Here is a 115343-nt window from a genome sequence, read left to right as displayed (position 1 = left end):
GGCGGCGCCGACGGAGCCATCAGCCTGGTCGAAGCCATGAAGGGCTACGCATCGGCCTCTGTTGTCACCATCAGCCGGCTCGCTGAACCGATCCAGGTGGAGCCGGAACTGCTGGCGCAACTGGACGAAGGTGGAATCCGGCCCGGTGCCGCCGTGGCGCTGGAACGCGTGGGTGACTACATCTCCGTGCGGGTCCCGGGCATCGAGGGCGCACTGGAGCTGCCGCCCGAGGTTGCCGCCCACGTTTTCGTGGCCGTGTCCCAGCCCTGAGGCCCGGCCTTTTACCCCGGCAAGGCACTTCCACGCAAAGATAACGGAATTGTTACCTAGGGTCTAAAGGCCCTATAGTGGAACCAATCGTTGATACTTAAGCGTTACCCGATCCGGAGCCGAGCTCTGCCAGCGGATCGGGTGCACGAGTCGTTACTGGCAGAGGCGGGGGAACCACAAGCGGCAGCGGGGGACTGCCTTGGGGTGAAGTCCGTCAGCAGCAAGCCTCTCCAGTGAAGGATTCTTCCGGGAATACCCCTGTGCAGAAGCTTGCCGCGGCGGGCCGGGTCTTTGATCTCTCTGACCCGAATCCGACAGCTAACTCCGCAGGCTTTTCCAGAGAGGAACCCTTCTTGACCATGCAGACCTCCAGGGGGCGCCGCCGCGCAGCCAGCCCCCCTTCGGCACCCCGGGTTGTCGAAGACGCAGCAGTGGAGCGCCCCCGCGATCTGCATCGCGACGCGCGCCGCCGTCGGGGGCCCCTGCGGCAGGTAACGGAGTTCGCCGCCGCAAGCGGGATTGGCCAGAAGGCCGGAATCGCCCTGGCTGCCACCGGACTGGTGCTGACGGTCACAGTGCCGGCCACCAGCCCGGTCATGGCCACTGATGCGTCCGGCAACGCGCCCCTGGCAGCTTCCTCCGTCAGCCCGCAGCCGCAGATTTCCGCTGATGTTGGTGCCCAGATCGACTTCAGCCGCTCCGCCGTGGTGACCCAGGCTGACCCGGACGGGAAGCTCAAGCAGCTCCTGAGTGCCCAGTCCGCCGGCTCCGTCACGCGGGCGGCGTCGGCCGGCACCCTGGCTGCACCACTAGCCTCCCTCGTCACCGCGTCACCGTTCGGATACAGGGTGAGCCCGATTACCGGCGGCTCCGGCGACTTCCACCGGGGCCAGGACTTCGTGGCTCAATGCGGGACGTCCGTCCTTGCCGCTGCGACCGGCACCGTTACCTTCGCAGGCTGGCACCAGTTCGGCGGCGGAAACCGGGTGGTCATCGACCACGGCAACGGACTGGAAACCACGTATAACCACCTGTCGTCCTTCAACGTCAAGGTGGGCCAGACGGTCTCCCGTGGAGAAGTCGTGGCGCTCAGCGGCACCACAGGTGCCTCCACCGGCTGCCACCTGCACTTCGAGGTGCAGGTCAACGGCGAAGTGGTCGACCCCATGGGCTGGCTGTAACGAATGATTGCCCACTCTCAGATCGCAGCGACCTGCCGTGACCTGAATGTGACATTGAAACAAAACTGCTGTACCGTCTAACTCGCGTCAACTTTTCCGAAGTTGACGCTCTTGAGTGGATTGCCTAACTCTGCCACCGCTCAAGGTCCGTTCGCATTTCATCGTCTGGCAGGGGCGGGGGAACCAATTTTGGCCTTCTCTCCAGAAGGCCTTGGGGTTAAGTCACCAGCTTCCCAGGAAGCTGCGTGGCCGGGTGACTCCCATCCGAATCCGACAGCTCACCTCGCAGGCATTGGGAGAGGCTACCTTCGTGTCTTCACGCCATCATTCTGCGCGCCACCGTGCGCAAACGGTTCGCACCAGCCCCTTGGACGCCGTGTCCAAGGCCGTGAGTGCAAATGCCGGGACCGTAGGCTGCCGTAGTGGCAGCCGCATCGGGCCTGATCCTGAGCATGGGCCTGCCAGCAAACGCCGCTGACACCACCGCCGGTGTCTCTGCATCCACCGAGTCCGGCTCGGCACAGACGGCACTGGCCGTCACGGCCGCCCCCACGGCCACGGTTTCCTTCGAGCGCCCGGTCGTCAAGACCACCGCCGCTCCGAAGGTGGAGGCGGTACGTCCCCAGTCCACCGCGCCGGCCGAACGCGCCGCCGGCCAGGACGCCGCTCCCGCCGCCAAGGCTGCCGAGACTGTCTCCGCCGCAACCTCCGGCATTGCAGCCATCGCCTACACCGGCATCGGCCACTCCTATGTATGGGGCGGCACCAGCCCGGTCACCGGCTGGGACTGCTCCGGGTTCGTCCAGTGGGTCTACGCACAGGCCGGGATCAGCATCCCGCGCACCAACGCGTGGAGCATCATGACCCCGACCTCCACCCCGCAGGCGGGCGACCTCGTTGTCCAGAACGGCGGCGCGCACGTGGGTATCTACGTCGGCAACGGCATGATGATCAGCGCGCTCAACCCCTCCCAGGGCACGCTGCTGCACTCGCCCGCAGCCACCGGTACCTCGTCGTACTACCACCTCAACAAGTAGTTCTTGGGCTTAGCGCTCCAAGGGCTATTTCTTTGCCCACAGCTTTTCCGCTAGAAACCAGATCCCCGTTCGGGATGCGCCGGCGTACCCCCAAGATGCCGGCGCGTCCAGCCCCCTTTGCCTGCCTACACGCGGTCCGAAGGAAAAACGAAAGAGAGAACTCATGACGACTCGTGCTACCGCACGGCACCGCGCCGAGGTCACCAAAACCAACTCGATCGCCATCATTGCCAAAGCTGTCAGCGACAACGCCGGTGGCATGGGCCGCCAGGCTGCTGTTATCGCCGCGGCCTCCGGCCTGGTCCTGACCAGCGGGCTCGCAGCGAACGCTGCCGACGCCAACGTCAAGCGCGATTCCGCTCCGGCGTCCCAGCTCGAAGTTGAATCGGCCGTCGACGCCCCGATTTCCGCGGCTTCCACCATTGCCATCAGCTACGAGAAGCCTGCTGTCACCACCACGCCGGCTCCCGTCGTCGAGCCCGAGCCCCAGGTCCAGGTGCAGGAAGCTGCTCCCGCGCCTGTGGCGCAGCCTGTTGCTGCTGCCAAGGCCACGGCCAAGGTTGTTACCGCCGCTGCTCCGGCTGCTCCCGCCGCCCAGGTTTCCGCAAGCGGGAAGGGTGCAGCCATCCTTTCCGCCGCATACGCCCAGCTCGGCGTGCACCAGGACTGCACCATGCTGGTGACCAACGCACTGGCTGCCGTCGGCATCCACTTCCACGACTGGCCGGCAGGCTACCTGTCGCTGGGTGACACCGTGCCCATGTCCCAGGCCCAGCCCGGCGACCTGCTGTACTACGCCGACGGTGGCGGCGGCATGGCCCACATTGCCGTTTACGCCGGTAACGGCATGGCCGTCCACGGCGGCTTCAATGGCAACGACACCGTGGTCTTCAGCGCCAATGTTGGCTCCGGCCCGGTAGCCATCCGCGTACGTTAGGCATTCCTGTGCCGGCCTTAACAAGCGCCGGCCCGCGTGCTGCTTGCCAGAGGACCCCCGCCAGCAAGGCGGGGGTCCTTTGCGCTTAAGGGCTTTGCCGCCGGCGCCTCCGCCCTTTCCCTGGCATGGTGACGGAAGGGGCCTCCGGGGCGGCGATTACCTGATTCTGCACTTCTTTGTTTACTCTTGTGATGTCGATCCATAGCCCGGACATGCCGAGGGCAGCCGGCCCTCGTGCCCCTGACGGGTGCGGCCGTGAAGAGGTAAGTGCATGCGCACTCTCGTTCTGAATGCTGGATATGAACCGCTGGCGGTTATCACTTTCCGCCGGGCGCTGGTGCTTGTGCTCACGGGCAAGGCAAGCGTCGTGGCCGAAGGGGAGGACCCGGTGGTGGGGCCCACCGACGTCCTGGGCCGCCCGTCCGTGATCCTCCTCAACCGTTACATCCGGCCCAGGTACAACCACTCAACGGCCGTCAGCCGCAGGGGCGTACTCCGGCGGGACGGTCACAAATGTGCCTACTGCGGCAAGGCTGCGCACACAATCGACCACGTTCACCCAAAGTCGCGTGGAGGTGCCGATTCGTGGGAGAACCTGGTGGCCGCCTGCCTGCGGTGCAACAACGTCAAGGGCGACCACACTCCCGCCGAGATGGGGTGGACCCTTCGGTTTGTTCCCGAGCCGCCGCACGGGACGATCTGGCAGATCAAGGAACTGGAGAAGCCGACCCCCGCATGGGATCCGTTCCTGCTGCCGGAGCGAGCTGCCTGACGGTTTCCCGGCGCCTCCCGGCACCGGAAAGGGTGCCGGTCGCTAGGCTGGGGGGGTGCACAAGAACAGCTTGGCTTTTGATGCCCTGATCCTGGCCGGGGGACGATCATCCCGCCTGGGCGGTGTACCCAAGCAGTCGTTGATTTTCCACGGCCAAACCCTCCTGGAGCGCGCCGTTGCCGCGGCGGCCGGTGCCCGGCTGACCGTGGTTGTTGGCGATGCGGGAGTCCTGCCGGGTGAATCCGGGGAGGGCCACCCGCTGCCACTGTCGGTCCGCCCTGCCAACCTGCTTGCATGCCGGGAGGAGCCGCCCTTTGCTGGTCCGGCGGCTGCGATTGCCGCAGGCCTGGATACCCTGGCGAGGAACGGGGGAGGGGCCCCCTACTCCCTGGTGCTGGCCTGCGACATGCCGTTGGCCGCCCAGGCGGTGGCAGTGCTGCGGGACGCATTGCTGCAGTCCGATCCCGGCGTCCGCCCAGGTGGGGTGGTGGCCCGTTCCGAGGACGGCAGGACCCAGCCGTTGGCAGGTTTCTACAGCACGGCTGGGTTAAAAAGGTCCTGCGCTGACCTGGCTTCACGCAACGCCCTGGTCAACGGCTCGGTCAGGGCGCTCCTTGCTAGTCTGGACGTGCAGCTTGTCACAGTCCCCGCCGGGTCCACCGCCGATGTGGATACCTGGGACGATGCTGCCGCGCTGGGTGTTGCCGCCGGGAACCAGCACGCATGGGAAAGTCCGGCGCACAGCCGGAGACAACGTGGGAGGCAAGTCGTGAAAAGCCAGGACGAGACACTGGAAGAGTGGTGCAGGGCGCTCCTCCAGGCGTACAAACTTGAGGACGTCCAGGTGGATATCAACGCCGTGCTGGCGCTTGCAGGCGTGGCCGCCCACTCTGTTGTGCGGCCCGCCGCACCGCTGACTACCTTCATCGCAGGCTTCGCCGCCGGACTGGCTGCCGCACCCGGCAGGGAGATGGATGCGGCATCGATGGACGCGGCACTGGCCGTGGCCCGTTCGCTGGCGGCCGACTACGACGCTGAAGCCGCCGGGACTCCCGGCGAATGACCGCAGAACCCCATCACGGTCCTGACGCGCCGCCGCGAGCAGAGCCGCAGGCGCGCAGGGGCGAAACTGAACACACGCCTGCTGACCATCACCAGGCAGCGCACACCTGGCAGGAAGCCCGGCAGGCTGCCTTCGATGCAGCAACCCCCATTCCGCCAGGCCCCGTTGCCCTGCGGATAGCCCTTGGCCGCAAGCTCGACCGGGACATCGTTGCCCTCCAGGACATGCCCCATTACGCCTCCTCAGCCATGGACGGCTGGGCAGTCAATGGAAGCGGCCCGTGGATCCCGGTGGAGGCCGGTAGCCGGCTGGCGCCGCACCAGGCCAGCCCCATTGCCACCGGTGGCCTCATCCCGCCCGGTGCAAAGGCGGTGCTTCGCAGCGAGAACGCGGTCCTGGGGCAGGATGACGAGGGGCTGCCCGTCCTGATGACCGGCGGCAAGGCGCGTCCGGGCGAGCCCCGCGCGGGAGAGCACATCCGGAAAGCCGGGGAGGAAGCCCTCGAAGGGGACATCCTGGTCAAGGCCGGGGTATCGCTCAACCCCGCACACTTGGCCCTTGCCGCCCTGGCAGGCTACGACGAAGTCCCGGTCCAGGGTAAGCCCGTGGTCCGCCTGGTCCTGACCGGATCAGAGGTGGTGGACCAGGGCACGCCCGCCCCCGGCCAGGTACGCGATACCTTCGGCCCGCAGCTGCCTGACGTCGTGGCAATGCTGGGCGGCATCGCCGCCGGCCAGCAGCGGATCGGCGACTCGTACACCGAATGGCTGGCGGCGCTCGAAGACGTGCTGCCAGAGGTGCCCGGCGCACCGGACCTGCCTGCCGACGTCGTCATCACCACCGGGGGTACCGGACGCTCCGGAACGGACCACCTCCGCCGGGCAGTGGCCGAACTCGGCGGCCGGCTCATCATCGACGGCGTGGCAATGCGGCCGGGCCACCCCGCGGTCCTCGCCGAACTTCCCGACGGCCGTTTTGTCCTGGGACTTCCCGGCAACCCGCTGGCGGCAATGATGGCCCTCTCCACCGTGGGTGCCCCGTTGCTGGCTGCCCTGGGGCACCATCCCATGCCGCCGGTGGAAGACGTGCCGTGCGGGACGATGATCGAGCCCGACCCCGGCCGTACCCGGCTGATGCCCTTCCGGCTGCTGTATGGCATGGCGTCCCCGGCGCAGCACACGGGGCCCGGCATGATGCGTGGGCTGGCAGCCGCGGACGGCGTACTGGTGGTGCCGCCGCACGGGGTGCAGCTGGGTGAGCTGGTGCCTGCCTTTGCGCTGCCGTGGGGGACGCCCATTCAGCGGCCTGGTGAAAGTGATGCCAAGGCCAAGCCCCGAACGGGCGCCCGCACCGGCCAGCCCAAGGCCAAACCGGCAGCCAGCGGGCCCGTCGACTGGAGTGCGCTCCTGGGCTGACGCACGTCAGGGCCGGTGCCCGTGGAAGGCGCTCCCTGGGACAGGGCAGGCTTTGTTGGTGCCATGATGGAGTAATGAACAAGCAGGGTGGAATATGGGACGGGTAACCCAGCGCCGGAAGGTGCACAAGTATGTCCTGGATGGTTCCCCGAGTGCCCTGGAGTACCCGGTCCGCCACCGTGAAGACGTCCTCGCCGTGGAGGAACCGCTGGAAATCCGGCTCGGCGGCCTGTCCTATTCCGTAACCATGCGCACCCCCGGCGATGACTTCGACCTGGTGGCCGGCTTCCTGGTGTCCGAGGGCGTCATCTGGGCCCCAGAGCAGCTGGTGTCGCTCCGGTTCTGCGCCGGCGAGGACGAAAACGGCGTCCAGACATTCAACGTGGTGGAGGCCCAACTGCGGCCGGACGTCCCGCTCCCGGACACGGGCCGCCGGGTCTACACGTCCAGCTCCTGCGGCATCTGCGGAACGGATTCCATCGAGGCCGTCCAGAAGTCCTCGCACCACAGTCCCCAGCCGGACCCGCTGACCGTGGATGCCAGGGTCCTGGCCTCCCTGCCCGACCTGTTGCGGGAGTCCCAGCGCGTCTTCGACGATACCGGCGGCGTACACGCGGCGGGCCTGTTCAGGATCGACGACGACGGCGTCCCCCGGCTCCTGTGCCTGCGCGAGGACGTAGGGCGCCACAACGCCGTGGACAAAGTGGTGGGCTGGGCACTGCGTGAAGGCCTCCTGCCGTTGGCGGGGACTGTCCTCCAGGTGTCCGGCCGGGCGTCCTTCGAACTGGTACAGAAAGCCTCGCTTGCCGGAATCCCCGTCCTGGCCGCCGTGAGTGCGCCATCGAGCCTTGCCGTGGAACTGGCAGAGGCCAACGGGCTGACCCTGGCAGGCTTCAGCCGGGGCAGCAGTTTCAATATCTACGCCGGGAACTCCAGGGTCCTCGGGCCCCAGCCCGCCGTGCCAAGGCCTTAGCGCGGGTAACGCCTTGGCCCGTCCCACACCACCAGCCCAGGGGGTTGGACGCAGTGCCGCCAACAGGTAGATTTGTCCATCGAATGGACTCGATGATCCAGTCTCCAGCCTAAAGAGGACCTATATTGCATGACGACCGCAGGATCACGGAAGTCCGCCTGGCGAGGTTTGTGCGGGAGCGCATTGCCCCTGCCGTTTACAGCAGGACGGTCCCGCTTACCCTGAGCAGCTGGGAAGTGCCCGGTGAGCCGGTCCCGGCGCTTGAAGCGATGCGGCGGGACTTCCAGCCGCAGGAGCACGGCGCCTCCTGGGGACGGCCGTGGGGCACCACCTGGCTGCGGCTGCAGGGGGAAGTGCCCGAATCCTGGGGCGGCAGCCCTGACACCGCCGTGGAGGTGGTGGTGGACCTGGGATTCACCACCGAAGCCCCCGGGTTCCAGTGCGAGGGAATCGCCTGGCGGTCGGATGGCAGCATCATCAAGGCCATCTCACCCCGCAACCAGTACATCCCGCTCAAGCTGCTGGGCAGCGGCATGGCCGTGGACTTTTACGTGGAGGCGGCCGCCAACCCGGACATGGCGCAGGGCTGGACCTTTGCCGCTACCCCTTTGGGGGACAAGGCGACCGCAGGAGACGCCCCGCAGTACCGGCTGGGAACCATCGCCATCGCCGAGCTGAACCAGACCGTGTGGGAACTCCAGCAGGACGTCTGGACCCTCGCCGGCCTCATGGAGCAGCTTCCCCTGGAGCTCCCGCGCCGCCACGAGATCCTCCGCGCCCTCGAACACATGATGGACGTGATGGACCCGGAGGACGTTGCCGGGACCGCGGCAGCCGGGCGCCGGGCGCTCGCCGACGTCCTGACCAGGCCCGCCTACGCCTCCGCCCACCAACTGGTTGCCACCGGGCACGCCCACATCGACTCCGCCTGGCTCTGGCCGGTCCGTGAAACCATCCGCAAATGCGCCCGGACCTTCTCCAACGTGGTGGCCCTGATGGATGAAGACCCGAATTTTGTCTTCTCCTGCTCCTCTGCGCAGCAGCTCGCCTGGATCAAGGAGCTGTACCCGGACCTCTTCAGCCGGATCCGGGAAAAGGTACGCGCGGGGCAATTCGTCCCGGTCGGCGGCATGTGGGTGGAATCGGACACCAACATGCCCGGCGGCGAAGCCATGGCCCGGCAGTTCGTGGAGGGCAAGGGCTTCTTCCTTGCCGAGTTTGGCATTGAGTGCCGGGAAGCGTGGCTCCCGGATTCGTTCGGCTACAGCGCTGCCCTTCCCCAGATCGTGAAGTCCGCCGGCAGCCGCTGGTTCCTCACGCAGAAGATTTCCTGGAACCAGACCAACAGGATGCCCCACCACACTTTCAACTGGGAGGGGATCGACGGCACCCGGCTGTTTACCCACTTCCCGCCGGTGGACACCTACAACTCGGATCTCAGCGCCCGGGACCTGGCGCACGCCGAGCGCAACTATCGGGACCATGGCCGCGGCACCGTATCGCTGGTCCCGTTCGGGTATGGCGACGGCGGCGGCGGGCCCACCCGCGAAATGCTCGCCGCAGCTGCACGCACGGCGGACCTGGAAGGCTCTCCAAAGGTCCGGGTCGGATCCGCGGAAAGCTTCTTCCGGCAGGCCGAGGAAGACTACTCCGCACTTCCGGTCTGGGTGGGCGAGATGTACCTGGAACTCCACCGCGGTACCTACACCAGCCAGGCACAGACAAAGAAGGGCAACCGGCGCAGCGAGCACCTCCTGCGCGAAGCCGAATTGTGGTGCGCCACGGCTGCCGTCCGCGGCGGCGGTGCCTACCACTATCCGGGCGCCGAGCTTCAGCGACTCTGGCAACTGGTGCTGCTCCAGCAGTTCCACGACATCCTTCCCGGCAGCTCCATTGCCTGGGTCCACCAGGACGCCGAGCGGAATTACCAGGCTGTCGAGAGCGCCCTTGAGGCGTTGATCAGCCGCGCCGCAGCGGCGATGCTGGGCACCGGCAGCCGCCAGTTCCTGTTGAACGCCGCACCGCATCCCAGGGACGGGGTCCCCGCGCTGGGGGCGGCCGAACCGGCGTTGAGCCCGGAACCAGTACGGGCAACACCGCATGACGGCGGCTACGTCCTGGACAATGGTGTTATCCGGGCCGTGGTGGATGCGGACGGGCTGCTTTCCTCCCTGCGCGACCATGCCAGCGGCCGCGAAGCGATCGCCCCCGGCCAGCGCGGCAACCTGCTCGAACTGCACCGTGACACCCCCAACGAATGGGACGCATGGGACATCGATGAGTTCTACCGGCGCAACGTCACCCCACTGGTCCACGCAGAATCGGTCCGGCTTGACGGCGGAGGCGGCAGCGCCGTCGTGGTGGTGGAGCGATTGGCCGGGACCTCGCCGCTGACCCAGCGCATCACGCTTGCCCCCGGCAGTGCGTCCCTGGAGATCACCACCTCCGTGGACTGGCAGGAACGCGAAAAGCTGCTGAAGCTCGGCTTCGCCCTGGATGTGCGGGCGGACCGGTCGGCTGCCGAAACGCAGTTCGGCCACGTCTTCCGGCCCACGCACACCAACACGTCGTGGGAGGCAGCAAAGTTCGAAATCTGCGCCCACCGGTGGATCCATGTGGGTGAACCCGGCTACGGCGTCGCCGTGTCCAACTCATCCACTTACGGCCATGACGTGGGAAGGAGCATCAGGGAGTCCGACGGCGGAACCACCACCACGGTGCGGCTGTCCCTGCTGCGGGCGCCTAAGTTCCCCGACCCCGACGCAGACCGGGGACGTCACGAGTTGACCGTGGCCATCCGCCCGGGTGCCGGCATTGCCGATGCCGTCCAGGAAGGGTACCGGACAAACCTGGCACCCCGGCTGGTCACCGGCGCCCACGGAGTGGAGCCGCTTTTCTCCGTCAGCAATCCTGCCCTGGTCATCGAAGCCGTGAAACTGGCGCAGGACGGTTCCGGCGACGTAGTGGTCCGGCTGTATGAGTCACTGGGGCAGCGTTCGGCGGGGAACATTACGGCAAACTTCCCGGTGCTGGAGGTTGTGCCCACGGACCTTCTGGAGCGACCTGCCGAAGCCCCCGGGGTGGAACCCTGCGACAACGGGGCCGCGCTTCAGCTCCGGCCTTTCCAGCTCGTCACGTTGAGGTTTGCCCGGAAGTAGGAGTTCCTTGCCCGGGCTGGAGGCAGGTTGGGGGCCTTAAACAGGCTGAGTGGGGGCGGTCCCCAACGATCCGCCACCACTCATCCCCCCAATGTGTGCAAAGGCCCCCGGAGCTGCCGGCGTTTTGGAATTTATCCCCGTTCGAAAACACTGGGACAGCCCCGCCTTCACACATTCATGATTGTGTCACACTCTAATGATTTTGTGAAAGCGGGTGCAGGTTACGTTTCGGTAGATGTCTTTTGGCGGGCCGCGCTGCGTCCATTTACCACCCGGGCGGCCCAAATTAGGGCCAGGCCAACTACGAAGCACAGCACCGCCGTGTAGTTGATGATGAACTCAATGTGGCCGAGGGCCGGCGGGATCAGAGGGAACGACAAGGTCAGCCCCGTCGCCACGGCGCCAAGGGCCAGCAGGGCGGCGGCAGCCCGGATAAGGGCGGGGAGCCGACTCGATACGGCGCGGACCATGGCCGGGAGCAGGGCGAGTGCAACAAAGGCGGGGTACGCGCGGCCGGCAGCCCCGTAATATTCGAGCAGCGCGGAGTTCCAGGGGTCGGTGCCCACTACGCCCGTAAGTCCCGCGGAGGAACCGCTGGTGTCCATCAGGAAGAACAGTGTCACGGCGACCGCGGATATGACGGCGAGGACTGCCATTCCTGTCCGGCCGGTGATGAGCCGGTAGGCGTCCTTTGCACCAAACCCACGGGAAATGCGGATGCCCGTGAAATAGATGGCGGCGAAGATCACGAACCGGAGCAGCAGGTTGGCCAGGTTGATTCCCCCCAGCGCCTGGTCGATCACCAGATAGGGGCCCTGGATGCTCAACAGGATGGCCAGGGTCATCATGGCAAAGATGCCGAACAGCGACCGGTTCTCACCGCGGAGGGTGCTGGGAATGCGGGCCGCTGCAACGAATGCGCAGACGGCCAGCGTGGTCCATTGAAGGGTTTCGATCATCCCAGGTTCTCCCAAATCTTTTCTGTCTGCGCCTGGTCCTGCTCCTGGCGGCGCAATACTTTGCCCAGTGCCTGGAGCCTGTCCCCGGCAAGCACGGTGAGTTCTCCGTCAGAGAGGCTGGCCAGGGCAGCCTGCCGGGCTCCCGGGGGCCAGCCCGCCTCCTCCTCCGTGATGATTCCCGTAGCGACCAGTCCGCCGGCCGGTCCAACCCCCGCGGCAGCTGCGGTGGCCATGGCGAGCTCGGGCGACAGCCGGTTGGCGGTCAACTGCGCGGAGTAGTTTTGCGGGGCCACCCCGGTGGCGGCGGACACGCGGTGCCGGACCTCGCCGTCGTCAATGGCATCCACCCAGTTCTTTACGGAGGTCGCGTGCGGGGCCGGGCTGAGGGCAGGGGCGGCTGCTCCGTGGGGGGCGTCCATGGCCGGCCGGGAGAGGAGCGCCCGGAGAAGGTCAGCGCTGGAAATCTGGCTTACCAGTTCGTTCCTGGTGGGCGGACGTGGTGGGCCTGCCAGGGCACTGTAGGCATCGAACCCGGCCAGCGCGGATACCGGGTTGATCTTGTAGGCCCGGCTGATGCTGACCACGGTGGTGACGGAGACCTTGCCCCGGACCAGTTGCTGGGCGAGGGTGGTCCGCTTGATTCCTGAGACCCGGCAGACGTCGGCAGTGCTGGCATCCGGTGCGATGCCTTGCAGCCAGCGCTGGAACGCCTTGGCGGAAAGGGTCATGGACGGCTCTCTGCAGAACGGGTGGTGCTGACGATTTTACCGTGCCCCGCCGGACGCTCCGTGCCGCTGATTTTGTCCGCGGCCCACAGTCGTCTATAGTTGATGGTCGAGCCCGTTGGTCCGTACACCCCCCAAGTCCGGACCAGCGGGTTCTTCTATGTCCTGCAGCCCCAGCGGCGCCGCGGCCTGTTTGTGCCGCCTCTGCCGGCCGTCAACGGCTGTCCGGGCAGCGGCGAAAGGACCACCATGACTGCAACGCTTGTCGCCAAGGACATTTCCGGCGGCCACGGCCACCGCACCCTTTTTTCCGGGCTCTCCCTGACCGTAGCCCCCGGCGACGTCGTCGGCGTCGTGGGCGCCAACGGCGCCGGGAAGTCCACGCTGCTGCGCCTCCTGGCCGGTGTTGACCAACCGCAGGAAGGCTCCGTCAGCCTTGCCCCGGCCGATGCCTTCGTCGGCTGGCTGCCCCAGGAACACGAACGTGTTCCAGGCGAAACGGTGGCAGGGTACATCGGCCGCCGGACCGGCTGCGCCGAAGCCACCCACGAGATGGAGTCCACCGCCGAGGGCCTTGGCTCCGGTGCCCCCGGGGCAGATGATGCGTACGCCCGGGCCTTTGACCGCTGGATGGCCTCCGGCGCCGCCGACCTGGATGACCGCATCCCTGCCGTGCTTGCGGAACTGGGCCTGGACGCTGGTCCCGAAGCGCTGATGACCGGGCTTTCCGGCGGCCAGGCGGCGCGGGTGGCGCTCGCAGCCCTGCTGCTGAGCCGTTTCGACGTGGTGCTGCTGGACGAGCCCACGAATGACCTGGACCTCGCCGGGCTGGCCACGCTCGAAAACTTTGTGACGGGATTGCGCGGCGGGGTGGTGCTGGTCAGCCATGACCGTGAGTTCCTGGCCCGCTGTGTGACGCGCGTGGTTGAGCTGGACCTGGCCCAGGACAGCGTGGCAGTCTACGACGGCGGCTACGACGCCTTCCTCGAGGAGCGCGCCGTGGCGCGGCGGCACGCCCGCGAGAAGTACGAGGACTTCGCCGCCACCAAGGCAGACCTGGTATCCCGGGCCCGGACCCAGCGTGAGTGGAGTTCGCAGGGCGTCCGGAACGCCATGAAGAAGAACCCCGACAACGACAAGATCCGGCGCGCCGCGAGCACCGAGTCCTCCGAGAAACAGGCCCAAAAAGTCCGGCAGATGGAATCACGCATCGCCAGGCTGGACGTGGTGGAGGAGCCCCGGAAGGAATGGCAGCTGCAATTCAGCATTGGGCAGGCGCCGCGCTCCAGCGCCGTCGTCGCCACCCTGCGCAACGCCGTGGCACGCCAGGGCAGCTTCACACTGGGACCCGTAAACCTCCAGCTCAATGGCGGTGAGCGGATCGGGATCACGGGCCCGAACGGCGCCGGGAAGTCCACCCTGCTGCGCCTCCTGCTGGGAACCCAGGCACCGGACGACGGCGACGCCTCCCTGGGTGCCACCGTCGCCGTCGGCGAAATCGACCAGGCCCGCGGCCTGCTTGACGGTGCCCAGCCGCTGGGCGACGCCGTCGAAGCCGTACTGGCCGACTGGAACAGCGCCGACGTCCGCACCCTTCTGGCCAAGTTCGGCCTCAAGGCGGACCACACGTCGCGGACCGTGGATTCCCTCTCGCCGGGGGAGCGGACGCGGGCAGCCCTGGCCCTGCTCCAGGCGCGCGGCGTGAACCTGCTGGTGCTTGACGAACCCACCAACCACCTCGACCTGCCCGCCATCGAGCAGCTGGAAGAGGCCCTTGAAAGCTACGACGGAGCGCTGCTGCTGGTCACCCATGACCGCCGGCTGCTCGAAAATGTCCGACTCGACTACCGGTGGCACCTGGAAAACGGCACGGTCCAGGAGCTCCACCACACTGCAAGCCAGGAGAAATAACCATGAGCATGGACCGCGTTGCGTGGAGCTCGCTCTACAACATCAGCACCGCCAAGAGCGGCTCCAAGCCGTTCTCCAAGGAGACCCTGAAGCGGGTGCTGGCCTTCGCCGCTCCGCACAAGGGCAAGCTCATCGCCTTCGTGCTCTCCTCCATCGCAGCGGCCTTCCTGGCCGTCGCCACCCCGGTGCTCGCCGGCCAGGTGGTTGACGCCATCATCGCCAAGACGGATGCCGGCACCGTGATCTGGCTGGCCGTGCTGATCGCCATCGTGGCCGTGGGCGAAGCCGGGGTGGGGCTGCTGACCCGCTGGCTGTCCTCGACCATCGGCGAAGGCGTCATCGTGGACCTGCGCACCCGGGTGTTCGACCACGTGCAGCGCATGCCCATTGCCTTCTTCACCCGCACCCGGACAGGAGCATTGGTCAGCCGCCTCAACAACGACGTCATCGGAGCGCAGTCCGCCTTTGCCGGCACGCTCTCCGGCGTGGTGAGCAACTCCGTGGCTCTGGCCCTGACCCTGGTCGTGATGCTCAACAGGTCCTGGCTGGTCACCGTGCTCGCCATGGTGCTGCTGCCGATCTTCCTGATCCCGGCCCGCCGCATGGGCTCCAAACTGGCGGACCTGCGCCGCGAAGCCGCTGCGCACAACGCGGCCATGGGCACCCAGATGACGGAGCGGTTCTCCGCGCCCGGCGCCACACTGGTGAAGCTGTTCGGCCGCCCGGATGAGGAATCCCGCGAGTTCGCCGCCCGCGCGGGCCGTGTCCGCGATATCGGCGTCCGCATGGCCATGCTGCAGTTCACGTTCGTCACGGCCCTGACGCTGGTGTCAGCGCTCGCGCTCGCGCTGGTTTACGGACTGGGCGGCTGGCTCGCCCTGGGCGGCCAGCTCGCGCCCGGGGACGTGGTGGTCCTTGCGCTGCTGCTGACGCGGCTCTATGCCCCGCTCACGGCGCTGTCCAACGCCCGCGTTGAAGTCATGAGCGCACTGGTCAGTTTTGAACGGGTCTTTGAGATCCTGGACCTGAAGCCGCTCATCCAGCAGAAACCGGACGCCGTGCCCGTTCCGGCCGGGCCCGTGTCCGTGGAGTTCGACAACGTCCGCTTCGCCTACCCCTCGGCGGACAAGGTCTCCTTGGCCTCCCTGGAGGAAGTCTCCACCCTTGACACCCGGGGCGGCGAGGAAGTGCTGCACGGCGTCAGCTTCCGGGTGGAACCAGGACAGACGGTGGCCCTGGTGGGCTCCTCCGGGGCCGGAAAGTCCACCATCGCCCAGTTGCTGTCGCGCCTTTACGACGTCGATTCGGGCGCCGTGCGTCTTGGCGGCACCGCGCCGGGGACGGGGCTGGACGTCCGGGACGCCACCTTCGATTCGCTGCGGGACACCCTGGGCATGGTCACCCAGGACGGCCACCTGTTCCACGAAACCATCGCCTCCAACCTCCGGCTGGCCCGGCCCGACGCCACGGACGAAGACATGTGGGACGTCCTGCGCCAGGCACGCCTCGAGACCATGATCAGGTCCCTGCCGGACGGCCTGGAGACCGTGGTGGGGGAGCGCGGGTACCGGCTTTCCGGCGGCGAACGCCAGCGCCTGACCATCGCCCGGCTCCTGATCGCCCAACCCCGGGTCGTCATCCTCGATGAGGCCACTGCTGCACTGGACTCCACGAACGAAGCCGCCGTGCAGGCAGCCCTGGGCGCCGCGCTCGAGGGCCGGACCGCCGTCGTGATTGCGCACCGGCTCTCCACCGTGCGCGCGGCGGACGCCATCCTGGTGGTGGAAGGCGGCCAAATCGTGGAACGGGGAACCCACACCGAACTGCTGGCGGCGGACGGCCGCTACGCCGAGCTGTACCGGACACAGTTTGCCGAGGCCACGGCTGTGGCGCAGGAGTCGGTCCCCGAGTTCTAGCGGTTCCTGGTCTCCCGCTGGTTCTCAGACTGCCCGCGCCGCCAGCAGGGGCAGGATGTGGTCAGTCAGCAGCGGCGCGAGGTCGTGGGGGAGGGCCGCGGCCGCCGGAACGCTGATGTCCAGCCAGCGGATCTCCGCGATTTCAGCGGCGGGCGTGGCCTGCCATGTGCCCGGGGCGATGAAGACGGTAGCTTCGATGTCGGTGGCGGCCTCGTTCGCGGCGTCGGCGATCCACACCCCCATCAGTTCAAGCTCCTGCGGTCGGACCACGATCCCGACCTCCTCGGCGAGTTCCCTCGCAGCTGCCTGCACAGCGGTTTCGCCCGGCTCCGGCTTGCCTCCGGGATGCATGAACATGCCGGTCCCGCGCTTCCGAACGGTCAGGAGGCGCCCGGCGTCATCAAACACGCAGACAGCGGAGACCACGATCCGATCCTTCATGCGGTGATCCTTGCCAGGCGCGAGACGAGCAGCAGATCCTTGCGGGGACCGGTCACGTCCCAGCTGTAACTGAAGGCGTCCGGGCCCTGGCGTGTGTAGGAAACACGGTAGGTGTCGGGATCGCACCAGTGGCTGTCCTGGCTGGTATCGGGGGCGAAGCCCATACGGTGGAACGGCCTGCCGTCGGGAAAGAATACGTCCAGCGCATCGGGCTGCGGCAGGGGTTTCAGGACGTACTCGCGCGAGGCGGGGCCCGTGAAAGTAGGCCACCGCATGGTGCCTTCCTCGCGAAGGGCCAGGCCGCCGTCGTCCGTGGGGGTGAAAATCGCGACGCCGGAAAAGGTCCCGCGGGTGCCGTCCGACCTGTCCAGGAGGTCCCGCTCCACCAGCCAGCGGCCCGGCTGCCCCGGCTGGCTTGTTGGGCGGCGGCCCAGGAGGTAGGCGCGGAGGCTTGGCTCCGGGGAAGGAGAGTTCAAGTGCCCTCGATTGGAATCGAACCAACGACACCGGCTTTAGGAGAGCCGTGCTCTATCCACTGAGCTACGAGGGCGCGCACCCGGGGGCCGGCGGGGCCGGTCCGTCCGGACACGGTTACAAGCATACAAGGTGCCGGGCCGTACTACGCTCAAGGCATGAGTCCAGCACCCACTGCCACTCCCGCCACTGCCGTCACCCCGAACGTGGCGTCCACCCGGCAGTACATCGGGGCGTGGGCGGTGTTGAGCGTGCTGCAGTATTTCGCCGCCGAGGCTGCCGTGGCCATGGCGTGGGCGGGACCCCGCCCGTACGACCTGCGGACGGGGTACATCAGCGACCTGGGGGCGCTCCACTGCGGCATCTATTCCGGACGGGATGTCTGCTCGCCCTTGAACTGGCTCATGAATGCCTCGTTCGTGGTCCAGGGCCTGGGACTGCTGGTGGGGGCGGTACTGCTGACCTCGGGCCTGCTGCGCGTGGCCGCGCGGCCTGGCACGCGGGTGGACTGGCGGCGCCGGGAGCCCTGGCTTGCGGCCTCCGCAGTCCGGCTGCTCACCGGAGCCGCCGGGGCGGGAACCGTGGTGGTGGGGCTGGTCCCGGAGGATACGGGCTCACCCTGGCACTACGCCGGCGCCATCACATATTTCATCTCCGGCGGGCTGGCTTTGCTGGTGCTGGGCGTGCTGTGGCTTCGGAAGACCGGGATGGCGTGGTTCCTGCTGGTGTGCGGAGGCGTGTCGCTGGCGGCCACGGCCACGGGTGGACTGACCCGCATGGGGGTTCCCGAGCCTGGCACTTTGGAACGGCTGATGGGTTATCCGGTCACGGTGGGGATGGCCGCAGCGGGGCTGGTCATCGCCCAGCGGGTGCATCGGCACCGGATGCAGCGGCGGGCGGAGGCAGCTGCCGCAAAGGCAACTGCCGTTTAGGGCTCTTTCCTCTTCCTGCTGTTGAGGAACACCGCCGCGGCCCCGGCCAGGAGGCTCAGCACCAGAAGGACCCAGCCTGCAATGGTGAGGCCGGATGCCAGGGCCACCTGGCCGGCGTCGGGACCTTCAGTGCCCATCATGGCGTCGATGGCCACGTTGCCCCACAGCCGCACCACGACGAACAGCATGGGCAAAGCCCAGAGCGCCCAGCGCACCGCCTTCCGCGCCACGTTGGTCCCAATGAGCAGCAGCCACGTGAACCCGAAGATCAGCGGGAAGAGGGTGCCCGCGGTCTTGTGGACATAGTTCAGCTGGCCCAGGGCGTCGCTGTTCATGACCCCCTGCAGCCGGCCGATGTAGCCGGGGTCAAAACCACCAACCAACGAATCAGGCATGGCCATTTCCTGGGAGAGCTGGGTGAGCTGGGACAGGGTCAGCAGGTGCAGGTACCAGAACAGGAACAGGCTGGCCACCACGCCGGCAATGACGATCAGGTTGCTGTTGCCCTGCGCCTTTTCCGGCGTGCGCGCAGTGGTGGGGTTGACCACCGGTGGCAGGTGATGTTGCGGCACCGCCGCGTTGGCGCCGTGCTTCTTGATCCGCTGGGCAGGGGTTTTGGCCATGCCACCATTATCCCGCCCCATAAACTGAACCCATGACCACTGGCCGACACAGCGCAGCTGTTCTTGACCCCTCATTGGACGACTACGAACTGGCCTCGGCGCTGGTCCGTGAAGCCGGACAGCTGGCGCTCCTCATGCGCATGGCCGGCCTGCAGTCTGAACAGAAGACCTCCGTCTCCGATGTGGTGACCGCGGCGGACCGCGCCGCGGAGGCTTACGTGCTGGAACAGCTCCAGCGCTGCCGGCCGGAGGACGGCATCCTGGGCGAGGAAGGCGCCTCCGTCCAGGGAACCAGCGGACGCACCTGGGTGATCGACCCCGTGGACGGCACCTACAACTTCCTGCACGGCTCCACCTACTGGTGCTCCGCCATCGCACTCAGGGACCACCGCGATGTGCTCCTGGGCGCCGTCTTCCAGCCTGAAGAGGACAAGCTGTGGCTTGGCGGGCACGACCGGCAGGCGACGATCAACGGCGATCTGCTGACGACATTCACGGCGGACAGAGGCAGGCGCAATACCACCGGCGTTGCCGAACTTGGTGCCGCCACCTACATCCACCCCACCTGGTTGATGGACCCCATGTGCGCCATGCCGTGGCATGCTGCGGCCACCTCCGCCGCATCCCTCCGCATGCTCGGATCCGGTTCCTGCGACCTGGGCCGGGTAGCCGACGGGCAGCTGGGGTGCTGGTTCCAGCACAGCTGCCCGGAATGGGACTGGCTGCCGGGCAAGGCGATCGTCCGTGCGGCCGGCGGGGCCGTGGACACCGTCCACGTCAACGGGCTGGAGTGGTTCATCGCAGGAGGAACGACGGCGGTCCGCGAGCTGCGTGCGGCCCTCGAGTCAGGCTCGGTGGCCTAAGGCAATTGCCCGTGCACCGGGAGTAATCCACAGCCTGGAAGGCGTTGTCGGTCCCACCGCCTAGACTTGTAGGCACCATGGATATGTTGTTTGACCCGTACTCTGACGGACCGTTCAAGGCCGCTCCTGCCTCCACCGCCCGCACCAGGACGGAGCCTGAGGGCGTTGCCACCACGGCGGGGCCGGGCGGGATGCCGGATCCGCAGGATGGCGGTCTTCACCGCTCAGGCGGCTGGCAACAGTCCAGCCGGAACGCCGGTAACCGGCACGACGACGGCCACCATGGCAGCCGCCGCCCGGATGCTGCCCAGCTGCTGGAAGGGCTGAACCCGCAGCAGGAGGAAGCGGTCAAGCACGGCGGATCCGCGCTGCTGATCGTCGCCGGCGCGGGCTCGGGCAAGACCCGCGTGCTCAGTAACAGGATCGCCTACCTGATCGCCACCGGCCGGGCGCACCACGGCGAAATCCTGGCCATTACCTTCACCAACAAGGCGGCCGCGGAAATGCGGGAGCGCATCGAGGCCCTGGTGGGCGGACGCGCCAAGATCATGTGGATCTCCACGTTCCACTCGTCCTGCGTCCGGATCCTGCGCCAGGAAGCAGCGAATGTCGGCCTCAAATCCAACTTCTCCATCTACGACTCCGCCGACTCCCTGCGCCTGGTTACCCAGGTTTCCAAGTCCCTTGACCTGGACCCCAAGAAGTTTGCGCCCAAGGCCATCCAGCACAAGATTTCCGCGTTGAAGAACGAGCTCATCGACGCCGACTCCTTTGCCTCGGAGGCCAACTACAACGACCCCTTCGAACACGCGGTGGCGGACGTCTACAAGGGCTATACCCAGCGCCTCCGGCAGGCCAACGCCATGGACTTCGACGACCTCATCGCCGAGACCGTCTACATGTTCCGCGCCTTCCCGGCCTTGGCAGAGTCATACCGCCGCCGGTTCCGCCACGTCCTGGTGGACGAATACCAGGACACCAACCACGCCCAATACGCCCTGGTCAGGGAGATCGTGGGCGAAGGCCCTGGCGCGTCGGAGCTTACCGTTGTGGGCGACTCGGACCAGTCCATCTACGCCTTCCGCGGCGCTGACATCCGGAACATCGTGGAGTTCGAAAAGGACTACCCCGAGGCCCGAACCATCAAACTGGAGCAGAATTACCGCTCTACCCAGAACATCCTGAGTGCCGCCAACTCGGTGATCTCGCGCAACCCCAACAGGCCCGAGAAAAGGCTGTGGACGGCTGAAGGCGAAGGCCACAAAATCATCGGCTACGTTGGCGAAAACGAACACGACGAAGCGCAGTTCATCGCCAAGGAGATCGACCGGCTCCAGGACGAGGAGAACCTCCGCCCGGGCGACGTCGCCATCTTCTACCGCACCAACGCCCAGTCCCGTTCCATCGAGGACGTGCTGGTGCGGGTGGGCCTGCCGTACAAAGTGGTGGGCGGCACACGTTTTTACGAGCGCAAGGAAATCAAGGACGCCCTCGCGTACCTGCGCGTCCTGGTGAACCCGGACGACGACGTCAACCTCCGCCGGGTGCTGAACGAACCCAAGCGGGGCATCGGGGACCGTGCCGAAGGCGCCGTGGCGGCCCTCGCCAGCCGCGAACGCACGTCCTTCATGGCAGCCGCCCGCCGCGCCGACCAGGCTCCGGGCATGGCCACCCGTTCGGTCAACGCCGTCCTGGGCTTCGTGAAAATGCTGGACGACCTCGCCGAGGTGGCCGCCGGGTCCGGGGCTGCCGCAGCACTCGAAGCGGTCCTTGAACAGACCGGCTACCTCGCGGCGCTGCGCTCCAGCACCGATCCGCAGGACGAGTCACGCGTGGAAAACCTCGCCGAGCTCGTGGCCGTGGTCCGCGAGTACGAGCAGGAGAATCCGGAGGGAAGCCTGGGCGCCTTCCTTGAACAGGTGTCCCTCGTGGCAGACGCCGACCAGATCCCGGACGCCCCCGGCGCGGACATTGACGCCGCCGTGGCCGAAGCCAAACGGCTGGGCGTGGTGACGCTGATGACCCTGCACACGGCCAAGGGCCTGGAGTTTCCCGTGGTGTTCCTGACCGGCATGGAACACGGGCTCTTCCCGCACCAGCGCTCAGCCACCGACCCCAACGAGCTCGCCGAGGAACGCCGGCTGGCCTACGTGGGGCTCACCCGTGCCCGGAAGCGGCTGTACGTGACCCGGTCCGAGGTACGCAGCATGTGGGGCCAGAGCCAGTACAACCCTGCCAGCCAGTTCCTCGAGGAAATCCCCGCAGAGCTCCTGGAATGGAAACGGGAGGGAACCAGCCGCCAGTCATGGGCCGGGGGTGGTTCGATTGGTTCGGGCCGGTACAGCGGTTCGTTCTGGGGCGCCGGCACCTCACGCGGAGCGGCCGCGGACTCATCGGCCGGCTTCAACGCCGACGTGCCGGCTTTCATTGCCAAGAACAGGGTGCAGCCGCAAAAGGAGATCATTGCCGTCAGCGTGGGGGACAAGGTCAACCACACCAGCTTCGGCAACGGAACGGTCCTGGCCCTTGAAGGAGCCGGAGACAAGACCGTGGCGAAGGTGAAGTTCGACGTCGGCGAAAAGCGCCTGCTGCTGCGCTACGCCCCCCTCACCAAACTCGACGCCTGATGGGCGCGCCCGCCCGGGCATAATGGACGCCATGCGACGGACTGTATGGGGGATGCTCGCCGCCCTTTTCCTTATCATTGCCACGGGCTGCACGGTGACCACCAAAGACCCCGCCTACGTTCCGCCGGCTCCGCTGCAGCCCATGGAACAGCTGGAAAAGGCACCGCTGGCTGATGCGAAGACATTCTCCAGCGGCGACGACGTCCTCTCTTTCATCACCGCCGACCGGACCGTCGCGTGCTCGCTCACGTCCGCCCGCGGGGAACACCTGAACCTGCCCTACGAGCAGAACCGCTACAGCGACGCGTCCAACAACAAGCTGCCCATTGTCCCGGTAGCCTACTGCGAGCTCGCCACGTATCCGGCGCTCCAGCCGGACGACACCAAGGGCGACTGCGCCGGAACCCATTTGGGCTACCTGGGCGGCGTGGCCCTCCTGACACCGGACAATGCCCGCTACGGCGAATGCCGCTCCGGCGTCACACCCATGGAAGCCGCTTTCGGGCCCAAGGGGAGCAAGACCGGGCCCCTGGCCCAACTGCCTGTGCTGGCGGACGGGCAGAACCTGGAACGCAACGGGCTGCGCTGCTCCGCGTACAACGACGGTGTGGCATGCGGAAACGTCTCCGCCGGCGTCGGATTCTTCGTTTCGCCCAAACGTTACGAGCTGATTCAGGGGCCAGCCAAAACCAGCCACCCGCCGCAGTCCGAGGGCCAAAAAACCCCGTAAATCCGCGGTTTTTCTACCGTCCATAGAATAGTGTGCTTACTCACATAAGGGGTAGTCTGGGACGGCCCGGTCCCTCCAAAGGACTAGAGTTCCCCATGGAGCATTACGCCGCGTGGCTCGTTTCCAGACAGGCCGCCGGTGCGTGCAATCCGCAGCCCGGTCATCGTCGTACAGATGGTGTCCGACTGTACAGAAACTACTTCGACGTAGAAGGACACTAAACCGTGGACCTGTTTGAATACCAGGCGCGCGATATGTTCGAGGCGCACGGTGTACCCGTGCTTGCCGGCATCGTGGCGTACACCCCAGAAGAAGCAAAGGCAGCTGCCGGGAAGATCGGCGGCGTTACCGTTGTCAAGGCACAGGTCAAGGTAGGCGGCCGCGGCAAGGCCGGCGGCGTCAAGGTCGCAAAGTCCGCTGACGAGGCGTTTGAGCACGCCACGAACATCCTGGGCATGGACATCAAGGGCCACACCGTCAAAAAGGTGATGATTGCCCAGGGTGCAGACATTGCCGAGGAGTTCTACTTCTCCGTCCTGCTCGACCGCGCCAACCGCAACTACCTTGCCATGTGCTCGGTTGAAGGTGGCATGGAGATCGAGCAGCTCGCCGTCGAACGTCCCGAAGCGCTGGCCAAGATCGCCATCGATCCCGCCGTGGGCATCGACCAGGCCAAGGCCGACGAAATCGTCGCCGCCGCAGGCTTCGCCGAGGAACTGCGCGGCAAGGTCGCCGCCGTGATCCTGAAGCTCTGGGATGTCTTCAAGAAGGAAGACGCCACCCTGGTGGAGGTCAACCCGCTGGTCAAGACCGGCGCCGGCGACATCGTGGCACTGGACGGCAAGGTCTCCCTGGATGAGAACGCCGACTTCCGGCACGCCAAGCACGCGCAGCTCGAGGACAAGGACGCTGCCGACCCGCTTGAGGCCAAGGCAAAGGCGCAAGACCTCAACTACGTCAAGCTCGACGGCGAAGTAGGCATTATCGGCAACGGTGCAGGCCTGGTTATGTCCACCCTCGACGTCGTGGCCTACGCCGGCGAGAACCACGGCAACGTCAAGCCCGCCAACTTCCTGGACATCGGCGGCGGCGCATCGGCCGAGGTCATGGCCGCCGGCCTGGACGTCATCCTGGGCGACGAGCAGGTCAAGTCCGTGTTCGTGAACGTCTTCGGCGGCATCACTGCATGCGACGCTGTCGCCAAGGGCATCGTCGGCGCACTGGCCGAGCTGGGCCACGCTGCCAACAAGCCGCTGGTAGTCCGCCTCGACGGCAACAACGTCGAGGAAGGCCGCCGCATCCTCAACGAGGCCAACCACCCGCTGGTTACCTTGGCCGCCACCATGGACGAGGGCGCCGACAAGGCCGCCGAGCTCGCCAACGCAGCGAAGTAAAGGGACGCACCATGTCTATCTATCTGAACAAAGACTCCAAGGTCATCGTCCAGGGCATCACCGGCGGCGAAGGCACCAAGCACACCGCCCTGATGCTCAAGGCCGGCACCAACATTGTTGGCGGCGTCAACGCCCGCAAGGCCGGCACCACGGTCCTGCACGGCGACAAGGAAATCAACGTCTACGGCACCGTCAAGGAAGCCATGGCTGAAACCGGCGCCGACGTCTCCATCGTCTTCGTGCCGCCGGCCTTCACCAAGAACGCGGTCGTCGAAGCCATCGAGGCAGGCATCGGCCTGGTCGTGGTCATCACCGAAGGCGTTCCCGTCCAGGACTCCGCCGAATTCTGGGCGCTGGCCCAGTCCAAGGTGGACGCCGACGGCAACCAGGTCACCCGCATCATCGGCCCGAACTGCCCCGGCATCATCACCCCCGGCGAAGCACTGGTGGGCATCACCCCCGCCAACATCACCGGCAAGGGCCCCATCGGCCTGGTCTCCAAGTCCGGCACGCTGACCTACCAGATGATGTACGAACTGCGCGACCTTGGCTTCTCCACCGCCATCGGCATTGGCGGCGACCCCATCATCGGCACCACGCACATCGACGCCCTGGCTGCGTTCGAGGCTGACCCCGAGACCAAGGCCATCGTCATGATCGGTGAGATCGGCGGCGACGCCGAAGAGCGCGCAGCCGACTTCATCAAGGCCAACGTCACCAAGCCGGTCGTCGGCTACGTTGCCGGCTTCACCGCCCCGGAGGGCAAGACCATGGGCCACGCCGGCGCCATCGTCTCCGGTTCCGCAGGCACCGCACAGGCCAAGAAGGAAGCCCTCGAGGCCGCCGGAGTGAAGGTCGGCAAGACGCCGTCCGAGACCGCCAAGCTGCTCCGCGAGGTCTACGCCGCCCTGTAGGCAGCACTTCAGAACGCGGGGCCATCCCCGGGTCCGTTTCCAGTCATGGGACAGACCTGCGGGTGGCCCCGCGTTCGTTGTTTAACAACCGGCGACGACGGCGGGCGGCGCCTGCCCAGCCCCGTCGAGTAATGTTGGCACAGGAAAACAGGGCGCCCCGGGCGCGCAGGCAGGGGATTATCGATGGCAGAAAAACGACCCACGCTGGTCGACGCCGTCGTGGACAAGGTCCTCGAGCACATCATCAGCGGGGACATAAAGGCCGACGACGCCCTGCCGCCTGAGGCTGACATCGCCAAGGAATCGGGTGTCAGCAGGCTGACGGCCCGGGAAGCCATGAAGGTGCTCAAAGCGCAGGACGTTGTCTACGTCAAGCGCGGCCTGGGCACCTTCGTCAACCCGCCGGAGCGCTGGACCGGGCTGGACGCCATCATGCGCGCAGCATCCAGGGGAGTGGCCTCCGACCAGGTGGCCCTGCGCCTGCTGGAAGTCCGCCGCATGGTGGAGACCGGGGCTGCCGAACTCGCTGCCTCCCGCCACCGGCCCGCCGACCTTACCGCCCTGCAGGACAGCGTGGAGCAAATGGAAGCGGCACACCAGGCCGGAGACGTGGACGCGCTGACCGTGGCCGACATCGCCTTCCACGACACCGTGCTGCGGGCCTCCGGAAACCCCTTCGTGCCCGCCCTGCTGGGACAGCTCTCCACCCTGCTGTATGCCATGCGTCGCGAAACCTCGGCATTCCCGGATGTGCAGCGCCATGCCATCCACCACCACAAGATGGTCCTTGCTGCCATCGCGGCCGGCGATCCTGCCACGGCCCGGTCCACCATGGATGCCCACATCACCCAGACCTTTGAGGACTACGAGCAGTTCCTTGCCATGTCCAGCCGGAGCGAAACGACGGCCCGTTAGGATCCCCCCGGTGCAGCCTCCAGGGGGCGGCAGGCAATCCACCAGATCTGCGGAGGGGACTGCCACGCGTCTGGTGTTGACGACCACATTTATCTGTGACTAGAATCTCAGTCAGACATCTGACATCTGATGTCACCCCCGAAAATGCCGCCAGCCAAAGGAGTCGTCATGCGCGCGCATTCCCCTTTTGAGGGTCCCCGCACCACCGGAGGCCTGCGATGACCTCCCGTGCCACTGCCCCCGCACTCAGCCAACTGGGCGAGACCACCCTCCGCAAGGTCCGCCGGCGGCTGATGCCCCTGATCGTCCTCCTCTACTTCATCGCCTACCTGGACCGGAACAACGTGGGCTTTGCCAAGCTCGGCATGCAGGGCGACATTGGCCTGACCGAAGCTGCCTACGGCCTGGGCGCCGGCATCTTCTTCCTCGGCTACGCACTGCTGGAGATTCCATCCAACGGCGGCATGTACCGCTTCGGCGCCCGCAAATGGATCGCCCGCATCCTGATCAGCTGGGGCATCTTCGCCACCGCGATGTTCCTGGTGAACGGTGAAGCCACCTTCTACGTCATCCGCTTCCTCCTCGGCGCGGCAGAGGCCGGCTTCTTCCCGGCGATCCTCTTCTACCTGACGCTGTGGTTCCCGGCAGCGCAGCGCGTGACGGTGCTCGGCATCTTCATCCTCGCCCAGCCCATCTCCAACGCCCTGGGCGCGCCAGTGTCCGGCATGCTCCTGAACCTCGAGGGCGTGGCCGGCCTGCACGGCTGGCAGTGGCTCTACATCCTCGAAGGCATCCCGGCCATCATCCTGGGCATCATTACGCCTTTCGTCATGACGGACCGCCCCGAACACGCCAAGTGGCTCAAGCCGGAAGAACGTGATTGGCTCTCCACCACCATGGCTGCGGAGCTGGCGGACAAGCAGAAGGCCGGCAACCACAACTTCCTCGCCGGCCTGAAGGACTCCCGCACCATTGCCTATTCGGCGCTGTACTTCGGCCTGGTCTGCGGCATCTACGGCCTTGGCCTTTGGCTGCCCACCATCGTTAAGGCGCTCGGAACGTTCGACTCAACGCAGGTGGGATTCATCGTCTTCATCCCGTACGCCATCGCTGCCGTGTTCGTCTACTTCTGGAGCAAGCGTTCGGACCGAACCGGCAACCGCGTTTGGCACGCCAGCGCCAGCATGGTGCTTGCCGCCGTCGGACTCCTGGGCGCCGGCTTCCTGCTCCCCGTCAACGCCGTGCTCGCCATGGTCTTCCTGACCCTGGCAGCAATGGGCATCTACTCCGCAATTGCGCCCTTCCTGGCTATGCCGTCCGCCGCCCTCACCGGCGCCGCGGCAGCAGCCGGACTGGCCATGGTCAACTCGCTCGGCAACCTGGGCGGCTTCGTGGCCCCCTACATCGTGGGCATCCTCAAGGACGCCACCGGAAACTCCCAGACCGGCCTGGTGTTCCTGGCCGCCTGCCTCGCCGTGACTGCCGCCGCCACCTACCTTTACGCACGCAAGCGGCCGGAAGGTGTCTCCGCACCCGGAGCCACCGTTCCTGCCGCCGATACCCACTAGGAAACAGCAATGACTACAGAGCACGCATTCCCCGCAGAACGTACCGCGGTCCTCACCGGGGCGGCATCCGCCCGGGGCATTGGCCGCGCTACCGCAGACCGGCTGGCCAGCCAGGGCTGGTCCATCGCCATCCTGGACATCAACGCCGAAGACGCCAGGGCGGCAGCGGCGGAAATCGGCTCCAGCCGTGCCGTCAAGGCGATCGGCGTAGGCGCCGACGTCTCGGACGAGGCTTCGGTGGACCGTGCCATCACGGAAATTGAGCAGTCCCTTCCGCCCATCGTGGGACTGGTCAACCTGGCCGGAATCAGTTCCCCCACTCCCTTCATGGAGACCACCGTGGCGGAATGGGACAAGGTCTTCGCCATCAACATGCGTGGCACCTTCGTGGTGTCCCAGCGGGTCCTCAAGGGCATGATTGAGCGGGAGCTCGGGCGGATCGTCAGCATCTCCTCCATCTCCGCCCAGCGCGGCGGAGGAACGTACTCCAAGGTCGCCTACAGCGCTTCCAAGGCCGGCATCCTCGGGTTCACCCGTGCCCTGGCGCGCGAAGTCGGTGAGCACAACATTACGGTGAACGCCATCGCGCCCGGCCCGATCGATACGGACATCATGGGTGGAACGCTGAGTGACGAGCGCAAGGCCCAGATGTCAGAGGGGATCATGATGGGCCGGGTGGGAACCCGCGAGGAAGTGGCTGCCCTGATCGCGTTCCTCCTCAGCGAGGATGCCGGCTACATCACGGCCGCGACCTATGACATCAACGGCGGCCTGCAGGTTTCCTGACGTCCGCTTTCCCGGTACCCCGGCGCACGGTGCCGTACGGCCCGCCGGCCGCACGGCACCGCCGCCGCGGTGCGTCATCCGCAACGTCCCGCCCCTGCAGCGGCTATAGGATTTCTACATGGCAACCAAGAGCAAGGCCACCGGCGGGGTGAGCAGGCAGGTCCTCGCGGACCACGTCTACGAGGCGCTTTTGGTTGCCCTTATGGACGGCCGGCTGGAAGCGGGTACGCCGGTCAGCATTGACGGGATGGCCAGGGAGCTGGACGTCTCGCCGACGCCGGTGCGGGAGGCGCTTGCCCGGCTGGAAGCCACCGGCATGGTTCGAAGGATGGCGCTGCGGGGCTACCGGGTAGCCCCGCTGTTTTCTCCGGAAGAGCTGGCGGACCTGATGGACGCCCGGCTTGTGATCGAACCAGCCAACGCCTTCATGGCCTGCAAGCACGCAGACCAGGAGCTCACCGGGCAGCTTCAGCAGGCCATCGAGGACCTGAAAGCCGCGCCGCGCGGCCCGTCCTTTGCCGAGTTCCGGGCCTACTGGGAAGCGGACGAGCGCTTCCACCGGCTCATTGCCGAGTCGGCGGAAAACCAATTCCTGCTGTCCGCCTACAACGCGTTGGGCGGCCAGGTACAGCGTTTCCGCTTCTTCGGTGGCCTGGGCGTAACCGACGCCGACTACGCCATCGCCGAACATACCGAGATCCTCAAGGCCTTTGAAGCCGGCGACGCCGAACTTGCCCGGCAAAAAATGATCGACCACATCGAGGGCGTCAAGCAGCGCTCGCAGCACGACAGCGAAGTGCGCAGCTAGCAGCGCGCCCGGGGTCCGGAAAGGCCCCCAACCCACGACTCCCCCCAGGGAATCCACCCGCAAACCCTTGACAGGATCGCTTATCAGCGTAGATCCTATAGGAAATGCGATTCATGATCTGGAGTGACAATGCCGTACACCGCTGAAAACTGGCCCATCGCCGCCGCCCTGCTGCAGTTCCCCGGAACCCGGCCGGACGGGACCGCCGTCCAGGACGCCCCTGCCAGCGAATGGCAGCAGGTCTTCGAAGAAGTGGCGGACGCCGGTTTCACCAATGCCGACCTCACAGACAGCTGGGTCCGTCCCGGCGACCTTTCCAGCGCCCGGCTGGACGAGCTGAAAGCCGCCGCCACGGCTGCGGGCCTCGGCCTTCCCTCCATCTCCGCGATCCGCCGCAGCGTGATCGAGGAAGGGAACTGGGAGGAAAACCTGGCCTACACCCACCGGACGCTCGAAGCCGCGGCACAGCTTGGCTGCGAGGTTGTCTCGATCGGGCTCCACCAGGCCATTACCCCGGAGCAGCGGAAACAGCTGTGGTTCTGGACCGTCGAAGGCCACAAGGACCCGGTGGGTGACAAGGAAAGCTGGAACAACGCCGTCACCCGCATCCGCGAAGTGGGCAAGCACGCCGCCGAACTTGGCCTGCTGGTGTCGCTGGAGATGTACGAGGACACGTACCTGGGCACCGGCGACTCCTCTGTGCAGCTGGTCCAGGACATCGACCTGCCCAACGTTGGGCTGAACCCGGACCTGGGCAACCTGATCCGCCTGCACCGCCCCATCGAAGACTGGCGGGAGCTGGTGCACAAGACCCTGCCGTACTCCAACTACTGGCACGTCAAGAACTACATCCGCGATGAAGACCAGGCCCGCGACCAGTACGTCGCCATGCCGGCTCCCATGGAATCAGGCCTCATCAGCTACCGCGAGGCGTTCCAGTTCGCCATCTCGGTCGGCTTCCAGGGCGTGATCTGCACGGAGCACTACGGCGGCGACGGCCTGAGCGTGACAGCCGCCAACCAGGACTACCTCCGCCGCCAGGTCCTCCCCAAGCGCGACGGCTACACCCTGGGCACCAGCCTGGTGGCCCAGGGCCGGCAAACCCCCGCGGCAGTCCCTGCACGCTAGCCGGCAGGCTTCCCAACCGATCCAACGGGTTCAACGAGGAATCATGACAAAGATATTTGATGATCCAGCGCAGTTCGCAGACGACGCCCTTGACGGCTTCGTGGCCGCCAACCGCCAGTATGTGGCGCGTGTCGACGGCGGTGTTGTCCGCTCCACCGAATCACCCGCCGGCCAGGTGGCCCTGGTCATCGGCGGCGGCTCCGGCCACTACCCGGCTTTTGCCGGCCTGGTGGGCGCAGGGCTGGCCGCCGGAAGCGCCTGCGGCAATATGTTTGCGTCCCCCTCCGCGGGGCAGGTGTACCGCGTGGCCAAGGCATCCCAGACCGGCGGGGGAGTCCTGCTCAGCTATGGAAACTATGCCGGCGACGTCCTTCACTTTGGCCAGGCCCAGGACAAACTGAACGCCGAAGGAATCGAGACACGGACCGTCTTGGTCACCGATGACATTGCCAGCGCCCCGCTGGAGGAAATCACCAAGCGCCGCGGCATCGCCGGGGACCTGACGGTCTTCAAAGTGGCCGGCGCGGCAGCGGAAGCGGGCCTGGACCTGGACGAGGTGGAGCGCCTCGCCATCAAGGCCAACCACCACACCCGCTCGCTCGGCGTTGCCTTTGCCGGCTGCACCCTTCCCGGGGCAGCCGAACCTTTGTTCACGGTGCCTGAGGGCATGATGTCGGTGGGTCTGGGCATCCACGGTGAACCAGGCATCTCCGGGCAGCCCCTGCCAACCGCCAGCGAACTTGCCCGGCTCCTGGTCGACGGCCTGCTGAAGGACAAGCCGGACGCCGCGGGCACCAGGGTGGTGCCGATCCTGAACGGCCTGGGAACGGTCAAGTACGACGAACTCTTCCTGCTTTTCGGCAAGATCGAGGCGCTGCTGACCGGGGCCGGACTGGAAATCGTGGAGCCGGAGTGCGGCGAGCTGGTGACCAGCCTGGACATGTCCGGGCTGTCCCTGACGCTGTTCTGGCTGGACGCGGAACTGGAGACATTCTGGGCAGCGCCTGCCGACACCCCTGCCTTCCGCAAGGGCAACCTGGCTCCGCGCCGGGCCCGCTCCGTGGAGGCACTCGCCGAAGCTGGAACGGCGCCCGCGCTGGCCGCTACGCCGGCATCGACTGCCCTGGCCGCGACGGCGGTGGGCGCGCTGAAGGAAGCCCGGTCCGTCGTCGTCGAACACGAGGACGCGCTTGGCAAACTGGACGCTATCGCCGGGGACGGCGACCACGGCATCGGCATGCGCCGCGGCGTTGATGCCGCCGTTGCCGCCGCAGAGAAGTCCCACGCGGCCGGCGCCGGGCTCGAGGAACTCCTCACGGCGGCGGGCGAGCAGTGGGCCGAGCGTGCCGGCGGCACCTCCGGCGCCCTGTGGGGCGCGGCCGTCGCCGCCGTCGGCAAAACCTTGGGCAGCAAGGATTCCTACACCGCCTCGGATGCGGCCGCAGCCGTCAACGCCCTCCGCGATGCCATCATCACCCTGGGCAAGGCGGAAGCCGGGGACAAGACCATGGTGGATGCGCTGCTTCCGTTCGCCGAGACCTTCACCCGCGCAATTGACGACGGCGGCAGCCTGGCCGCAAGCCTCCGTGCGGCAGCGGAGGCGGCAGCAAAAGCCGCTGACGAGACCGCCGGGCTCAGCCCGAAGAAGGGCCGGGCACGCCCGCTGGCCGAAAAGAGCCTGGGCCATCCCGACCCCGGTGCTGTGTCCTTCGGCCTCATCGCCCGGCGGCTGGCCGATTACGCCGCCACCATCGAAAGCCACTAAAGGAGAGAACCCTGATGACTGAGCAATCCCAGCCGGGCTGGCGCATCGTTGTCGGCAATGACGAAGCCGGTGTCGAATACAAGAATGCCCTGCGCAAACTGCTGGAGGCGGACCCCCGCGTCGCGTCGGTGGAAGACGTGGGGGTTGGCGCCGACGACACCACGGCCTACCCGCACCTGGCCGTCGCCGCCGCCCGCAAAGTGGCTGCCGGCGAAGCGGACCGCGCCCTGCTGATCTGCGGCACGGGCCTGGGCGTCGCCATCTCCGCCAACAAGGTGCCGGGCATCCGGGCCGTCACAGCGCACGACAGCTACTCCGTGGAACGCTCCGTGCTGTCCAACAACGCACAGGTCCTCACCATGGGCCAGCGCGTCATTGGCCTTGAACTGGCCAAGAAGCTGGTGGGCGAGTGGCTCAACTACCGCTTCGATGAAAACTCCGCATCCGCGGCCAAAGTAGACGCCATTTCCTCCTATGAGGACGCGTCGGAAGGACTTGAGGACAAATGACCACTCGCAACATCGCCGTCGTCGGCTCAGGCTACATGGGCGGCGGGATCGCCCAGGTCCTGGCACTGGCAGGAGCCCGCGTGGCACTCGCCGACGTCTCCGCCGAAATCGCCCAAAGCAACTACGAGCGGCTTTTGAAGGAATCCGACGAATTCGTGGCGGCCGGCCTCTTCCCGGCCAACGCCACGGACCTGCTCAAGGAAAACCTTTGGGCCGCCAAGGACATCGAAGAAGCCGTGGCCGGCGCCGAATACATCGAGGAGGCGGTGCCGGAGATCCTCGAGATCAAGCACGCCACTTTGGGCCGGATCAGCGCCGCCGCCCGGCCGGACGCCATTATCGGTTCCAACACCTCCACCATCTCCATCGCCAAGCTCGCCGAAGTGGTGGAGAATCCGGAGCGCTTCCTGGGCGTCCACTTCTCCAACCCGGCCCCCTTCATCCCCGGTGTGGAAGTCATACCGCACGAAGGGACCTCGGAGGCCACGGTCCAGGCCGCGCGCACCATCGTGGGGGAGACCGGCAAGGAAACCGCCACCGTCAAGGACGTCACCGGCTTCGTGCTGAACCGGCTCCAGTACGCCCTGTTCCATGAGGCAGCCCAGGTCGTGGAGGAAGGCATTGCCACCGCGGAGGACGTGGACACCCTGGTCCGCACCACCTTCGGCTTCCGGCTGCCGTTCTTCGGGCCGTTCGCGATCGCCGACATGGCCGGCCTGGACGTTTACGCGTTCTGCTACAAGTCCCTCCAGACGGGGTTCCCGGAACGGTTCGCCACCCCGAAGATCCTGCAGGAAAAGGTCGACGCCGGCCAGCTGGGCACCAAGACCGGGTCCGGATTCCTGGACGTCCCGGCAGACCGGACCGCCGCCCTGGTTGCCTACCGGAACAAGGCGTACGTCGCCATGCAGAAGCTCATTGAAGAGCTGGGCCCGGCCCCGCTTTCCTGATCCCTAAGGAACCCTCCATGACAGCATTTCCCACAGACCGCACGGTGATCGTTACCGGCGCCGTCTCCGAGCGCGGCATCGGGCGCGCCACCGCGGACTACCTTGCAGAGCGCGGCTGGAACATCGGCGTGATCGATATCGACGACGCAGCCTGTAAGGCCGCGGCCAAGGAGCTTGCCGAAAAACACGGAATCAAAGCCCACGGTGCCGGTGCAGACGTCAGCGACGAGGCGTCGGTCCGGGCGGCCATCGACGGGATCGAGGCCGAACTTCCGCAGCTTGTGGCCCTCGCCAACATTGCCGGCGTGAGCTCCCCGGTGCCGTACCTTGAGCTGGACGCCGCCGAATGGGACCGCGTACTCAGCATCAACCTGAACGGTGTCCACTACGCCACCCGTCGCGTGGCCGAATCGATGGTCAAGAACCGGGTGGGCCGGATCGTCAACATCTCCTCCGTCTCGGCGCAGCGCGGCGGCGGAACCTTCAGCAAGACCCCGTACTCGGTGGCCAAGGCCGGCGTCATCGGCCTGACCCGCGCCACCGCCCGCGAGCTGGGCCCGTACGACATCACGGTCAACGCGATCTCACCCGGTCCGATCGACACCGACATCATGGGCGGCACCCTCAGCGAGGAACGCAAGGATGAACTCGTCAAGGACCTGGTGGTGAACCGGGTGGGCTCCACCCGCGACATCGCGGCGGCCATTTCCTTCCTCATCGGCGAGGACGCCGGCTACATCTCCGGCCAGACGCTGAACGTCGACGGCGGCCTGTACATGCACTGACGGCACCCCAACCAGGGTGCCACCACAAGCCCCGCGGACCGCCGGCCCGCGGAACCACCAACGTCACCACTCGAAGGAGAGTGTCGTGTCCGAAACCACCGCAACATCCAAGGAACTCCTGGCCCGTCCGGTCCTGAAGTCCGCGATTTCCAAGGCAGCCCGCCGGCTTATGCCGATGCTGGTCATCCTGTACGTCGTGTCCTTCCTGGACCGCACCAACGTCGGCTTTGCCGAGGCCGCCCTAGGGGCGGACAAGGGGGTGTCTGCCGCGGCCTTCGCCCTCGGCGCCGGCATCTTCTTCATTGGCTACGCGCTTTTCGAGATTCCCAGCAACCTGCTGCTCAAGAAGGTCGGCGCCAAGATCTGGCTGGCGCGCATCGCCATCACCTGGGGCATCGTCTCGGCATGCTTCGCGTTCGTGCAGGGCGAGACCTCGTTCGTGATCCTGCGTTTCCTCCTGGGCGTAACCGAAGCCGGGCTGTTCCCCGGTGTGATCATGTACCTCGCCGAATGGTTCCCCAACAAGGTGCGCGTGCAGATGTTCGCCATCTTCTACCTGGCCCAGCCGTTCTCCCAGATGATCGGCAACCCCCTCTCCGGCTGGCTGATCAACATCGGCGACCAGGTGCCGGGACTGCGTGGCTGGCAGGTCATGTTCTTCGTTGAGGGCCTGCTGGCCGTCCTGGCCGGCATCGCGGCGTTCTTCTTCCTGATCAACGGCCCCGCAAAGGCCAAGTTCCTTAACAGCGAGGAAAAGTACGCGCTGAAGGAGGTCATGGCCCTGGAGGACACCATCAAGGACGAGACCGGGCCCCGCGGCATCCTCGCCGCCATGCGCAACGGCCGGGTCTGGTACTTCACCGTGATCTACTTCTGCCTGCAGGTCGCAGTGTACGGCGTGACGTTCTTCCTGCCGCAGCAGGTGTCCTCGCTGACCGGACAGAAGGTGGGGCTCGCCGTCGGCCTGCTCATCGCCGTCCCGTGGTTCTTCGGCATCTTCTCCTGCTACTTCATCGGCAAGGCCGCGGACACGGTGGCCAAGCGCCGCAAGTTCGGCACCGTCCTGTTTGTCTCCACCGGCCTGTGCATCTTCGGGTCGGCCTGGGCAGGTACCAACCACCAGCCCGTCCTGGGCATGATCTTCATAACCCTGGCCGTCTGCAGCTTCCTGGCCGTGGGCCCGGTGGTGTGGTCCTATCCCACCGCGTTCCTTGCCGGGTCTGCTGCCGCCGCAGGTATCGGACTGATCAACTCCCTGGGCAACCTGGGCGGCTTCGTGGCACCCATCCTGCGGACCGCAGTCAATGAGGCCACCCAGTCGCCAACGGGTTCCATGGGCGTCTACGCCCTGGGCGTCCTGCCGTTCGTGGCGGCGGCGATGATGTTCGCCACCAGGCGGTTCAAGAACAAGGCCGACGACCTGCTCGACTGAGCGCTCCACACCATCCACGCAAGGAAACCATGAGCACCTCCGGCAGCAGCACAGGCAACAGCCCCCTTTACATCGGTGTCAGCACCAAGATGTACCTGGGCTACCAGGCAAGCCTGCGCTGGCTGTCGGAGGTGCGTTCCATCGTGGACAACAGGCCCGGACTGGGCATGAATTCTGCCACGGAGTCCCCGGTCCGGGTCTTCGTCATCCCTTCCTTCCCTGTCCTGGAGCCCGCCGCGCGGATCCTGGCAGGTTCGCCCGTACTCCTCGGCGCGCAGAACTGCGCCTGGGGCGACGGGCCACTGACCGGTGAAGTCAGCCCCGGCATGCTGGCCGAACTTGGCGTCTCCCTCGTCGAGATCGGCCATGCCGAACGCCGCAAACTTTTCGCGGAGGACGACGCCGTGGTGGCACGCAAGGTTCGTGCCGCCGTCGAACAGTCCCTCACCCCGCTGCTCTGCATCGGCGAGCCGGACAGGCTCGACGACGGAGCTGCCGCCGCCTTTTGCGTGCAACAGGTCCGCGCCGCCACGGACGGCGACCCCGCCCTGCTGAACCGCCTGGTCCTGGCCTACGAACCAGTCTGGGCCATCGGTGCGGAGGAGCCCGCCCCACCGCACCACGTCAACGCCGTCCTGGCGCGGATCCGTGCAGAGCTTGGCCCTGCCTGCCCCCTTATCTACGGCGGCAGCGCCGGGCCCGGACTGCTTCCCCGGCTGCCGGCCGCGGACGGACTCTTCCTGGGCCGTTTCGCCCACGATGCCGACAACCTTGGCCGTGTGCTGGACGAAGCCCTCCTCCTGCGTCAGACCGATGCGCCCGCCAACAGTTCGTCCAGCCGCTCGTAGCCTTCGGACATGCCACCCTCCATGCCTGAGTGCAGCATGCCGTCGCGTGCCTCCATGCTCTGGTACATGGCGTGGCCCCGCAGCCGGCACCGGCCGCCGTCGAGCTCCTCGAACGTCATGGACTCCAGGCTGACCGAGTCCGGATAGCCGCCGAACTCGAAGGTCTGCAGGGCGAACTCGTTCTCGCGCACCGTGTGGAAGATGCCACGGAATTCGTACGGCACCCCCTCCGGGCCGGTATGGATATACCGGTAGCTTCCGCCCGTGCGGAAGTCGTAGTGGTCCATTTCCATCTTCATGCCCCGCGGGCCAAGCCATTGGACCACCAGTCCCGGGTCCTTGTGGGCCCGGAACACGTCCGCGACCGGAAAGTCGAACTCACGCTCGAAGTCGATGTAGGGGAGCCCCTCGGGGGCGGTGATCTTCAGTTCGTTGGTCATTTCCTGTCCTTTGCCTTTGGCGCCGTTTGCCCGGCGCTGGATTCAAGCACCGCATCGAGGCTGCGGAACTGCCCTTCGCGGACCAGCCTGTACTGGTCGATCCAGGCAGTGAGCGCCTCCAGCCGTGCAGGGTTCAGGTGGACGGGCCGGCGCTGGGCGTCCCTGCTGCGGGTGACCAAATTTGCCTGCTCGAGTACCTGGATGTGCTTCGAAACTGCCTGTTTGGAAATCTCGAAGGGTTCGGCCAGGTCATTGACGGTGGCCGGACCACGGCTCAACCGGGCGATGATGCGTCGACGAACGGGGTCGGCCAGGGCAAGGAAAGCCACGTCCAAAGCCGCGTCGTCATCCGCCACGATTCCCACCCTCTCATAATCAACCTAAATATTTATAAACCTCTAGGTTGATTAATACTAGGCCTGCCTGTCATCATCCGCAAGAGGTGTCTTGCGATATCAAAATCGCGTTTGTTAGTATGTCAGCACAAACTACGTGAAGGAGAAGCTCCATGCCATTGGTTCGCATTGACGTTAACGAAGGCCGCACCGCGGGCGAGCTGCAGCAGCTGAGCCGCGGAATCCACGACGCGATCCTTGCGGAGTACGGCATTCCGGAGCGGGACTACTTCCACATCCTTACCGAGCACCCGCGGGGGCAAATCTTCGCGCAGGACGCCGGACTGGGGTTCGAGCGCACCGGGGGAGTGGTGATGATCCAGATCTTCACCCAGGGCGGCCGGTCCCAGGAGGCCAAGCAACAGCTCTTTGCTGCAGTGGCTGAAAAGCTTGCCGAAGTTGGGGTTGCCGGCGAGGACGTCTTCATCGGCTATGTCGAAAATACTGCCGGCGACTGGTCTTTCGGCTTTGGCCGCGCCCAGTACGTGACGGGCGAATTGGCCGTTCCGCGGAAGTAGCGCGGGCGTGCCCATCCGGGGTGGCTTGTTCGAATCCATGTTGTAAGTATGTCAGTACAAACCTTTGACAGGACATTCGATTTAGGGCAAAGTAGTCCGTGTGGCCCACGCCACGGCCTGCCAGTCCCGGACCTCCTGCTCCGCAAAGGACCCGAGTTCCACACCAGAAAGGTCCACGATTCCCGTGACCCACGAGCTTCTTACGATCGGGCGCATCAGCGTTGATATCTACCCGAACGACATCGGGGTTGGCCTGGAGGACGTCAACTCCTTCGGCAAATACCTGGGCGGTTCACCGTCCAACGTCGCCGTCGCCGCTGCCCGGCACGGCCGCCGGACGGGCGTCATCACCCGCACCGGGGACGATGCGTTCGGCACGTACCTCCACCGGGAACTGCACAAGTTCAACGTCGACGACACATTCGTTACGCCGGTCGCCGGCCTGCAGACACCGGTGACATTCTGCGCGATCAAGCCGGCCACAGACGAGTTCCCGCTGTACTTCTACGGCCGCTTCCCTACCGCTCCGGACCTGCGGATCAAGGCTGAAGAGCTGGACCTGGATGCCATCCGCGGGGCCGGCATCTTCTGGTCCACGGTGACCGGCCTGTGCCAGGAACCTTCCCGGTCCGCGCACATCGCTGCCCATGAGGCCCGTCCCCGCACCGGCCTGGCCGAGGGGCAGTTCACCATCCTGGACCTGGACTACCGGCCCATGTTCTGGGCCTCCGAGGATGAAGCCCGCGCAGAAGTGGCCAGGATCCTCCCGCATGTCACCGTCGCCATCGGCAATGACAAGGAATGCGCCGTGGCCGTAGGGGAGGGAACCCCGGACGAGCAGGCGGACCGACTGCTGGCCGCCGGCGTCGAGATCGCCGTGGTCAAGCTCGGTGCCGAAGGCGTGATGGCCAAGACGCGTACCGAGCGCGTGGTCTCCGCCCCCGTCCCGGTGGAAACCCTCAACGGCCTGGGTGCCGGTGATTCGTTCGGCGGCGCGTTCTGCCACGGGTTGCTGTCCGGCTGGCCGCTGGAGCAGGTCCTGGACTACGCCAACGCCGCCGGTGCCATTGTGGCCTCCCGCTTGTCCTGCGCCGATGCGATGCCGACGCCCGGCGAGGTCACCTCGCTGCTGGCCGAACGCGGCCGTACCGTGCCGGGTACGGTCTCAGGCGCTTCAATTCCCGAAGGAGCAGCACTGTGACCCTCACGCCCCTCGCCTCGAACCACGCCGTGGACGACGATCCGCGCCGCTACGCGCACTTGACCACCATCCGTCTGGAAGACCCTGACGCTGTGGCCCGCGCCGCGAAGGCGCGCCGCCGCCACCCTGGCCTGAAGGCCGGCCGGCAGAACTTCATCGTCGCTGCCGACCACCCCGCCCGCGGCGCCCTGGCTGTCGGCAGCGATCCGGTGGCCATGGCGGACCGCCGGCAGCTGCTGGACCGGCTCCAGATTGCCCTGGCCAACCCGGCCGTTGACGGTGTCCTGGCCTCCCCGGACATCATGGACGACCTTCTGCTGCTGGGCGCCCTGGACGGCAAGCTGGTGTTCGGATCGATGAACCGCGGGGGGCTGTCCGGCCTGGTGAACGAGTTCGATGACCGCTTCACCGGCCACACCGCCGCCGCTTTGGCGGCCCTTGGTGCGGACGGCGGCAAGATGCTGACCCGTATCTGCCTGGGCGACCCGGACACCGTGGTGACCCTGGAAGCGACAGCGAAGGCCATCGACTCGCTGGCAGAGCGGAAACTCATCGCCATGGTGGAGCCCTTCCTGTCGGTCCGCGAGAACGGCCGTGTCCGCAACGACCTGTCTCCCAACGCGGTCATCAAGTCCATCGCCATCGCCGAGGGCCTGGGGTCCACGAGCGCGTACACCTGGATGAAGCTTCCCGTGGTGGCGGAGATGGAACGCGTCATGGCCGCCACCACCATGCCCACCGTCCTGTTGGGCGGTGACCCGGACGGGTCCCAGGACGAGGTCTTCGCCACCTGGGGTGCCGCGCTGGCTCTGCCCGGGGTCCAGGGCCTCACCGTCGGCCGGACCCTGCTCTATCCCGCGGACGGGGACGTCGCCGGCGCTGTTGCCGCGGCAGCCTCGCTCCTGCACCACACCACTGAACTCGCGGAGAACTAGCCATGGGCACAACAACAGGAACGCGCAGAATGACGGTGGCGCAGGCCGTCGTCGAATACCTTTCCCGGCAGTACACCGTGGACACGGTGGGCGGCGTTGACTACCGTGAGCGGCTCATTCCGGGCATGTTCGGGATCTTCGGGCACGGCAACGTGGCCGGCGTGGGACAGGCGCTGAAGCAGTACCAGCAGCTGGACCCGGCCCTGATGCCGTACTACCAGGGCCGGAACGAACAGGCCCAGGTCCACCAGGCAGTTGGCTACGCCCGGCACACCCGCCGCCGCCAGACCTACGCGGTCAGCACCTCGATCGGCCCGGGTTCCTCGAACCTGCTGACCGGTGCCGCGCTGGCCACCACCAACCGGCTTCCGGTGCTGCTGTTGCCGTCTGACACGTTCGCCACCCGTGCGGCAGACCCCGTACTGCAGCAGCTGGAACAGCCCTACTCCTACGACCTCACGGTCAACGACGCGTTCCGGCCGCTGTCCAAGTTCTTCGACCGCGTCACCCGCCCCGAGCAGCTGTTCTCCGCGTTCCACCACGGCGTGCGCGTGCTGACCGACCCGGCCGAGACCGGCGCCGTGACCATCTCGCTGCCGCAGGACGTCCAGGCCGAGGCCTTCGACGTCCCGGCGGAATTCCTGGCCGAGCGCGAGTGGCGGATCCGCCGCCCGGAGGCCGACAACGACGACATCGCCCGCGCCGCGGCCGCTATCCGGGCTGCCAAGCGTCCACTGATCATCGCCGGAGGCGGAGTCCTCTACGCCTACGCCAACGATGAACTCACGAAGTTCGTGGAGCTGACCGGCATCCCGGTGGGCAACACCCAGGCAGGCGTCGGCGTCCTGCCCTGGGACCACCAATTCTCCCTCGGTGCCATTGGCTCCACAGGCACGACGGCGGCCAACGCCATCGCCGCCGAGGCGGACCTGATCATCGGCATCGGCACCCGCTACGAGGACTTCACCACCGCGTCACGGACCGCGTTCCAGAACCCGGATGTGCGCTTCGTGAACATCAACGTCGCCCCGATCGACGCGTACAAGCACGGCACCACGCTGCCGATCGTCGCCGATGCCCGCAAGGCACTGGTGAAGCTCAACGCCGCCTTGGGCGGCTACCGGGTCGGGGCGGACCTGGAACAGAAGATCGCCGCGGAGAAGAAGCGCTGGAACGCCACCGTGGACGAGGCGTTCGACACCCGCTATACCCCGCTGCCGGCGCAGAACGAGATCATCGGCGCCACCAACCGGGCCATGGACGCCCGCGACGTTGTCGTCTGCGCGGCCGGGTCCCTGCCCGGGGACCTGCACAAGATGTGGCGCGTGCGGGACCCGTTCGGCTACCACGTCGAATACGCCTACTCCTGCATGGGCTACGAGATCCCCGGTGGCCTGGGCGTCAAGCGTGCAGCGATCGCCGAAGCGGCCGGCACGACGGCGGCAGGCGCCCTTGGCGGGGAAGCCGCCCAGGTGCGGGACGTCGTCGTAATGGTGGGGGACGGCTCCTACCTGATGATGCACACCGAACTGGTCACCGCCGTCGCCGAACGCATCAAACTGATCGTGGTCCTGATCCAGAACCACGGCTACGCCTCCATCGGCTCCCTGTCCGAATCCCTCGGGTCCCAGCGGTTCGGCACCCAGTACCGGGCCCTGAACGAGGAACAGCACAGCTTCGACGAAGGTGAGACCCTGCCCGTGGACCTGGCCCTGAACGCCGAGTCCCTGGGCGTGAAGGTCATCCGGATCGAACCGGGGGAGAAGGTCATCGCTGAACTCGAACAGGCCATCCGCGACGCGAAGGCCGCCCCGGAGAACAGTGGCCCGATCCTGATCCACGTCGAATCCGACCCCCTCCTGGACGCGCCGTCCTCCGAGTCCTGGTGGGACGTCCCCGTCTCCCAGGTCGCCGAACTGGAATCCACTAAACAGGCCTTCCAGACCTACGTCGACCACAAGAACCGCCAGCGCAAACTGCTCGGCTGACCCCTCATCTTCATCCCCTTCGAATGCTCAAGGAAGAGTCCCATGACTGCCACCACCACCGAAACCGTCATTAACCACTTCATCAACGGTGCCGAAACCGCCGGCGAGGGTGCCCGCACCACCAACGTGTACAACCCGGCCACCGGTGACGTCTCCGCCACCCTGCGCCTGGCTAACCGCGCCGACCTGGACACCGCCGTCGCCGCCGCCCGCAAGGCCGCCGACACCTGGGGCGACATCTCCCTGGCCAAGCGCACCGCGGTGCTGTTCAAGTTCCGGGAACTGGTCGCCGCCCACCTCGAAGAGTTGGCCCAATTGGTCACGGCTGAGCACGGAAAGGTGATCTCCGACGCCAAGGGTGAAATCGGCCGTGGCCTGGAAGTTATCGAGTACGCCTGCGGCATCCCCACCCTCCTCAAGGGTGACTACTCGGACCAGGTCTCCACGGGCATCGACGTCTTCAACTTCCGCGAGCCCCTCGGTGTCGTGGCGGGTATCACCCCGTTCAACTTCCCGGTCATGGTGCCGCTCTGGATGGCCCCGATGGCGATCGCCACCGGCAACGCCTTCATCCTCAAGCCCTCGGAGCGCGATCCCTCCGCCTCGCTGCTGCTGGCCAAGCTCTGGAAGGAAGCCGGCCTGCCGGACGGCGTGTTCCAGGTCCTGCACGGCGACAAGGAAACCGTTGACGGGCTGCTGACCCACCCGGACGTGGACGGCATCTCCTTCGTCGGTTCCACTCCGATCGCCCAATACGTCCATGAGACCGCCACCAGGCACGGCAAGCGCGTCCAGGCCCTGGGCGGGGCGAAGAACCACGCCATCGTGATGCCTGACGCCGACCTGGACAACGCCGCCGACCACCTCGCCGCCGCCGCCTTCGGTTCCGCCGGTGAACGCTGCATGGCGATCTCCGTCGCCGTGGCCGTCGGGGACGCAGCCGACCTCATCGTCAAGAAGGTCGAAGAGCGGGCCCTGGCCGTCAAGGTCAACAACGGCACCGCGCCGGACGCCGAAATGGGCCCCGTCATCACGCCCGCCTCCAAGGACCGCATCGTCAGGATCGTCACCGAAGCCGAGGCCGCAGGTGCCGCCATGGTGGTGGATGGCCGCGACCTGGTGGTCCCCGGGCACGAGAACGGCTTCTGGGTCGGCCCCACCGTGCTCGACCACGTCAAGACCGAAATGACTGCCTACCAAGAGGAAATCTTCGGACCCGTCCTGGTGGTGGTCCGTGTCGACACCCTCGAAGACGGCATCAAGCTGATCAACGCCAACCCCTACGGCAACGGCACCGCCATCTTCACTTCCTCCGGCGCCGCCGCCCGCAAGTTCCAGCGCAGCGTCACCGTGGGCATGATCGGCATCAACGTGCCCCTGCCCGTCCCGGTGGCCTACCACTCCTTCGGCGGCTGGAAGGCTTCCCTCTTCGGCGACAAGCACATCTACGGCCCCGAAGGCGTCAGCTTCTACACCCGCGGCAAGGTTGTCACCTCCCGCTGGCCCGAAACCCACCACGCCTCCGGCGCCTCCTACAACTTCCCCTCCAACTAGGACACCCCCGCCGATTGCTCCGTAACCGCCGTTATGAGCGTCCAAAAGGGCGGTTACGGAGCAATCGATGCAACGAAAAGGACAACGCTGTCATGACTGAAAACAAGTTGATCATCGGCACGGCGCCGGACTCCTGGGGTGTCTGGTTCGCGGACGACCCCAAGCAGACCCCATGGGAACGTTTCCTCGATGAGGTGGCCGAATCCGGCTACAAGTGGATCGAACTCGGACCGTACGGCTACCTGCCCACCGACCCCACCCGCCTGGCGGAGGAGCTGAAGCAGCGCGACCTGCAGATCTCCGCCGGCACGGTGTTTACCGCCTTCCACCGCGGCCTTGACCAGTGGGAAACCGCCTGGGAACCGGCCCGCAAGGTCGCCGAGCTCACCGCGGCCATGGGCGGCGAGCATATCGTGGTCATCCCCGCCATGTGGCGCGATGACGTCACCGGTGAAGCCGTGGAAAGCGGCACGCTGAGTGAAAAGGCCTGGAAAGACCTGTTCGCCGGCCACAACCGCCTGGGCAAGACCCTGATCGAGGACTTCGGCCTGAAGCAGCAGTTCCACTCCCACGCCGACTCCCACGTTGGCGCGCAGGCGGACATCGAAACGCTGCTCGGAGCCACCGATCCCCAGTACCTGAACCTCTGCCTGGACACCGGACACGCCGAGTACTGCGGCGCCTCCAGCTTGGAACTGATCAAGAACTACCCGGACCGGATCGGCTACCTGCACCTGAAGCAGATCAACCCGGACATCCTCAGGAAGGTGAACGAGGAAAACATGACGTGGGCCGCCGCCAACCTGGCCGGCGTCATGACCGAACCGCCCAACGGCCTGCCCGACCTGCGCGCGGTCATCGAAGCAGTGGAGGCGCTCAACCGGCCCATCTTCGGCATCGTGGAACAGGACATGTATCCGGTGGCCTTCGATGTACCGATGCCCATTGCCAAGCGCACCCGCAACTACCTGCTGTCCTGCGGCTCCCGCACCGCCGTCAGCTAACCCCGTCCCAGACACCAAAAGGAACAAAACAATGACTGAAACCCTCCGCGTCGCCGTCGTCGGCGCAGGCCGCATGGGCGCCGACCACATCCAGCGCCTCAACAAGCGCATCCACGGAGCTGAAGTTGCCGCCGTCGTCGACGTCGACCTTGCCCGCGCCCAGGCCGCCATCGAAGGCATCCCCGGCGCCGTGGCACTGGCCGATGCCGAGGAAGCCCTCAACAACGGCGATGTCAACGCGGTCCTGATCGCCACCCCCGGCTTCCTGCACGAGGACATCCTGCTCAAGGCCCTCGCCAGGGACATTCCGATCCTCTGCGAAAAGCCCCTCACCCCCGACGCCGCATCCTCCTGGAAAATCGTCGAAGCCGAGGTGGCACTGGGCCATCAGCGGATCCAGGTGGGCTTCATGCGCCGCTTCGACGCCGAATACGCCACGCTGGGTTCGATCATCCGCAACCACGAACTCGGCGAACTGCTCATGCTGCACCACCAGCACCGCAACCCGGGCACCCCCGAGGGCTTCACCAACGAGATGCTGATCAACGACTCCGTGGTCCACGAATTCGACGCCATCCGGTTCTTCACCGGCGAGGAAATCACCAGCGTCCAGGTCCGCCTGGGCAAGGCGACCAGGAACGCCCCGAACGGCCAGCACGATCCGCAGCACGTCCTGCTGGAGACCGAGTCCGGCGTCCTGGCCGACGTCGAAATCTACGTCAACGCCAAGTTCGGCTACGAGGTGGCTACGCAGGCCTCCTTCGAAGAGGGCATCGTCAGCATTGGCGGCGACAAGGGACCCTACACCCGCAGCGCCGGCCATTGGGGCGGCAACGTCACCCCCGGGTTCGAGGAGCGGTTCGGGGCAGCGTACGACGTCGAAATCCAGTCGTGGGTGGACGCGGCACTTAAGGGCGAAATCGGCGGCCCCTCCGCCTGGGACGGGTACGCCACGGCGGCGTGCTGCGAAGCAGGCGTCGAAGCGCAGAAGAACGGCGAAAAGGTCGCCGTGAAGCTGGCCGCAAAGCCCGATCTCTACAAGTAGGACAGGAGAAGGGGACGGAGCCACTCCGTCCCCTTTCCGTTCCCCCTGACTGATCCACAATGGAGTGTTTTTCGTGAAAATCGCACTTGACCCCACCCCGTTCCACCACTCGCACAGCCTGCTGGAGTTTCCCAAGGTGGTGGCGGACCTCGGCTACAAGTACATGCAGATGACCCCGCATGCGGACTTCATCCCCTTCTTCAACCACCCCAAAGCGGACGACGAACTGGTCGGCCAGCTGAGGAAGGCCTGCAAGGACGCCGGAATCGAGATCGCCAGCGTGCTGCCGGTGCTCCGCTGGTCCGGGCCGGATGAGGACTCCCGCGAGGCAGCTGTCCGCTACTGGAAGCGCGCCATCCAGATCACCGTGGACCTGGGCGTCAGCACCATGAACACCGAGTTCAGCGGCCGGCCCGAAAAGGCAGAGGAATCCGAGCGGGCGTTCTACCGTTCCATGGAGGAACTGCTCCCGATCATCGAGCGGGAGGGCATCGACCTGCTGATCGACCCCCACCCCGATGACTTCGTGGAGGAAGGCCTTGCCGCCATCCGGGTGATCCGCGGCGTGAACTCGAAGAACGTGGGCATGGTCTACGTGGCCTCGCACAGCTTCCACATGAAGAACTCCCCGCTGGACATCATGCGGGCGGCGGGGGACAAGCTGCGCCTGGTCCACGTGGCCGACACCATGGACCACCACGCGTCGCACGGGCTGCGCTACATCACCAACCCGCCAGGCAACCCGGTCCGCGTCCACCAGCACCTGAAGATCGGCGACGGCGACGTCAACTGGGACGAGTTCTTTGGCGGCCTGAAGGAGATCGGCTTCCTGGACCGGGAGAATACTGTGATGGTCTCCAGCGTCTTTGCCGAAAACGAGCATGCCGAGGAGGTCTCCCGCTACCAACTGGAGACCATGCATGACTACATAACCAAAACGAAATAGTGGATGCGCCCATGGAAAACAGCAAAGGAACCCTGACGTCGCCCGCTGCAGTGGGAACGCCCGCCACTGCCAGGGCCTCCACACCGTCCAAGCCGTCCGATCCGAAGAAGTTCATGCGTAAGGTGGCGCTGTTCTCCACCTTCGGCGGCCTGCTCTTCGGCTACGATACCGGCGTCATCAACGGCGCCCTGCCTTTTATGCAGCGCGACCTCGGCCTGACGCCGCTGACCGAAGGGCTTGTCACCTCCACGCTCCTGTTCGGTGCAGCGTTTGGCGCCATCAGTGCCGGACGCCTGTCGGACCGCTTCGGCAGGCGCAAAACCATTATGGGGCTGGCGCTGATCTTCGTCGTCGCCACCATCGCCTGCACTGTCTCTCCGAGCACTGAACTGCTGATAGCTGCCCGGGCCCTGCTGGGCCTCGCCGTGGGTGGTGCTTCCGTGATCGTGCCCGTGTACCTTGCGGAAATGTCACCGGCGGCCCAGCGCGGCCGGATCGTGACCCAGAATGAACTGATGATCGTCACCGGCCAGTTCCTGGCCTTCACGTTCAATGCAGTATTGGGCAACGTGTTCCCCGGAGAAGCGCACATCTGGCGCTGGATGCTGGTGATCGCTACGCTGCCGGCCGTTGTGCTGTGGTTCGGGATGCTGGTCCTGCCGGAAAGCCCCCGCTGGCTTGCGTCGGCCGGCCGCTTCGGTGCCGTCCTTGAAGTGCTGCGCTCCACCCGTGCCGCCGGGGACGTGTCGGCGGAGTTCGACGAGGTGCGGCAGGCAGCCCGGGAGGACTACCAAGCCAAACTCGGAACGGTCAAGGACCTCACCGTTCCCTGGATCCGCAGGATCTTCGTGGTTGGCCTGGGGATGGCGGTCATCAACCAGATCAGCGGCGTCAACGCCATCATGTACTACGGCACCTCCATCCTGTCCTCATCAGGATTTGGTGACCGCGGTGCCCTGATCGCCAATGTCCTTAACGGCATCACGTCCGTGGTGGCCGTGGTCATCGGGATGTACCTGATGTCGCGTGTGCCCCGTAAACCCATGCTGATTGTGGGACTGTGCGGCACGTCCTGCTCACTTTTGGCCATTGCGGTCATCTCGATGGCGCTGCCAACAAGTACCCTGCGCGGCTACCTGGTACTGCTGTTCATGGTGACGTTCCTGGCTTCCATGCAGGGCTGCATCGGCACCGTAACGTGGTTGACCTTGTCAGAGATTTTCCCGATGCACGTCCGCGGCGTCGCAATGGGCATCTGCGTCTTTGTCTTGTGGATGGTCAACTTTCTCATCGGCTTCTTTTTTCCACAGATGGTCGCGTGGATCGGTGTTTCCGCCACCTTCCTCATCTTTGTGGCACTGCAGCTCGGGGCTATCGTCTGGGTGAAACGCGTAGTCCCCGAAACTAAGGGCAAGTCACTCGAAGAGCTCGAACATCTGTTCAAGGAGCGTTCCGGAGTGGCTGCCTAAGCGCACCGCCGGACGGTACACCGCACCGCCCCGCACTCCCGCACCATAAAAACGTCCGACACCGCCAGGCGTCGGACGTTTTTGTCCACACTAGAGGGGTTGCCAGAGCGCGGTTGCCCTCTTCAACAGGGCACATTGCCGGCGCCGCCCGATCCGGCAGAAAGCGTTGCCGGTTTCGGGCGCTTGATGATTCCCCGCGCTGCCGTTGGCATGGTATCTGCAGGGCTTCCCGACTTCACTAAGCCACAATCCGAATTTGCACGGTTCGCGCTCTTTGCCGCGGCGGAATCCATTGGGGTGTTGAATCCGGGGACAGTAAGAGGGGCGGCGCAAACGCGCCGCCCCTCTTACTGTCCGGGTCCCCAGCGTTTATCGGGCCGGGTCTAATGAAGCGGAGAGAGCCGCGTCGGCCTCCTTCAAGACCTTCGCAGCGACCTCAAGGCCCTCGATCCTGCCCAGCGAGACATCTTCGTGCTCGATATTCACCAGCATGTCCGGGTCTACTTCGTGCAGTGCGCGCAGGAACTCGGTCCAGAAGGCGGTGTCGTGCCCGCGTCCCAGGGCAACGAAGTCCCAGGCGGAGTCCTTTGGCCACTCATTGGCCCACTCGTCGCCGCCGAGGTTGGTCCGGTTCTCCTCCGGGGAGAGCCGGCGGAAGCTGTTGTCCAGTACGCCGTACAGCGCGGCGTTGTCCCTGTTAACGCGGACGTCCTTGGCTGCGGCCTGGAACACCAGGGGGCCGAGTTCCCGCACCACGGCCACCGGATCCATCTGCTGCCAGAACAGGTGGGAGGCGTCCAGTTCTACGCCGACGTGCGTTGCACCGGTTAGCTCGATGAGTTTGCGGACATCCGCGGTATTGAAAACGAGGTTCTGTGGATGGAGTTCAAGAGCCACCTTCACGTCGTGGTCCGCAGCAAGACGGTTCATTTCCTTCCAAAATTTCACTGCCGCGCCCCACTGGTAGTCGAGGACATCCAGCGCTGCCGAGTTCCAGGCATTGACCACCCAGTTGACGGTCGTGGCGCCCGGTTCGCCTCCTGGCAGGCCGGACATGGTAACAACCCTGTTCTGCCCCAGGCGATGTGCCAACCGGACGGAACGGCGGATGTCTTCGGCGTGCTTCTCGCCGATCTCGCGCTTGGGGTGCAGCGGGTTGCCGTTGCAGTTCAGGCCGGCAATGGAGACGCCAGTTCCTTCGAAGATCGCCAGGTAGTCATCCCGCGCCGCGTCACTTTCGAGGATCTGGTCAAAATTGGGGACATGCACGGCGGGGAGGAATCCACCCGTGTTGATTTCAATGCCCGTGAGGCCAAGATCGGCTATGACCTTCAAGGCTTCCGGAAGGGGACGGTCATGCAGGATCGCGTTGTAGACGCCGAGTTTCATATCGTGATTTTCTTTCCGTTGTTAAGGGCGGATTCGGCGACCGCGCCCAGCAGTTCCATGTTCCGCACGCCCTCGTCGAACGTGGCGCAGCGGGGGAGCGACTCTTCTTGGCTGAGGCCGGCAACCTCTTCGAGGAATGCACGCGCTTGGTAGCCGAAGGCATCGTTCTGGCCAAAGCCAACTTCGGGGGCGTCCATGGCGAGCCCTCCCGCGATGTACGGGTGGCCCGGGCCCAAGATGACCTGCCGGTAGCCATTTTCGTTGCCGGAGTCGTCGTTGAGGAACAGCTGGATTTCGGCCGGGCGGCGCTGGTCGAACTTTGCGGCGCCGTTTTCGCAGAACACCTCAAATTGAAGGCTGTTGGCATGCCCGGCAGCTACGCGGGAGACTTCAAAGCTGCCGGCACCGGTGGCGAATTCCGCGTTGAAGGCCGCGTAGTCGTCGTTCTCGACGGCTTCGAAGGTGTCGCCGACGGCAACGTGGTCATGGCCCATTACGGCAGCGAGCGGCAGCGGCCGCTTGTCGATGACCGTGGCAAACTGACCGCCCGAGACCGACTGGATGTCCCCACACAGGAACTCGGAGATGTACGTCAGGTGGGATCCGACATCGGCAAGTGCGCCCGAGCCGGGGCCGCCCTTGTAGCGCCAGCTCATGGGAGCGGACGGGCTGAAGCCGTAATCGGTCCAATAACGGCCGCTGAAGTGCAGCACGTTGCCCAGGACTCCGGTCTGGATAAGGTCCCGAATGTATGCGATGCCGGGCGTACGGCGGAAGGTGAAGCCGATCCGCGCGATGCTGGACGCGCCGCGGGCAGCAGTAGCCATTACCCGGGCGTCTTCGATTGAATCACTCAGCGGCTTTTCGCACAGCACGTGCTTGCCGGCGGCGAGCAGGCCTTCGACAACTTCGCGGTGCAGGGAGTTGGCGATGACGACACTGACGACGTCAATGTCGTCCGCTTCGGCGATTGCCTGCCACGAAGTGTCATTGCGTTCGTATCCGAAGCGCCGGGCGGCAAGAGAGCCGAACTCCGCGTTGACATCGCCGATGGTCACCAGACGCACGGGCGGCAGCGCTGGGCTGTAGAGGGTGGATGCCATCCGGTATGCGGCAGCGTGGGCCTTGCCGGCCATGCCTGCACCGATGACGGCTACACCAAGGCTTTCAGCCATTGATTTCTCCTTTGAAAATGAGCCGGAGGAAGACCTCTTCCGGCTTTTTGTAGCGCTACAATTTTGACGCTGGCTTTGAGCGTAGCTATGTCTATATGTCCTGTCAATCCTTTGGCGCGATATCCTCAAGGCCGCAACGAAAGGCAATCCCATGGTGAATGACAGTCAAAAAACGCGGCGGCCAACCATCTATGACGTGGCAAAACACGCGGGCGTATCGCCGTCGTTGGTTTCCCTGGTGCTTCAGGATCCGGCGCGGGTGAGCGCCAAGCGGCGCGAAGCCGTGCGGGCAGCCATCTCCGAGCTTGGTTACCGGCCCAGCCGCGCGGCCACCGCCCTCGCCAGCAGTCGCACCAAGAGCATAGGGCTGGTCATCGACGACTACCGCAATCTCTGGTTTGTTGATCTGCTGCGTGGAATGGAATCTGCGCTGAGCCCGGAGGGCTACCGTGTGATGCTCGCTGATTCCAGGCCGGGCGAGAATCGCATCAGCGAAGCCGTTGACGGCCTGCTGGCCATGCATGTTGACGCGCTCGTGATAGCCGCCGAACCCAGCCCCTCCATGCTCGCGGGAGCCGAAGTGCCGACCGTCGTCGCGGGGTGGCGCAGCGGCGTGCCTGCGGGGGCCGACTTGATTTCCAATGACGACGAGGGCGGGGGTGTGTTGGCAGCGGACCATCTGCTGGGTCTTGGCCACACGAAGATCGGTCACCTGTCCGGGGTGGGTGGAGCTGCTGCCCATCGCAGGGCCGGCTTCGCTAGGCGCCTCAAAGAAGCGGGGGTGCACCTACACATTGCGGGTGAGTCCGGCGGGACGTCGGAGGAAGACGGCTACGCCTCGGCCTGCTGGATCCTGGATCATCATCCGGATACGACAGCCATCTTCGCCGCGAACGATACTATGGCGCTCGGCGCACTGGCTGCTTTTAGGGAGCGCGGACTGTTGGTTCCCGGCGACATTTCGCTGATCGGGTATGACAACTCCACGTTGGCAAAATCGAGGTACCTCGACATCACTACCGTTGATAACCGAAGTGACATGGTCGGCGTCGGCGTTGCCCGCGTGCTTCTGGCGCGCCTCGAGGATCCCTCCCTTCGCCCCAGCCGCACACTCATTGATCCGGAGCTCGTACTTCGCAGCACCACCGCGTCACGCTGACTGATAAAAAGTAACAACATCCTAATGTCAGGACAAACTATTGACTTCTGTGAATTGAATCACCAAGATCGGTGTAGAGGGCTTTGAGCCCCTGCAGAGTGGCAGGGCCGTAACCCCGATCAAAGGAGATATATCGTGAAGAAGTTTTCGTGGCGGAAGGCGGTCCTGGTGGCGGCCGTCGTTCCTATGATGGCTCTAAGCGCTTGTTCCACCCAAGGCGGTAAGCCCGCCGACAGTGGCAATGCCGCCGGCGGGGGTCAGGCCGTCAGTACTGCCCGGATGAAGGTAGCCCTCATCACCCACGCTGCAGCGGGCGATACCTTTTGGGACATAGTCCGCAAGGGTGCTGAGGAGGCTTCCGCAAAAGATAACGTTGAACTGCTCTACACCAGCGACCCTGAGGCAGGCCGCCAAGCTCAGCTCGTCCAGCAGGCCATCGACCAGAAGGTTGACGGGATTGCCGTCACACTCGCCACCCCAGACGCGCTCAAGGACGTGCTAAAGAAGGCTACCGACGCCGGCATTCCGGTGGTGAGCCTGAACGCGGGCGAGTCGGTCTCAGCCCAGCTCGGGGCATTCACCCACTTCGGCTCCAATGAACAGCTTGCCGGGCAGGCGGTCGGAGCCAAGCTCGCCGAACAGGGCTTCAAGCACCCCGTCTGCGTCATCCAGCAGCAGGGCCACGTTGGACTTGAAGCGCGCTGCGCCGGCGTCAAGACGAAGGTTCCGGGCACGGAGATTCTGTATGTCGACGGCAAGGATATGACGTCGGTCCAGTCCACTGCGACGGCAAAGCTCCAAGCGGCGAAGGACGCTGACGTAATTATCGGCTTGGGCGCACCGATCACCCTTACGTTGCTCAAGTCCGTCACGGACGCGAGCAGCTCTGCAAAGGTTGCTAGCTTCGACCTGAACGCAGACCTCGCCCAGAAGATCGTAGATGGTGCTGTTATCTTCACCGTGGACCAGCAGCCGTGGCTGCAGGGCTACCTGTCCGTTGATTCGCTCTGGCAGGCCAAGCGCGGCGGCTTCAAGATTGGTGGCGGTCAGCCTGTTTTGACCGGTCCCACCATTGTGGACAAGTCCAACGCATCTGACGTCCTCAAATTCGCCCAGCAGGGCGTCCGCTAGATCCAGGCTTTAGGCCGCGCGGCGGATACGGCCGCGCGGCCTGACCAACAAGGAGTTCTTCCTATGGCAAAGACAGCAACCCTGACGCCGGCACCGGCCTCGGTTCCCGTGCCCCGCGCCGACGAAAGAGTAGGCCAACGAAGCGCCGTCCAGAAGCTCCTGGGCCGCCCAGAGGTGGGCGCACTCGTCGGCGCCGTGGTGCTCTTCGTCTTCTTCGCACTGGTTTCCTCGACCTTTACCCAGCCCAACGCACTGGCCACCGTCCTTTACGGCAGTTCCACAATCGGGATTATGGCGGTGGGGGTGTCGCTGCTGATGATCGGCGGCGAGTTTGACCTCTCCACCGGTGTTGCCGTCATCAGCTCAGCGCTGACGGCCTCCCTGTTCAGCTGGAACTTCTCAATGAACGCGTGGGTCGGCGTCGTGCTGGCGCTCGTCGTTTCCCTCGGCATCGGTTTCATCAATGGCTGGATCCTGATAAAAACGAAACTTCCCAGCTTTATCGTCACCCTCGCCACGTTCCTGATGCTGACGGGCCTGAATCTGGCACTGACCCGTCTCATCGGGGGCAGCGTGTCCTCCCCGTCCATCTCCAAGCTCGACGGTTTTGACTCGGCCCATGCCGTGTTTGCGTCGTCCATCAGCATTGGTGGGGTCGAGGTTAAAATCACGGTGTTCTTCTGGATCATCCTCGTCGCTGTGGCGTCCTGGGTCCTGCTCCGCACCCGGATCGGCAACTGGATTTTTGCCGTTGGTGGCGACGCGGACGCCGCCCGCGCTGTGGGTGTTCCGGTGAACAAGACGAAGATCGGCCTGTTCATGGCGGTGGGCTTCTGCGGCTGGATCCTGGGCATGCACAACCTCTTCGCCTTCGATGCCGTGCAGTCCGGTGAGGGCGTAGGCAACGAGTTCCTTTACATCATCGCCGCGGTGATCGGCGGGTGCCTCTTGACCGGTGGTTACGGCTCAGCGGTGGGCGGCGCAATCGGTGCGTTCATCTTCGGAATGGCCAACAAGGGCATTGTCTACGCGCAGTGGAACCCGGACTGGTTCAAGTTCTTCCTCGGCCTGATGCTGCTGCTGGCCACCATCGTGAACCTCATCGTCAAGCGCCGCGCAGAGCTCAAGTAAGGGGAGAAACAAATGAATGCCAACCAGATCGACCAACAGGCCCTGCTCAAGGATGAAAAGGACCCCTTGACCCACACCCCCGTCCACCTGCTCTCCCTCGAGGGCGTGGGCAAGCACTACGGGAATATCATCGCCCTGAGCGACGTCACTATGGCCGTGGACAACGGCCGCGTCACCTGCGTACTGGGCGACAACGGTGCGGGAAAGTCCACACTGATCAAGATCATCGCCGGCCTGCACCAGCACGACGCAGGAGTCCTGAACGTCATGGGCGAGGAACGGAAGTTCAGCTCCCCCCGTGACGCCCTCGACGCCGGCATCGCCACCGTCTACCAGGACCTCGCCGTGGTCCCGCTGATGCCCATTTGGCGGAACTTCTTCCTCGGCTCGGAACTCACGTCCGGCTTCGGCCCATTCAAGAGCATGGACGTCGAGAAGATGAAGGCCATCACCCTCAAGGAACTTGCCGAGATGGGGATCGACCTGCGCGATGTGGAACAGCCCATCGGCCAGCTCTCCGGCGGCGAGCGCCAGTGTGTTGCTATTGCCCGGGCGGTGTATTTCGGAGCCAAGGTCCTCATCCTGGACGAGCCGACGGCGGCCCTCGGCGTGAAGCAGTCAGGCGTAGTCCTGCGCTACATTCTCCAGGCGAGGGACCGTGGACTCGGCGTCATCTTCATCACCCACAACCCGCACCACGCCTTCCCGGTGGGGGACCGGTTCCTGCTGCTCAAGCGCGGAAAGTCGATCGGTTACTACGACAAGAAGGACATTTCGCTGGACGAGCTCACGGCCCAGATGGCCGGCGGCGCAGAACTCGCAGAACTTGCCCACGAGCTTGAACAGCTCGGCGGACACGGCGATGTGGTCAAGGAAGTCCAGGCCGAGGTTGCCGACGTGAGCCACACGTCCGAGCCCTCAAGGGACAGCAGCCCGCGGCACGTATAGCAGGACCGTCAGCAGGACCGGACGGGCCCGCCGGATATGAACCGGAAGGGCCCGCCGCTACCTGCCAATGGTGTAGGAAAAGAACAGCAGACGGGAAGACAGCATGCCGATCCGGGTTGGCGTCATTGGCGCCGGTCTCATGGGAGCAGACCACATCAAGAACTTGAGCACCGCCATCAGCGGGGCCGACGTCACCTTCGTAGCAGACCTCGACGCCGGGCGGGCCGCGGCGGCGGCGCCTCCGTCGGCACGCATCACCACCGATCCTTCCGAGCTGATCAACTCCAGCGAGGTGGACGCCGTCGTTGTTGCCTCGCACGACTCAACGCATGCCGGCCTGGTGCTGGAATGCTTCGAAGCGATGACCCCGGTGCTGTGCGAAAAACCGCTGGCGCCTACGTTGCTCGAAAGCCGTGAAGTCGTGGCGGCCGACGCTGACATCGTGGCTGCCACCGGGGCATCGCTGCTGTCGCTGGGCTTCATGCGGCGCTTTGATCCCGGGTACGTGGCCCTGCGCAGGTCCGTGCAGGAACGGGCCCAAGATGAGCCGCTTATGGTCCACTGCACCAGCCGCAACGCAGCTGCAGGCCCCGGCACCACAGCTGAATCCGCCATTACCAACTCGGCCATCCACGAGCTGGACATCATCCCCTGGCTGCTGGGCTCGCCCATTACGGAAGTCTCCTGGCAGTCGGGGCGGAGCACCAGCAATGCTGAAGGCCGCCTGCAGGACCCCGCCTTCATGCTGCTCAGGACCGCCGACGGAACCCTGACCACTTTGGAGCTGTTCCTGAATGCCCGGTACGGCTACACGACACGCTGCGAAGTTGTCTCCGAAGGCGGCGTCACCGGGCTGAAGGACACTGCCCTGCTCAGCGTCGAAGAAGCCGGAACCCGGCGGGCCGCCGTGCCTGCGGACTGGCGGCCCCGCTTCGCCGATGCCTACCGGCTGCAGCTCCAGGCCTGGATCACGGCCCTGCGCCACGGCGACCAGCCGTCCCTGGCCTCCGCCTTGGACGGCCTCCATGCCTCCCTCGTGGCACAGGCGATGATCCACTCCCTGCACAGCGACGGTGCCTACACCAAGGTCAACTACGCGTGAGCAGCCGAAGCCTGCCGGTGTCCAGAGTGCCCGACTCCAGGGATGCGCCGGCACTGCGTTGGGGAATCCTGGGGCCCGGCTGGATTGCCTCCCGCTTCACCGAGTCGGCCCAAGCCCACACAGACCAGATGATCGCCGCCGTCACCTCCCGCTCACTCGATCGCTCCAAGGTCTTCGCTGAGTCCTACGGCATTCCCGCAGCCTATGGAAGCTACGAGGAGCTGGTGGCCGATCCGGGCATCGACATCGTCTACGTCTCCACGCCCCACACTGCACACCACCCTGCGGCGGTCCTGGCACTCAACGCCGGCAAGCACGTGCTGGTCGAAAAGCCCATCGCACTCAACGCGGACCAGGCACGTGACATTGCCGAGCGTGCAGGAGCCGCGGGCCTGTTTGCCGCCGAAGCCATGTGGACCTTCTTCCTGCCAAAGTTCGATGTCATCCGGCAGGTCCTGGAGAGCGGAACCCTGGGAACCATCACCACAGTGGTGGCGGAATACGGTGAGCACTTCGAACCCGCGCACCGCATCTTCGACCCCGGGCTCGCAGGTGGCCCGCTGCTGGACTTCGGCACGTACCCGCTGGCCCTGGTCACCGAAGTCCTTGGCCGGCCCAAAAAGCTGCACGCCCTCGGCCAGCAGCACCCTTCAGGGGTCAACGCCCAGCTCTCTGCAGTGATGCAGTTCGCCGGCGGCGCCCAAGCCGTCGTCAACACCCACGTCCACAACTTCACTCCCACCGCCGCCACGATCGTTGGGTCCGCGGCAACGCTGGCCCTGGACGGTCCCTTCAACATGCCGGGCGGGTTCGAGCTTCGGTTCCCGAACGGGGAACGGCTGCGTTACGCCGAACCTGCCGGCGCCCACTTTGACGGGCTCCATTATGAAGCCGCAGCTGTTGCCCGCTCCATCGGCGCCGGCGAGGTCCAAAGCCCGCAGCGCCCCCTCGCTGCTTCCATTCGCACCCTGGAAGTAGCCGACGAAATCCGCCGCCAGCTTTCCATCGAGTTTCCAAGCTAGGGCAGCAGCCTGCCTGGGTTTTTATTGATCTACTACTGAGAGGAAGAGCCAATGGCTTACATCACCCACAACCAAACACCAGGTCCCGCACCCCTCCGGATCGGGCTCATCGGCTCCGGCTGGATGGGGGCTTTCCATGCCGAGAGCATCGCCCGCCGCGTGCCGGGGACCGTCCTGGCTGCCATTGCGGACCCGAACGTCGAATCTGCCCACGCCCTTGCCACGGAACTGGGCACTGCCAAGGTAACGGCCAGCGCCGAAGATATCTTTGCGGACCCGGAGATCGACGCCGTCATCATTGCCAGTCCTGTGCGCTTCCACTCATCGCTTATCGCGCAGGCCGCAGCGGCGGGAAAGCACGTCTTCTGCGAGAAGCCCGCCGGTCAGGGACTCGACGAACTCGATGCCGCGCTGGCAGCTGTGGAGGATGCCGGCGTGCACTTCCAGATCGGCTTCAACCGCCGGTACGCGGACGACTTCCAGGCCGCCAAGAAGGACCTGGCAGCCGGCATCGCCGGAACGCCGCAGCTCCTGCGCTCGCTGACCCGCGATCCCGGAAACGGGAGCATCCCCAACGCGGCGAGGGTCCCGGCCTGGACCATTTTCCTGGAGACCCTCATCCACGACTTCGATACCCTCAACTGGTTCAATGAGGGCGCAGAGCCGGTGGAGGTGTACGCGGTGGCGGATGCGCTGGTGGAGCCTTCCCTGCGGAGCCAGGGTTTCCTGGACACCGCGGTGGTGACCATCAGGTACAGCAACGGTGCGGTGGCGGTGGCGGAAGCGAACTTCAGCGCGCTCTACGGGTACGACATCCGCGGGGAAGTCTTCGGGTCCAAGGGCATGGTCCAGGCCGGACGCGCCACGGAAACTGCAGCCCGCAGGTACACGGCCGAGGGGCTCTCGGCGGACACCCCCCGCCTCAACGTCGAACTCTTCCGCCAGGCCTACACCGACGAACTTGCTGATTTTGCCGGGGCCGTGCGTGCCCGGCTGGACGGTACGCCGTCGCCGTCGTACGACGTCACGCTGACTCCCGGCGCTGCCGACGCCCGCCGCGCCCTTGCCATGGCACTGGCCTGCATTGAGTCCGTCAAAAGCGGAGCCCCCGTTGCCGTGACCGAGAAGGCCGCACTCTGATGCGCCTGGCAGTCTGCGCGGAGATGGTTTACACCGACCTTCCGTTTGTGGAGCGGGTGCGCCGCATCCACGAGGCCGGCTTCGACGTTGAACTGTGGGATTCGCGCAGCAAGGACATCCAGGCGCTGAAGGCGACCGGCGCCGTTTTCTCGTCCATGACGGGCTACACCTCAGGCAGCCTGGTGGACCCGGACACCTGCGATGACGTGGTCCGGACTGCCGAATCCTTGATCCCCACCGCGCTGGAACTCGGCGTGAGCCGCATGGTGGTGCACCCGGCCGAACTGGTGGACGGCCATGCAGCCCGCCCGGCCTACCGTTCCACCGGCCGCATGTGGGCCACCGGCGCGCGGACCCTCGAGAGGCTCGGGAACCTGGGCGAACGGCACAGCGTGACATTCTGCCTGGAAAATCTCAACACCATCCTTGACCATCCCGGCATCCCACTCGCACGGGCCAAGGACACACTGGCCCTGGTGGAAGCTGCGGCGCATCCCCACGCAAAGCTGATGCTGGACCTCTACCATGCACAAATGGGGGAGGGGAACCTGATCGAGCTGGTGCGTTCAGCGCTGCCGTACATCGGCGAAATCCAGGTGGCGGACGTCCCCGGCCGTTGCGAGCCGGGCGCGGGGGAGATCAACTACGCCGCGGTCGCCAAGGCCCTTGCCGAGCTTGGATACCAAGGCACCGTGGGTATGGAGGCCTGGGCCAAGGGTGACAGCGACGCCGCCCTCGAAGCCTTCAAAACGGCGTTCACCGTCTATGCGGAGGAAAAACTGTGAAAACTGTGACTCTTGGCCTGGTGGGTGTGGGCCGGATCGGCAGCATGCACGCGGACAACATCGCCGCGCTCAACGATGCCATGAAGCCGGAAGGCATTGAGGTCAGGCTGCGGCTTACGGACGTCGCCGAGGATCATGCCAGGACCGTCGCCCACCGCCTGGGCGCGGAGTTCCTTCCGTCCGTGGAAGCGCTGCTCGCGTCCGGCCTGGACGGACTAGTGGTTGCCACCGGCACGGGCACGCATCCCGGACTCATCAAGGCAGGGATTGACGCCGGTATCCCGGTTTTCTGCGAAAAGCCGGTGGCCATGAATGTTGCCGACGCGCTGCCCGTGCTGGACTACATCCGGGACAACAATGGCGTGGTCCAGATCGGCCACCAGCGCCGTTTCGATGCCGGCTACCTGGAAGCACGGAGGGCTTACCAAGCAGGCGAGTTGGGGTGGATCCACTCCCTGCGTGCGGTCACCTGCGACATGGCCCCGCCGCCCGTGGAATTCCTGGCCACCTCCGGCGGGCTCTTCCGCGACTGCTCAGTGCACGACTTTGACATCCTGCGCTGGCTGACCGGCCGTGAAATCGTAGAGGTCTATGCCAAGGGATCCAACAACGGCGACCCGGCGATCGGCGCTGTAGGGGATGTGGACACCGCTCTGGCGCTGGTGACCTTCGACGACGGCACGGTTGGCACGGTCTCGGCGACGCGGTACAACGGGGCGGGCCACGACGTGCGGCTGGAAATCCAGGGGTCCAGCCGGTCGCTCATGGTGGGCCTGGATGACAAGACCGCTATGGCATCGGCGGAGCCCGGTATCGTTTTTCCGTCGGGGGAGCCGCACAGGACGTTTGCCGAGCGCTTCGACCAGGCCTACCGTTCCGAGATTGCCGCCTTTGTAGAGCTTGTCCTAGACCAGCGGGACAACCCGTGCACGCCCGAGGACGCTGTGGCCGCCTCACGGGTGGCCGATGCCGCCCAGGAGTCCCTGGCTACAGGCATTCCGGTGCGGGTGGCAGGAGCCGTGACCACCCGGGTGCCTTGAGCCCCTCCGATACCCCGCTCCAGACAGCAAGGCCCCCTTGAGGATCCTCAAGGGGGCCTTGTTGCCTTAGGCCGGTGCGTGCAGCCGGGGCAGCGCATCCACCAGCGGTGCCAGTTCCGGGATGGCCGTTGCCTCGTCCAGGGCACGCTCCAGCGTGGCATCGTGGACCGGCCGTGCTTCCGCGAGGAGGCTGCTTCCGCTGGCGGTGAGTTCGGTATAGATGCCCCGGCGGTCGTCGTCGCACAGGATCCTGGTCAGGAGTCCGCGGTCCTCCAGCCGGTTCACCAGCCGGGTGGTTGCGCTGGGGCTCAGTGCCGTGGCGCGCGCCAGCTGCTGCATCCGCATGTGCCAGCCGTCCTGCCGGCTCAGGGCATCAAGCACCGTGTATTCCACCACGGACAGCTTCGACTCGGCCTGGAGGCTGCGTTCCAGTTCGTTTTCGATCAGCCCGTGCAGGGCTGCCAGGGTGCGCCAGCCCTGGGCGCGGACCTCAACGGCGTCGTCCTTGATGCCCATGGTTGCTCCTTCGAAGACGGCGGAAGGCGCCATCCATTGGTGCGGTCATAGATAGTTGCTTGCGCGGTATTTGCAGTGTGCAACAATAAATACCGCGCCTGCAACTATCTTAGGCGCCTTCCCATCCTTGGAACAACCACACGCAGCTCAAAGGAGCATTCGCATGCCTGTTGGCCTGATAGCACTCGCCCTTGGCGGCTTTGGCATTGGACTCACCGAATTCGTCATCGCCGGTCTCCTCCCGGAGGTAGCGGCGGACTTCCGGGTGGGTGAAGCGTCCGCCGGCTGGTTCATCTCCGGCTACGCACTCTCCGTGGTGGTCGGGGCACTGGGCCTGACGGCCGCCGTGACACGGTTCCCGCGTAAACCCGTGCTGGCCGCCCTGCTGGTCCTGTTCATCGCGGGGAATCTGCTCTCCGCCACCGCGGACGGCTACTGGGCCATGATGCTGGGCCGCGTTGTTGCCGCCCTCTCGCACGGCGCCTTCTTCGGGAGCGGGGCCGTAGTGGCGGCCGGGATGGTCCCGCCGAGCAAGAAGGCAGGAGCCATCGCGCTCATGTTCACGGGACTTACCGCAGCCAACGTCCTGGGCGTGCCGTTCGGGACGCTGCTGGGCCAGGCCGCCGGCTGGCGGGCCACCTTCTGGGCCATCACGATCATCGGTGTGGCCGCGCTCGCAGGCATCCTTGCGCTCGTTCCCAAATCGGCCGGTGATGCCGAAGAAGCTGGCAGCCTCCGCTCAGAGCTCCGTGCCTTCCGCTCGGGGCAGGTGTGGCTTTCCATTGTGGTGACCATCCTGGGCTTCGGCGGCATGTTCGGCGCGTTCACCTACATCGCCTACACCCTTACCGAGGTGTCAGGGTTCGGAGCCTCCACCGTGCCGTGGCTGCTTATTGTCTTCGGCGTGGGCCTCTTCTCGGGCAACACCCTGGGCGGTAAGGCCGCCGACCGCAACGTGGACAAGACGCTGCTGGTGGTACTCGCCGCGCTGACCGTGGTCCTGGTGGCGTTCGCCGTGACAGCCGCCGATCCTGTCCTGACGGTCATCTCGCTGGTCCTGATGGGAGGCTTCGGCTTTGCCACCGTGCCGGGCCTGCAGATGCGCGTGATGAAGTACGCCTCCGGGGCGCCCACACTCGCCTCCGGCGCCAACATCGGTGCCTTCAACGTGGGCAACGCCCTGGGCGCCTGGCTGGGCGGCGTCACCATCACCGCAGGGCTCGGCTACACCTCACCGATCTGGGCCGGCGCAGCCATCACGCTTGCAGGCCTGGGGGTCATGGCACTCGCCGCGGCTGGCGCCAAGCGGAGCGAAAAGCACGCGGAGGGCCAAGCGCCAGCGGCCGTGGAGGAGCTGGTCAGCCGCTAAGCGGCGGGACCCGAGGAGCGGCGCACCATTAGGGTGGGTTCAAGCTTCCGGGTCACGGCCGGTCCGACAGTCCCCCCAATCCGTTCCAGCATGGTCTGCGCCGCCAGCCGGCCAAGCTGCCCGGCGTGCTGGTCAATGGACGTCAGGCCAATCAGCGGTGAGGCGCCCACTTCAATGTTGTCGCAGCCCACGATCGCCACGTCGCCCGGGACGGACAGTCCCCGGGACGCCAGCGCCTCCATGATGCCAATGGCGGTGAGGTCGTTGTGCGCGAAGACTGCTGTGGGGAGGGTGGCACCGGAGTCCAGGAACTGCTCCATCACGGCCCGGCCGCCGCGTTCGGTCATGTCGCTGTGGACCAGCTGCGGCTCCAGCCCGAACTGCCTTATGGCGTGCAGGTAGCCCTCCCGCCGGGCGGTGTAGGGGAGCCAGTCGGAGATGTCCACGTGGGCGATGCGCCGGTGTCCCAGTTGGTGCAGGTGCTCCACGGCGAGTGCCCCGGAACGGAAGTCGTCGGTCAGGACGGAATCCACGCCGTCGGCCTCCATCTCCCGGGTAATGACGACGGCGGGCGTCCCCCGCAGTGCCCCGGCCAGCTCCGCCGAGGTGCCGGTATAGCCCGCCAGCAGGACGCCGTCCACGCGCAGGTCCACGAAGGACCGGACGGCTTCAAGTTCCGTTCCCGGATCAGCCGAGCCGACGGCGACCATCACCTGGTTGCCGCTCCCCGCCAGGCCTTCGGTGATGCCGTCATAGATGTCTGCGAAGACCGGGTTGTGCAGGTCGAGGAAGAGGACTCCGATGGTTTTGGTCCGGTGGCTGGCCAACCGGCTGGCCAGCCTGTTGGGGGAGTAGCCCAGGGCGGCGGCAGCTTCCAGCACGGCCGTCCGCTTGGCGGGGGAAACCTTGGGGGAATCGCGCATCACCAGGGACACCAGGGCGCGGCTCACCCCGGCGTCCCGTGCCACATCCTCCATGGTCACCGACCGCGGCGCAGGAGACGTCTGTTTCACAAGACTCCACTATGCCAGCCTGCCGCCACCTGCCGGGCAAGGTTCCCTACGCGCCGAAAGGCAGCCGGGGATCGATGTTCTGGCCCTCCCACGTCTGCCGGACCCAGCCGTGGTGCGGGTCGTCGCTGATCAGCCACTCCCGCACGGGCCCGGGTCCGGCCATGACGTTGAGGTAATAGAGGTCGTAGCCGGGAGCCGCCATGGCCGGGCCATGCCAGCCGTAAGGGACCAGGACCACGTCCCCGGTCCGTACTTCGGCGGAAACATCGATGGGCCGCTCATCGGAGGCGTAGACACGCTGGTAGCCGATGGCGTCGGCGTCTGCAGGTGCTCCCGGTCCGGCGCCCACCTGCGTCTCGAAGTAGTAGATCTCCTCAAGGGAGGTTTCGCCGTCTTTTTCCTCGTCATGCTTGTGGGGAGGGTAGGAGGACCAGTTGCCGGCGGGAGTGAGCACCTCACACACGATGAAGCGGTCAGCCTCGAGCGCGGCAGGGGTGCCGAAGTTGTGGACCTGGCGCGAGCAGTTGCCCGCGCCGCGCAGCTCCACCGGAGTTTCTGCGGCGGACACCAGCCTGGTGGGGTAGGAAGCCTGGGCCGGTGCGGTGGCGACCGCCACCCTGCCGCCGTCGGCCGAGCTGATGCCAACTGCGCGGCCGGTGCCGGAATACAGCACATCGGTCGGACCTGCGAACACCGAGCGGCGGCCCTGCAGCGGGTAGTCCGTGCCGTCAACGGTGACGGTGAAGGACCCGTTGAGCGGCACCACGATGCGTTCCTCGTCCGCGGCGGGGAGTTCGACGGCGGCCCCCGCCGGCAGGGTGGCCACCTTCAGTCCGGTGTGCGCCCAGCCGTCCACGGCCAGGGGGGAATCGGAGGTTCCGATGGACACGTCCCAGGTGCCGTCGGCGGCGGTGCCCAGGGGGTAGACCCAGTTGGTCATGGAGTTGGCTCCTTGGATTATCGCTGTACGAGTGTCATTTCAAAGCTGTAGGAATCGGCGCGGTACACGTGGTGGCCGGTTTCAACCCGCCGGCCGGTATCGTCCACCGCGGTGCGTTCCATGGTCACCAGCGCCGAGCCTGCCGGGGCGTCCAGCATGGAAGCCTGGTACTCGTTGGCGGTCATCGCACCGATGCGCTGGGTGGCGAGCCGGAAGTTCACGCCTCCGCGGCGGAGGATCGAGTAGAGGCCTTCTGCCTTGAGCATGGCTTCATCCATCTCGGCAATGTCGTCGCGCACCCAGTTCTCCATGAGGGCCAGGGGCTTGCCGCCCACCTTCCGCAGCCGGGTGAAGTGGTACACCTTCGAGCCTGCGGGAAGCTGCAGGGTAGTGATCGTGGAGTCATCCGCCTCGAGGTGCGAGAAGCTCAGCACCTCGGTGGTGGGCTTCTTGCCATTGTTGGTCAGGTCGTCATAGAGGCTGGAAAGCTCCAGCGGCCGGCGCACCTGGCTCGACACCACCTGCGTTCCCACGCCCCGCTTCCGCACCAGCAGCCCGGAACGGACCAGCTCATCCATGGCCTTGCGCATGGTGGGCCGCGACAGGTTCAGCTGTGCGGCGAGATCGATCTCGTTGTCCAGCCGGCTGCCGGGCTCCAGCACCCCGCTGTAGATTGCCGCTTCAATGCCCTGGACCACCTGGTGGTACAGGGGCACGGGGGAGGAACGGTCGATGGTGAGTCCCAGGTTGTTCGCCACGGTGCGTTCCCCTCATCTTTGGTGCGGGCGCCTCCGCCCGGTCTGGACAGCCGGCCTGCGGGCAGTTTGACGCTATATGTTCGCTTGATAGGACATAGTTCCTTCCTTGATCGTAGCAGGCGCGCCCGGGTGGTCAAGGATGGCTGTGCCGCGCTTCAGCCAAAGGAAATGGAAAAATATTGTGCTGACATTAGGACTTTTTATTGACGAGTCGGATTAGAGCGCTCTAACGTAGGTGGCACGCATCACATTCCCGACCGGTCATCCGGTCCCCGAGAGAATTTGAGAGGCAACAATGCTGTTGCAAAAACAAACCATGGCTGCCACCGGCAGCAGGCGCCGCGGCTACCTCGCCCGGCTCACCGTGATCTCCACCCTGGGCGGCCTGCTCTTCGGGTACGACACCGGCGTGATCTCCGGCGCCCTGCTGTACATGAACGACTCCCTCAACATGAACGCCGTGGAGGAAGCAACCGTGGTGAGCGCTCTGCTGTTCCCCGGTGCCGCCGTCGGCGCCCTTACCGGCGGGCGGATGGCTGACAAGCTGGGCCGTCGTGGCTCACTGCTGGTCTGCGCACTGCTATTCCTGCTGGGTGCCATGGGCTGCGCCCTTGCGCCCAGCGTGACCTTCATGATTGCCGCCCGCATCGTGCTGGGCCTGGGGGTGGGCGCCGCCGCCGTGACCTGCCCGCTGTACCTGGCGGAGATGGCTCCTGCCCATCTTCGTGGCCGGATGGTCACCATCAACGAACTCATGATCGTGACCGGCCAGATGCTGGCATTCGCCATCAATGCGCTCCTGGATGCCCTGATCCACGACAACGAGGTCTGGCGGAGCATGCTGGGCATCGCTTCCATCCCTGCCCTCGCACTGCTCGCCGGCATGCTGATGCTGCCGGAATCGCCGCGCTGGTACGCCATCCGCGGCCGCCTGGAAGACAGCCGCCGGGTCCTGAACCTGAGCCGCAGCCCGGAAGAGGCAACCGCCGAGTTCGAGGAAATCGCCCACGCGGCGCGCACGGCCAAGGAAGAACGCGGTCACGCCCTCCGCGACCTGAAGAACAACCCATGGATGCGCCGGCTGCTCTGGATCGGCATTGGCCTGGCCACCGTCCAGCAGGCAACCGGCATCAACACCGTGAACTACTACGCCCCCACCATCCTGGAAAAGAGCGGGCTTGGCATCAGCGCATCGCTGGTGGCCACCATCGGCGTCGGTGTTACCTCAGTGCTCATGACCGTCCTGGGTATCTGGTTGCTCGGCTTTGTTGGCCGCCGCCGCATGCTGGTGATCGGATTCTCCGGAGTTGTCGGCGCCCAGGCCCTGCTGGCCGTCGTCTTCCTCCTCCCGCAGTCGGACCTTGCCAGCTACACCATCCTGGCCGCGATGATGCTGTTCGTTGCCTTCGTCCAGTGCTTCATCGGCACCTGCGTCTGGCTCCTGCTCTCCGAAATGTTCCCGCTCGCCATCCGCGGTTTCGCCATGGGAATTGCGGTCTTCGCCCTCTGGACCGTGAACGCGGCCATCTCCTTCCTGTTCCCGATCGTGGTCAATGCCCTGGGATCCACGGGTACCTTCGGCCTCTTCGTCCTGGTCAACGTGGCTTCCCTGGCGTTCGTTATCAAGTTCGTGCCGGAGACCAAGGGCCACTCCCTCGAGGACCTCGAAGCGCACTTCCGCGATGGTGAGGTGCCGGCGAAGCTTTCGGCGTAGCCGCCGCCGTTGCGGTTGGTGGCCTAGGCTGGCTGCATGATGTGGAGCGCGGGGCGGAAACCATGAATTTCGCCGGAAGCCTTGGTCCCCGCCCCCGCAACCTCGAAGTCCAGGACCTGGCCAGCTTCGACAGCCTGGTGGCCGGCGGTGCGGTCAACCTGCACGGCTGGCATGCGCAGTCGCTGGACCTGCGGGGCCGGTCCGCGGCACTCAAAAACGTCCGCGTCGAGGGCGCGATGTTCCTGGGCTGCATCTTCGACGACGGTATGGAAGCCAACCTCCGCAGCCGCGGCGCCTTGATCTTCCCCAGGCTTGAAGGAGTCCCTTTCGACCCATACCGGGCCGTCCTGTATTCCCCGGCCGAACTGTACGCCGGACTGGCAACCGCACCGTATGAGGAACTGCCGGATGCGCGCATCTACCACTGGAGCATCCAGCCCGGCCAGCGCCACCGCGTGGACTCGACGCTGGCCTCGGCCCTGCATGACCATGCGATCGGCGATGCGCTGGATGAGCTGACCCGGTCCGGGGCGTGGCACCGCCGCTCTATCGTCGGCGTGATGGGCGGCCACGCAGCGCCCCGCGGCAGCCGGGAGTTTGCGGACGCGGCCCGGCTGGGCAGGCTCCTGGCCCTTGACGGCCACTCGGTGGCAACGGGCGGCGGCCCCGGGGCCATGGAGGCAGCGAACCTCGGCGCGTACCTGAGCCGGGCGTCCGACGGTGACGTGCAGGCAGCGCTCGCCACGCTCGCCGCTGTTCCCGGCTTCCGTCCCTCGGTCTCGGCGTGGGCACGTGCGGCGGCTGCCGTCGTCGAACGCCATCCGGACGGGACGCCGTCCCTCGGGATCCCCACCTGGTTCTACGGACACGAACCGCCCAACTACTTCGCCACGCACATCGCCAAATATTTCGCCAATGCCATCCGCGAGGCCATCCTTCTGGAACTGTGCCACGGCGGAATCGTCTTCCTGCCGGGAGCGGCCGGTACGGTCCAGGAGATCTTCCAGGACGCCTGCGAGAACTACTACGGCGCCCGCGAGAAAGTGGCCCCCATGGTGCTGGTGGGCCGCCGGCACTGGGAGCAGGAATACCCGGCCTGGCCCATGCTCCGCAGCCTGGCCGCGGGCAGGGCCATGGCGGACTACATCCACCTCGTGGACACGGTGGAGGAAGCAGTGGAGGTCCTCCGGCAGCGCTGAACGCTGCCGGAGGACCTCCACGAAGTGTCCTTGCCTGGTGCTAGCCGACGGCGGTGCCGAAGAGCAGGCCCAGCAGGTAGGTGATGGCTGCCGCGCCCAGGCCGATGGCAAGCTGCCGCAGGCCGCGGGTCAGCGGGGAAGTGCCGGACAGCAGGCCGACGGCGGCACCGGTGGCAAGGAGCGCGACGCCCACCAGGGCGCCTGCCACCACGAGCGCGGCGACGCCGGTCAGGCCGAACAGGAACGGCAGGATGGGGACGATGGCGCCGGAGGCGAAGAAGCAGAAGCTGGACAGCGCCGCACCCCAGGCGGTACCCACTGCCTCGTGCTGGTCCTCTTCCTCCGGCAGCTCAGGCTGCAGGGACAGGCTGGGATCGCAATCGCAGGGCAGCAGCCCCATGCGCTCGGCCACACGGTGCTCGGCCGCTTCCCGGGACATCCCGCGGGCCAGGTACACCAGGAGCAGTTCGTTGTGCTCGAGGTCCAGCTTGGGCGCAGCCGCCAGCGTGACCTGCGTGGGCCGGGTTGCGGCCAGCAGTTCGCGCTGGGAGCGGACGGAAATGAATTCGCCCGCGCCCATGGACATGGCACCAGCCAGGAGCCCGGCGATGCCGCTGAGCAGCACCACGCTGCTGGCCACGCCGGAGGCAGCCATGCCCATCACCAGGGAGAGGTTGCTGACCAAGCCATCGTTCGCGCCGAACACCGCGGCGCGGAAGGTGCCGGCCAGGCGGTTGCGGCCGCGGGTGGCCAGGCCCCGGACCACTTCCTCATGGATCTGTTCATCGGCGGCCATCGCGGCGGTGGCGTTCGGGTCCTTGGCGTAGGGGGAGCGGCCTTCGGCGCGCTGGGCCAGGGCCAGGACGAAGACGGAGCCGAAATGCCGGGCCAGGAACCCGAGGAACCGGCTGCGGGCGGAGGCCCTCTTCGGCTTGCGGGCGTGCTCGCCCAGCAGCGCGAGCCAGTGGGCTTCGTGCCGGCCTTCGGCTTCGGCCAGGGCCAGGAGGATGGACCGTTCCTCACCTTCGCGGTTCTGGGCCAGGTCCCGGTAGACGGCGGCTTCCGCGCGCTCGTCGGCCAGGTACTGGCGCCACCGCTTGATGTTCGACGGCGAGGGCTGGCCAACGCCGCCGGCCTCCGGGGGCGTGGCGTGGGAATGGGACTGGGCGTGCTGCGACACTGTAACTCCTGGGCTGGAAAGGGCATGAACTCGCGCCTTTGCCCTGCCAGCCTACTGCGGATTTCCGCGGTTTTTTGGCTGGCAAACCTCGCTGGAAAGTTTCGGTTGACCTTAAAAAACGCCCGGCACCGTATCCCTGCGGAGGGCCGCTCCGGGCACCGCCGCGGCTATTGACCCGTCCGCCCGGGCGGTGCTCTGATGAAGGTGTGGCGCAGGCTGCGCCCTACCTGAAAGAGCACGTCAGGCGAACATACGGAGGTTGAATCATGAGCACCACCGGACAGCACCCGGACATGCCGCACCTGGACGCCGTCGAAGCGGACCCCGCCTACGATTACGCCGAGGATGCACCGGTAGACGACGCGGACTGGGACTCCGAAGACGGGTTCATTGACCAGGAAGAACCGGTGGTCCAGCCGGCACCGGTAGTCGTCGACGCCGAGGACCGCGAGGTCCCGCTGGATGACGACGAGCGCGACACGGGGGAGTAGGACTGACGGCGCCGGCACCTCCTTCCGCTTGTTGGCGGGAGGCGGTGCCGGCGTCGTACTTTAATGCCTGGCAGTCAGCGGCCGGCGAGGACTTCCTGGGGAGTCCCTTCCTGCTCCTGCCCGGCAACGCGGCGCTGCCAGGCGCGCATGACCGCAGGATCGGTGGGGCGCGTCAGCAGCGAGGCGGCAACGTACACCGCGGCGGAGGCCAGCAGGCCGTAGTAGATCGGTTCGTTGGCGTAGATGCCGTCCAACGGAACCTCGGCGTTGACCTCAAGGATGATCATCGTCCCAAGGGTGATGACGGAGCCGACGGCCATCGAAGCAGCGGCGGCGATGCCGGTTCCGCGCTTCCACACCAGGCCGCCGAGGATCGCGACCAGCAGCCCGCCCACCAGGATGTCGTAGGCGATGGTCAGTGCCGCAACAACGTCCTTGGTGACGATGGCGATGATGATCGCCACAACGCCCAGGCCAAGGACCCATACGCGGTTGGCCTTGACGTCGTGCTCGGGGTTGTCGGAGTCGTCGGTGTTGATGGTCTTGCCGAACCAGCCGGCGACGAAAGGCACAACGTCGGCGCGGGCCACCGTGGCGGCCGCGATCAGGGCCCCGGAAGCCGTGGACATCATGGCGGCGACGGCGGCGGCGAGCACCAGGCCGCCGATTCCGATGGGCAGCAGGTTGGTGGCAACCTCCGCGTAGACAACGTCCTTGCCCAGGGCCTTCACGTCGATGGCGGGCAGCGCGACGCGGGCTCCCAGGCCAATCATTGCGCCGGCAGCACCATAAAGGATGCAGTAGAGGCCGGCTGTCGAACCTCCCCACCTGGCCACCTTGGGTGTTTTGGCAGTGAACACGCGCTGCCAGATGTCCTGGCCGATCAGCAGGCCCAGGGTGTAGACCACAAAGTAGGTGATGATCGTTTGGACGCCGATGCCGTCGATTTGGAAGAAGCTGGCATCAACCCGGCTGCGGATCCCGTCGAGTCCGCCGGCGGCGTTCAGTGTGAAGGGCAGCATGAGGAAGAAGATGCCCACCGTTTTGATGACGAACTGGACCTGGTCCGCCAGCGTGATGGACCACATGCCGCCGATGGTGGAGTACACCAGCACGATGGCACCGCCCACCGCTATGGCCAGGGCCCGGTCCCAGCCGAACAGGACGACGAAGATGGTGGCATAAGCACCCGTGGACGTGGCGCAGAGCATCAAAGTGTAGGCGAGCATTACGATGCCGGATGCCTCGGTGGCCCTGCTGCCGTAACGGAGGGTGAGCATCTGGGACACCGTGTAGATCTTCAGCTTCTGGATGGTCCCGGCGAAGAGCAGGCTCAGGAGCAGGACTCCGGCGCCGATGGCCACCACCAGCCACATTCCCGAGATGCCGAACTTGTAGCCCAGACCCACGCCGCCCACCGTGGACGCTCCGCCCAGGACGACGGCGGCCATGGTGCCGGTGTAAAGGAACGGGCCCAGGCGGCGGCCGGCCACCAGGAAATCGCTGTTGTTCCTGGTGCGGGACTTGCCCCACCACCCGAAGGCCAGCATGGCGAGGAGGTACACCACCACAATGGCGATGTTGATGGCACTTGCATCCATAAATGGCTCCTTGGAGCTGTTGGGGCCGGGTGTAATGACCCGGGGCGGGACGCCGGGAACCGCTGCGGACGAATACGGAGAAGACCTGTAATTGCCCTATAGGCAACAGGAGTTTTCAAAGACTAGGGTGTGACGTGGGTGACAGTCAAGGAGATCGCGCCTGCAGCGGCGTGGGTGTGGCATGCGCGTGTCACAAAAGCGGTGCCGATTAGTATGGCTCGAGAGTGGAGCCGGACTGCCGGCCGTGAAAGGTTCGTAGATGAAGGCACTGCCAGTTGAGCCGAGCAATGTTCCCGTTGCCATTGGCTCCAGGATCCGGGCCGCCAGGCAGTCCCAGCGGCTCACCATCGAGCAGGTCGCGGATGCCACCGGCCTGACCAAGGGCTTCCTCAGCCGTGTGGAGCGGGACTTGACGTCTCCGTCCGTCGCTTCCCTGGTGACGCTGTGCCAGGTGCTCTCCATCTCCATCGGGGACCTGTTCGTGGCGCCGGAAACCCACCTCACCAAACGCAATGACGGTCCGCGCATCTCGCTCGGCGGCCAGGGCATCGTGGAGCGGCTTTTGACGGCCCGCTCGGAGCGTCGGGTCCAGATTATCCAGGCCGTGATCGAGCCGCATGGCCGCGGCGAGTCCGAGTTGTACGCAGTGGATTGCGACGTGGACGTCCTGCATGTCATCAAGGGCTCCATCAAGCTGATCCTCACCAACGAGGAATACGACCTCGATACAGGTGACACCGTGACCTTCCCGGGCCGGGAACCCCACACCTGGGTCAATCCCACGGACAAGCCGGTCGAGGTGCTCTGGGTCCTGGTGCCCGCCGCGAGCCGCTAGCGTCTTTCGGTCCCTGCGTCCCCGCCGGTTCCATCGGGTGTCACGCTGAGCACGCTTTTGGCCGCTTCCTCCCCGGCCTCCCTTTAGAACACGCGCTTCCAGCTCTTTCCGGCTGCCCAAAACGTGCTCTGTGTGACGCGGTCTCCCGAGGGGGATCTTCACTGGTAAACAGCTGATGTCTCCTGGAAAACCGGGGTGTATGATGGCAATCACAGAAATCCCCAACTCCTCGAAGGAGAGGCCTCCCATTGGAAGAGCTGCGCATTGAAGCCAACGGCAACCTCGGCCCCATTGATTCATCCCGGACCCCCCGCTATGCCGGGGCTGCCACCTATGCCCGCCTTCCGCGGCTGGACCAGGTAGCCAAGGCTGATGTGACGGTGGTGGGAGTGCCTTTCGATTCGGGGGTCTCCTACCGTCCGGGTGCCCGCTTCGGCGCAAACCACGTCCGCGAGGCCAGCCGGCTGCTGCGCCCCTACAACCCCGCCTGGGACGTCAGCCCGTTCGAGAACATCCAGGTGGCCGATGCCGGGGACATGGCGGTCAACCCGTTCAACATCAATGAAGCCATTGAGACCATCCAGCAGAACGCACTGGACCTCACCGCCGCCGGGAGCAAGCTGCTGACCCTGGGTGGCGACCACACCATCGCCCTGCCGCTGCTGCGCGCCGCTGCCGAACGCGCCGGCGGACCCATCGCCATGCTGCATTTCGACGCGCACCTGGACACGTGGGACACCTACTTCGGTGCCGAATACACCCACGGCACGCCCTTCCGCCGCGCAGTGGAGGAAGGCATCCTGGACACCGAGGCCATCAGCCATATTGGGACCCGCGGCCCGCTGTACGGCAAGAAGGACCTCGACGACGACCACCGCTTTGGGTTCGGCATCGTTACCTCCGCGGACGTGTACTACCAGGGCGTGCTGGAAACCGTGGCCAAGGTCCGTGACCGCATCGGCAACCGCCCGCTCTACATCTCCGTGGACATTGACGTCCTGGACCCTGCCCACGCGCCCGGCACGGGAACGCCCGAAGCAGGTGGCATCACCAGCCGCGAACTCCTGGAAATCATCCGCGGCTTCCGCGGCATGAACCTGGTGGGCGCCGACGTCGTCGAAGTGTCCCCGGCCTACGACCACGCCGAGATTACCGGCGTCGCGGCCAGCCACGTCGCGTACGAGCTGGTGACCCTGATGGCGGACAATGCTGTGCCCGGCAGCCGGTTCGGTGCGGAGACCGGGTACCAGGCCCAGGCGCTCGGCCAGGAAGCCCGCCGCCCCGCTGGCTTCGCTGCCGCCACCAAGGAGTAGGCCGTGACGGAAATTGCCCCGGCGCCCCCGGCCCGGGGGAGCAGCGTCCGCAACGGCGGGGACCTCGTCGTCGAAACCCTCGAAGCGCTGGGCGCCAAGACCGTGTTCGGCATCCCGGGCCAGCACGCCCTGGGACTCTTTGATGCCATGGGCCGCGGCAACCTGCACTTTGTCTCCTCCCGGGTGGAGAACAACAGCGCCTTTGCCGCGGACGGGTACTCCCGCGCCACCGGCGAAGTTGGCGTGCTGTTCCTGTCCACCGGCCCCGGCGCGCTGACGTCACTGGCTGGACTGCAGGAGGCCTATGCCACGGGCGTGCCCATGGTGGTGGTGGCCAGCCAGATTCCATTGGAGGGACTCGGGGCCCGGCGCAAGGGCATGCTGCACCAGCTCGATGACCAGAAGGCCTCCGCGGCCAACGTCACCAAGAGCCAACGGCTGATCCAGCACGCTTCCGGAATCCCGTCGGCCATCCAGGACGCCTGGACCGAGGCCATCTCCTCCCCGCAGGGCCCGGTGTGGCTCGAGATTCCGCAAAACGTCCTGCTGGATCCGATCATGGTCCCGCCGGTGGAGGATGCCTTGGCGGAGGCGGCGGACAATCCACCGCGGATTGAACTGGTGCGCGAGGCCGTGAAGTGGCTGGAATCAGCCAAGCGCCCGGCAATCATCGCCGGCGGTGGAACCCGGCGCGGCAAGGCGGAGAAGTCCCTGTTGTCCATTGCCGAGAAACTCCACGCGCCGGTCATCTGCACTCCTGGCGGCAACGGTGCGTTCCCCTGGAACCACGGGCTGTCCCTTCAGTCCTGGATCGAGGACCGGTACATGACCGACCTCCTCGAAGACGCGGACGTCCTGGTGGTCATCGGATCGTCCCTGGGCGAGGTTACGTCCAACTACTTCACCTTCGAACCGCGCGGCAGGATCATCCAGATCGACGCCGAACCCCGGGTACTGGAGTCCAATCGGCCAGGCTTGGGGATCCGCGCCGATGCTGGCCAGGCGCTGGCAGCCTTGGACTCAGCTCTTGGATCCGGCAGGGCAACGATGCCGGACTGGCACGGCAGCACGCCGGAAGAGCTGGTCAAGGAGTCGCTTGCCAAGGTCCGTGCCCGGCTGGAATCGCAGGACCTTGCCAAAGAACTGACGTTCATGGCCGCCATCCGGGAGGCCGTTCCAGCGGATATGCAGACGTTCTGGGACATGACCATCGCCGCCTACTGGGGCTGGTCCTGCTGGGACGCCCGTGAAGGGCAGTTCCACTCCGCACAGGGCGCCGGTGGCCTGGGCTATGCGTTTCCCGGTGCCATTGGAGCGGCGGTTGGGCTGGAGACTGCGGGTAAGCCCGGCCGGGTCCTGGCGGTCTCCGGTGACGGTTCGTCCATGTATTCCATTGCAGAACTGGCCACCGCCAAGCAGCACAACGTTCCGGTCACCTGGCTGATCGTGGACGACGGCGGCTACGGCATCCTGCGCGAATACATGGTGGGCGCTTTCGGCAAGGCCACGGCCACGGAATTGGCCCGTCCCGACTTTGTTGCGCTCGCCGAATCCTTTGGCGTGCCGGCCACCAAGGTGGCCCCGGAAGGCGTGGGGGACGCGCTCCGGGCCGGCTTCGCCGCTGACGGACCCAACGTCGTCGTTGTTGAAACCCTCCTCAAGATGTTCGGGCCTACGCACCTGGCCCCCTGACCGGGCACCAACCTTAAGCTCCCCCACGTCCTGGACACCGTCCCGCGGACGTGGGGGAGTTTGGCATTTAAGCTGCCTGCTGGAACAACTTCGTTTCCCTAAGCAACCTTTCCCTGATACAGTTGCTTTCAGCAACTAATTCTTTAGGGAGGATCATGTCTGTCGCACCGGCCACTGCAGCCGACCTCGTCAGCAATATCTATGACCTCCAGCGCGCGCTGCGCTGCGTCACCATGATCAACATCAAGGGCCAGGACACTGGCATCGCCCTCCAGGGCGTGCTCAAGTTCATCGGCGAAGGGGAGACCCGCGCAGCGCACCTGGCCGAGCGATTGGGGGTCAGCCCGCCGGTGCTAAGCCGGCACGTGGCCGAACTGGCCGACGCGGGGCTGGTGCTCCGCACCCCGGACCCGGACGATGGCCGGGCCCAGCTGCTGGCGCTTTCCCCGCGGGGCAAGGAAAAGCTGGCGGAGCTGGTGCGGCACCGGGCGGAGACGCTGCAGGCGTACCTCTCCGACTGGAACGAGGACGACGCCGTTGCAACAGCAGCGATGCTGAACAAGCTCACGGCATCCCTGAAGAATTCCATCCGGGCAAGGGCGGCCGGAACCACCACTGAACAGAAAACGCAGGAGTCCATCAATGGCTAACGTCACCGCCGCCGCGGACCAGGAGCAGGAGCGCCAGCGCGAACGCACCGCCAGACAGGAATCGCGGCAATCCAAGCGCCACGAGCCCGGCGCGCCCATGAACCACCGGCAGATCATGGAAGCCCTGACCGGCCTTCTCGCTGCCTTCTTTACCGCCATCCTCAGCAGCACCATCGTTGCCAACGCGCTGCCCACGATCATGTCCGAGCTCAAGGGCACCCAGACGGACTTTGCCTGGGTCATCACGGCAGCGCTGCTGGCCAACGCGGCCACCACCCCCATCTGGGGCAAGCTCGCGGACCTCTTCGACAAAAAAGTCCTGGTCCAGCTCAGCATCGTGATCTTCGTTGCCGGCTCGGTCATGGCAGGTTTCTCCGAGAACATCCCGTTCCTGCTCACCGCCCGCGTGATCCAGGGCATCGCCATGGGTGGCCTGACCGCCCTGGCGCAGGCGATCATCGGCTCCATCATCCCGCCGCGGGAACGCGGAAAGTACTCCGGCTACATGGGTGCCGTCATGGCCGTGGGCACCGCCGGTGGTCCTCTGCTGGGCGGCTTCATCGTGGACAGCTCGCTGGGCTGGCGCTGGACCTTCTTTGTCTGCGTGCCCCTGGCCGTCGTCGCCCTGATCCTGCTCCAGGTCACGTTGAAGATTCCGCACGTCAAGCGCCCCGCCAAGATCGACTGGGTCGGTTCGATCCTGCTGACCTCCGGCGTCAGCCTGCTCCTGATCTGGGTTTCCTTCGCCGGCAAGGCCGACTACTACGACTGGTGGTCATGGCAGTCAGCCGTCATGGTAGGCGGCGGCGTCCTGCTGCTCGCGCTGCTGGTGCTGGTGGAGTCCAAGGTGCCGCAGCCGATCATCCCGCTGAAGATCATCTCGGAGCGCACCACCGCGCTGGCCATCGTGGCGTCCGTCGCTGTGGGTGTTGCCATGTTCGGTTCCTCCACCTTCCTGGGCCAGTACTACCAGGTGGCCCGCGGTGCCACGCCCACCGAGGCCGGCCTGTTGACCTTGCCCATGATCGCCGGCAACCTGATCGGTTCGGTCGTTTCCGGCCAGCTGATCAGCCGCTACGGTAAATGGAAGCGCTTCCTGATCGGCGGCACCGTCCTGCTGATCGGCGGCCTGGCGCTCGCCGGAACCATGGACCACACCACCGAACTGTGGCTGACGGGCCTGTACACGGGCATCTTCGGTATCGGTTTGGGCATGCTCATGCAGAACCTCGTCCTGGCCGTCCAGAACACGGTCCGCGCCTCCGACATCGGTTCCGCAAGCGCTTCCGTTGCATTCTTCCGCTCCGTGGGTGGCGCCATCGGCGTTTCCGTCCTGGGCGCCGTCATGGCCAACCATGTCAAGGACCTGGCCACCGACGGACTGGCCAGGCTGGGCATCCCGGCCGGCGGCAACAGCGGCGCCACGCTGGACCTGAAGGACCTGCCGGCGCCGATCGCCGAGGTCATGCGTGCCGCCTACGGCGATGCCACGGCCGGGATCTTCATGATCTCCGCCATCGTTGCAGCCGTGGCCCTCATCGCCGTCATCTTCATCAAGGAAGTACCGTTGCGCAAGACCGTTGACATCACGCCGGAAAAGGCGCTTGAGGCCAACGCCGCCGGTGAGGCCGGCATGACCGCCACCATGACCGGTCAACTGCCCATGGTTTCCAGCGACGTGCCGGACGGGACGGCCGCTGAGTCGACGGGTGCCCGGAGTGCCCTGCGTCCGGCCGCGGCACCTGCCAAGGTGTACGACGGCGGTGCTGCCGCAGCCGCGGCAGCGTCCGGCAGGGTTGCCACGGAGGACTTCGAGGAAGTCTTTGCACGGAGCTTCCGCTCCGAGGAGCTGGACCTTAGGTCCGCCGACAGCGTGGACAAGGCTGCCGATGCGATCGCCAGTGCCGCGGCCACCTTGCAGAAGCTGCAGGACACCCAGGACCTGCTGGCGCGGCAGCAGGCCGAGCTCGGCACACTGGTGCTGGACATCCAGCAGCAACTGCGGTCCCAGCAGGAGGTGGCGGCCGGGCAGGCAGCCACGGCCGCAGAGCTTAGCCGGCTGCAGCGCAAGCTCCTGAAGGAACGCAAGATCCAGGCAGCAGCCGCCCTGTACCTGGCCGGGCACGGCAAGCACAGCGCCGCCGCACCCTCCCCGTCCGGCGGGGAAGGTTCTGCCCCGGTAACGGGACAGTAAGCCATTCCGTCCGGGGCTGCCCGCCTTGGACGGCACCCATCAACACCGCAGCCCGCAGCCGGAGGACCTTCCGGATGTGGGCTGCGGCGTTCCTGCATCGGTAGGGATGGCGGCCCCGGTGGAGACGACGTCTTCTTGAGTCAATCCAGCCGGGAATTATGCTCCCGTATGGAACCAAATTTCGGTGGGCATTACTAGAGTTGAGTGCATGCTCCTCACCCTCATACGGCGCTATTCCAAACCGTATTTCCCCTTTATCGCCGCCGTGGTTGTTTTCCAGCTCGCCTCCACTATTGCAGCCCTGTACCTGCCAAGCCTGAACGCCCAAATCATCGACCAGGGCGTGGCGCGGGGCGACACGGATTTCATCTGGCGCACCGGTGCCCTGATGCTCCTGGTGGCCTTCGCGCAGGTAGCCGCGGCAATCGCCGGCGTCTACTTCGGCTCGAGGACGGCCATGGCAGTGGGCCGGGACCTGCGCCGTGCCGTGTTCCGCAAGGTCACCAGTTTCTCCGCCAAGGACGTCAACGCCTTTGGTGCGCCCACGCTGATCACGCGCGGCACCAACGATGTCCAGCAGGTGCAGATGCTCCTCCTGATGGGGCTGAACTTCATGGTGGCCACCCCCATCATGTGCATCGGCGGCATCATCATGGCCCTGCGCGAGGACATCAACCTGTCCTGGCTGGTGTGGGTGTCCGTCCCGCTCCTGGCTGTGGTGGTGGGCTACCTGGTGGTCCGGCTGATGCCACTCTTCCGCTCCATGCAGCGGAAGATCGACCGCATCAACGCCGTGCTGCGGGAACAGATCATCGGGATCCGCGTGGTCCGCGCCTTCGTGCGGGAACCGTATGAAACGGACCGGTTTGGTGCGGCCAACAAGGAACTTACGGACGTCTCGCTCCGCATCGGTGCCCTGTTCGTCCTCATGTTCCCCGCCATCAGCATGATCCTGCACCTGTCCACCGCAGCCGTGCTCTGGTTTGGCGGGCAGCGGGTGGACACCGGCGCCATGCAGGTGGGGTCGCTCACCGCGTTCCTGCAGTACCTGCTGCAGATCCTGATGGCCGTCATGATGGGCACCTTCATGGCCATGATGATCCCGCGCGCCTCCGTCTGCGCCGACCGCATCGGCGAGGTGCTCGACGTCGAGCCCTCCATCCACGACCCCGAACGCCCCGAAGCCCCGGCCGCCCTGGCCGGCGTGGTGGAATACCGCAACGTGACGTTCGCGTACCCCGGCGCCGAGTCCCCGGTGCTCAGCAACATCAGCTTCACCGCCCGGCCGGGCCAGACCATCGCCATCATCGGCTCCACCGGCGCCGGAAAGACCTCCCTCCTGTCCCTGCTGCCACGGCTGTACGACCCCGCCGAAGGCCAGGTGCTGCTTGACGGTGTCCCCGTCGACAGACTCGACCGCGCGGAGATCACCAAACGCGTGGCCCTGGTGCCGCAGCGTCCCTACCTGTTCTCCGGCAGCATCGGGCACAACCTCCGCTTCGGCAAGACCGAGGCCGCGGACCAGGAACTGTGGGACGCCCTCCGGGTGGCGCAGGGAGAGTCTTTTGTCCGCGAAAAGAAGAACGGACTGGACTCCCGGATCTCCCAGGGCGGCACCAATGTCTCCGGCGGCCAGCGCCAGCGCCTGTGCATTGCCCGTGCCTTGGTGACCAAGCCGCGGGTCTACCTGTTCGACGACTCCTTCTCCGCCCTTGACGTCGCTACTGACGCCCGGCTCCGCGCCGCCCTCAAGCGCACCACCTCGGACGCCACCGTGATCATCGTGGCCCAGCGGATTTCCACCATCACCGAGGCCGACCAGATCCTGGTGCTGGACAACGGACGCATCGTTGACCGCGGCACCCACGAAGAACTCCTGGAAACCTCACCGACCTACCAGGAAATTGTCGAATCCCAACTGAGCGTGGAGGAAGTGGCATGAGCCCCCGCAAGAAGGACCACGCCTCCGTGGAAGAATCCACCCAGTCCCTCCAGCCGGTCGACGGCGAAGCGGAAGCAGGCGCCGGCCTGCCGGAGGACGACGACTACTTCGAGGAGGAATTCACCCCTTCCGAAGCCGATGGGGACATGTTCGGTGGGATGCCTGCAAAGAAGGCCCAGCACTTCTGGCCTTCCGCCAAACGACTCATGGGCCTGCTGAAGCCCGAAGCCCTGGGCATCTACGCGGTGGTGAGCCTGGTGGTGGTCTCGGTGGTCCTGAACGTGATCGCCCCCAAGATCCTGGGCCAGGCCATGGAGTCATTTTCGCCGGAGTGGTGGGCAAGCAGTTGCCGTCCGGCGTCAGCAAGGAACAGTTTGTGGCGGGCCTGCGCCAGCAGGGCCAGGACAACTTTGCGGACCTGGTCTCCCGGATGGAGCTGGTGCCCGGCACCGGGATCAACTTCGGCAAGCTCAGTATGCTCATCGCCATCGTCCTGCTGATGTACTTCGTGGCCAACATCTTCATGTGGCTCCAGGGGTACGTGCTGAACCGCATTGTCATGAAGGTGATCCGGCGGCTGCGCGATGACACCGAAAGCAAGCTGAACCGCCTGCCGCTGAACTACTTCGATACGCGGCAGCGCGGCGATGTGCTGTCGCGGGTGACTAACGACGTCGACAATATCCAGCAGGCGCTTCAGCAGGCGTTCGCGCAGCTGGTGAACTCTGTGCTGACCGTGGTGGGCATCGTGGTCATGATGTTCATCGTCTCCTGGCAGCTGGCCTTGATCGCGCTCGTTGCGCTGCCGCTGTCCGGAGTGGCGGCCGGGCTGATCGGTTCCCGCAGCCAGAAGCTCTTCGCAGCCCAGTGGAAGAACACCGGGTCGCTGAACGGCCAGATCGAAGAATCCTTTTCCGGCCACGACCTGGTCCGCGTCTTCGGCCGGGACGCGGACATGCTGGCCCGGTTCGAGGAACGCAACGAGGCACTGTACAAGGCAAGCTTCGGAGCGCAGTTCGTCTCTGGAATCATCTTCCCCGTGATGCAGTTCGTGTCCTACCTCAGCTATGTTGGCATCGCCGTGGTGGGCGGCCTCAGGGTGGCCTCCGGCGCCATGTCTTTGGGCGATGCCACCGCTTTCATCCAGTACTCCCGCGAGTTCACGCAGCCTCTGGGCCAAATGGCCGGCATGGCCAATATGCTCCAGTCCGGCGTGGCATCCTCGGAGCGCGTTTTCGAATTCCTGGACGCCGACGAACAGGACGCTGAAACGGTCACCGAACACCTGCCCGCTAAGACCGACGGGCACGTGGACTTCAGGAACGTGACCTTCAGCTACAGCCCGGACAAGCCGCTCATCGAGAATCTGTCCTTCACCGCGGAGCCCGGCAACACGGTTGCCATCGTCGGGCCCACAGGAGCCGGCAAGACTACCCTGGTGAACCTGGTAATGCGTTTCTACGAGCTCAATGCGGGCTCCATCATGCTGGATGGTGTGGACGTCACCCACCTGAGCCGCTCCGAACTGCGCTCCAAGGTGGGCATGGTGCTGCAGGACGCATGGCTGTTCGGCGGGTCCATCTACGACAACATCCGGTACGGCAACCTCGAGGCCACCGAAGAGCAGGTCATGGCGGCAGCGAAGGCCACGTTCGTGGACCGATTTGTCCGGGCGCTCCCCGAGGGCTACCAGACCGTGATCGACGAAGAAGGCAACAACGTCAGCGCCGGCGAGAAGCAGCTGATCACCATAGCCCGCGCATTCGTGGCCAACCCGTCACTGCTGATCCTGGATGAGGCCACCAGTTCCGTGGATACCCGCACGGAGCTCCTGGTGCAGAAAGCCATGGCTGCGCTGCGATCGGACCGCACCAGCTTCGTCATCGCGCACCGGCTCTCCACCATCCGGGATGCCGATACCATCCTGGTTATGGAGAACGGACGAATCGTGGAACAGGGCAACCACCACATGCTGCTCGCCGCCGGCGGGGCATACCACCGCCTCTACATGTCGCAGTTTGCGGGGACGGACGCCGGGGACGTATCGGTGGATGATTCGACGGCGGTGCACAGCTGAGCGCGCATGGCGGCCAGCGGATCGAGGTGCTGGTGCCAATGCGCTGGGGCGACATGGACGCCTATGGCCACATCAACAACGTCCAGATCGTCCGGATGCTGGAGGAAGCCAGGATCGCGGCTTTCGGACCGCCGCGGGGCGCGGGCCTTCCCGGCATTGAACCTCCGGTGTCCCTGTTTAACGACGTCCCCGAGGGCACCCTCGCCCTGGTGGTCGACCACAAGATCCGCTATGTCCGGACCCTGGAGTACCGCAACGTTCCGGCGGTGGTCCAGGTATGGATCGGTGCCGTCAAGGGCGCCAGCTTCGACATCCACTACCTGCTCCAGGACCCCGTCACGCGGGAGGACTGCGTGAAGGCCAGCAGCCATCTGGCGTTCGTGGATGAAGCGACGGGCCGGGTGCAGAGGCTCAGCCAGGAGCAGAAAGACCGGATGGCTCCCTATAGGCACTAAGACTCTGGACGTGGCTGCCCCGGACCCGTGGACTGGAACCAGGTCCCCAGCTTCACCCAGACCTGCAACATGTTGTACAGCGAAAGGAAGCCGCCATGGCCAGCAACAGGAACCGCGCCGCCCGGAAGAAGAAGACCTGGAAGGAGATGTCACCGGGTGCCAAGATAGGCACCATTGTGACGGGTCTGGTTCAGGTCTCCCTGCTGGTTGCCGCCCAGCGCGACATCTCCCGGCGGCCGGCAGAACTCATCAACGGTCCCAAAGCCGCGTGGCGGGCGGCGTCCTTCGTCAATTTCATCGGCCCCATGGGCTACTTCATCTTCGGCCGGAAGCACTCCGCCGCCGGCAAGTAGCCCAGTCCGGCGGAAGGGCGGCCGGGCGTCCGTGGAGCGGCCGCCCAGCTTGACCCTGTAAATTTGAGGGCATGACCCCCACTGCCACTGTTGCCATGACCCGCGCCCTCGGCATCTCCAGGGAGATCGAAGACGCAGCGTGGTTCGTCCTTGGCCCGGGTCTGCAGGGGAAGGCGTCGCCGCTGGACGGGCGGACCCGGACGTGGTCGGTCGCGGCGGCCTCGGAGCTGCTGGACCGCCTGGAACGGGGCATCCCGGACGCCAAGGCCCCGATGATGACCAACCTCCGCGAGAACCTGGACGGCGCCACCCGTGGAGCCAAGCAACTGGCGGTGGAGCTGCTCTTCCTGCAGTCCCTTCCGCTGGCCCACGAAGTGAAATCCCTCAAGGTCAAGCGCGCCCGCGTCGCCGAGGCCGCCGGCTGGCTGGAGCCGCCGCTGGAGCTTCCCGAAGAGCTTTACGCGGGTATGACGGACCACGGCGTGATCCGTGACCGGACGGCTGAATTCAACTGGACCATCTGGGACCACCTGAAGTGGCTGTGCCGGTTCGTCCGGAACGTCGCACAGCGGCCGGCCGCCGTGGTGCAGGCCGCCATTAAGGATCCGCTGCAGTTCCACCGCCTCGCGGCCTCCACCCCGGATGACCAGCCCGCCATCCGCCGCAGCATCGAGTTCCTGGCCTGGCCCAGCTACTTCGAGCCCGTGGTGGCGGACGTGGAACGCCAGGAAATCCGTGACGCGTTCGCCTCCCTGGTGGGCGGGGCGAAAGGTGACGGGGAAGAGGACATCACCGCTGACATCCACCGCATCCGGCTGCACCTGGACGAGCAGGCGGGCCAGCGGATCGACTGGTACTCCCGCCAGCTGGTCAGCCAGTGGCGCAAGGTGGGCGACCCCGGCCGGCGCGCCTGGCTGCTCCGGACGCACAGCGATCACGCCGACCTGCTCACTGCCTGGCACGGAGAGGAGAAGGTGACCCTCGACGTCGAGCATCTCCGCACACTGGACCCCGGCGTGACCGCCGGCCTGGTGCAGAATGCCGTGGACGAGGACTACAAGCACCTTGGCTACGTGGAACGCGAGGACACCAAAACCGCGGTCTTTGCCTTCCTGACCGTCATGAAGCCCGGTGACCTGGTGCTGTACCAGCACGCCGGAACCGTACGGCTTGGCGGCGTGCTGGGGGAGCCCGAGTACAACGACGACAACCGGCGCCTGCGCCGCAAGGTGCGCTGGTTCGACGACGGCCACACCACCACCAGCCTTCCCCGCCACGTGCAGCGGCAGCTCGCCACCCCGGGCATTGTGGTGGACGTAACCCGCGTGGTCCAGGCGCTGCAGGCGCTGCTGCCGGCCGAAGCGGAAACCGAGCCCGACGGCGACACTGACGGCGCCGTCGTCGTCCCTCCTGTCCAGGAGGGCTTCCGCCCGCTGACGCAGGAATTCGCAGCCTCGCTGCACATGGAGCTGGAGCCTCTCCAGGAGATCGCCGACCTGCTGGAGGAAAACCGCCAGCTGGTGCTTTACGGCCCTCCCGGCACGGGCAAGACGTACTTGGCCAAGCACCTCGCCGCGGAACTGGCGGATGACACCACGGACGAACGCGTCAAGCTGGTCCAGTTCCACCCGTCCTACGCCTACGAGGACTTCTTCGAGGGCTATCGGCCGGATAAGACGGACGAAGGCCAGGTGTCCTTCAAACTGGTGGCCGGGCCGCTGCGCCGGTTGGCGGAGGAAGCCGCCAAGCCAGGGAATGAGAAGAAGCCGTACTTCCTGATCATCGATGAGATGAACCGCGCCAACCTGGCCAAGGTGTTCGGCGAGCTGTATTTCCTGCTGGAGTACCGCGATGACCGGATCTACCTGCAGTACAGCCCCAACGAGCCGTTCACGCTGCCGGACAACCTCTACATCATCGGCACCATGAACACCGCCGACCGTTCCATCGCGATGATGGACGCGGCTATCCGCCGGCGCTTCTCCTTCATCGAACTCCACCCCCAGACGGAGCCGGTCAAGGGCTCCCTGCTCCGGTTCCTGGAGGCGAGGGAGCTCGATACCACCCCGGCGCTGCTGCTGGACGCGCTCAACGGGGCCATTGACGAGTGGGACCGGGACCTGATGGTCGGCCCGTCGTACTTCATGAAGCCGGCAGCCCAGACCCCTGCCGGCCTGCGCCGGATCTGGAAGTACGAGCTCATGCCGCTGCTGGAGGAGCACTATCACGGCCAGCTGACGCGGGCCCAGCTGGAGGAGCGGTTCGGGCTGGACCAGCTGCTGGGACGCGTTGCAGCGCGCTGACCCCAGGGCGTCCGTGCGTCACCTGGTCCTGGACGAGCTGTCCAGCGGGCTGGTGGAGCGGCTGGATGCGCCCAGCGCTTCCTTCCTGAACTCCAGTGGCCTGGCCAAGGCCTCGCCCATGGGCATGGGGCTGTACCGGATCGAGCCGGTGGGCAAGGTAGGCTCGGTGCGCACCTCAACGCTCCAGCTGGACGTCCGGCCCAAGGACCGTCTGGGCCTCAGCCGGCTCCTCTTCCTGCTCAGTTATGCGGGGGAGCAGGGCTTCCGGCCGGACCTGGTGGCTGCTGAGGAAGACCGGGACCTGTGGAGCGCCCTGGCCGAGTCCCTGGCGCAGCTCGCCGAACGTGCCCTGGGCCGCGGGGTCCTGCAGGGCTACCTGACCGTGGACGAATCCCTGCGCACGGTCAAGGGCCGGATCCGGATCTCCGACCAGATCTCCCGCCGCCCCGGCATGCTGGTTCCGCTGGAGGTCTCCTACGACGAGTTCACCGAGGACATCGCCGAGAACCGGATCCTGCGCGCCGCGCTGGAGCGGATGGGCCAGGTGCCCGGAGTCCGCCCCGAGGTACTGGGCCGGCTGCGCCAGCTGAAGGGAAAGCTCGACGCCGTCACCCGCCTTCCAGCCGGCAGCCCGGTGCCGCCGTGGAACCCCACCCGGATGAACCTGCGCTACCACTCCGTGCTGCGCCTGGCTGAGCTGGTCCTGCGCAACGCGTCCGCGGAAGCGGGGGAGGGCAGGCAGCAGACGGCGTCGTTCGTGGTGGACATGGCCCAGGTTTTCGAAGACTTTGTGGGAACGGCGCTGCGCAGCGCCATGGCGTCATATCCAGGGGAACTGCGGCTGCGGTACAACGCCCTCCTCAGCGAGGCGGTGCGCGACTCCGACCGGCTGTCCGTGCGCCCGGATGCCGTCCACATGCTCGGCGGACGCCCTGTGGTTGCCTACAATGCCAAGTACCGGGCGGCGTCGGACGCCGGTGCGTCCCTGACCGCCGACCATTACCAGATGCTGGCGCACTGCACCGCCCTGGCCGTGCCCACCGCCTGGCTGGTCTACGCGGGCAAAGGCGAGATGAAACTCCGCCGCATCCTGAACACCGACATCGACATCGTGGAGTTCCCGCTGGACCTCAGCCAGCCGCCGTCGGCCATCCTGGCATCCATCCGGGAACTTGCCTTCCAATCCTGGGGCGAGGTGCTCAGGACTGCTACACCGGAACCCGGAACGTAAACGTTGTCCCCTCGCCCAGCGTGCTTTCGACGTCGATGGTCCCGCCGTGGGCCTCTACGATCGCCTTGCTGATGGGCAGGCCCAGGCCCACGCCCGGGATGGCGGTGCGCCGGACGTTGCTGGTCCGGAAGAACTTGGCGAACACCTCGGAAGCGTCCTCCGAGCTCATGCCCATCCCTGTGTCCCTGACCCGGCACGCCAAATGGCCGTCTTCCCGTGCCAGCGACACCACCACCTCGCCGCCGTCGGGGGAGTATTTGATGGCGTTGGACACCAGGTTGTCCAGGACCTGGGAGATCCTGGCGCTGTCCACGCGGGCCTCCAGCCGTTCCGGGGTCTCCGCCCGCAGATCCACGCCGGCTGCTGCTGCGCGGGGCAACGCCGAAGACACGCTGCTGCGTACCAGCTCGGCAACATCCACGGCGTCCGGCGAGACGATCAGCTGGCCGTTCCGGCTGGCCAGCAGGTCTGACACCAGTGTCAGGAGGCGCTCAGAATTGCGGCGGATGATCTCCAGCATTTCCCGCTGGGGATCGTCCTGGTCTTCGGCGAGCAGAATTTCGACGTAGCCCAGGATGGATGTCAGCGGGGTCCGGAATTCGTGCGAGACGCTGGATACGAAGTCGTCCTTGGCGGTGAGTGCGTTCACCAGGTCCGTGACGTCGCTGAAGACGACCACCGAGCCGGTGAAGTTGCCGTCCGAGTCCTTCATGGCACGGGCGGTGGTCACGAGTGCCCGCTGGTCCTTCCCGTCGCCCAGCCACACCAGGTAGTCGGTGAAGGTTTCCCCCAGGACGGCCCGCCGGACCGGACGTTCCTGGACGGGGACCAGAGTCTTCCGGTCCGGGCCGTAGACCAGCAGCTGCGATTCGTTGGGGTCCGCAATGTTCTTTGGCCGGGCCAGTTCATGGTTGGCGCGCTGCTTCCGGTTCATCAGGATGTCGTGGCCCTCCGCATCGACAGCCAGCACCCCCAGGTGGACGGTGTCCAGCACGGTGTTCAGCAGCGATTCCTGGCGCTTGCTGGTCCGCAGGCTGGCACGCAGCTGCTCGTCCTTTTCTTCCAGCTGCGCCTGCTGGCGCATCATGCTCAAGGTCAGGACGCTCACCGACACGCCGATGCCCAGCATCATGACGGGCAACAGCAGTGAACGGGCGAAGTCCTGCGGCGTGTAGTTGCCCTTCAGGAGCAGCGGCACCCAGATGATGGCCAGCGGACCGAGGAAGGAAAACCACAGTGCAGCCCGCGGGTAGTAACCCGATGCGCAAAGCCATATGACGGGGAACACGGCCAGCAGGCTGATTCCCGTCAGGCTTTCCTGGCCGCCTTCCCTGCCTGCGGCAATGGAGACAAAGTCGAGCAGCGGGATCGCCAGGAAACTGGTGTAGGGCAGCCGCTCCCAAGGAATGATGTAGCAGAGCGCCATGATGGCCAGTTGGGAGACGAGGAACGTGACGAACAGCGGGTTGTCCATCGTGGCCGGGAAGAATGCCCACATCAGCAAGGCCGTCAGGATGGTGGTCACGAACAACGGCATCTGGCTTAGCGCCACCCGGTCCGTCAGCCGGTACTCATGGAACGGCCGCCTGAAGAACCGCAGCCGTCCCGAGGACCAGGCGGTGGGGTTGCTCATGCGGCGGAGGACGCGGACGCGGGGGTGTGCGGGACCATACCAGCAGGATATCCGCAGCCAGCTATACTTCAGACGTTGGCACTGAGGGGGCTCTATGAGTGAGGCACGTGTGGGTCTGGTCATCGAGGATGACCACGACATTCGGGAATTGGTTCGCACTGTGCTGAGCCAGGCTGGATTTGACGTGACCGTCGCCAGCGGGGGCGCCGAGGGCGTCCTGATGGCCAAGAGCCTCAATCCCGATGTCATCACCCTGGACCTGGGGTTGCCGGACATCGACGGCTTTGAGGTTTCGCGGCAGATCCGCGAGTTCTCGGATGCGTACATCGTGATGCTGACGGCGCGCACCGAGGAACTGGACACCCTGATCGGGCTTGAATCGGGGGCCGATGACTACCTCACCAAGCCGTTCCGCCCGCGCGAGCTGCGCGCCCGGGTGGCGGCGATGATGCGCCGGCCGCGGACTGCTCCTGACCCGCAGGAAGTTTCAGTGGATGCCGGCGCGGACAGCGCGGCCCATCCGGAGCGCGGAAACTTCAGCCACAACGGCCTGGAACTCAGCTACGCCTCCCGCACCGTCACAGTTGACGGCAAGGAGATGAACCTGACCCGCACGGAATTTGAACTCCTGTATGCCCTGCTGGAAGCCGGGCGCACTGTCAGGACCAAATCCGACCTGGTGCGGCGGCTCCGGGACGAGGATTACGACGTCGGCAGTTACATCAGCGAGGCCGACGAACGTTCTGTGGAAGTCCACATGGGAAACCTGCGCAAGAAGCTGGGTGACTCACCGCAGCAGCCGCGGTGGCTGCAGACGGTTCGCGGGGTGGGTTACCGCTTGGCGCCGGGGCAGCACTGAGCCTGCAGCCGGTGCATGGTCTGCCTGCTGCACTGGGTGATGGGCCGCAAGTACGTGGCGGCCAGCCGGGGCAGCGCCACCGCCATGTCCGCGTGGCGGGCTTCGGTCCGGATCTCGTTCTCCAGTTCCAGGGCCAGCCCGGCCAAGCGTTCGGCGCCAACCATCTGGCTAGAGGTTTTCAGGCTCAGGACCGCGTCCATGGAGCCTTCCAGGTCGCCGGTGGTCAGGGCCAGCCGCAACCGCCCCAACCGTTGCGGCAGGAAGTCGATGAAGTTCCCCACGAAGACCCGGCTGTAGCCCTCCTCCTCCTCGAGTTCATCCCGCAGCCGGTCCAGAACGGACTGGTCTACCAGCGGCCTGGGGGCATCATCTGATGTGCTCATGACACTCCTTTCTGCTGGCTTTGTTGACTCGGGAAACAGGGCGGTGGGGGCGGAACGCTTGCTCTTTTTCAGGTTAGGACTGTTCCCATGACCTCGCAGAAGACTCGGCAAGAATTGTGGTTTTCTTGATGGGAGTGCGGATTTCTGCCCTTAGGATCAAGGCCAGTGCTTTCTGCACTGACGCCACCGGCGGCCGCGGCCGCATTTCAATCTGGGGATAGATTGCCGTGTTCCGAATACTGAGGTCCTTGTTTGTCGCGCTCATAATCGGGGTTGGATTGGCGGTGTCCGTCATCCAGCCGGCCAGCGCAGCAGCCACGTCACCGCAAGTTTCGCTCAACCCCACTTCCGGTCCGGCCGGTGCCGCCGTTACAGTCACCGGAACCGGGTTCAAAGCCTCCACCACCGGGACCGTGATTGCGGGTTCCACAACCTTTGCGTTCCAGACCACCTCGCAAGGGGCATTCAGCACGGGCATCACCATTCCGGCAGCGGCCACCGGGAATCTGACCATCACCGCCAAGACGTCGTCCATCAAGGCATCCGCAACCTTCGTGGTGCAGGCGGCGCCCGTTCCGGCCCCGGCGCCGGCTCCAACAATCAGTGCTGCCCCCTTGCGTTTTGGAGCGGCCACTCCGGGGGGACCCCTGGCCAGCAGTGAACTGGACGAGGTGGCCACAGTGTCCGGGGAGATCCCTTCCATCGTGATGAGTTACAAGGATTTCCTGCAGTCCCCGCCCATCACTGAGCTGGACGCTGTCCGCTCCCGCGGAGCCACGCCCCTGGTCACCTGGGAGCCCTGGGCATGGGGAGGCGGCATCAACCAGCCCGCGTATTCGCTGGCCAGGATAACTGCCGGGGACTTCGACGGGTACATCAGCCAGTGGGGCCAGTCCCTCGCGGCCTGGGGCAAGCCGGTCATGCTTCGATTCGCCCACGAGATGAACGGCAACTGGTATCCCTGGGCCGAAGGCGTCAACGGAAACCAGGCCGGAGATTACGTAGCCGCCTGGCGGCACGTCCACGACGTCGTCGCCGCCACGGGCGCCTCTAATGTCCAGTGGGTCTGGTCGCCGAATGTGCCTTATTGGGGCTCCACTGACCTGGCAGGCCTGTATCCCGGTCCGGGCTACGCGGATATCGTGGCCCTGGACGGCTACAACTGGGGCACCTCGCAAACCTGGAGCAGCTGGGTTTCCCCGGTGGACCTCCTCGGCCCCGGCATCTCCCAGCTCCGCACAGTGGCCCCCGGGAAATCCGTGCTGATAGCGGAAACGGCGTCCAGCGAACTGGGTGGTTCCAAGGCGGCCTGGAACACGGACCTGGTGTCCTACCTGGCCGCCCAGCCGGACGTGATGGGCTTCGTCTGGTTCCACATGCAAAAGGAAACAGACTGGCGCATCAACAGCAGTGATTCGTCGGCGTCGGCGTTCAAGTCCGCCCTGTCGGCACGGAGAAGCTAGGGGATAGGGGATAGCTGCTCCGAAACTGTCAGTGGCGGCGCCCGATCGCCGGCAACCCGTTCATCGTGCCGTATCAGGATCAAGGACAGTGCCGGCAGCAGCTAAAGATTGCCTCAAGATTTCCTTGATTGCTTGGCTCAGGCGCCGGCTTCGAGGAAGTGCACCAACTGGTCCTCGAGGGCTGAGCGGTCCTTCAGCTCGCACTCCCAGACCGTCAGCACTTCCCAGCCAGCGTCTTCGAGCTGCCGGCGCTGGCCGGCGTCACGCTCACGGGTCCGGGTACGTTTCGCGGCCCAGAACTCGGCGTTGGCCTTCGGGGCATGCAGGCCCACCCGGCAGTCGTGGAAATGCCAGAAGCAGCCGTTGACGAAGATTACCTTGTGCCGGGCGGCGAAGACGAGGTCGGGATTCCCCGGCAGCCTGTGGCCGCCGGAACTGCCGTGCAGCCGGTACCGGTAGCCCCTGGCATGCAGCAACCGGCGCACCACCAGCTCAGGCTTGGTGTTTTTGCCGCGGATCCGGGACATGTTCCAGCTGCGCTGCTCGGGCGTGAGCTTGTCAGCTGAGGCGTTGTCAGCGCTGGAAGTGTCCGGCATCTTCCCAGTCTAGGAGTGCCTAGATCTCCCGTTCCGGCTGTTCGCCGAACACGAAGTGGCGGCCGCTGACGGACTTGGGGTCGATCTCCACGTAGAAGTCCTTGAGCGTGGGGACCCAGGTTTTCAGGCCGAGTTCCTCGATGGCGGCGAGTTCGTCGGAATTACTGAGCACCCGCGCCGTCCCCCGCAGGACAACGGACCAGGCCTCCTGGGACAGGATGCCGTCGGTTTCGAACAGTACCTTGGCGTTGATGGTCAGTTGCGCCAGTTTGTTTCCGGGCGCCGTGCGCAGGTAAAGCTTCCGGTTGGAGGTTACATAGTTGACCGGGAAGATATCCGGCTCCCCGGCAACGGAGACCACCAGTCGGCCGTGCTGCGTTGCCGCCAAGAGCCGCCACGACTGCTCATCATCGAGTTCAAGGACAGGATTGCCGTCCGCGTGTTCAAACATCATGCGGCCATTCTTCTACGTGAGGTAGAAATGCGCCAGAGGCTTTGTGCCCCCATTTCCCTGTGTTTTTGACAACACCGTCAAGGCTTAACAGTCCGGAAACAGGGCTGTGACCGGGTTGTATTTCCGGCTGGATAGCGTCGCACGCAGGGCCATGACGGCTGACTGCAAACGAAAGCGACGCACCCAATGGGCAACGACACAGACACAACCCAACTGCTGGAACCGGCGGCACCTGCTGGTGCCGCCGTCGTCGGACGCTCCCCGGCGATCCCCACGGCAGGCAACACCGCCGCACTGAACGCCACCAAGGAAAGCCTGGAGGACTATACGCTGCGGTTCGCGCCGCGGTCCTACCGCAAATGGAGCGCGGGAGTGGTGGCCACCAGCGCGCTGGGCGGTATCGCCTACCTGGCGGACTTCTCGATCGGGGCGAACATCGGCATTTCCTACGGGACGGTCAACGCGATCCTGGGAATCCTGGTGGCAGCCGTAGTCATCTTCGCCACCGGCTTTCCCTTGGCCTACTACGCGGCCCGCTACAACATCGACCTGGACCTGATCACCCGCGGCTCGGGCTTTGGCTACTACGGTTCAGTGGTCACCAACGTCATCTTTGCCACGTTTACCTTCATCTTCTTCGCGCTGGAGGGCTCCATCATGGCGCAGGGTCTGGAGCTGGGACTCGGCATTCCGCAGTGGCTCGGGTATGCCGCGTCTACTGTGCTCATCATTCCGCTGGTCATTTACGGTATGAACACGCTGGCCAAGCTCCAAGTATGGACCACTCCGCTGTGGCTGCTCCTGATGGTGGTGCCTGTGGGTTACCTTCTGGTCTCGCACCCGGAGAGCATCGACAGCTTCTTCGCCTACACAGGTGCAACGGGCGACGGCGGTCCGAACCTTGCGTCCGTGATGCTCGCCGCCGGCGTGTGCCTGTCCTTGATGGCGCAGATTGCCGAGCAGATCGACTACCTCCGGTTCATGCCGCCGCGCACCGATGCCAACCGGGCCGCCTGGTGGCGGGCAGTGATCCTGGCCGGGCCGGGCTGGGTGATTTTCGGGGCCATCAAGCAGATCGTGGGCCTGTTCATCGCCATCTACCTGATCGCCACGCTGGATCCTGCCGCATCCGCCACCGCCAATGAGCCCGTGCACCAGTTCCTTGGCGTGTACCAGGAGATGATGCCGGCCTGGCTGGCCATGACCCTGGCCGTGGTGCTGGTGGTCATCTCGCAGATCAAGATCAACGTCACCAACGCCTACTCCGGCTCGCTGGCCTGGACCAACTCCTTCACGCGCATCACCAAGACCTACCCAGGCCGGATGGTGTTCGTGGTGGTCAACCTGCTGATCGCGCTGGTGCTGATGGAAGCGAACATGTTCGATTTCCTGAACACCATCCTCGGGTTCTACGCGAACTGCGCCATGGCCTGGGTTGTCACGGTGGCGTCCGATATTGCGATCAACAAGTACCTGCTCAGGATTTCCCCCAAGGTGCCTGAGTTTCGCCGCGGCATGCTGTACGCCGTGAACCCTGTTGGCTTCGTGTCCATGCTGGTGTCCGCAGGGGTTTCGATTGCCGTGTTCTTCGGGGCCTTTGGTGCCGCGATCCAGCCGTACTCGCCTATCTTCGCCGTAGGACTGGCGCTGGTCCTGCCACCGGTACTGGCCGTTCTGACCCGCGGCAAGTTCTACCTGCGGCGATTCGACGACGGGATCGACCTGCCGATGTTCGACGCCGACGGGAATCCCAGCGACGCCAAGCTCCTGTGCCACGTGACGGGGTTGGAGTTTGAGCGGCCGGACATGGTGCGTTCCGCCCAGGAGGTGTCCGACGGCGGCCCGCAGTATGTTTCATCGCTCGCCTTGTCGACGGACAAGACGGGGGAGCTGGTGCTGCCCGCACAAAAGTAGGGCGGTCTATTAGGAAGCCGGTGTACTTAGGTGCGCCGGCTTTCCTTGTGACTTCGTTTGTCGGATTCCTGGTGGTAGACAATTCTTGGGCTCTAGGGCTGTGGATAACTATCACGCCGAATTGTGACGTGGGCTACCCTTAAGTCACTGTCCGGAACAAGCCGTCTTGAAACTACTGGGGGATTAGCGGCCCATGACATCACAGAACTCCTTTGCGTCACGCGTTGCCCCGTCGGGGGCCTTCCACTCCAGAGTTTCCAGGTCCGGTGCCGCGGCCCTTGTTGTCGGTTTGGCCCTCGCCGTGTCCGGCTGCAACTCCGGAGGGTCGCCAGGACCGGGCGGCACGTCGTCCCAGGTGGCCGACGAGACGCCGACAGCCACCGCCACCGCCACTCCCACCTCAACGCCGAGTGCCGTCTACAAGCCCGCCGACGCTTCCGGCCCGGCCCAGAACGTCCCGGTTCCTGTGCTTCCGGAAGTGGCCAAGACGGAGACGAAAGAAGGGCTCGAGGCGTTCGCTAGGTACTGGTTCCAGCTCCTTAGCTATGGGTACGAAACCGGTGATACTGACCGTCTGTCAGCACTTTCTGGACCGGACTGCCAATTCTGTAAAGGGCTTGTCGAGAACATAGAAGCAGCTTGGAGCGAGGGAAAGTGGATATCGGGTGGCCAGATGGAGACTCCGGCAGTTACGGCTGATGCGCCTGCTGGCGGACCAACCTTTGTCACGCTGCAGGTGATCCAAAAGGAACTGGTAATTCGGGATGCGGATGGAAGCCCGTATCAGGAACCAACGGCCGCCACGAACTCCGGGAGCCGGGCTACCGCAACATTTGATGGTTCGGGCTGGACCATTACCAAGTTGAGCCTGATTCGCTAGCCATGCGCTGGGAACGTAGGGGGATCGTTGCACTTTGCGTGCTGGTGTTTCTGTTTCTGTTACCTCTTCTTGGAAGCCCGGCTTTCGGCGAAGACCGCCCTAGGCCCAAACCTCCTGTAGACGTAGGCTTCGTGGACACCGGACTCCAAGCGGGTGCTGACGACCTAATGACGGATCCCTCGAATGGATCAGTAGTATCGGTACCTGCCGGCACGGTGAGTACAGACCCCAACGAGTACAAATACGAGCTCCAGTGCCACCTTGGCGGCGGCGACTTCGATACGCCCTGCCTCGCCCGCCAGCTCGACTGCAAAGACCGGGAGGACGGCGCCAAGGGTATTCCGGTTATGTGGCTGTCGCGGCCGCGTGGTGTACCGGGAGCAGTGTGGGCGCACCATTCCGGCCCCACCTGCCTCTACGATCCGAAACCCGAGGACCTCCTGCCCCGGATCGCTGCCGACATCCAACGGCAGTTCCAGAACCTCCCGGTCAGTGCCGGTGCGGTCGTGGCCCAGCCCAGCCCCAACACGCTGCGCGGCGCCGAGACGAACTTCTACGCAGAAGCCACTGAACAGCAGTTCGACATCACCATGTTCGGCCAGAAGGTTCACGTGGTCGCCACTCCAGTCCAGTACACATGGAACTACGGAGACGGCACAGTCTTCGGCCCGCAACCTTCCATGGGCGGTCCGTTGCCGCAGGACCGTTGGGGCGAAAAGACCCGGACCAGCCACGCGTATGCCTCCACAGGCGACTTCCAGGTAGTCCTGACCACCTCGTTCCAAGGCACCTACTCGGTGAATTCCGGGCCGCCGCTGCCGATCCCGGGCCAAGGCCAGTTCAAAGCCCCACCGCAAATTATCAGCGTGTGGCGATCCCTCACCCGCAACTATGCCGACGACTGCAACGCCAATCCGCAGGGCCAAGGCTGCCCGGGCGTGGGCGGATAGCGCGGGCATCGAGGTGGACCTGTGATCCCCGTCCCACCATCGACTGGCACGGAATAGTTGCATGCGCCCCACAGTTGGCAAAGACAGTACGTCTTCAGCCTTCGAAAGGAACTGCGCATGCTGTTTTCCCCGCTCACCCTCGGCGAACTGGAACTTCCCAACCGTTTGGTGATGGCGCCCCTGACCCGCCTTCGCGCGGGTGAGAAAGGCGTCCCCGGCCCGCTCCTCGCCGAGCACTACCGCCAGCGCGCCTCCTTGGGCCTGATCGTCAGCGAGGGCACCTACCCCGCGCCGGTCGGCCAGGCTTACCCGGGCCAGCCCGGTATCGTCACCGAGGAGCAGGTTGCCGGGTGGAAGAAGGTTACCGACGCCGTCCACGCCGAAGGCGGCCGGATGTTCGCCCAGATCATGCACGGCGGCAGGGTTTCCCACTCTGATATCACCGGTGGCCTGCCCATCGTCGCCCCCAGCGCAGTAGCCATTGATGGCGTGGTCCGGACACCGGCAGGCAAGCAGCCCTATCCTGTGCCGCACGCCCTCACCACTGACGAGCTCCCCATGGTCATCCAGGAATTCGTCAACGCATCGCTGAACGCGATTGAGGCAGGATTCGACGGCGTGGAACTGCATGCCGCCAACGGTTACCTCTTGCACGAGTTCCTGGCGCCGAACTCCAACGTCCGGACGGACAGCTACGGCGGGTCACCGGAAAACAGGGCCCGCTTCGTCATCGAAACCATCAACGCCGTCGTGGCAGCCGTCGGCGCGAACCGGGTGGGCGTGCGCATTTCCCCTGAGCACAACGTGCAGGGCATCGCCGAAACCGACGCAGCCGACGTGCGCGCCACCTACGAGGTCCTCGTGGACAGCATCGCACCGCTCAACCTGGCCTACCTGAGCATCCTGCATCACGAACCCACCGGCGAACTGGTCCAGGACCTCCGTACACGCTTCGGCGGCACCTTCCTGGTCAACACCGGCTTCGGTGTCATCACCACCCGGGAAGAAGCCGTGAGCCTGGTGGCCGAAGGCCACGCAGACGCCGTCGTGGTGGGACGCCCGGCAATCGCCAACCCGGACCTGGCCCGGCGCTGGAAGGAAAGCCTCCCGCTCAACGAACCTGACGCCTCCACCTTCTACGCAGATGGCGCCACCGGGTACACGGACTACCCGGTGTACCAGGGCTAAGCGACCCACTGGCCAACCCGGACAAGACAACGACGGCGGCACCCACCGTGGGTGCCGCCGTCGTGGGCTGTCAGGGGTGCTGGTCCCGGGCAGCTGTACCGGAAGGTCATCCGACGACTTTCCGGCAGAAGGATAATGTGGCCCGCCGGACTCCATCGGATGCCGGCGGTGATCAGACGATACTCCAACGAATGGACTCCTGCCAGAGCCCGCGTTGACTCATTGAAAACCTCCGCGTTGCCGGATTCGTTGCCTCATTTGAAAACCTCCGCGTAGCGGCGTGGTTAAGGGTGATGGCAGCGGGTGCAGGTTATGCCCGTTTTCATGGAGCTAACGATGGCCCAGCGGCAAGCTGTGACGAAGAAGAAAGCCCTCGCCTACCGAGGTGCTGATCGTGCAGGAAAGTCCCGGATCCTGAACGAGTTGGTCGAGTTGACCGGATGGCACCGCGACTACGCCCGGGCCGCGTTGCGGGACGCACTGGTCCTGAAGATCGTCAAACCCAGACCGGGCAGGATACCGGTGTACGGCCCTGATCTGCTGGATCCTTTGATTAGGTGCTGGGCGGTGCTGCGGGCCCCTGCGGGCAAGCTTCTGGCCCCGATGCTGCCGGTTCTGGTGCCGCTGCTTCGCCGTGACAAAGAACTGGACATCACCGATGAGCAAGCCGCGTTACTGATGCGGATGAGCGCGGCGACCATCGACCGGAAACTCGCCGGCGCGCGGGCGAAGCTGACGCTGCGGGGACGGTCCCACACCAAACCCGGAACGTTACTCAAATCCCAGATCGCGGTCCGGACCTGGGCCGAATGGGACGACGCCGTGCCGGGTTTCGTCGAGATCGACCTGGTCGGCCACGAGGGCGGCAACAGCTTCGGAGAGTTCTGCTTCACGCTGACCGTGACGGACATTTGCACTGGATGGACGGTGAACAGGTCCGTGCGGAACAAGGCCGCCAAATGGGTCTTCGAAGCCCTTGAACACGTCACCTCAGTATTCCCGTTTCCGATTATCGGGATCGATTCGGACAACGGCTCGGAATTCATCAACGACCACCTGCTGGCCTACTGCCACGCCCGCCAGATCACCTTTACCCGCTCCCGGCCCGGGAACAAGAACGATGGCGCTCACGTGGAGCAAAAGAACTGGGCCCGGGTCCGGGAGCTGGTCGGCTACCTGCGCTACGACACCACCAGCGAACTGGAGAAACTCAATGAGATCTGGGAGCTGGACCGTGTCTTCACCAACTACCTCCTGCCCCAGCAGAAGCTGGTTTCCAAGCAGCGCTACGGCGCGAAGGTCAGCAAGAAACACGACACACCCGCCACACCCCACCAAAGAGCGATACGGCATCCGCGGATGCGTAAAAGCCCGGTCATACGCATGAACGCCGCCTTCAAACGCATCAAACCCGGAGCTCTCTCCCGCCAGATCCTGGCCCTCACAGCCGAACTGGAAACCCTGGCCCTGGCAAAGAAACCCGCACCGATCAGACCCGTTAACCGGGCCTGGAACCCCTAGACCTCCGGAGCTTCTTCACTGAGGCATCGATCACGCGAAAACGGAGGTTCTCATTTGAGGCAACGTATTAGTCCTCCCGGAGGTATTGCAATGAGGCAACAGGGAGCCAATTTCGCCGCCTGGAAAACGGGCTAAAGAACAGCCTCGCGGCCTGTGCCTTCCTTCATCAGCAGGCGCCCATCCTCGATCGATACCAGCACGCTCTTCGGCTTCCCGCTGACCTTGGTGATGGCCTTCAGGCCCCGATTGGTGACTTCGACCCCCACCTGAGCACCCTTCGCCGGGAGCTCGACGGACACCTCGGATGCGATCCCGAGCAGCGGATTGGTCGAGATCCCCAAGTCCCGGCGGACCTCCTTGCCGTTGACGGTCACGGTAACGTTGGCCTCGTCGAACCCCTCCTGAAACACCACAAGCAATTCCCGCATGATGGCCTCTTCCTCGAGCATGGGTACCAGTAACGGCATGTCCACTACAGCACTTTGAAGGGCCCAGCGGAATACCTCCCTTGCCCCGCCGAACCCCTATCCGCACGAACTCCGGTGGAGCCCGGCAGCGCGGTAAGGCAAGATGTTCTGGTGACTCAACTGCCTGCCCCCGCCACCACGTCCGCCCCCTCCCGCGCATCGGAGGAGGACGCGATCTTCGCCCAGATCGCTGCCGAGCTGGAGGTCAAGGACTGGCAGGTCAAGGCTGCGGTTGGATTGCTCGACGGCGGGGCGACGGTTCCCTTCGTCGCCCGCTACCGCAAGGAAGCCACCGGCACGTTGGACGATACCCAGCTTCGCGACCTCGACGAACGGCTCCGCTACCTCCGCGAACTGGCGGACCGCCGTCGTGCAGTCCTCGACGCGATAGAAGCGCAGGGCCAGCTGACACCGGAGTTGCGGAGAGCGGTCCTGGCCGCGGACACCAAGTCGCGGCTCGAAGACATCTACCTGCCGTTCAAGTCCAAGCGCCGGACCAAGGCCCAGATAGCCCGGGAGGGGGGCCTGGAGCCCCTCGCGGACACGCTGTTGAAGCGGCCGGACCTGGACCCCGAACACGAGGCCGGGAAGTACCTCAACAGTGAGCACGCCATCAGTGATCCTGCCGCCGCGCTCGCGGGTGCCCGCGCCATCCTGGTGGAGCGCGTGGCCCAGGACCCTGACCTCGCCGCCAACCTGCGGGACAGGATGTGGACCCAGGGCCGGATGGTCTCCCGCGTCAAGAAGGGCAAGGAAGCCGAAGGCCAGAAGTTCGCGGACTACTTCGAGTTCGCGCAGGCGCCGGACCGGATGCCGTCCCACCGGGTGCTTGCGCTGTTCCGCGGCGAGAAAGACGGCATCCTTGAGCTGGACCTCGCTGAAGCCGACCCTTCGGATGACGCTGGCCTCACTGCCGCCCGCGCCCGTTACGAGTCTGCGGTGGCCAGGTTCCTCGGGGTCGCCGACCGGGGCCGCCCCGCCGACGCATGGCTGATGCAGACTGCCCAGGTGGCCTGGCGTTCACGTGTGCTGGCCCGCCTCACCTCCGACCTCCGCGCCAGGTTGTTCGCCGCAGCTGAGGACGAAGCGGTCCGGGTCTTCGCCGCCAACCTCCGGGACGTCCTGCTGGCCGCACCAGCCGGCAACCGTGCCACCCTGGGCCTTGACCCAGGGCTTCGGACCGGGGTGAAGGTCGCCGTGGTGGACGGCACCGGGAAAGTGGTTGCCACTGACACGGTCTACCCGCATGCCCCGGCGCGGAAATGGGACGAAGCTTTGGCCACCTTGGTGCGTTTGGCGCGGCAGCACGCCGTCGAACTCGTGGCCATCGGCAACGGGACCGCCTCACGGGAGACGGACAAACTGGCTGCTGAACTGATCAAGCTGCTTCCGGAGGTGGACCGGAAACCCCAGAAAATTGTGGTGTCCGAGGCCGGCGCATCGGTCTACTCCGCCTCGGCGCTCGCCGCGGCGGAGCTCCCCGGGATGGATGTATCGCTGCGTGGCGCAGTTTCCATTGCCCGCCGGCTGCAGGATCCGCTCGCTGAACTGGTGAAGATCGATCCCAAGTCCATCGGCGTCGGCCAGTATCAGCACGCCGTGACAGCGTCGAAGCTCGACCGGAGCCTGGATGCCGTGGTGGAGGACTGCGTGAATGCCGTGGGTGTCGACGTCAACACTGCCTCGCCGGCGCTGCTGAGCCGGGTAGCCGGCGTCGGTCCCCTGCTCAGTGAGAACATCGTGGCCTACCGGAATGAACACGGACCCTTCAACAAGCGGACCGACCTCAAGAAAGTGCCGCGGCTGGGCGCCAAGGCTTTCGAGCAGTGTGCAGGCTTCCTGAGGATCACCGGGGGAGCAGAGCCGCTGGACGCATCGAGTGTGCACCCCGAATCGTATGCGGTGGCGAGGAAGATCCTCGTGGCAGCCGGTTCCGCCCCGGCCTCCTCCCTGGACCCACAGAAGTTCGTTGACGGTACGTTCGGCCTCCCCACCGTCAAGGACATCCTCGCAGAACTGGACAAACCCGGGCGCGACCCCCGGCCCGCCTTTGCCGCTGCCACGTTCTCGGAAGGCATTGAGAAGATCTCGGACCTGGTGCCGGGCATGATCCTCGAAGGAACGGTAACCAACGTTGCTGCATTTGGGGCGTTCGTGGACGTTGGAGTCCATCAGGACGGCCTTGTCCACGTATCCGCCCTGTCCAACCGCTTTGTGTCCGATCCGCGCGAGGTGGTGAAGTCCGGCCAGGTGGTCCGGGTGAAGGTGCTGGAGGCGGATCCGGAGCGGAAGCGGATTTCGCTGACGTTGAGGCTCGACGACGAACCCGCCGGCGGCGGCGCAGGTTCAGGCCGACGCGATTCCGGGAGCCGCACGCCCGAGCGTGCCGGGCGTCCGGACCGCCAACAGCCGGCCAAGCGGGGAGCAGGCCTGTCCGGCGGGAGCGTCCGGTCAAGCCCCAAACCCCAGCCTGCCAACACGGCCATGGCCGAGGCACTTCGGAAGGCGGGCCTGGGCAAGTAGTCCACGGTGTTGGGCGGTCCAGGATTAGGGTCCCTAACCGTTAGTTCCCAGCACGCGTGGCCGGCCGAACCTTGTCCGGACTCCGGGGGAGTAGAGGGCGGACTCTGGCGGGCCCTTGACGTTGATACCGGCCGCCCCCACCAGTCCGTCACGGAGCCGATGGACCTTGGCGCTAAAAAGTGGCCATTCGTGGTGAGTGTTCGGGACGTAGATGCTCCTGCCGTGAAAGCGCCCGTGCATGCCGTACCTCGCCGTCAGGAAGATGGATAAAGGGTCGACGGCCGCGGTGTGCAGATCGGGGATTACCCCGAAGTTGCTGCGTGCGCCGGCGGCGCCGAGCCGGCGCACCGAATAGCCGACCGTGGATTGATTCGCACTTCCAGGTGTACGAGCTGCTCCAGTTGCCTGCTGCCGCGCGTCGCCGCCGGGAAAGGACGGCCATTGCCGGATCTGCGACCACACGTATGGGATTCCGGCAGCCCGCGTGGCCAGAACCACCGGCAGCCTGGTGGCGTCGAGGCTTAGGAAGACTACTCCGCGCGTCCCATTCGGTTCGCGGGAGTAAAGCCGGACGTTCACCTCGTTGAAGCTGCCCAGGTACGGGATGCCGGGGCCGGTTCCGAGTCCCGCTTGTTCCATGCGGAAGCCGATCAGGCCCACCCAGGAACTGCCGTCGAAAACATCGGGTTGAACCCCCTCAGGCATGTACGCGGCGGCGGCGGCCTCCGGAATGCGCCAGTGAAGGAAGACGGCATCAAGCCACCTCTGGTCGGAAAATACCGGCCTGGGAAGTGCCGGCGGACGCGGCCACACTCCTGCGGCATTCAGGTTTCCGGTCAAGGTCCTCCCACTCCTTCGCTCGGTCCGGATGGCTAAGCGCCCTGTTATTCGGCTCCGCAGCTCTCAGTTCAGCGGGCGGGTGTCTGCGGGAAGCTGGCCACCGGCGAGAAGTTTGGCAGCTGTGTCAGCCAGGGCAGTCAACGCCACCCTCTGGGTCCAGGGACCGTACGAAATGCGGGCCACGCCTAGTTCCTCCAGCTTCGCCGGCGGCAGGGACCCGGGCACGTTGATGACCGAGACCTTGTTCCAGCCAATGGCTTCCACCAGGGCCGTGACCGTGGGCTCGTCCAGGAGGCCAGGGACGAAGACCGTGGTGGCACCGACGTCCAGGAAGGCCTTGCCGCGCGCGATGGCATCGGCAAGAACGTCTTGAGGATCCCGGTCCTTTCCCTTGAGGAAGGCGTCGGTCCGCGCGTTCAGGACAAAGTCGATTCCTTCTGCAGCGCCAGCGTGCACGACGGCTGCCATCTGGTTTACGGCGTCCTCGAGCGGGCGCATCTGGTCCTCGATATTGGCTCCAACGATTCCGACTCCGATGGCTTTGCGGGTTGTCTCCCCGGGGTTCCCATAGCCGGACTCAAGGTCAGCGCTGACCGGCAGGTGGGTGGCCGCCGCGATGCGGCCCACAAAGCTGATCATCTCGTCGACGGGAATGTTCTCGCCGTCCTCGTAGCCCAGCGTCGCGGCGATCGAGTGGCTTGCCGTTGCCAGGGCAGTAGTTCCCGGGATGTCCGTAATGACTTTGGCCGTGATGGCATCCCATACGTTGACCACCTGGAGGATCTCAGGGGCCTGGTGTAGGCGGAGAAGTTCGGAGGCTCTTGCGCTGCTGTTTTCGGTCATGGGTGAAGCCTAACGGACAGTCTTTGGACACACTTCGCTGGGGTGGGCTAACCCCAGCGGGCCCTTAGCTGCGTGCGGCGGTGGAATGGGGACGGGCAGCCGACGGGTCCTTTTGCCACGGCCAGCGCCCGGTGATTTCCAACTCGAGGGAGAAGCTGAGGAACGTCCTGATCAGCACGATGATGGCCAGCACTCCGACGCTGGCGAACGTCGGCGTGACGGCAACGGTGCGGATGATGTCGGCAGCGACGAGTAGTTCGAGGCCCAGCAGGATGGATCTTCCCAGCAGTTGGCGGTAGGAACGGTAGAAACTCAGTTTCTCCGCGCCCGCCGGAAGCTGCCGCGGCTGATGGCCCCGGAGCGCCATGGGGAGGGAAACCACTGCTCCGACCACCATGACTGCGACTCCTGCGAAGTCGACCAGCTGCCCAACCGTCTCAATAACCTGCCGAAACTCCATGCCCTGCCCCAGTCCGTGCCAAGCTTGTCCAAGCGCCCCGCTTGGCGGTCACTTTGGAACGGCGGCCCCGGTCACGGGTGGCGGACGCCGTTCCCTGCCATAACGTCCCTGTACCCTTCGCGGAACGTCGGAAACGCGAAGGTGAACCCCGTGCTGCGGAGCAACTCGTTCCGGCACCGTTTGTTGCCCCCACGGGCCGGCCCGGCATCGCCAACGCGGGGTGAGGGGAGGCCCAGTTGGGCCGCCAGGAAACGCAGCACGCTTCCCAGGTCGGCCGGATCGTTGTCCACGCCGATGTAGACGGGGCCCGGCGCGGCTGCCTTCCCGGCAAGATGCACGATGGCAGCCGCGGCGTCGTCGCGGTGGATCCTGTTGGTGTAGCGAACGTCCTCAGGGACCACGGCAGAGCCCGCCTTCACCTGGTCAATCAGGCGCGTCCGGCCCGGCCCGTAGATGCCTCCCAGCCTGAGCGAGACGCCGGCTGTGCGGCTCCCCGAGAGCCTGGCCTGCAGGAGTCCCTCGGCTTCCAACAACACCCGCCCGGAAAATCCGCCGGGCTCCGGTGGGGTGTTTTCGTCCACCCAGCCGCCACCCGCATCGCCGTAAACAGCAGTGGAGGAGACAAAGATGACCCGCTCCGGCGTCACCTTGTCCCGGTCCAGCGCATCAAGAACGTTTGCCACCCCGCGTACATACGCAGACCGGTATGCCTCCTCCGTAGGGGAGTCCGCAGCAACAGCGATGACGACGGCGGTGGTGTCCGCGGGGACGGGCGGCAGGTCCGTCGAGTCCAGATCAGCCGCGGCGCCTTCAATGGCTGCCGGCAGTTTCGTGGGGGAGCGGCGCCAGCCCACCACGCGGTGGCCCAGGGCAGCAAACCGCAGCCCCGCCTCGGTGCCCAGGTCCCCGCACCCCGCCAGGAGAACCGTCATGGCCTACGGTGCCTCCACCGGGAAGAACACGCGGGGATCTTGCAGCAGCGCAGGATAGGCGAATGCAGAGCGGTCGATGATCTCGGTGACTTCGAAATTCCTGCCAAAACGGCCGTCGGCCAGGGTAATGGGACGCCCCACCACCTGGCCCACGGCAAACCTGGCCCCGTTTTCGAAGGGGACAGCAACCGGAGTCTTGCCCGGAAGGGTGCGGAACGCCTCCTCCTGCGCCTGGCGTTTGCGGGTGGGCTTCTTCGCCTGGGGCCTGGGCGGCGCTTTCTTCGGCGCACGCGACGGCCGCCGCGAGCCGTCCTCGACGTAGACGGGCGAATAGCCGTCGTCCCCGGCGGACATCGCGGCCGCGGCTGCAGCGCTCCGGTTCACGGGCGGGAGCGCCACAGTGGAAAGGGACTGGGGATCGACGTCGTCATGCGGTTCGCGAAGGATCCACAGCAGGTCCCCTTCCGGCTCCTGCGGCAGGAATTCGTGCCGGGGTTCGGGCCAGAGGTAGTCCATTTCGGGAATTGCATCCGGGAAGACAGGAGCATAGAACTTGGGTTCCTTGTGCACCAACTTTGAGCGGTGGCTCAGGTGGAAGTCCGGGTCTCCGAGCCATGGCGGCATCACGATTTTGGCGGCGTAGTCGGGGTGCCCGGCCTGCGGCGCGAACTCTGCGATGTTCGTTCGTGTGTTGTCCGGGTGGCCGCGTTCGAGCCATTCGTCCACCATGGCCAGTCCGTACATGGTGAGGGCGGGCACGTGGCCCATCCACATCCGGATGGCGGGGTGGGTCTGCCAGCCGTACCCGGGAATCACCAAGGCACGGAGGGTTTGCAGGGCTTCGACCCGCTGCTTGCCCAGCCGTGCGGTGTCCAGGGCTTTGGCGCATTCGCGGAAGTCAGGGTACGGGAGGAAGGTTTGCATCTATTCAGTCTGACGGCATGCGGCGGATGTTCCAATTACAGTGCCCAGGACCACTTGGGGCATGACGGTGTGTCCAAATAATGGACACCTGCATACGGCTCCCAGCTTGACCCACTAAGATCACCGCAACCACCCCCGCGTTTTGGAAGCTCTCTCATGACATCTACACCTGACAAAGCCGTCGACCACGCCCGAGCCGCACTGCCCCGCTACGGACAGATGTTGGGGCCGGAAGCCCAGGGAATCCTGGTTCTCGACGAGTTCACAATCGATCCTGCCACGGCGCGCAAGGATCAGCACCGGTTCCGCGACGGCATGGCTGCCGTTGCCAGGACGGTCCGCCGCATTGCTGCCCTCAGGGTGGTCATTGCCCTCGTGGCCATCGGAAACCTGCCCCTCTTCCTGCTCTCCAGCGGCTGGTGGATTTATGGCGTTTCGCTGACCCTCGTGGTTGCAGTGCACGCCGCCGTGACGCTGCTCAACCGGCACGAGCCGCGGCTCAAGCAACGGTCCGCCCTGGAACTGCACATGCACCGGGAACGCAGCGCCAACTACCGTCAGCTGCGGGACGCCGTGAAGTACATGATCGACACCCCCAGCCGCATGAACGAGCACCTCTACCTGGAGCTGCTGGCCGTGAAGCGGGTGGCACTGAACCTTGCGCATGGCACTGTCGCCTTGCTGGACACCAGTGACGAGTCCGCCTGGAAAGTTCGGATCGTCCGCGAGCTCCCCGCCAGCTGACCGTCCGGACCATGCCGCCCACGGCGGCAGGGTTTAGCGGTTAAGGTACGACGCCGGCACATCCCTCGTGGGGGTGTGCCGGCGTCGTACTTTGGTCAACGGAATTTGTCTATCGCCGACCTGCCTGTGTCGCCTTGGAAAGGCGGTGCGGCCAAAGCCGCTGGTGAAGCGTCCGCTGGTGCTACGCGGGAAGCTGGATGACCTGTCCCGCGAACACGAGGTTCGGATCCGAGATGGTGTCCAGGTTGGCGTCGGCAAGGTGCTGCCACCCACCCTGGATGCCCAGCTTCTGCGCAACGATGCTCAGGGTGTCCCCGGCCTGCAGGGTGTAAGTCTCGCCGCTGAGCGGAACCGAGGTCGCGTGCCGCGGCGCGGGGGCCTGCCTGACCGGAGCGTTCTGGACCGGCGCGCTCTTAGCTTGGGTGCTCTGCACCGGTGCGCTCTGTACGGGGGCGCTCTGGACCGGTGCTCCGCCGCCGCCGCTCAGTCCCAGCTGCGACGAGCAGGACGGCCAGGCACCCCAGCCCTGGGAAGCCTGGACCCGCTCGGCTACGGCGATTTGCTGTTCACGGCTGGCGTTTTCGGGGGAGCCCGTGCCGCCATACGCGGACCAGGTGCTGGAGGTGAACTGCAGGCCACCGGAGAAGCCGTTGCCCGTGTTGGTGGACCAGTTGCCACCGCTCTCGCACTGCGCGAGTGCGTCCCACGTGGACGTGGGGGTGGCTGCGTTGGCCGCCGTGGCGGAAAGGGCCAAACCTGCCGCGGAGACGGCGGCCAGGGTGACTCCGCGGCGCGCGGCAGTACGGAATTTGGTGTTTTTCATAATGGTGATGCTCCTGAAGGCCACCAGCGCTGGTTCCGTCCCCGGAGATCGTCGCGCCACTGCCCGCCCCTGACGAATAGAGGTCACTGTCGGTGGCTGCCGCTGGGCAGTTCTGGTGAAGGCAGCACCGGGCAATCAAGTCGCCCGCCGAACGGGCATGTATTTCACGCTAAGACATCGTCTGGGCGTTATCAAATCGAGATTCCGCCGGCGCGCTGGGGATGGGCCCTCGCAGAGGTAGCCACCACCGCGCCGGTGCGTTCAGGAGCGCGGGCGGACTGCCTCCGCGAGTGCGGACGGGCGCGAATCGCGCGGGGGCACTATTCTGTCCCGATGGACAACTTTTCCGGCGGCAGCGCCATGCCCGAAACCGAGACGGACTCCGTGGAACCCGCCGTACCCGCCAAACCCCTTCCGGTGGCCGAACTTCACCTGCACATCGAAGGCACGCTGCAGCCCGAACTCATCTTTGCCCTGGCTGAACGCAACGGCATTGAACTGCCCTACTCGGGCCTGGACGAGCTCCGCGAAAAGTATGAGTTCACCGATCTGCAGTCCTTCTTGGACCTCTACTACGCCAACATGGCCGTGCTGCGCACCGAGCAGGACTTCGCGGACATGACGCGGGCATACCTTGAACGGGCTGCCGCCGCGGGCGTCCGGCACGCGGAGATCATGATGGACCCGCAGGCGCACCTCTCCCGCGGGATTTCCTTGGAGGCGTGCGTCAGCGGTGTCGTCTCGGTGCTGGCAACCTCGGAGGACGAATTCGGCATCTCCACCATCCTCATTGCGGCGTTCCTGCGTGACCTGCCGGAGGAGTCGGCGCTGGAAGTCCTGGACCAGCTGCTGGCCATGGATGCCCCCATCGGCGCCATTGGGCTGGACTCGGCAGAGGTGGGAAACCCGCCCTCCAAGTTCGAGCGGCTGTACGCGAAAGCGCGTGAAGCAGGCCTGCGGCTGACGGCGCACGCAGGGGAGGAGGGCCCGGCGTCGTACATTTACGAAGCCTTGGACATCCTGGGTGTGGAGCGGATCGACCATGGCATCCGCTGCATGGATGATCCGGAGCTGGTGGAGCGCCTGGTGGACGCGCGCGTTCCGTTGACGGTGTGCCCACTGTCCAACGTCCGGCTCCGTGCCGTTGACACCCTCGCTGACCATCCGTTGCCCGCCATGCTGGCCGCAGGACTAAACGTGTCAGTCAACTCAGACGATCCCGCCTACTTTGGCGGCTACGTGGATGACAACTTTGCCCAGCTCACCGCGGTGTTCGAGCTGTCCGATTTCGACAAGGCGCGGCTGGCAGCGAACTCCATCCACTCTTCCTTCGCAACGGAGGAGCGGAAGGCGGAGCTGGTAGCGGAATTGAACGGCAGGGAAGTAGCCGACTGACCGCTGCGGTACCGGGCGCAACAGCCGGTCTTTCCGCCCGGTAAACTAGGTGCCGCAGGCGTGTCTGGGGAGTGCAGGGCAGCACCCGTGTCAGCGCTTGAGGGTTATGCAGACAGCCCTTACCCGAGACCTCCGCCTCACTTGCGGCACCATCCGCTTCATAGTCGGTCACGACACGCAGAGTTAACCAATTAAAGTCGCGCGATTTAATGGGCAGTTGGCAAGATGCCTAAGACCGATCGCTTTTATATAAGGGGAATCATGGCCAAGTCCACCGCAGAAAACACCTACCTTCGACTCAAGACCGTCCTGGATGTCCTGACCGAAGGCGTGTGGTCCGGCGATGCACTGAATGCGGGCCAGGTCCTGGCGGAAGCAACCGCCCGGGTACCGTTCAACGACCATGAGTCCGAGCTCCTCAGCGGCGGAATCCCGCGCGGACACAAGACCCTCACCTCGGCCACCGCCAAGCTGGTCAAGGCGGGCTGGCTGGTTAAGGGCCGCTCGGGCTGGACCACCACCGAGGACGGCATGCGGGCCACGGTCGCCTTCCCTGATGCGGACTCCTTCGCGGCCGCGCTCGACGCCGGCACTCCCGTCCCTGCCGACACCCCGGTTCCCACGGCTCCCGCAGGTTTCGTCCGGCCGGTCTCCGCCGCTGCGGCAACACTGGAGGTTCCGGCGAAGGCGGAGGCTCCGAAGAAGACCACCCGCAAAGCCCCCGCCAAGAAGGCGGCCTCTGTTGTGGGCAAGGCAGCGAAGGCACTCGAGGACGCCGTTGAGCCCGTGGTTGCAGCCGTCCGCAAGAAGGCTCCTGCGAAGGACAAGGCCGGAACGGCTGCTGCCGCCGAGCCGCTGGAGGGCCCTGACGTCGAAACGCTGCCGCAGCCCGAGGCCGTGGCACTGGCCGGCGATTTCAACACCATCCTGGGTGCGCCGGAGAACTGGGCACCGCAGTACGACGAAGCACAGATGGAATTCGACTTCCTGGACCAGCTGTGGAAGAAGAGCGCCGAACTGCCGGCAGGCTACTACACGTTCAAGATCGCCCTTAACCGCTCCTGGACCGAGAACTACGGTGCCTTCGGCACCTTCGACGGACCCAACCACGAGCTGCACCACACCGGCGGCACGGTCACCATCCGTTACAACCACGCCACCCGCGATATCACCATCAACTAACCGGCCTGCAACCCCTTCTTGGGTCGCAGGCGCCCGTCCCATGGCATCATGGCGGCGGTCACTGCGACCCTATGGGGGCAGCACGGTTTGGGAGAGGAACAGCATGGGCAGGCACGCAGGTTCTCCGCACGATCCAGCGCGGGGCGGTTCTGCGCAGGACACTGTCAGGCTGGACGCCAGGGTCTTCGGCCTGGTCCAGGGTGTGGGTTTCCGCTACTGGACCATGGGCACGGCGGAGGAGCTTGGATTGTCAGGCGAGGTAAGCAACCTCGACGACGGTTCAGTTCGGGTGATTGCCGAAGGCGCCGAACCGCAGGTCAAGAAACTGCTGGACTGGCTCAAATCGGACCGGACTCCCGGCCGGGTGGAGCGGGTCGAGTCTGACTTTTCTGCTGCCCGGGGGACTTTCAACAGATTCCGGGCCCACTGACCGGCGTTTGCCGCCGGTGCGGCTACTCCCGCGGGCTGAGCCCGATGAAGGCACCGAGTTCCTCCAGCGCCGCTGGCTTGTGCGGCATATAGCTGGTGAGCTCGGGGGAGCGGACAATCACGGCACGCCATTGTCCGCGCGACACGGCCACATTGATGCGGTTCCGGTTCAGCAGGAACTCCGCTCCACGCGGAGCCTCAGCCACTGCCGAACAGGCCATGGAAACCAGCACCACCGGAGCTTCCTGGCCCTGGAACTTGTCCACCGTGCCCACCCGCACCTCCGGCAGCCCGGCCTCGGCCAAATGTTTGCTGATCAGATGGACCTGGGCGTTGTAGGCAGCGACCACCAGCAGGTCCTGCTGCTCGAGCGGGCGGGACTCAGAGTCCGCGCCCGGTGTCCATTTCAGGCCGAGATGGCGGCGCGCCTGCCGGACCACTTCCTCTGCTTCTTCCCGCGAGGCAGTGGCATTGCCGCTGTGATCAACGAAGACCGTTTCCACTCCAGGCGGCAGCCCCTCGAGCTCGCGAAGCGATGCAGCAGGAGCAGAGTGCAGCTTTCCTTCGTAGCTGAGGTTGGATACCGCCCGGCACAGGTCCGGATGCATCCGCCAGGTATCTGCCAGGAAATACCCCAGGCTTGAAGGCAGGGTGGCGTGGCCGGCCGCCAACCAGCCCAGCGCTGACTCATCCACGGGTTCGGGGTGCGTGCCCTGGGTAACCTGCGGAAGCTGTTGCGGGTCGCCCAGCAGGAGCAGCCGCTTGGCTGCCGCAGAGACCGCCAGGGTGTTGGCGAGGGAGAACTGGCCTGCCTCGTCAATGACCAGCAGATCCAGTGACCCGGACGGGACTTCCTTGCCCGTCATAGTCCAGGCAGTGCCGCCGACCAGGCAGCCGGAAGGCGACTCAAGGAGGCGGGCCACGTCGCCTTCCGATGTGAGGCCCCAGGGAACGTGATGTGGCGCGGCCAATTTCTTGGCCACCGCGTGCGGATCCACTCCGCCGGTTTCGATGGCTCGGCAGAGCAGGTTTTCCACCACGTTGTGCGACTGCGCCACCACGCCAACCTTCCATCCCCGGGCCACGAGCCTGGCTATAACGTGGGCGCCTACGAAGGTCTTGCCTGTCCCCGGCGGGCCCTGGACGGCCAGGTAGGAGTGGTCCAAATCGTGCAAGGACTCCGTAATGGCTCCGGCGTAGTCGGCAGCGCCATCCCGGCCGTGCAGCACCTCCGCGGGACCCGGCCTGGAACGAAAACGCGGTGGCAGTTTGCGCAGGATGTCCAGGCCCGGCTGGGCTGGAAGGACCGGGGCAGAAGCCCCCACCGTCCGGGCTATTTCCGCGATGGCTGCTTCAATACTGGCGGTGGCCAGGGGCTGGTCCTCGGTCAGGGCCACGGGCAGTTGCGGGTAGGCGCCCACCTTTCCGGTCTCCCGCTCCGCAATGGTGATAAGGTGTTCCGGGCTGTCCGGCGCCGCCTCAAGCTCACTGATCCTGGTCCCGAACGTGAAAGCCCTTGTTCCGGGCGCGGCCTGCGGGTCAGCCATCCCATTAGGCCCGGGTGCATCATACAGCCGGCACCAGCTGGAGCCGGGGCGGAAATCGGAACCCTCTGCCATAGTGCCCCGGAGCTTCAGGACGCGCGTGCGCATCCGTTCCCGGGGCTTGGCCAGAGCCCAGTCTGAGACCACTTCCGCGGAGGACACAATGAACACGTTCCGTTGGTCGGCCCAGGTGTCCAGTGGCGCCTCGACCCGGTCGAAGTGTTGCCACCAAAACTGCTTGCGCTCCCGCCGGTGGTATCCGGTGGCGGCTGCCACCATGGCGAGGGCCCTCTCATCATCGGTCCAGGGCCGGTCATCGGGAAGGCTGGCCAAGTACTCCCGCAGCTGCGTCTCTTCCTGGGTTTCCCCGGGCCCGCGCCTGACGCCGCCGTCGCCTTCCCCTCCGGCGGCCATCACTTCCATGGGTGGCCCGTTGGCGGCGACCGCTCCGCCACCGGCTCCGTCTTTCTGCGCCCGCGGTGCGATTTCCAGCAGCCAGTCCCGGAGCCGAAGGGTGGAGAGGCAGTCGTAGTGGTTGTAGTCGGAGATGGAAGCCAGGATTGTGGCGGCTTCCTCATGCCGTCCGGCGTCACGCGCGGCGCAGTAGGCGGCGTAGGCCACCACGGAGGCGCCGGCATCCTTGACGTCGCCGGACCGAAGGTTGTCTCCCATGTAGAGCGGTTCGAGCTTCTTGATGGAGTAGGAGGCCTCCGAGATGCGGATCGAGTGCCGGACGGTGGCATACAGGTCCACCAGCAGGCCCTGCCTCAGCCAGTCATCCACCGTGTCCTCGCCGGCCTGGTGGGCCAGGGACAGGTTCCGCAACGCAGTTTTTTCGTAGGCAGCGTAGTGGTACACATGCATGTCCGGGTAGACGGCACGGCGTTTCTCGACGTACTCCAGGAAATCCAGGAAGGCGCGGCGTTCCCCGGACCGGGAGTGCGCCCAGAACGGCCGGAACACCGGATCACCGGCGGCACCCGGCACCGGAGCTTCGACGACGCCAAAGAGGTACTCGATGCCCCACGCGCCCGTGGCCGGATCCTGCCATAGCGGATCGCCCTCGAAGTCGAAGAAGATGTCACCGTCGCTGGGGGCAGGAAGCGAGCCGATGGCATTGTCCGGCAGCACGCTGAACGACACTGTATGCGGCTGTCCATCCTTCGTGAACGTCCGGGACCCTGCGGTTCGATCCAGGCCGAGCTGCATCCGCGCCTGGGCACGGAGCCTGGCCACCGAGTTCCTTGCCTCGCCGGCTGGCATCGCAGCCAGTTCGTCGATGGTGGTGATGCCGGTCCCGTGCAGTTTCCGCCGCTGGGCCACCGACATGCCCGCTACCATCAGGAGATCCCTGTGGAGCTGCACCTGTTCCGCGCAGTAGTCGCAGCGTCCGCAGTGCACGACGCCGGGCTGTTGCCACTCCACTGTGCCGTCACCGGCGCGGTGGCTGGCTGTGAGGTGGCGGAAGCGCCGGCGTCGTTCCCGGAAGACGGGCAGCAGGTCCGGCAGCGAATGGCTGCTCCGCAGCCAGTCCTCACCTACCCGCGTTCCAAGGACCAGCGTGACGACGGGGAAGGGGTCCAGCTTCATCCCCAGGAGTTGATCGCCGTAGGCGGCCAGCTGCAGCAGTGCCCCAACTTTGGCGTGACGGGCAAGTTTGGTGTCCCAAACCTCGTAGCGGCCCGGGTTGCCGGTGCCCGCAGCCTCGTTGACCAGGAAGTCGGCGTAGCCGAGGAACTCGCCGTCGAAAAACGTCGCCTGAAAGACCACATCTGCCCCGGAGCGGAGGGCGAGTTCGGTTTCCGCGTGCTTTGCCTGCAGCTCCCCGCGCAGGTTCTGGCCACGTTCGAGGGAGTAGACCCCGGCGCCGCGGCTCGCGTCCCACTTACCGTACTTGGCCACCAGGCTGGCGAGCACGGTCTGCTCGTGTTGGTCGCCCAACTCGCCGGCGCGCTTCTGCATCTCGTCCACCGGGAACTCCGCCTTGGGGGCACGACCCAGTTTTTCGTCCAGGATCCGGAGCGTGCGGTACTCACATTCGGAGGCCGCCACAAGGTCGCTGGCGGAGAAGACCAGGTCCGGCGGCGCGTCGGATCCGGCATGATGACCGGCAGCGTCCAGCAGAAACACGGGGCCTCCCCAACTGTTTGCGGGCCCGGAGTCGGTTCCCCCGGCCTGGAATCAAACCTAGCAAGAGGGGCTGACAATCAGATGCCGGGCCAACGCAACAGGTCTGGTGATCAGGCACATTCCACGGTCCCGAACTGGGCCGGTAACCTCAGCCCTCGTTGGCGGCCGCCCTGACTTGGGCCTTGTCGTGCTCGTCATGGGCTTTCCGGATCAGGTCCATGAACTCCGTTTCATGGCGGACCAGCCGCTTGTACTTCTCGGGAAGCTTCCGGATCTGGTCCTCCTCACGGACCATCTTGGCGAAGATCTTGTCCCGCTCCGCCATGTCCGTTTCGTAGTTGAGGTCCACGTACTCGGTGGCGTGCCGCCTCGCCCCCGATACCGCGTTCTTGGCCTTGCCCTTGGGGCTGAAGACCGAAGCGAGGATGGTCACCACCAGAACCCCGAGGATCACGCTGAGTGACAGGCCGGTGCTGACCTCCACCACGTTGACATGCCCGCCGTCGTTAATGAAGGGCAGCGTGTTTTCGTGCAGGGCGTGCAGGATGAGCTTCACGCCGATGAACCCCAGGATGGCGGCAAGGCCGTAGGAGAGGAAGATCAGCCGGTCCAGCAGGCCGTCTATCAGGAAGAACAGCTGCCGCAGGCCCATCAGCGAGAACGCCGTGGCAGTGAAGACAACAAAGACGTTCTGGGTCAGCCCGAAAATTGCCGGGATGGAGTCCAGGGCAAACAGGATGTCTGTCCCGCCGATGGCCACCATGACCAGCAGCATCGGCGTCAGGACCCGCTTGCCGTTCTCCACCGTGAACAGTTTGTCGCCATCGTAATGTTCCGAGGCGGGCAGCAGTTTCTTGGCGAGCCGGACCACCAGTCCGTCGGAGTCGTCGTCGTGGTCGTCCGGTTTGAGCAGGTTTCCCGCCGTAACCAGCAGGATGAGCCCAAAGATGTAAAACACCCAGGCGAAGCTGTTGATCAGCGCCGCACCCAGGAAGATGAAGGCCGTACGGGCAATCAGGGAGAAGACAATGCCGAAGAGCAGCACCTTCTGCTGGTCAGCCCGCGGCACCTTGAAGCTGGCCATGATGATCAGGAACACGAAAAGGTTGTCCACGGACAGGGCCTTCTCCGTGACGTAGCCGGCGAAGTACTCGGTGCCCATGTCGGATCCGCCGAACACAAGCACAACCAGCCCAAAGAGCACCGCGATGGTCACGTAGATGGCGGACCAGGTGGCTGATTCCTTGAGGGAGGGGGTGTGGGCCTTACGGACGTGGAAGAAAAAGTCGAAGGCCAGCAGCGCAACGATCGCCGCGATGGTCAGGGTCCAGGCATAAGCAGGTACGTCCACGCGGCGGGCCTTTCGTTGGGGTGTACCCCCAGCCTACCTAAGCGGGTTTCAGCAGCTGGTGCTCCACGACGGCTGCCCTGGACAGCGTTTTGTACCCTTCCTGCTCGAAGAGCACCGTGATGACATCGTCCTCGTGCCGCATCACCAGGCCGGGGCCCCAGTCCTTATGGACCACCGTGGACTGCAGCGGGAAAGGCTCGCCGGCAGCGGATGCCGGCGCGCCGCCGTCGGACTCCTTCGCCGCCGCCTGGTTGGCGGCTTCAGCACACCCGTCACAATTGCCGCAGGGGTCCGGCAGGTCCTCGCCAAAGTAGCCGAGCAGGAACTGCCGGCGGCAGCCGTCCGTCTCGGCGTAGGCGCGCATCATGGTCAGCCGCGACTGGTCAACCCGCTGCCGGGCTTCGGCCAGCTCGACGGCGTCACCCACCAACGCGGGCAGCTTGGCTTTGGACGTGAGCCGCACCCCGCGCTTCCCGGTGCTGACGGCATCGATTTCCTCCAGCTGGTTCACAAGGGACGTGATGCGCCGGGCCTTGAACCCCGTCAACTCCGCGAGGGAGGACTTGGGCGTGGGTGCATGCGCGGCCTTGAGTACCTTCAGGACGGCAAGGAGAGACCCGGGATCGGGGGAGTGGGTGCCGAAGAATTTCCGCAGGCCAAGGTCCTCTGACCGGTAGTGCAGGACGGCTGAGGCGGGTGCGCCGTCCCTGCCTGCCCGTCCGATCTCCTGGTAGTAGGAGTCCAGCGATTCCGGGATGTCAGC

The 115343-nt window shown here is 65.6% G+C and carries 101 protein-coding genes, 1 tRNA gene, 1 pseudogene and 2 riboswitches (2 of these 105 cut by a window edge); of the genes and pseudogenes, 73 read left to right on the top strand and 30 right to left on the bottom strand.

What is annotated here, in order from left to right:
• From NIBR502771_RS00785 to NIBR502771_RS00745, 9 genes are all read left to right on the top strand, one after another.
• On the top strand, positions 1-270 hold the 3' portion of the coding sequence (locus NIBR502771_RS00785) for a metal-dependent transcriptional regulator (RefSeq protein ID WP_141158034.1). 432 nt of this gene lie to the left of the window's left edge; 270 of the gene's 702 nt are visible here — the last part of the coding sequence; its start codon lies off the left edge, out of view; the stop codon is at positions 268-270.
• Between the two features lie 107 nt (positions 271-377).
• A riboswitch (cyclic di-AMP (ydaO/yuaA leader) is annotated at positions 378-619 on the top strand.
• 10 nt (positions 620-629) lie between these two features.
• Positions 630-1451 (top strand): M23 family metallopeptidase, encoded by an 822-nt coding sequence (locus tag NIBR502771_RS00780; RefSeq protein WP_141161358.1) that lies wholly within the window; start codon positions 630-632, stop codon positions 1449-1451.
• A gap of 111 nt (positions 1452-1562) precedes the next feature.
• A riboswitch (cyclic di-AMP (ydaO/yuaA leader) is annotated at positions 1563-1757 on the top strand.
• Between the two features lie 116 nt (positions 1758-1873).
• Complete coding sequence (locus tag NIBR502771_RS21145) at positions 1874-2488, top strand: C40 family peptidase (protein ID WP_305775680.1); 615 nt, start codon at positions 1874-1876, stop codon at positions 2486-2488.
• Positions 2489-2651: 163 nt separating this feature from the next.
• Positions 2652-3425: an NlpC/P60 family protein gene (locus NIBR502771_RS00770; RefSeq protein ID WP_141158033.1), complete on the top strand. Its 774-nt coding sequence runs from the start codon at positions 2652-2654 to the stop codon at positions 3423-3425.
• Positions 3426-3696: 271 nt separating this feature from the next.
• A complete protein-coding gene (locus NIBR502771_RS00765) occupies positions 3697-4197 on the top strand; it encodes an HNH endonuclease (protein WP_141158032.1) in 501 nt (166 codons plus the stop codon).
• Positions 4198-4252: 55 nt separating this feature from the next.
• Positions 4253-5260: an NTP transferase domain-containing protein gene (locus tag NIBR502771_RS00760; RefSeq protein WP_246839767.1), complete on the top strand. Its 1008-nt coding sequence runs from the start codon at positions 4253-4255 to the stop codon at positions 5258-5260.
• Positions 5257-6675, top strand: coding sequence for a molybdopterin molybdotransferase MoeA (locus tag NIBR502771_RS00755; protein ID WP_141158031.1), 1419 nt, complete (start codon positions 5257-5259; stop codon positions 6673-6675). Before NIBR502771_RS00760 ends, NIBR502771_RS00755 begins: the two co-directional genes overlap by 4 nt.
• 94 nt (positions 6676-6769) lie before the next feature.
• On the top strand, positions 6770-7648 hold the full coding sequence (gene fdhD, locus NIBR502771_RS00750) for a formate dehydrogenase accessory sulfurtransferase FdhD (RefSeq protein WP_141158030.1): 879 nt from the start codon (positions 6770-6772) through the stop codon (positions 7646-7648).
• Between the two features lie 125 nt (positions 7649-7773).
• The gene (locus NIBR502771_RS00745) at positions 7774-10806 is read left to right on the top strand and encodes a glycoside hydrolase family 38 C-terminal domain-containing protein (RefSeq protein ID WP_141158029.1); all 3033 of its coding nucleotides are present in this window, start codon (positions 7774-7776) and stop codon (positions 10804-10806) included.
• Positions 10807-11027: 221 nt separating this feature from the next.
• Here the strand turns inward: NIBR502771_RS00745 and NIBR502771_RS00740 are convergent, their stop codons facing one another.
• Entirely contained in the window at positions 11028-11765 is a 738-nt protein-coding gene (locus tag NIBR502771_RS00740) for a hypothetical protein (protein WP_141158028.1), read from the bottom strand.
• The gene (locus NIBR502771_RS00735; protein ID WP_141158027.1) at positions 11762-12493 is read right to left on the bottom strand and encodes a hypothetical protein; all 732 of its coding nucleotides are present in this window, start codon (positions 12491-12493) and stop codon (positions 11762-11764) included. Before NIBR502771_RS00735 ends, NIBR502771_RS00740 begins: the two co-directional genes overlap by 4 nt.
• A gap of 246 nt (positions 12494-12739) precedes the next feature.
• Between NIBR502771_RS00735 and NIBR502771_RS00730 the strand changes: the two genes are divergently transcribed.
• Together NIBR502771_RS00730 and NIBR502771_RS00725 are read left to right on the top strand one after the other, a co-directional pair.
• Entirely contained in the window at positions 12740-14401 is a 1662-nt protein-coding gene (locus NIBR502771_RS00730; RefSeq protein WP_141158026.1) for an ABC-F family ATP-binding cassette domain-containing protein, read from the top strand.
• Positions 14402-14403: 2 nt separating this feature from the next.
• On the top strand, positions 14404-16317 hold the full coding sequence (locus NIBR502771_RS00725; RefSeq protein ID WP_141158025.1) for an ABC transporter ATP-binding protein: 1914 nt from the start codon (positions 14404-14406) through the stop codon (positions 16315-16317).
• A gap of 24 nt (positions 16318-16341) precedes the next feature.
• On the opposite strand, the gene NIBR502771_RS00720 is transcribed toward NIBR502771_RS00725, so the two are convergent.
• From NIBR502771_RS00720 to NIBR502771_RS00710, 3 genes are all read right to left on the bottom strand, one after another.
• Positions 16342-16758: an NUDIX domain-containing protein gene (locus NIBR502771_RS00720; RefSeq protein WP_141158024.1), complete on the bottom strand. Its 417-nt coding sequence runs from the start codon at positions 16756-16758 to the stop codon at positions 16342-16344.
• On the bottom strand, positions 16755-17234 hold the full coding sequence (locus tag NIBR502771_RS00715) for a DUF6314 family protein (RefSeq protein ID WP_210411291.1): 480 nt from the start codon (positions 17232-17234) through the stop codon (positions 16755-16757). The genes NIBR502771_RS00720 and NIBR502771_RS00715 overlap by 4 nt, the downstream gene beginning before the upstream one ends.
• Before the next feature lies 1 nt (position 17235).
• Positions 17236-17308 (bottom strand) — tRNA-Arg (locus tag NIBR502771_RS00710).
• A gap of 82 nt (positions 17309-17390) precedes the next feature.
• Between NIBR502771_RS00710 and NIBR502771_RS00705 the strand changes: the two genes are divergently transcribed.
• Positions 17391-18164: a DUF998 domain-containing protein gene (locus NIBR502771_RS00705; protein WP_141158023.1), complete on the top strand. Its 774-nt coding sequence runs from the start codon at positions 17391-17393 to the stop codon at positions 18162-18164.
• Here the strand turns inward: NIBR502771_RS00705 and NIBR502771_RS00700 are convergent.
• Positions 18161-18787, bottom strand: a complete 627-nt coding sequence (locus NIBR502771_RS00700; RefSeq protein WP_141158022.1) for a hypothetical protein — start codon at positions 18785-18787, stop codon at positions 18161-18163. The genes NIBR502771_RS00705 and NIBR502771_RS00700 overlap by 4 nt on opposite strands.
• A gap of 32 nt (positions 18788-18819) precedes the next feature.
• Here NIBR502771_RS00700 and NIBR502771_RS00695 point away from each other — a divergent pair, with 32 nt between their 5' ends.
• The 16 genes from NIBR502771_RS00695 (at position 18820) to NIBR502771_RS00620 (ending at position 36809) form a co-directional block, all read left to right on the top strand.
• Positions 18820-19650, top strand: coding sequence for an inositol monophosphatase family protein (locus NIBR502771_RS00695; protein ID WP_141158021.1), 831 nt, complete (start codon positions 18820-18822; stop codon positions 19648-19650).
• An 83-nt stretch (positions 19651-19733) separates the two neighbouring features.
• On the top strand, positions 19734-22277 hold the full coding sequence (gene pcrA, locus NIBR502771_RS00690; protein WP_371706646.1) for a DNA helicase PcrA: 2544 nt from the start codon (positions 19734-19736) through the stop codon (positions 22275-22277).
• A 22-nt stretch (positions 22278-22299) separates the two neighbouring features.
• A complete protein-coding gene (locus NIBR502771_RS00685; protein WP_246839766.1) occupies positions 22300-23007 on the top strand; it encodes a hypothetical protein in 708 nt (235 codons plus the stop codon).
• 224 nt (positions 23008-23231) lie between these two features.
• Positions 23232-24401 (top strand): ADP-forming succinate--CoA ligase subunit beta, encoded by a 1170-nt coding sequence (sucC, locus tag NIBR502771_RS00680; RefSeq protein WP_141158019.1) that lies wholly within the window; start codon positions 23232-23234, stop codon positions 24399-24401.
• An 11-nt stretch (positions 24402-24412) separates the two neighbouring features.
• The gene (sucD, locus tag NIBR502771_RS00675) at positions 24413-25315 is read left to right on the top strand and encodes a succinate--CoA ligase subunit alpha (protein WP_018769572.1); all 903 of its coding nucleotides are present in this window, start codon (positions 24413-24415) and stop codon (positions 25313-25315) included.
• A gap of 183 nt (positions 25316-25498) precedes the next feature.
• A complete protein-coding gene (locus NIBR502771_RS00670; RefSeq protein ID WP_141158018.1) occupies positions 25499-26230 on the top strand; it encodes a FadR/GntR family transcriptional regulator in 732 nt (243 codons plus the stop codon).
• Between the two features lie 218 nt (positions 26231-26448).
• A complete protein-coding gene (locus NIBR502771_RS00665) occupies positions 26449-27798 on the top strand; it encodes an MFS transporter (protein WP_141158017.1) in 1350 nt (449 codons plus the stop codon).
• A 9-nt stretch (positions 27799-27807) separates the two neighbouring features.
• A complete protein-coding gene (locus NIBR502771_RS00660; protein WP_141158016.1) occupies positions 27808-28584 on the top strand; it encodes an SDR family NAD(P)-dependent oxidoreductase in 777 nt (258 codons plus the stop codon).
• Between the two features lie 118 nt (positions 28585-28702).
• On the top strand, positions 28703-29392 hold the full coding sequence (locus NIBR502771_RS00655) for a GntR family transcriptional regulator (protein WP_141158015.1): 690 nt from the start codon (positions 28703-28705) through the stop codon (positions 29390-29392).
• A 129-nt stretch (positions 29393-29521) separates the two neighbouring features.
• Complete coding sequence (locus NIBR502771_RS00650) at positions 29522-30520, top strand: sugar phosphate isomerase/epimerase (RefSeq protein WP_141158014.1); 999 nt, start codon at positions 29522-29524, stop codon at positions 30518-30520.
• 43 nt (positions 30521-30563) lie between these two features.
• Positions 30564-32285, top strand: a complete 1722-nt coding sequence (gene dhaL / locus NIBR502771_RS00645; protein ID WP_141158013.1) for a dihydroxyacetone kinase subunit DhaL — start codon at positions 30564-30566, stop codon at positions 32283-32285.
• A gap of 14 nt (positions 32286-32299) precedes the next feature.
• Positions 32300-32794 carry a ribose-5-phosphate isomerase gene (locus NIBR502771_RS00640; protein WP_141158012.1) on the top strand — a complete coding sequence of 165 codons (495 nt, stop codon included), beginning with the start codon at positions 32300-32302 and terminating at the stop codon, positions 32792-32794.
• Complete coding sequence (locus NIBR502771_RS00635; RefSeq protein ID WP_141158011.1) at positions 32791-33744, top strand: 3-hydroxyacyl-CoA dehydrogenase family protein; 954 nt, start codon at positions 32791-32793, stop codon at positions 33742-33744. Before NIBR502771_RS00640 ends, NIBR502771_RS00635 begins: the two co-directional genes overlap by 4 nt.
• A 17-nt stretch (positions 33745-33761) precedes the next feature.
• A complete protein-coding gene (locus tag NIBR502771_RS00630) occupies positions 33762-34529 on the top strand; it encodes an SDR family NAD(P)-dependent oxidoreductase (RefSeq protein ID WP_141158010.1) in 768 nt (255 codons plus the stop codon).
• An 85-nt stretch (positions 34530-34614) separates the two neighbouring features.
• A complete protein-coding gene (locus NIBR502771_RS00625; RefSeq protein ID WP_141158009.1) occupies positions 34615-35961 on the top strand; it encodes an MFS transporter in 1347 nt (448 codons plus the stop codon).
• A gap of 29 nt (positions 35962-35990) precedes the next feature.
• Complete coding sequence (locus tag NIBR502771_RS00620; protein ID WP_141158008.1) at positions 35991-36809, top strand: triose-phosphate isomerase family protein; 819 nt, start codon at positions 35991-35993, stop codon at positions 36807-36809.
• Here the strand turns inward: NIBR502771_RS00620 and NIBR502771_RS00615 are convergent.
• The gene (locus NIBR502771_RS00615) at positions 36767-37249 is read right to left on the bottom strand and encodes an SRPBCC family protein (RefSeq protein ID WP_141158007.1); all 483 of its coding nucleotides are present in this window, start codon (positions 37247-37249) and stop codon (positions 36767-36769) included. The two genes, NIBR502771_RS00620 and NIBR502771_RS00615, sit on opposite strands and share 43 nt — an antisense overlap.
• Complete coding sequence (locus tag NIBR502771_RS00610; RefSeq protein ID WP_141161354.1) at positions 37246-37605, bottom strand: helix-turn-helix transcriptional regulator; 360 nt, start codon at positions 37603-37605, stop codon at positions 37246-37248. The genes NIBR502771_RS00615 and NIBR502771_RS00610 overlap by 4 nt, the downstream gene beginning before the upstream one ends.
• Positions 37606-37757: 152 nt before the next feature.
• On the opposite strand from NIBR502771_RS00610, the gene NIBR502771_RS00605 reads away from it, so the two are divergent.
• From NIBR502771_RS00605 to NIBR502771_RS00565, 9 genes are all read left to right on the top strand, one after another.
• On the top strand, positions 37758-38162 hold the full coding sequence (locus tag NIBR502771_RS00605) for a tautomerase family protein (protein WP_141158006.1): 405 nt from the start codon (positions 37758-37760) through the stop codon (positions 38160-38162).
• Between the two features lie 184 nt (positions 38163-38346).
• Entirely contained in the window at positions 38347-39363 is a 1017-nt protein-coding gene (gene iolC / locus NIBR502771_RS00600) for a 5-dehydro-2-deoxygluconokinase (protein WP_141158005.1), read from the top strand.
• Positions 39360-40298 carry a deoxyribose-phosphate aldolase gene (locus NIBR502771_RS00595; protein ID WP_141158004.1) on the top strand — a complete coding sequence of 313 codons (939 nt, stop codon included), beginning with the start codon at positions 39360-39362 and terminating at the stop codon, positions 40296-40298. Before iolC ends, NIBR502771_RS00595 begins: the two co-directional genes overlap by 4 nt.
• 29 nt (positions 40299-40327) lie before the next feature.
• A complete protein-coding gene (gene iolD, locus NIBR502771_RS00590) occupies positions 40328-42286 on the top strand; it encodes a 3D-(3,5/4)-trihydroxycyclohexane-1,2-dione acylhydrolase (decyclizing) (protein ID WP_141158003.1) in 1959 nt (652 codons plus the stop codon).
• Between the two features lie 42 nt (positions 42287-42328).
• Complete coding sequence (locus NIBR502771_RS00585; protein WP_141158002.1) at positions 42329-43840, top strand: CoA-acylating methylmalonate-semialdehyde dehydrogenase; 1512 nt, start codon at positions 42329-42331, stop codon at positions 43838-43840.
• A gap of 92 nt (positions 43841-43932) precedes the next feature.
• Positions 43933-44844 carry a sugar phosphate isomerase/epimerase gene (locus NIBR502771_RS00580; RefSeq protein WP_141158001.1) on the top strand — a complete coding sequence of 304 codons (912 nt, stop codon included), beginning with the start codon at positions 43933-43935 and terminating at the stop codon, positions 44842-44844.
• Between the two features lie 31 nt (positions 44845-44875).
• Complete coding sequence (locus tag NIBR502771_RS00575; RefSeq protein WP_141158000.1) at positions 44876-45889, top strand: Gfo/Idh/MocA family protein; 1014 nt, start codon at positions 44876-44878, stop codon at positions 45887-45889.
• Positions 45890-45962: 73 nt separating this feature from the next.
• Positions 45963-46835, top strand: coding sequence for a sugar phosphate isomerase/epimerase family protein (locus NIBR502771_RS00570; RefSeq protein ID WP_141157999.1), 873 nt, complete (start codon positions 45963-45965; stop codon positions 46833-46835).
• Between the two features lie 11 nt (positions 46836-46846).
• The gene (locus tag NIBR502771_RS00565; protein WP_141157998.1) at positions 46847-48304 is read left to right on the top strand and encodes a sugar porter family MFS transporter; all 1458 of its coding nucleotides are present in this window, start codon (positions 46847-46849) and stop codon (positions 48302-48304) included.
• A 369-nt stretch (positions 48305-48673) separates the two neighbouring features.
• Here NIBR502771_RS00565 and NIBR502771_RS00560 read toward each other — a convergent pair whose 3' ends face one another.
• Positions 48674-49693 carry a sugar phosphate isomerase/epimerase gene (locus NIBR502771_RS00560; RefSeq protein WP_141157997.1) on the bottom strand — a complete coding sequence of 340 codons (1020 nt, stop codon included), beginning with the start codon at positions 49691-49693 and terminating at the stop codon, positions 48674-48676.
• Positions 49690-50868 carry a Gfo/Idh/MocA family protein gene (locus NIBR502771_RS00555; RefSeq protein ID WP_141157996.1) on the bottom strand — a complete coding sequence of 393 codons (1179 nt, stop codon included), beginning with the start codon at positions 50866-50868 and terminating at the stop codon, positions 49690-49692. The genes NIBR502771_RS00560 and NIBR502771_RS00555 overlap by 4 nt, the downstream gene beginning before the upstream one ends.
• Before the next feature lie 151 nt (positions 50869-51019).
• Here NIBR502771_RS00555 and NIBR502771_RS00550 point away from each other — a divergent pair, with 151 nt between their 5' ends.
• From NIBR502771_RS00550 to NIBR502771_RS00510, 9 genes are all read left to right on the top strand, one after another.
• On the top strand, positions 51020-52027 hold the full coding sequence (locus NIBR502771_RS00550; protein WP_141157995.1) for a LacI family DNA-binding transcriptional regulator: 1008 nt from the start codon (positions 51020-51022) through the stop codon (positions 52025-52027).
• A 135-nt stretch (positions 52028-52162) separates the two neighbouring features.
• On the top strand, positions 52163-53158 hold the full coding sequence (locus NIBR502771_RS00545) for a substrate-binding domain-containing protein (protein ID WP_141157994.1): 996 nt from the start codon (positions 52163-52165) through the stop codon (positions 53156-53158).
• Positions 53159-53221: 63 nt separating this feature from the next.
• Positions 53222-54289, top strand: coding sequence for an ABC transporter permease (locus tag NIBR502771_RS00540; RefSeq protein WP_141157993.1), 1068 nt, complete (start codon positions 53222-53224; stop codon positions 54287-54289).
• A 12-nt stretch (positions 54290-54301) separates the two neighbouring features.
• Entirely contained in the window at positions 54302-55237 is a 936-nt protein-coding gene (locus NIBR502771_RS00535; RefSeq protein WP_141157992.1) for an ATP-binding cassette domain-containing protein, read from the top strand.
• Positions 55238-55340: 103 nt separating this feature from the next.
• A complete protein-coding gene (locus tag NIBR502771_RS00530) occupies positions 55341-56339 on the top strand; it encodes a Gfo/Idh/MocA family oxidoreductase (RefSeq protein ID WP_141157991.1) in 999 nt (332 codons plus the stop codon).
• Positions 56336-57361: a Gfo/Idh/MocA family protein gene (locus NIBR502771_RS00525; protein WP_141157990.1), complete on the top strand. Its 1026-nt coding sequence runs from the start codon at positions 56336-56338 to the stop codon at positions 57359-57361. The genes NIBR502771_RS00530 and NIBR502771_RS00525 overlap by 4 nt, the downstream gene beginning before the upstream one ends.
• Positions 57362-57412: 51 nt before the next feature.
• The gene (locus NIBR502771_RS00520; RefSeq protein ID WP_141157989.1) at positions 57413-58501 is read left to right on the top strand and encodes a Gfo/Idh/MocA family oxidoreductase; all 1089 of its coding nucleotides are present in this window, start codon (positions 57413-57415) and stop codon (positions 58499-58501) included.
• A complete protein-coding gene (locus NIBR502771_RS00515; RefSeq protein ID WP_141157988.1) occupies positions 58501-59286 on the top strand; it encodes a TIM barrel protein in 786 nt (261 codons plus the stop codon). Before NIBR502771_RS00520 ends, NIBR502771_RS00515 begins: the two co-directional genes overlap by 1 nt.
• Positions 59283-60326 (top strand): Gfo/Idh/MocA family oxidoreductase, encoded by a 1044-nt coding sequence (locus tag NIBR502771_RS00510; RefSeq protein WP_141157987.1) that lies wholly within the window; start codon positions 59283-59285, stop codon positions 60324-60326. The genes NIBR502771_RS00515 and NIBR502771_RS00510 overlap by 4 nt, the downstream gene beginning before the upstream one ends.
• 66 nt (positions 60327-60392) lie before the next feature.
• On the opposite strand, the gene NIBR502771_RS00505 is transcribed toward NIBR502771_RS00510, so the two are convergent.
• Entirely contained in the window at positions 60393-60842 is a 450-nt protein-coding gene (locus NIBR502771_RS00505) for a MarR family winged helix-turn-helix transcriptional regulator (protein WP_141157986.1), read from the bottom strand.
• Positions 60843-61005: 163 nt separating this feature from the next.
• Here NIBR502771_RS00505 and NIBR502771_RS00500 point away from each other — a divergent pair, with 163 nt between their 5' ends.
• On the top strand, positions 61006-62211 hold the full coding sequence (locus tag NIBR502771_RS00500) for an MFS transporter (protein WP_141157985.1): 1206 nt from the start codon (positions 61006-61008) through the stop codon (positions 62209-62211).
• Here NIBR502771_RS00500 and NIBR502771_RS00495 read toward each other — a convergent pair.
• Genes NIBR502771_RS00495 through NIBR502771_RS00485 form a run of 3 tightly spaced genes read right to left on the bottom strand, consistent with a single transcriptional unit; the run spans position 62208 to position 64922 of the window.
• Positions 62208-63224, bottom strand: coding sequence for a LacI family DNA-binding transcriptional regulator (locus NIBR502771_RS00495; protein ID WP_141157984.1), 1017 nt, complete (start codon positions 63222-63224; stop codon positions 62208-62210). The genes NIBR502771_RS00500 and NIBR502771_RS00495 overlap by 4 nt on opposite strands.
• A 46-nt stretch (positions 63225-63270) precedes the next feature.
• Positions 63271-64164 (bottom strand): 5-deoxy-glucuronate isomerase, encoded by an 894-nt coding sequence (gene iolB / locus NIBR502771_RS00490; RefSeq protein ID WP_141157983.1) that lies wholly within the window; start codon positions 64162-64164, stop codon positions 63271-63273.
• A gap of 17 nt (positions 64165-64181) precedes the next feature.
• Entirely contained in the window at positions 64182-64922 is a 741-nt protein-coding gene (locus tag NIBR502771_RS00485; RefSeq protein WP_141157982.1) for a GntR family transcriptional regulator, read from the bottom strand.
• 316 nt (positions 64923-65238) lie between these two features.
• Between NIBR502771_RS00485 and NIBR502771_RS00480 the strand changes: the two genes are divergently transcribed.
• Complete coding sequence (locus tag NIBR502771_RS00480; protein WP_168225703.1) at positions 65239-66636, top strand: sugar porter family MFS transporter; 1398 nt, start codon at positions 65239-65241, stop codon at positions 66634-66636.
• A 62-nt stretch (positions 66637-66698) separates the two neighbouring features.
• Entirely contained in the window at positions 66699-67835 is a 1137-nt protein-coding gene (locus tag NIBR502771_RS00475; RefSeq protein WP_141157980.1) for an LOG family protein, read from the top strand.
• 40 nt (positions 67836-67875) lie between these two features.
• Here NIBR502771_RS00475 and NIBR502771_RS00470 read toward each other — a convergent pair whose 3' ends face one another.
• Positions 67876-69015, bottom strand: a complete 1140-nt coding sequence (locus tag NIBR502771_RS00470; RefSeq protein ID WP_141157979.1) for a VIT1/CCC1 transporter family protein — start codon at positions 69013-69015, stop codon at positions 67876-67878.
• Positions 69016-69281: 266 nt separating this feature from the next.
• On the opposite strand from NIBR502771_RS00470, the gene NIBR502771_RS00465 reads away from it, so the two are divergent.
• A complete protein-coding gene (locus NIBR502771_RS00465; RefSeq protein WP_141157978.1) occupies positions 69282-69506 on the top strand; it encodes a hypothetical protein in 225 nt (74 codons plus the stop codon).
• Positions 69507-69580: 74 nt separating this feature from the next.
• On the opposite strand, the gene NIBR502771_RS00460 is transcribed toward NIBR502771_RS00465, so the two are convergent.
• Positions 69581-71107 (bottom strand): sodium:solute symporter, encoded by a 1527-nt coding sequence (locus tag NIBR502771_RS00460; RefSeq protein WP_141157977.1) that lies wholly within the window; start codon positions 71105-71107, stop codon positions 69581-69583.
• Between the two features lie 259 nt (positions 71108-71366).
• Here NIBR502771_RS00460 and NIBR502771_RS00455 point away from each other — a divergent pair, with 259 nt between their 5' ends.
• The 11 genes and pseudogenes from NIBR502771_RS00455 (at position 71367) to NIBR502771_RS00405 (ending at position 86152) form a co-directional block, all read left to right on the top strand.
• Positions 71367-71942 carry a helix-turn-helix domain-containing protein gene (locus tag NIBR502771_RS00455; RefSeq protein ID WP_141157976.1) on the top strand — a complete coding sequence of 192 codons (576 nt, stop codon included), beginning with the start codon at positions 71367-71369 and terminating at the stop codon, positions 71940-71942.
• 248 nt (positions 71943-72190) lie between these two features.
• Positions 72191-73255, top strand: a complete 1065-nt coding sequence (speB, locus tag NIBR502771_RS00450; RefSeq protein WP_141157975.1) for an agmatinase — start codon at positions 72191-72193, stop codon at positions 73253-73255.
• 3 nt (positions 73256-73258) lie between these two features.
• Positions 73259-74947 (top strand): thiamine pyrophosphate-binding protein, encoded by a 1689-nt coding sequence (locus NIBR502771_RS00445; RefSeq protein ID WP_141157974.1) that lies wholly within the window; start codon positions 73259-73261, stop codon positions 74945-74947.
• Between the two features lie 155 nt (positions 74948-75102).
• Positions 75103-75597 carry a MarR family winged helix-turn-helix transcriptional regulator gene (locus NIBR502771_RS00440; protein ID WP_141157973.1) on the top strand — a complete coding sequence of 165 codons (495 nt, stop codon included), beginning with the start codon at positions 75103-75105 and terminating at the stop codon, positions 75595-75597.
• Positions 75590-77791 (top strand): MDR family MFS transporter, encoded by a 2202-nt coding sequence (locus tag NIBR502771_RS00435; RefSeq protein WP_141157972.1) that lies wholly within the window; start codon positions 75590-75592, stop codon positions 77789-77791. The genes NIBR502771_RS00440 and NIBR502771_RS00435 overlap by 8 nt, the downstream gene beginning before the upstream one ends.
• A 208-nt stretch (positions 77792-77999) precedes the next feature.
• A complete protein-coding gene (locus NIBR502771_RS00430; protein WP_141157971.1) occupies positions 78000-79733 on the top strand; it encodes an ABC transporter ATP-binding protein in 1734 nt (577 codons plus the stop codon).
• Positions 79730-81810: pseudogene (locus NIBR502771_RS00425) on the top strand (ABC transporter ATP-binding protein). Before NIBR502771_RS00430 ends, NIBR502771_RS00425 begins: the two are co-directional and overlap by 4 nt.
• Positions 81811-81848: 38 nt before the next feature.
• On the top strand, positions 81849-82265 hold the full coding sequence (locus NIBR502771_RS00420) for a thioesterase family protein (protein ID WP_141157970.1): 417 nt from the start codon (positions 81849-81851) through the stop codon (positions 82263-82265).
• Between the two features lie 95 nt (positions 82266-82360).
• Positions 82361-82618, top strand: coding sequence for a PLD nuclease N-terminal domain-containing protein (locus NIBR502771_RS00415; RefSeq protein ID WP_141157969.1), 258 nt, complete (start codon positions 82361-82363; stop codon positions 82616-82618).
• 71 nt (positions 82619-82689) lie between these two features.
• Positions 82690-84921 (top strand): McrB family protein, encoded by a 2232-nt coding sequence (locus tag NIBR502771_RS00410; protein WP_141157968.1) that lies wholly within the window; start codon positions 82690-82692, stop codon positions 84919-84921.
• Positions 84908-86152: a restriction endonuclease gene (locus tag NIBR502771_RS00405; protein WP_210411287.1), complete on the top strand. Its 1245-nt coding sequence runs from the start codon at positions 84908-84910 to the stop codon at positions 86150-86152. The genes NIBR502771_RS00410 and NIBR502771_RS00405 overlap by 14 nt, the downstream gene beginning before the upstream one ends.
• Here the strand turns inward: NIBR502771_RS00405 and NIBR502771_RS00400 are convergent.
• Positions 86130-87785 (bottom strand): cell wall metabolism sensor histidine kinase WalK, encoded by a 1656-nt coding sequence (locus NIBR502771_RS00400; RefSeq protein WP_141157967.1) that lies wholly within the window; start codon positions 87783-87785, stop codon positions 86130-86132. The two genes, NIBR502771_RS00405 and NIBR502771_RS00400, sit on opposite strands and share 23 nt — an antisense overlap.
• A 94-nt stretch (positions 87786-87879) precedes the next feature.
• Between NIBR502771_RS00400 and NIBR502771_RS00395 the strand changes: the two genes are divergently transcribed.
• Positions 87880-88644 (top strand): response regulator transcription factor, encoded by a 765-nt coding sequence (locus tag NIBR502771_RS00395; RefSeq protein WP_210411285.1) that lies wholly within the window; start codon positions 87880-87882, stop codon positions 88642-88644.
• Here the strand turns inward: NIBR502771_RS00395 and NIBR502771_RS00390 are convergent.
• Positions 88617-89027, bottom strand: a complete 411-nt coding sequence (locus NIBR502771_RS00390; RefSeq protein WP_141157966.1) for an Hpt domain-containing protein — start codon at positions 89025-89027, stop codon at positions 88617-88619. The two genes, NIBR502771_RS00395 and NIBR502771_RS00390, sit on opposite strands and share 28 nt — an antisense overlap.
• Before the next feature lie 284 nt (positions 89028-89311).
• Between NIBR502771_RS00390 and NIBR502771_RS00385 the strand changes: the two genes are divergently transcribed.
• Complete coding sequence (locus NIBR502771_RS00385) at positions 89312-90490, top strand: glycosyl hydrolase (RefSeq protein ID WP_371416481.1); 1179 nt, start codon at positions 89312-89314, stop codon at positions 90488-90490.
• A 137-nt stretch (positions 90491-90627) separates the two neighbouring features.
• Here the strand turns inward: NIBR502771_RS00385 and NIBR502771_RS00380 are convergent, their stop codons facing one another.
• Positions 90628-91086: a very short patch repair endonuclease gene (locus tag NIBR502771_RS00380; RefSeq protein WP_141157964.1), complete on the bottom strand. Its 459-nt coding sequence runs from the start codon at positions 91084-91086 to the stop codon at positions 90628-90630.
• A 19-nt stretch (positions 91087-91105) separates the two neighbouring features.
• Positions 91106-91540 carry a pyridoxamine 5'-phosphate oxidase family protein gene (locus tag NIBR502771_RS00375; RefSeq protein WP_141157963.1) on the bottom strand — a complete coding sequence of 145 codons (435 nt, stop codon included), beginning with the start codon at positions 91538-91540 and terminating at the stop codon, positions 91106-91108.
• Positions 91541-91726: 186 nt separating this feature from the next.
• Here NIBR502771_RS00375 and NIBR502771_RS00370 point away from each other — a divergent pair, with 186 nt between their 5' ends.
• The 5 genes from NIBR502771_RS00370 to NIBR502771_RS00350 all read left to right on the top strand — a co-directional run bounded on the left by NIBR502771_RS00370 (position 91727) and on the right by NIBR502771_RS00350 (position 97993).
• Positions 91727-93454 carry a cytosine permease gene (locus NIBR502771_RS00370; RefSeq protein WP_141157962.1) on the top strand — a complete coding sequence of 576 codons (1728 nt, stop codon included), beginning with the start codon at positions 91727-91729 and terminating at the stop codon, positions 93452-93454.
• Positions 93455-93809: 355 nt separating this feature from the next.
• Complete coding sequence (locus NIBR502771_RS00365; protein WP_210411283.1) at positions 93810-94334, top strand: DUF6318 family protein; 525 nt, start codon at positions 93810-93812, stop codon at positions 94332-94334.
• A gap of 215 nt (positions 94335-94549) precedes the next feature.
• On the top strand, positions 94550-95284 hold the full coding sequence (locus tag NIBR502771_RS00360; RefSeq protein WP_246839765.1) for a PKD domain-containing protein: 735 nt from the start codon (positions 94550-94552) through the stop codon (positions 95282-95284).
• A gap of 117 nt (positions 95285-95401) precedes the next feature.
• On the top strand, positions 95402-96472 hold the full coding sequence (locus NIBR502771_RS00355) for an alkene reductase (RefSeq protein WP_141157961.1): 1071 nt from the start codon (positions 95402-95404) through the stop codon (positions 96470-96472).
• Between the two features lie 336 nt (positions 96473-96808).
• Entirely contained in the window at positions 96809-97993 is a 1185-nt protein-coding gene (locus tag NIBR502771_RS00350) for a DDE-type integrase/transposase/recombinase (RefSeq protein WP_141157960.1), read from the top strand.
• Between the two features lie 131 nt (positions 97994-98124).
• On the opposite strand, the gene NIBR502771_RS00345 is transcribed toward NIBR502771_RS00350, so the two are convergent.
• Positions 98125-98442: a hypothetical protein gene (locus NIBR502771_RS00345; RefSeq protein ID WP_141157959.1), complete on the bottom strand. Its 318-nt coding sequence runs from the start codon at positions 98440-98442 to the stop codon at positions 98125-98127.
• A 129-nt stretch (positions 98443-98571) separates the two neighbouring features.
• On the opposite strand from NIBR502771_RS00345, the gene NIBR502771_RS00340 reads away from it, so the two are divergent.
• Entirely contained in the window at positions 98572-100983 is a 2412-nt protein-coding gene (locus NIBR502771_RS00340; protein WP_141157958.1) for a Tex family protein, read from the top strand.
• 33 nt (positions 100984-101016) lie between these two features.
• Here the strand turns inward: NIBR502771_RS00340 and NIBR502771_RS00335 are convergent, their stop codons facing one another.
• The 5 genes from NIBR502771_RS00335 to NIBR502771_RS00315 form a co-directional block, all read right to left on the bottom strand.
• Entirely contained in the window at positions 101017-101823 is an 807-nt protein-coding gene (locus NIBR502771_RS00335) for a YqjF family protein (RefSeq protein WP_141157957.1), read from the bottom strand.
• A gap of 63 nt (positions 101824-101886) precedes the next feature.
• On the bottom strand, positions 101887-102666 hold the full coding sequence (locus NIBR502771_RS00330; protein ID WP_141157956.1) for an isocitrate lyase/phosphoenolpyruvate mutase family protein: 780 nt from the start codon (positions 102664-102666) through the stop codon (positions 101887-101889).
• 64 nt (positions 102667-102730) lie between these two features.
• Positions 102731-103126 (bottom strand): DUF1622 domain-containing protein, encoded by a 396-nt coding sequence (locus NIBR502771_RS00325; protein WP_141157955.1) that lies wholly within the window; start codon positions 103124-103126, stop codon positions 102731-102733.
• Between the two features lie 71 nt (positions 103127-103197).
• Positions 103198-104058 (bottom strand): SDR family oxidoreductase, encoded by an 861-nt coding sequence (locus NIBR502771_RS00320; protein ID WP_141157954.1) that lies wholly within the window; start codon positions 104056-104058, stop codon positions 103198-103200.
• A 3-nt stretch (positions 104059-104061) separates the two neighbouring features.
• Positions 104062-104982, bottom strand: coding sequence for an MSMEG_6728 family protein (locus NIBR502771_RS00315; RefSeq protein WP_141157953.1), 921 nt, complete (start codon positions 104980-104982; stop codon positions 104062-104064).
• Positions 104983-105138: 156 nt separating this feature from the next.
• On the opposite strand from NIBR502771_RS00315, the gene NIBR502771_RS00310 reads away from it, so the two are divergent.
• On the top strand, positions 105139-105726 hold the full coding sequence (locus tag NIBR502771_RS00310; protein WP_141157952.1) for a hypothetical protein: 588 nt from the start codon (positions 105139-105141) through the stop codon (positions 105724-105726).
• A 181-nt stretch (positions 105727-105907) separates the two neighbouring features.
• Here the strand turns inward: NIBR502771_RS00310 and NIBR502771_RS00305 are convergent, their stop codons facing one another.
• Entirely contained in the window at positions 105908-106549 is a 642-nt protein-coding gene (locus NIBR502771_RS00305; protein WP_141157951.1) for a transglycosylase family protein, read from the bottom strand.
• Between the two features lie 333 nt (positions 106550-106882).
• Here NIBR502771_RS00305 and NIBR502771_RS00300 point away from each other — a divergent pair, with 333 nt between their 5' ends.
• From NIBR502771_RS00300 to NIBR502771_RS00290, 3 genes are all read left to right on the top strand, one after another.
• Entirely contained in the window at positions 106883-107944 is a 1062-nt protein-coding gene (locus tag NIBR502771_RS00300) for an adenosine deaminase (protein WP_246839764.1), read from the top strand.
• Positions 107945-108205: 261 nt separating this feature from the next.
• Complete coding sequence (locus tag NIBR502771_RS00295) at positions 108206-109126, top strand: glycosidase (protein WP_141157950.1); 921 nt, start codon at positions 108206-108208, stop codon at positions 109124-109126.
• Between the two features lie 103 nt (positions 109127-109229).
• Positions 109230-109556 (top strand): acylphosphatase, encoded by a 327-nt coding sequence (locus NIBR502771_RS00290; protein ID WP_141157949.1) that lies wholly within the window; start codon positions 109230-109232, stop codon positions 109554-109556.
• Positions 109557-109578: 22 nt separating this feature from the next.
• Here the strand turns inward: NIBR502771_RS00290 and NIBR502771_RS00285 are convergent, their stop codons facing one another.
• From NIBR502771_RS00285 to NIBR502771_RS00275, 3 genes are all read right to left on the bottom strand, one after another.
• On the bottom strand, positions 109579-113229 hold the full coding sequence (locus tag NIBR502771_RS00285) for a TM0106 family RecB-like putative nuclease (protein ID WP_141157948.1): 3651 nt from the start codon (positions 113227-113229) through the stop codon (positions 109579-109581).
• A gap of 148 nt (positions 113230-113377) precedes the next feature.
• On the bottom strand, positions 113378-114580 hold the full coding sequence (locus tag NIBR502771_RS00280; protein WP_141157947.1) for a TerC family protein: 1203 nt from the start codon (positions 114578-114580) through the stop codon (positions 113378-113380).
• A gap of 37 nt (positions 114581-114617) precedes the next feature.
• On the bottom strand, positions 114618-115343 hold the 3' portion of the coding sequence (locus tag NIBR502771_RS00275; protein ID WP_141157946.1) for an ATP-dependent DNA helicase RecQ. It continues 942 nt past the right edge of the window; only the last 726 of its 1668 coding nucleotides appear in the window; the start codon falls outside the window, past its right edge — the gene reads right to left on this strand; the stop codon is at positions 114618-114620.

Origin of the sequence: Pseudarthrobacter sp. NIBRBAC000502771 (assembly GCF_006517215.1) — a bacterium.
GTDB classification, from domain to species: Bacteria; Actinomycetota; Actinomycetes; order Actinomycetales; family Micrococcaceae; genus Arthrobacter; species Arthrobacter niigatensis.
The sequence above is the reverse complement of the archived record's forward strand: the minus strand, read 5'-3'. Positions and strand labels throughout refer to the sequence as shown.

Coding starts and splice junctions, on each gene's coding strand:
- NIBR502771_RS00305 (WP_141157951.1), bottom strand. CDS start 106,549: ATGAAAAACACCAAATTCCGTACTGCCGCGCGCCGCGGAGTCACCCTG.
- NIBR502771_RS00350 (WP_141157960.1), top strand. CDS start 96,809: ATGGCCCAGCGGCAAGCTGTGACGAAGAAGAAAGCCCTCGCCTACCGA.
- NIBR502771_RS00440 (WP_141157973.1), top strand. CDS start 75,103: ATGTCTGTCGCACCGGCCACTGCAGCCGACCTCGTCAGCAATATCTAT.
- NIBR502771_RS00695 (WP_141158021.1), top strand. CDS start 18,820: ATGACCACTGGCCGACACAGCGCAGCTGTTCTTGACCCCTCATTGGAC.
- NIBR502771_RS00515 (WP_141157988.1), top strand. CDS start 58,501: ATGCGCCTGGCAGTCTGCGCGGAGATGGTTTACACCGACCTTCCGTTT.
- NIBR502771_RS00465 (WP_141157978.1), top strand. CDS start 69,282: ATGAGCACCACCGGACAGCACCCGGACATGCCGCACCTGGACGCCGTC.
- NIBR502771_RS00725 (WP_141158025.1), top strand. CDS start 14,404: ATGAGCATGGACCGCGTTGCGTGGAGCTCGCTCTACAACATCAGCACC.
- NIBR502771_RS00310 (WP_141157952.1), top strand. CDS start 105,139: ATGACATCTACACCTGACAAAGCCGTCGACCACGCCCGAGCCGCACTG.
- NIBR502771_RS00635 (WP_141158011.1), top strand. CDS start 32,791: ATGACCACTCGCAACATCGCCGTCGTCGGCTCAGGCTACATGGGCGGC.
- NIBR502771_RS00550 (WP_141157995.1), top strand. CDS start 51,020: ATGGTGAATGACAGTCAAAAAACGCGGCGGCCAACCATCTATGACGTG.
- NIBR502771_RS00290 (WP_141157949.1), top strand. CDS start 109,230: ATGGGCAGGCACGCAGGTTCTCCGCACGATCCAGCGCGGGGCGGTTCT.
- NIBR502771_RS00700 (WP_141158022.1), bottom strand. CDS start 18,787: ATGGCCAAAACCCCTGCCCAGCGGATCAAGAAGCACGGCGCCAACGCG.
- NIBR502771_RS00665 (WP_141158017.1), top strand. CDS start 26,449: ATGACCTCCCGTGCCACTGCCCCCGCACTCAGCCAACTGGGCGAGACC.
- NIBR502771_RS00415 (WP_141157969.1), top strand. CDS start 82,361: ATGGCCAGCAACAGGAACCGCGCCGCCCGGAAGAAGAAGACCTGGAAG.
- NIBR502771_RS00475 (WP_141157980.1), top strand. CDS start 66,699: ATGAATTTCGCCGGAAGCCTTGGTCCCCGCCCCCGCAACCTCGAAGTC.
- NIBR502771_RS00705 (WP_141158023.1), top strand. CDS start 17,391: ATGAGTCCAGCACCCACTGCCACTCCCGCCACTGCCGTCACCCCGAAC.
- NIBR502771_RS00505 (WP_141157986.1), bottom strand. CDS start 60,842: ATGGGCATCAAGGACGACGCCGTTGAGGTCCGCGCCCAGGGCTGGCGC.
- NIBR502771_RS00460 (WP_141157977.1), bottom strand. CDS start 71,107: ATGGATGCAAGTGCCATCAACATCGCCATTGTGGTGGTGTACCTCCTC.
- NIBR502771_RS00500 (WP_141157985.1), top strand. CDS start 61,006: ATGCCTGTTGGCCTGATAGCACTCGCCCTTGGCGGCTTTGGCATTGGA.
- NIBR502771_RS00580 (WP_141158001.1), top strand. CDS start 43,933: ATGACTGAAAACAAGTTGATCATCGGCACGGCGCCGGACTCCTGGGGT.
- NIBR502771_RS00315 (WP_141157953.1), bottom strand. CDS start 104,982: ATGCAAACCTTCCTCCCGTACCCTGACTTCCGCGAATGCGCCAAAGCC.
- NIBR502771_RS00720 (WP_141158024.1), bottom strand. CDS start 16,758: ATGAAGGATCGGATCGTGGTCTCCGCTGTCTGCGTGTTTGATGACGCC.
- NIBR502771_RS00430 (WP_141157971.1), top strand. CDS start 78,000: ATGCTCCTCACCCTCATACGGCGCTATTCCAAACCGTATTTCCCCTTT.
- iolD (WP_141158003.1), top strand. CDS start 40,328: ATGACGGTGGCGCAGGCCGTCGTCGAATACCTTTCCCGGCAGTACACC.
- NIBR502771_RS00640 (WP_141158012.1), top strand. CDS start 32,300: ATGACTGAGCAATCCCAGCCGGGCTGGCGCATCGTTGTCGGCAATGAC.
- dhaL (WP_141158013.1), top strand. CDS start 30,564: ATGACAAAGATATTTGATGATCCAGCGCAGTTCGCAGACGACGCCCTT.
- sucD (WP_018769572.1), top strand. CDS start 24,413: ATGTCTATCTATCTGAACAAAGACTCCAAGGTCATCGTCCAGGGCATC.
- NIBR502771_RS00320 (WP_141157954.1), bottom strand. CDS start 104,058: ATGACGGTTCTCCTGGCGGGGTGCGGGGACCTGGGCACCGAGGCGGGG.
- NIBR502771_RS00735 (WP_141158027.1), bottom strand. CDS start 12,493: ATGACCCTTTCCGCCAAGGCGTTCCAGCGCTGGCTGCAAGGCATCGCA.
- NIBR502771_RS00650 (WP_141158014.1), top strand. CDS start 29,522: ATGCCGTACACCGCTGAAAACTGGCCCATCGCCGCCGCCCTGCTGCAG.
- NIBR502771_RS00400 (WP_141157967.1), bottom strand. CDS start 87,785: ATGAGCAACCCCACCGCCTGGTCCTCGGGACGGCTGCGGTTCTTCAGG.
- NIBR502771_RS00300 (WP_246839764.1), top strand. CDS start 106,883: ATGGACAACTTTTCCGGCGGCAGCGCCATGCCCGAAACCGAGACGGAC.
- NIBR502771_RS00605 (WP_141158006.1), top strand. CDS start 37,758: ATGCCATTGGTTCGCATTGACGTTAACGAAGGCCGCACCGCGGGCGAG.
- NIBR502771_RS00520 (WP_141157989.1), top strand. CDS start 57,413: ATGGCTTACATCACCCACAACCAAACACCAGGTCCCGCACCCCTCCGG.
- NIBR502771_RS00780 (WP_141161358.1), top strand. CDS start 630: ATGCAGACCTCCAGGGGGCGCCGCCGCGCAGCCAGCCCCCCTTCGGCA.
- NIBR502771_RS00375 (WP_141157963.1), bottom strand. CDS start 91,540: ATGATGTTTGAACACGCGGACGGCAATCCTGTCCTTGAACTCGATGAT.
- NIBR502771_RS00565 (WP_141157998.1), top strand. CDS start 46,847: ATGGAAAACAGCAAAGGAACCCTGACGTCGCCCGCTGCAGTGGGAACG.
- NIBR502771_RS00295 (WP_141157950.1), top strand. CDS start 108,206: ATGGCCAAGTCCACCGCAGAAAACACCTACCTTCGACTCAAGACCGTC.
- NIBR502771_RS00585 (WP_141158002.1), top strand. CDS start 42,329: ATGACTGCCACCACCACCGAAACCGTCATTAACCACTTCATCAACGGT.
- NIBR502771_RS00345 (WP_141157959.1), bottom strand. CDS start 98,442: ATGCTCGAGGAAGAGGCCATCATGCGGGAATTGCTTGTGGTGTTTCAG.
- NIBR502771_RS00395 (WP_210411285.1), top strand. CDS start 87,880: ATGAGTGAGGCACGTGTGGGTCTGGTCATCGAGGATGACCACGACATT.
- NIBR502771_RS00620 (WP_141158008.1), top strand. CDS start 35,991: ATGAGCACCTCCGGCAGCAGCACAGGCAACAGCCCCCTTTACATCGGT.
- NIBR502771_RS00355 (WP_141157961.1), top strand. CDS start 95,402: ATGCTGTTTTCCCCGCTCACCCTCGGCGAACTGGAACTTCCCAACCGT.
- NIBR502771_RS00655 (WP_141158015.1), top strand. CDS start 28,703: ATGGCAACCAAGAGCAAGGCCACCGGCGGGGTGAGCAGGCAGGTCCTC.
- NIBR502771_RS00530 (WP_141157991.1), top strand. CDS start 55,341: ATGCCGATCCGGGTTGGCGTCATTGGCGCCGGTCTCATGGGAGCAGAC.
- NIBR502771_RS00765 (WP_141158032.1), top strand. CDS start 3,697: ATGCGCACTCTCGTTCTGAATGCTGGATATGAACCGCTGGCGGTTATC.
- NIBR502771_RS00575 (WP_141158000.1), top strand. CDS start 44,876: ATGACTGAAACCCTCCGCGTCGCCGTCGTCGGCGCAGGCCGCATGGGC.
- NIBR502771_RS00740 (WP_141158028.1), bottom strand. CDS start 11,765: ATGATCGAAACCCTTCAATGGACCACGCTGGCCGTCTGCGCATTCGTT.
- NIBR502771_RS00330 (WP_141157956.1), bottom strand. CDS start 102,666: ATGACCGAAAACAGCAGCGCAAGAGCCTCCGAACTTCTCCGCCTACAC.
- NIBR502771_RS00670 (WP_141158018.1), top strand. CDS start 25,499: ATGGCAGAAAAACGACCCACGCTGGTCGACGCCGTCGTGGACAAGGTC.
- NIBR502771_RS00540 (WP_141157993.1), top strand. CDS start 53,222: ATGGCAAAGACAGCAACCCTGACGCCGGCACCGGCCTCGGTTCCCGTG.
- NIBR502771_RS00755 (WP_141158031.1), top strand. CDS start 5,257: ATGACCGCAGAACCCCATCACGGTCCTGACGCGCCGCCGCGAGCAGAG.
- NIBR502771_RS00630 (WP_141158010.1), top strand. CDS start 33,762: ATGACAGCATTTCCCACAGACCGCACGGTGATCGTTACCGGCGCCGTC.
- NIBR502771_RS00560 (WP_141157997.1), bottom strand. CDS start 49,693: ATGAAACTCGGCGTCTACAACGCGATCCTGCATGACCGTCCCCTTCCG.
- NIBR502771_RS00555 (WP_141157996.1), bottom strand. CDS start 50,868: ATGGCTGAAAGCCTTGGTGTAGCCGTCATCGGTGCAGGCATGGCCGGC.
- NIBR502771_RS00390 (WP_141157966.1), bottom strand. CDS start 89,027: ATGAGCACATCAGATGATGCCCCCAGGCCGCTGGTAGACCAGTCCGTT.
- NIBR502771_RS00455 (WP_141157976.1), top strand. CDS start 71,367: ATGAAGGCACTGCCAGTTGAGCCGAGCAATGTTCCCGTTGCCATTGGC.
- NIBR502771_RS00435 (WP_141157972.1), top strand. CDS start 75,590: ATGGCTAACGTCACCGCCGCCGCGGACCAGGAGCAGGAGCGCCAGCGC.
- NIBR502771_RS00325 (WP_141157955.1), bottom strand. CDS start 103,126: ATGGAGTTTCGGCAGGTTATTGAGACGGTTGGGCAGCTGGTCGACTTC.
- NIBR502771_RS00420 (WP_141157970.1), top strand. CDS start 81,849: ATGCGCTGGGGCGACATGGACGCCTATGGCCACATCAACAACGTCCAG.
- fdhD (WP_141158030.1), top strand. CDS start 6,770: ATGGGACGGGTAACCCAGCGCCGGAAGGTGCACAAGTATGTCCTGGAT.
- NIBR502771_RS00535 (WP_141157992.1), top strand. CDS start 54,302: ATGAATGCCAACCAGATCGACCAACAGGCCCTGCTCAAGGATGAAAAG.
- NIBR502771_RS00370 (WP_141157962.1), top strand. CDS start 91,727: ATGGGCAACGACACAGACACAACCCAACTGCTGGAACCGGCGGCACCT.
- NIBR502771_RS00685 (WP_246839766.1), top strand. CDS start 22,300: ATGGACGCCATGCGACGGACTGTATGGGGGATGCTCGCCGCCCTTTTC.
- NIBR502771_RS00770 (WP_141158033.1), top strand. CDS start 2,652: ATGACGACTCGTGCTACCGCACGGCACCGCGCCGAGGTCACCAAAACC.
- NIBR502771_RS00660 (WP_141158016.1), top strand. CDS start 27,808: ATGACTACAGAGCACGCATTCCCCGCAGAACGTACCGCGGTCCTCACC.
- iolB (WP_141157983.1), bottom strand. CDS start 64,164: ATGACCAACTGGGTCTACCCCCTGGGCACCGCCGCCGACGGCACCTGG.
- NIBR502771_RS00615 (WP_141158007.1), bottom strand. CDS start 37,249: ATGACCAACGAACTGAAGATCACCGCCCCCGAGGGGCTCCCCTACATC.
- NIBR502771_RS00380 (WP_141157964.1), bottom strand. CDS start 91,086: ATGCCGGACACTTCCAGCGCTGACAACGCCTCAGCTGACAAGCTCACG.
- NIBR502771_RS00410 (WP_141157968.1), top strand. CDS start 82,690: ATGACCCCCACTGCCACTGTTGCCATGACCCGCGCCCTCGGCATCTCC.
- pcrA (WP_371706646.1), top strand. CDS start 19,734: ATGTTGTTTGACCCGTACTCTGACGGACCGTTCAAGGCCGCTCCTGCC.
- NIBR502771_RS00730 (WP_141158026.1), top strand. CDS start 12,740: ATGACTGCAACGCTTGTCGCCAAGGACATTTCCGGCGGCCACGGCCAC.
- NIBR502771_RS00480 (WP_168225703.1), top strand. CDS start 65,239: ATGGCTGCCACCGGCAGCAGGCGCCGCGGCTACCTCGCCCGGCTCACC.